The sequence below is a fragment of the Accumulibacter sp. genome (assembly GCF_036625275.1).
GTDB lineage: Bacteria > Pseudomonadota > Gammaproteobacteria > Burkholderiales > Rhodocyclaceae > Accumulibacter.
On sequence record NZ_JAZKUD010000002.1, the window covers coordinates 115,344 to 230,686 of the forward strand.

Here is a 115,343-nt window from a genome sequence, read left to right on the forward strand (position 1 = left end):
GAGTACCCGGTGCAGTATTCAGGCACCCCCCGAGTCCGGGCCGAAGCCAGGACTCCCAAGACCATAAAAGGAGAACAGCGAGGAGAGTGTAATGGCGGGGACTTACAAGCAACTTACGTCTGTTAAAGCAAGAGCGGCACGCCGTGCGAATTCTTCTCGCTGAAGACGACCGAATCATTGCTGATGGCCTGTGCCGGTCACTGCGTCAGGGAGGCTACGCGATCGATTGTGCCTACAATGGCACTGACGCTGATACGGCCTTGTTAACCAATCCCTACGATCTACTGATTCTCGATCTTGGCCTACCGAAAATGCCGGGTTGGGATGTGCTGCGTCGTCTACGGGCGCGCAATGCAACGACTCCGGTATTGATTCTGACTGCGCTTGATGGGATCGATGACCGGGTGAAGGGGCTCGATCTCGGGGCTGACGACTATATGGCCAAACCCTTTGAACTGGCTGAACTTGAGGCTCGTGTGCGGGCGCTGAGCCGTCGGTCGTCGGGTACTTCACGGATGATCCAGTGCGGGTCGCTGACTTTCGATCAGACCGACCGCTGCGCACTGGTCAATGGCGAGATGCTCGATCTTTCGGCACGCGAACTGGGCCTGCTCGAGATTCTCCTGTCGCGGGCAAAACGCCTGGTCAGCAAGGATCAATTGGTGGATCACCTCTGCGGTTGGGGCGAGGAAGTCAGCCACAATGCGATCGAGGTCTATATCCACCGCTTGCGCAAGAAGCTCGAATCAACCGGAGTTAACATCATTACCGTGCGTGGGCTCGGCTACAGTCTTGAGAAACCTGCGGAAGCGAGAAAATCCTGATATCCAGCGCTCGCTGTTTGGCGAGATTCTCGACTGGATGTTGGCCCCGCTCCTTTTCGTGTGGCCGATCAGCATTGCGTTTACGCACTACTTCGCCAATAGTGTTGCCAGTTTCCCGTACGATCAGTCCTTGCGCGAACATGTGCTCGCCATATCGCGCCAGGTCAGCTTCATCGACGGGCAACCGCAACTGGCTTTACCGAGTCTGGCACAACTCTTCCTGCGCTCGGACGAGACCGATAACGTCTATTTTCACATGCTCGATCAAAATGGTCAGTTGATCGCCGGCGATCCGGAACTGCCTGTGCCAAAAATGGCGGGCATGCTCTCGAAGAATGAACATAGTGAAGTGCTTTTCCGCGATGACGAGTACCACGGACAGTCCCTGCGCATAGCCTACATGTCGCTGTTCGAAGCAGGAGCAGGAGCAGGACTGGGCAACGGGCAAGGTGTCCTGATTGAAGTCGGTGAAACCACCGAGAAACGTTCTCAACTGGCGAACAAGATCATCGCCAGTGTCATCCTTCCACAGTTCGTGATCATTCCGCTCGCGGTAATCCTGGTTTGGTTCGGTCTGTCGCAGGGTTTGCGCCCACTGACGCGTTTGCGTGACCGGATTGCAGCCCGTCGTGAAGCCGATCTATCGCCGATTGCCCTGCGCCGTATCCCTGAAGAATTGCGCCCGCTGACCGAAGCATTCAATTCGATGTTGACAAGAATGCAACAAAACGTGACTGCACAGCGCCGTTTCATCGCCGATGCTGCGCATCAGATGCGGACCCCGCTGACCGGCCTGAAGACGCAGGCGCAGTTGGCGATCCGCGAAACCGACCCAGCCGAACTGCGGCACGCCCTCAGGCAGATCCTGAACGGGGCTGACCGTGCCTCGCATCTGGTCGATCAACTACTGGCTCTGGCCCGTGCAGAGGCGAGCGAGCACTCGCAGCAGACGCTGGTGGCGCTCGACCTTGATCACTTGTTACGAGAGGTCGTGGAAAACTGGGTTGTGCTGGCGCTCGAAAAATGTATAGACCTGGGTTATGAGCCTGCCGGGAGCGTGCTTATCCTGGGCAATGCCTTCCTCCTGCGTGAAATGATCAACAACCTGCTCGATAATGCTTTGCGCTATACCCCTCCTAGGGGACGGGTGACCGCGCGGGTGGTTGCGCAAGGTGATTTTGCCCTGCTTGAAATCGAGGATAGCGGGCCAGGGATTTCCGATGCCGAATCCCAGAGGGTTTTCGACCGCTTTTACCGTGTCGATGGCACCGATGGTGAGGGCAGTGGCCTGGGATTGGCCATCGTTCGCGAGATTGCAGAGGTCCATCAGGCTGCAGCCAGCCTGCGCCCGAACAACCGAGACATGGAAATTGGTGAGCCCAGCGGCTGTGTCGCCAGGATCGTCTTCCCGGTGTATGGCCCGCAGCGTTCCCAGTCCTTGGCACAGGAACCTGTTCAGACTGGTTTTGCCTGATTGCCGATCGAGCATCCAACGCTCACCTGCACCAGTGGACCCGTTGCCTCCCGTGCGGGAAGCCGTCAGACCAGCTTTCGCAGTTGGGTGGGGGCAACTTCGACCATGAAATCCCAGAATGCGGCCAATGCGGGGGTCAGGTGTTTGCTCTTGTGGCGAACGATATGCCAGCGACGCATCACGGGTGTTCCTTCGACCCTGAGGATGCTCAGGCGTTCGGCTTTCAGTTCGAGGCCGAGTGTGTGCTGGGAAATGAAACTGATGCCAAGACCCGCCACCACTGCCTGCTTGATCGCTTCGTTGCTACCCATTTCCATGCCGATGCGCGGCTTGACCGAACGTTCGAGAAAGAATTCCTCCATTGCCGATCGTGTGCCCGATCCCGATTCGCGGACGATCAGCATTTCGTCCGCAAGGTCCTCGACAGCTACGTTGGGCAGCCGGCTCAAGGGATGTGCGGTGCTGGCAATGATCACCAGCGGATGCGGTGCAAAGGCCACCGCTACAGCGTCGAGTTCGGCCGGCGGACGGCCCATGATGGCCAGGTCGACCTCGTTGCCGGCGAGCAGACGACTGACGGTATCCCGGTTATCGATCAGCATCCGGATACGCACGTCGGCCTGCGTCTTGCGAAACTCGGCCAGCAGCCCGGGTGCGAAATATTCAGCCGTGCTGGCCACGGCGACGGCAATGCGTCCGCCCTTCAATCCTTTCAGAGCGAGCAGCGCTTCATCCGCCTCCTTCAGCGACTGCAGGATCTGGCGCGTATGGCTGAGGAGAATTTCGCCAGCTTCGGTCAGAAAGACGCGTTTGCCAATCCGTTCGAATAACAGGGTGCCGCTGACTTCCTCGAGCTGTTTGATCTGCAGTGAGATGGCAGCATGCGTCAGGTGCAGCTTTTCCGCTGCACGCGCAAACGACAGATGGCTGGCGGCGACCGAAAAGATCTGGAGTTGGCGGATGGTGGCGTTTCTCATCGATAAGGTTGTGTTAAATTAAATGAACAATACGTTTAACTAGCGTTTTTGTATCAGACCGCTAGAATCCGGGCAATCCCTGGATCGACAAGATTTCAATCGCTTGGAGTATCACCATGCTATGCGGACGCACCAACGTTAACAAATTCCTGATCGAGGAACAGCGCCGGAATCCAGCGCTTTTCGGCGATTTTTCGATGCTCATCAGCGACGTCGTGCGCTCGTGCAAGGCCATTGCACAGGGAGTTTCGCGGGGCTCACTGGCCGGTGTGCTGGGTGATGAAGGTCGTGAGAACGTTCAAGGCGAGGCCCAGAAAAAACTTGACGTGCTGGCCAACCAGGCGTTCATTCACCACTGTGAATGGGGTGGCCATCTGGCTGCGATGGCGTCGGAAGAAATGGAAGACATCCATCGGATTCCATCCGAGCATCCTCGTGGCAAGTATCTGCTGGTCTTCGACCCGCTCGATGGATCGTCGAACATTGACGTCAACCTGTCGGTGGGCAGCATTTTTTCAGTCCTGCGCTGCCCCGAGAATTGTAATGCCGACGCACTGACTGCAGCCGATTTTCTACAGCCCGGCAGCCGCCAGGTCGCCGCTGGCTACGCACTTTACGGTCCATCGACGATGTTGGTGCTCACCGTTGGCAGTGGTGTATATGGGTTCACGCTCGATCGTAACATCGGCGAGTTCCTGCTGACACACCCGCATCTCGTGATTTCACCGGAAACCCGCGAGTTTGCGATCAATGCTTCCAACGAGCGTTTCTGGGAGCCGCCGGTGCAGCGCTACGTCAGCGAGTGTCTGGCAGGCAAGACCGGCATTCGCGGCAAGGACTTCAACATGCGCTGGGTAGCTTCGATGGTCGCCGAGGTCCATCGGATTCTGATGCGCGGCGGCGTTTTCTTGTACCCGCGCGATAGCAAGGACATCTCCAGACCGGGGCGACTGCGCCTGATGTACGAGGCCAGTCCGATGGCAATGATCGTTGGTCAGGCCGGTGGCCTGGCATCAACCGGCAAGGAACGTATTCTCGATGTGCAGCCAACCAGCCTGCACCAGCGGGTGCCGGTCATTCTGGGTTCGCGCGACGAGGTAGAGCGTATCGAACGCTACCACCGCGAACATGAAACCGGTGAAGACCAGCCGTACAAATCGCCCCTCTTTTCGACGCGAACCCTGTTCAGGGATGACTGAGCAGCGCCGCGAACCGGAAAAACACCCTTTACGCAACGGAGCCACATCTCATGTCGATCAAAAATCCAGTCATCGCAATCACCGGTTCTTCGGGCGCCGGCACGACTTCGGTCACGCGCGCGTTCCAACACATCTTTCGGCGCGAGAAGCTCAACGCTGCGATCATCGAGGGGGACAGTTTTCACCGTTACGACCGAGAGGCGATGCGCGCAACGATGGCTGAGAGAAGCCTCACCGGCGACAACCATTTCAGCCATTTCGGACCCGAGGCCAATCTGTTGGCCGAACTTGAAGGACTGTTTCGCGAATACGGCGAGTGTGGCCGCGGCAAGAGTCGCCACTACGTTCACGACGATGCCGAGGCCAAGCTTTATGGCTCGCCACCAGGAACCTTCACCGAATGGAGCGATCTGCCGGCGGGCACCGATCTGCTCTTCTATGAAGGCCTGCACGGTGCTGCCCAGACCGATGCCATCGATATCAGTCGCCATGTGGACCTCTGTGTTGGTGTCGTGCCGATCATCAATCTCGAATGGATTCAGAAACTGCATCGTGACAAGGCGCAGCGTGGTTACTCAACCGAGGCGGTGATGGATACCATCCTGCGGCGGATGCCTGACTACATCCATTACATCTGCCCGCAATTCTCCAGGACACACGTCAATTTCCAGCGCGTGCCAACGGTGGATACTTCGAATCCCTTCATCGCCCAGGATATTCCGTCGCAGGACGAAAGCATGCTGGTGATCCGTTTCGCCAATCCCAAGGGGATCGACTTTGCCTATCTGCTGAGCATGCTGCACGACTCGTTCATGTCGCGGCCGAACATCATCGTCTGTCCCGGTGGCAAGATGGGTCTGGCGATGCAGATCATCTTCACGCCCATGATCATGCAGTTGATGGACAAGAAGCGTCGTTCACGCTGAACGCAGCGGCAAGCCGTGTTGCCCCCTTGTGTTGACCAAACGGTCATGACTTTTCCAGGCACCCCCGATCATGAAAGTCATGAACGTTCCCCTCCCCCCGGCCCCTCCCCCGCGAGGGGGGGGGAGGGGAGATTCGTGAGTCGCTGACGCGACTTTCACAGTAACCTAGCCCCGATGAAAGGAGACTGTCTTGCCCACCGAATCCCGCAAATTCCGCCGCCGCTGCGCCAATGCGCTGCGCTTTCTTGCCATTGACGCCGTTCAGGCAGCCAATTCCGGCCACCCTGGAATGCCGATGGGCATGGCAGACATCGCTGAGGTCCTCTGGCGCCACCATCTCAAACACAACCCGGCCAATCACCGATGGCATGACCGCGACCGCTTCGTGCTGTCGAACGGGCATGGGTCGATGCTGATCTACGCCTTGCTGCACCTCAGCGGTTACGATTTGCCGATCGACGAATTGAAGCGCTTCCGGCAACTTCATTCCAAAACCCCTGGGCACCCCGAATTCGGCATCACCCCCGGCATTGAAACGACTACTGGCCCCCTTGGCCAGGGCCTTGCCAACGCAGTCGGCATGGCCCTGGCGGAAAGGCTGCTGGCCGAGACCTTCAACCGTGACGGGCATCGAATCGTCGACCACTATACCTATGCCTTCATCGGGGATGGCTGTCTGATGGAAGGCATTTCGCACGAGGCCTGTTCGCTGGCTGGGCGACTGTCCTTGTCCAAGCTGATCGTTTTTTACGATGACAACGATATTTCGATCGATGGCCATGTACAGCCCTGGTTTGCCGATGACACGGCAAAACGCTTCGAAGCCTACGGCTGGCGGGTGGTCTCCCACTGCGATGGCCATGATCCCGATTCGATCGAGGCTGCAATCCGTATCGCCAGGACCGCAACCGGGCGGCCGACGCTGATCTGCTGCAAGACGATGATCGGTTTCGGTTCGCCGAACAAGAGTGGCACACACGATGTGCACGGTGCCCCTCTCGGTGCCGCTGAGATCGCCAATACCCGTCGCCAGCTTGAATGGCCTTTCGCCGCTTTCGAAGTGCCCGCCGACGTGCGCGCCGGCTGGAATGCAAGGGCCAGAGGAGAAGCCGCGGAATATGCCTGGGAAGCGAACTTCGCCGCCTATCGTGCCGCCTATCCCGAACTGGCCGCCGAATTCGAACGCCGGATGCGTGGGGAACTACCCGCTGATTGGCCGGATCATGTCGCCTCGCTGCTTGCCCAATGGGCGACCCGGACCCCTGCGGTTGCCACGCGCAAGGCCTCGCAGAACGTCATCGAAGCGATTGCCCCGCTGCTGCCCGAACTGCTGGGGGGGTCGGCCGACCTGACCGGATCAAACCTGACCAACTGGAGCGGCACCCGGCCGGCGAACCGGGAGGCTGGTGGCAACTACATCAACTACGGGGTGCGCGAATTCGGCATGACCGCGATTGCCAATGGCGTCGCTCTGCATGGCGGCTTCATTCCCTATACGGCAACCTTTCTGGTGTTCTCGGATTATGCGCGCAACGCGATCCGTCTGTCGGCACTGATGAAGCTACGGCAGCTGATGGTCTACACGCATGATTCGATCGGCCTTGGCGAAGATGGCCCAACGCACCAGCCGATCGAGCATGCGGCCTCCTTGCGGCTGATTCCGGGCCTCGACGTCTGGCGCCCGGCTGATGCCATCGAGACTGCGGTGGCCTGGACAGCGGCACTTGAGCGAAACGATGGTCCCTCATGCTTCCTGTTGTCGAGGCAGAACCTGCCGGCACTGCCGCGCAGTGCCGAGCAGATGGCCAGTATCCGGCTGGGTGGCTACGTCCTGCGCGAGGCCGAAGGCGGAACGCCAAGTGTCGTGCTGATCGGAACCGGCTCGGAACTCGGCCTCGCCCTGGACGCTCAGGCCATTCTCGCCCGGGAAGGAATCGCTGCACGCGTTGTCGCCATGCCCTGTACCCAACGCTTCGATCTGCAGCCCCTGGCTTACCGCCAAGAGGTGCTGCCGCGATCGCTGCCGATGCTTGCGGTAGAGGCCGGACACCCCGATCTGTGGTGGAAATACGTTGGGCCAAACGGAGCCGTGATCGGTATTGATCGCTTTGGTGAATCGGCGCCCGCTGCCGAGCTTTACGAATACTTCGGAATCAACGTCGCGAGCATTGTCACGCAGGCGCGCCGTCTGGTCGCACAGGAACCTTGAGCGGGGTGGCAATCTGCAGTTTCAGCGAAGCCGCCTGACCTGCGCTCCAAGTTGCCCGAGTTTCTCCTCCATGCGTTCGTAGCCCCTGTCGAGATGGTAGATACGCTCGATCAGGGTTTCGCCCTGCGCAATCAGACCGGCAATGACCAGGCTGGCTGATGCGCGCAGGTCGGTAGCCATCACTGTTGCACCTTCGAGACGCTCGACGCCGGTGACCATCGCATTGCTGGCGTCGATCTTGATGTCTGCCCCCAGGCGAATCAGTTCGACAGCGTGCATGAAGCGATTCTCGAAGATTGTTTCGCGGATCACTGCCGACCCCTCGGCGACACAGTTGATGGCCATGAATTGCGCCTGCATGTCGGTCGGGAACGCAGGATAGGGCGAGGTGCGAATGCTCACTGCCTTGAGCCGTCGCGGTGCCTTGAGCGTGATCGCTGCACGCTCGGCAGTGATGTCGCAACCGGCGTCGAGCAACTTGTCGACCACCGCATCGAGGCACGCGGCCGAGGTTCCGGTCAGACGAATGCTGCCACCGGTTGCAGCGGCGGCACAGAGATAGGTACCGGTTTCAATGCGATCGGCCATGATCGAATGCGATGCGCCGTGCAGGCGTGCGACGCCGCGGATACGAATCTTGTCGGAACCGGCACCGGAAATCTGCGCACCCATTGAAATCAGACAGTTGGCCAGATCGACGACCTCGGGCTCACGTGCGGCATTCTCGATGATCGTTTCGCCTTCGGCGAGGACCGCAGCCATCATCAGGTTTTCGGTTCCGGTGACGGTGACCATGTCGGTCACGATATGCGCTCCCCTGAGGCCTCCAGCACCGACCCTGGCATGAATGTAACCGTGCTCGACATGGATCCTCGCACCCATCGCCTGCAGGCCTTTGATGTGTTGTTCGACCGGCCGGGCACCGATCGCACAGCCTCCCGGTAACGATACCCTGGCTTCGCCATGACGCGCCAGCAAGGGGCCGAGTACCAGGATCGAGGCACGCATGGTTTTGACCATGTCGTAGGGGGCAAGCGGGTTGTTGAGGCCGAGGCTGTTCAATAGCACACCATCGACACCTTCACGAGTGATCGCGACGCCCATTTGCTCGATCAGGCGGAGCATCGTCGAGATGTCCTTGAGCCGCGGCACGTTGCTCAGATATAGCGTCTCGGGGGCGAGCAAACTGGCGCAGAGGATCGGCAGCGCAGCATTCTTGGCACCGGAAATGGCGATCTCGCCGGAGAGCGGCAGCCCCCCCTGGATCAGCAACTTATCCACTCGTTGCACTCCACTCTTCAGGGGTCTGGGTTTTCATCGACAGGGCGTGCAAGTCACCGCTGTCAAAATGTAGCCGCAATACCTCGTTGACGCGCTGCTGCCGCTGTACGCGATTCCTGCCAGAGAACTCGGCACTGACGATCAGCGCCTCGAAGTGATGGCCATCCCCCACTACTTGCAGATGCTCGCAGGGCAGGCCTTCGGCGATGATTTTCTGGAGTTGTTCAGGGTGCATCATGATTCAGGACCTCAGTTTGTAACCACTCCGGAGGAGTGCCAGGGTCGCTGCCGACACCAGCAGGAAGCTCGTGCCAACGACCGCCAGACTGTTTTCCGGCGGTACGTCCGAGATCCCGAAAAACCCGAAGCGAAAGCCATCGATCATATAGAAGACGGGATTGAAACGCGATACCTGCTGCCAGAATCCGGGCAGCGAATGCAGGGAATAGAAAACGCCGGAAAGCATCGTCAGTGGCATGATCAGAAAATTCTGAAAGCCCGCCAATTGGTCGAACTTGTCGGCCCAGATACCAGCGATCATGCCCAACGCCCCCATCGTTCCACCACCGAGAACGAGGAATAGCAGAATCCACTGTGGTGCCACAATGGCCGGTACGGCAAACCAGATCGTTACCAGCAGTACGCCCAGGGCGACCATCAAACCGCGCAGTACCGCCGCGACGACATAGGCAAGAAAGAACTCGACGTAGGAGATCGGCGGCAAGAGAACGAAAATCACACTGCCCGTCACCTTTGACTGGATCAGACTCGAAGAACTGTTGGCAAAGGCGTTCTGCAGCGCCGACATCATTACCAGGCCGGGAATCAGAAAGCTGGTGTAGGCGACGCCATGTACCTGCACTTGAGCTTCGAGTACATGCGAAAAGATCATCAGATAGAGGACTGCCGTCAGCACCGGAGCAGCGATGGTCTGAAAGTTCACCTTCCAGAAGCGCAGCACCTCCTTGTAGAGCAGGGTTTGGAAACCAGATATCATGGTACGGTTTCCTTGTGGTAATCGCTGCTCTGCATCACTCCCAGGAAAACATCTTCCAGGTCGGCTTGCGTCAGGCGCAAATCGTCAATGAGGCAACCGGCCTCGCGCATTGCGGCGAGAAGCGGTTCGATTTCGCCAAGGCTGCCGAGATGAAAGGTCCACATGCTTTCGTTTTGCGTTGCGCGCGCAGAGAGCAGCGGTGGCAGCTTCGCAGCACCTGCCAGACGCAGGGTCAAGGTATGACCCGCGAAGCGTGCCAACAGGTTGCTGGTCGTATCCAGAGCTACCACAAGCCCCTGTTTGAGCATTGCAATCCGCCCACACAGGGCTTCGGCTTCTTCAAGATAATGCGTGGTCAGGATGACCGTGTGCCCATCGCGATTCAGGCGCCGAATGAATTGCCACAAGCCTTGCCGAAGTTCGACGTCGACCCCGGCAGTCGGTTCGTCAAGAACAATGACTGGCGGTTTATGCACCAGTGCCTGGGCGACGAGAACCCGGCGCTTCATGCCGCCGGACAGACGACGCATATTGGTATCAGCCTTGGCGGTCAGATCCAGGTTGGCGAGAATCTCGTCGATCCAGCCTTCGTTGTGGCGAATTCCAAAATAACCGGATTGAATGCGCAGGGTCTCACGTACCGTAAAGAACGGGTCAAAAACGAGTTCCTGTGGCACCACCCCGAGCAAGCGCCGGGCGGCGCGGTAATCGCTGACCACATCATGTCCCATCACGACCAGTTTGCCGGCACTTGGGCGAGAGAGACCGGCCAGGCAGGAAATCAGGGTAGTCTTGCCGGCACCGTTGGGCCCCAGCAAACCAAAGAACTCTCCCTCGCTGATCTGCAGTGACACGCCAGCAAGCGCCAACAAGGAGCCAAAGCGCTTTTCAACGCGCTCAACGGCAACTGCGACAGGCATGGGACTTGGCCTTTGCGACGCGGCTTGTACGTCCGCTCAGGCGAGCGGTAACAGTTCGGCGACGCCGTAGAGGGTTGCCAGACTGATCAGATTGGCCGGCGGATTCGCCATCCGCAGGCTGATGCCGTGCTCGGCAGCAGTGCGCAGCCAGGCAAGAACAACACTCAGAGCCGAGGAATCCACCTCGGAAACGTCCACGAGGTCGAGCACCACCCGCTCGCTCAAGCGGCCTGAGCGCAAGCAATGACGCCCTGCTTCCAGCAATGAGCGCGCGTTGACGATGACCATTGGCGCAGTCACGCGCAGGCTGTCGCCAGCATGCTCGATCATTTCTTGCCGGCTGCGAGTTGCTTGTTGCGATTGCCGAGCAGGGTGATCAGGCCGTCGATACCGGTGTTGTTTACTTCCTGCTTGAAGGTATCGCGATAATTGGTAACCAAGCTGACACCCGCGACAATGACGTCGTAAACCTTCCAGCCATTACCTTGTTTTTCGAGCGCGTAATCGAGCTGGACCGGCTTGCTGCCGGGCTGGACGACTTCGGTCCTGACCACCACATTGGTCTCTCCTTCCGGAATTTTGCTGGGCTTATAGACGACCGTCTGGTTCTTGTAGGAGGTCAGCGCGTTCGAGTAGGTGCGCACCAACAACGTCCTGAATTCTTCCGTGAGGATCTTCTTCTGTTCCAGCGTCGCCTTGTTCCAGTCACGTCCAACAGCCAGCGCGGTCATTCGCTGGAAGTTGAAATACGGGAGCACCTTGGTTTCGACCAGATCGATCGCCTTCCGGGTATTGCCGCTCTGGATGTCCTTGTCCTGACGGACGACGGTCAATACATCCTCGGTAACCTGTCGAACCATGGCGTCCGGAGCCAGTTCCTGCGCAGTGGCGGGTGCCAGCATGACCAACAGGGCAAACAGCATCGACAATATCAGTTTCATGGATATTTCCTGGGAGATCGGGACTTTGCGGGGACTCTGGTGAAGGCGGGTATCAGCCTAGCGTAATGATTGATCCTCAGGAACCTCGCGCGGCAGTTCTCCATCGAAGATCTCGCTGCGGCGATGTTGCAGATAGGCATTCCTGATGTAGTCGTATTTGTCGAAAGCGGCTTCTTCGACCACCTTGTCGGTTGGCAGCAGGCTTGCCCGCAAGTGGATATAGCGTGTTGCCAGCAGGCTGTTACGCAATGGGATGTCATCGAGATGCCACACCGGATCGTAAAACAGAAAGGTGTCGACCATCCAGCCGAAGGTATCACGTGTCGTTCGTGGTCCGATCAGTGGCCAGTAAAAGTAAGGGCCATCGGCCACTCCCCATTTGCCAAGAGTTTGTCCGAAGTCTTCCGAGTGCTTGACCAGACCTATCTCGGCAGCCACGTCGAAAGCGCCGCCCATACCGATGGTGCTGTTGACCAACACCCGGCCGGCATCGGAAACGGCTTGTTCACCCTTGCCCTGCAGCAGATTGTTCACCGCTGTCCAGACATCCCAGAGATTGCCGAAGAAGTTCCCGACAAGCACCTTCACCGGTAGCGGAGCGACGTAGTCATAGCCTTGGGCAACCGGCTTGACCACCACGTCGAGGCCTTCGTTGACGGCGAACATGGCACGGTTGAAACCCTCAAAAGGGTCCTTGGGATTGTTTGCGGTCGTCGCACAGCCGCTTGCAGCAAGCATCACTGCCGCGCAGGCCAGACCGGACACGCGCATTGGAAGGTATGGTTTCACTGATTTCCCCTTCATTCTATTTCTCGACCGGTCCTTCGGACGCCTTGTTGAACATGAACTGACTGATCAGCTTTTCCAGCACCACCGCCGACTGCGTCTTGGCGATCACCTCGCCGGCCTTCAGCATCGCCGCATCTCCGCCCGGATCGAGTCCGATATATTGTTCGCCAAGCAGGCCGGCGGTCAGGATCAAGGCAAAGGTATCCTTCGGAAAATGATAGCGGCCGTCAATGTTGATGGTCACCACCGCTTCATAAGTCTCCGGGTCAAAACGGATATCCGCCACACGCCCGACGACCACACCAGCACTCTTGACGGGGGCCCGTACTTTCAGTCCACCGATGTTGACAAATTTGGCGGTCAAAGGGTAAGTCTCGGAAAAATTGGCGGCTGCCAGATTGCCAACCTTCAGCGCCAGGAACAGCAACGAAGCAAAGCCCATGGCAACAAAAATACCGACCCACAGGTCGAGCAACTTGCGACTCATCAAGCCTCCCGGAACATGAACGAAGTCAACACAAAGTCGAGTGACAGGATCGCCAATGCCGACTTGACGACGGTGCCCTTGATCGAGCTTGAAACGCCTTCGGCAGTGGGTTGCGCATCGTAACCCTCGAAAACAGCAATCAGCGAAACGGCGATGCCGAAAACGAAGCTTTTGACGATGCCGCTCCAGATGTCATAGCGAAAATCAACCGATGCCTGCATCTGCGACCAGAATGCGCCTTCGTCGACGCCGATGAAGACGACTCCGATCAGATAGCCGCCGAACACTCCGGTGGCCGAAAAAAGCGCCGCCAACAAGGGCATCGAGATCACACCGCCCCAGAAACGCGGGGCAACGACACGGGCAATCGGATTGACCGCCATCATGTCCATGGCGGTGAGTTGCTCGGTCGCTTTCATCAGCCCGATTTCGGCCGTGATCGACGAACCGGCTCGTGAAGCAAACAATAAGGCAGCCACCACCGGGCCAAGTTCCCGCACCAGCGACAGCGCGACCAGCACTCCGAGGGCGTCAGCCGAACCGTAGCGCTGCAGGGTTTCGTAGCCCTGCATGCCCAGCACCATGCCGATGAACAGTCCGGAGACCATGATGATCAACAGCGACTGGAAACCGGCATAATAGACTTCCCGAATCGTCAGGTGCAGGCGTCGGAAAGACTGGCTGGACCAGAGCAGCAGCATGACGAAAAAACGTGCCGCAAAACCCAGTCGCTGCAGTGCAGCATTGACATGGTGACCAAGACGGGTCAGCACTGCCACGATCGCACTTGGACCCAGCCTATGACCGCGCATACGCACCTTTCCCGAGCAGTTCCTGGTTGAGCGGAGCCGCCGGATAGTGGAAAGGCACCGGTCCGTCCGCTTCGGCGAAAACAAACTGATGGACAAAGGGATGCTTCGACGCACGAATCTCGTCCGGCGTTCCGAGTGCGACGACTTTTCCTTCGGACATGAAATAAATGAAATCGACGATCAGCAAGGACTCCTGGATGTCATGGGTGACCATGATGGTCGTGGCACCCAATGCATCATTGAGACTGCGGATCAGGTGCCCGATGACGCCCAGTGAAATCGGATCAAGACCAGCGAAAGGTTCATCATACATGATCAACATCGGATCAAGCGCAATCGCCCGCGCCAGCGCGACTCGTCTGGCCATACCGCCGGAAAGTTCCGCAGGCATCAGATGATGCGCGCCGCGCAGGCCAACGGCATTGAGTTTCATCAATACCATGTCACGGATCAATTCTTCGGGCAGGTTGGTGTGTTCCCGCATTTGGTAGGCGACGTTGTCAAACACCGAGATGTCGGTAAACAGTGCGCCAAACTGGAAAAGCATTCCCATCCGCCGACGCAAGGCATAGAGTTCGTCATTGTGCAGGCGCTGCACCGCTTGGCCATCGACCACCACCTCGCCGCGGCTCGGCCGGAGTTGTCCGCCGATCAGCCGCAACAGAGTCGTCTTGCCACAACCCGAACCACCCATGATGGCCACAACCTTGCCGCGCGGGATCTGTAGACTGATACCGTCGAGGATCAGTCGATCCTCGTAGGCAAAGTCGAGATCCCTGATCTCGACAAGATGATCAGCAGTCACAGCGTCGTACTCAGGACAAAGCGCGGATTATACCTGACCCCCTTGCACCGCATCGTGAAATACTTGCCGCCAATATAATTTTGGAATAATGTCCGTCAGGCCCTTTCTGCCATGACCACAAGCCTTGCATGCTCGCCCTCTCAGGAAACTCGCTGCCCGAAAAGCCCTTGTTGCTCATCATCGATGATGATGCGCTGATCTGTGACACTTTGAGCTTTTCGCTGAGTCCGTTTTTTGAAGTGATCACCAGCCATGCCCGCCCGCATTGCCTGCAACTGCTTCGACAATTGCGCAAAACGCCGGAGTTGGCGCTGGTTGACCTCGGCTTGCCGCCCGTGCCGCACCGTCCGGATGAGGGTTTTTCGCTGATTGCAGACCTGCTCAAGGTCGCCCCCAAGATCCGCATCGTGGTCCTCTCCGGACAAAGTGACGAGGGCAATGCGCGTCACGCGCGTACTCTCGGTGCTGTTGATTTTGTTGCCAAACCGTGCAGCCCCGGCGACTTGCAGCAAGTGCTCACGGGTGCGCTGACGTTTAGCAGGGTAGACGACGAGCACAACGAAGGCACCTCGTCGTTGCTCGGCAACAGCCCGGCCATACAAAAACTGCGGTTGCAACTCCTGCAGTATAGTGACCTACAGTTTCCGGTACTGATCGAGGGGGAATCAGGCAGCGGCAAGGAGGTCATTGCCTCGAGCTGTCTGCATTACCATACCAGGCGCCGCGACCGGCCATTCCTGGCGATCAATTGCGCAGCGATCTCGCCCAACCTGGTTGAAGCGACCTTGTTTGGCTACGCCAGAGGCGCTTTTACCGGTGCGGTAACGATGAAGGCCGGTTATTTCGAAGATGCTGCCGACGGCACGCTATTCCTCGACGAGATTGGCGAACTGGCACTCGACCTCCAGGCCAAGCTGCTGCGAGTATTGGAAAACGGCGAGTACCAACGCGTTGGCGAAACCCAGAAGCGCTTCAGCCGGGCACGCATCATCGCCGCCACCAACCGCGACCTGCGCAAGGAGGTCAAGGCAGGCAACTTTCGGGCTGATCTCTACCATCGGCTGTCGGTTTGTTCAATCGTCGCACCGCCCTTGCGCGAGATGGGTGAGGACAGGCTCGTCCTTCTCGACCACTTCAGAAAACTCTACGCAGCACAAACAGAGCAGCAGCCATTCAGCCTCTCGGTGGAAGCGACAGATTTGTGGTGCAGCTACAGTTTTCCCGGCAACGTTCGCGAGTTACGCAACATTGTCATCCGCTTGACCACCCGGCACTCGGGACAGATCGTCGATACCGCCGCGCTGGCCGCAGAACTTGATCTGCCCGACGAGCCACAGGAGGTCGCAGTGAGTTCGCCAGACGGGACGGATGCAGCGACCAGCGATGCGATCATCGCTGCGGCAACGCATCGCTTGCGGCAAAGAATTCCCTTCAACCTCGATCGGCTGCTCGATGCCACCGAACGTGGCTACATTGAGGCGGCGCTGAAGCTGGCGCACGGGAATGTCAGTCAGGCGGCACGTCTGCTCGGCATGCACCGCACGACGCTCTACAATCGCATGGAATCCTCGGCGCGGGAGCAGTGATGTACCTGGACCATTTCGGACTGCAGCAGGCGCCTTTCCGGATTACACCGCACACCGAGTTTTTTTTCGCAGGAGCCAGACGGGGCGCTACGCTCGAGGCGCTGATCTACGCGATCACCCACGACGAAGGTATCGTCAAGGTCAGCGGCGAGGTCGGTAGCGGTAAAACGATGCTCTGCCGGATGCTGCTGGAAAAACTTTCGGGCCGGGTCGAAACAATCTATCTGGCCAACCCCTTGCTGTCACATGCCGAGATCCTTTGCGCCATCGCCGAGGAATTGCGGATTCCGCTACAGCAAGGGCATGGTCATTTGCTGCTGCGGTCCCTGCAGGAGCGTCTGCTGGAAATCTACGCGGACGGTCGCCAGGTCGTCGCCCTGATCGATGAGGCGCATGCCATGCCACTGGCTGCACTCGAAGCAGTTCGCCTGCTTTCCAACCTTGAATCGAGCCGGCACAAGCTGCTACAGATCGTGCTCTTCGGTCAACCTGAATTGGATCAGCGCCTCGCTGATCCCGCCCTGCGCCAGCTCAACGACCGTATTACCCACCACTTCAGGCTCGAACCGTTGCACCGCAATGACGTCGCCGTCTATCTGATGTTCCGTCTGCGTGCTGCCGGCTATCATGGCCCGGATCTGTTTACCCGGCACGCCATCCAATTGATCAGCCGGGCCTCCGAGGGTCTGACCCGGCGCATCAACATCCTCGCCGACAAAGCCCTGCTGGCTGCATTTTCCGAAGGAGTGCACCAGATCGAAGGCAGACAGGTCCGGGCAGCGATTCGCGACGTCCAGTTCAAGCGCATCGCTGGCCCAGGGCGTGTGCGCTGGCTGTGGGTGGGCGCCAGCACCGCCCTCTGTGCGCTCGGCGGACTAACCTACCTGGCCAGCAGCAACCATGCCAGCGGCTTGCCGACAGCGACGGCGAGCAAGGCGACGCTTTTGGCAGCGGCGACGCCGCGGGAGGGCGAAACCTCGGCCCCGTCCACAGTCGTGGTGCCTGAGCTGACGTTCCCAAGGACGGCAACGCCCGGTACCGCCAAACTGGCCGCACTTGCCGAGCGAATTGCCGCAACCGAAAACTGGCTGGCGCAGACCCCGGACAGCCATTATTTCATTCAACTGTTGATGACCGACGCCGGTAGCCAGCGGGAAGTTGCGGATTTCATCGTTAACCACACGAGCACCCTCGATTTGCGGCAGGTTCGGGTTTATCGTTCACGGTTCGGCGGTAAAGAAAGACTCAGCGTCATTTACGGCGACTACCCTTCCCGCGAGCAGGCGAATGCTGCGCTGGCGACGCTTGGAGAAGTCAGTCCGGAAAGCAAGCCCTATGTACGGGCGGTCGCCAAACTACGCTCGCCACCCCGCCGAAGGCCCGGATAATTATCACTTATGTAATAAAAATCATGTGCTTGCATGGAATTTTCGGCATGGTATCATAAACTACCCTTTGACTGGATCAAGCTTGAGCGTGTCCCTGAAAAATCTGCACATGCAACGCATTTTTGGTGTCATTTCTCTGGCCATGCTGCTTTGTGCCTGCACGCCGAGCACGCTGAGCAAGGGGCCATCTACCGGACATCTGCAGGCAGCCAGTGTGCCAAAAGTCCAGGGGGCAATTCCCCAGCCCGTTCAGCAAAGTGTCTTGCTACCGAAACCCAGAATCATCGGCAAAACTGAAACCTACAGCGTCGTCGTCAATAACGTCCGGGTCCATGACCTGCTCTTTGCACTCGCCCGTGACGCCAGGCTGAACGTAGACATTCATCCTGGGCTCACCGGGCTGGTAACCCTCAACGCCATTGACCAGACGCTGCCACAATTGCTCACCCGCATTGCCAAACAGGTCGACATGCGCTTCGAGATGGAAGGCCCGAACCTGGTGGTAATGCCCGACTCTCCCTACCTCAAGAACTACAAGATTGACTACGTCAACCTTGCCCGCGATGTCACGGGAACCGTATCGACCAGCACACAGATTTCGACCAGCTCGCTAACAGCCGGCGGCGGTGGAGCTGCCAGCACCGGCAACACCTCGCGCATCCAGATCGACAACAAGTCGAGAAACCGCTTTTGGGAAACTCTCGAGAAGAACCTGAAAGAACTGCTGCACGAAACCGACAAGATTTTTCCGGAAGGGTCGACCGAGACAGTCACCGAACAAACTGCGGCGCAGACTACGACCGGCACCGGTACGCCAGCCCCGACGAGCACCGCAGCGCGTGTGGTGAGCCAGATGGCGCAGTCCCTGGCCGGCAGTCCGAATCCCGCCACGCTACAAAACACTGGGGCCTCTGTCGTCAAGCGCATGACCTTCCGCGAAGCTGCGTCTGTGATCGCCAATCCGGAAGGCGGGGTGATCACTGTCAGAGCCACTGCCAGGCAACACGAAAAAGTGCAGGAGTTCCTCGATCGGGTCATGAGTGGCGCGAGAAGGCAGGTGCTGATCGAAGCGACGATCATCGAAGTCACGTTGAGCGATGGCTACCAACAAGGCATCGAGTGGAGTCGCCTGACCAGTGGCACCGACTACAGCATCAGCAAGCCGACGCTGACGACCAATGTGCCCAGTGCCGTGACACCGTACGTCATCAAGTACCGACAGATCAACCCGCTGAATCTGCTGACAACCGTGGAGTTGTTACGTGCTTTCGGTACTGTCAAGGTGCTCTCCAGTCCCAAGCTTGCGGTGCTCAACAACCAGACAGCAACGCTCAAGGTTTCCGAGGATTTCGTCTACTTCAACGTCAAGCAGGACGTCGTTCCCGGCAACACCAACACCAACGCCACCGTGACCACGACGACGACGCCACAATCCGTTTCGATCGGGTTTTTCATGAGCCTGACCGCGCAGATCAGTGATAACGGTACCGTCACCCTGAGCGTACGGCCCTCGATTTCGAGTATCGCCGAACTGAAGCAGGATCCCAATCCGGAACTTGCCAGGAACAACATCAAAAACCTGGTGCCACAGATTCGCATGCGCGAGATCGAGTCGATGATGCGTGTCGAAAGTGGCGACATCGCGGTCCTCGGCGGCCTAATGGAAGATCGGCTTGATAACCGCGATGGTCGCCTGCCAGGCTTTGGGGATATCCCCTTTCTTGGCGAAGTATTCAATACCCGCTCGAACTCCTCGGCCAAATCGGAACTCGTCGTGCTCCTGCGCCCGACGGTGATCAGGGACGCTTCCATCGAAGGCGATTTCAGCAGCTTCAGGGAGTCCCTGCCGAACCGGGATTTCTTCAGGAACGACCAGGTCTATCGCCCCTTCTCGTCACCTGAGCAACCTCCGGAGCCGCTGCAGTGAGCCTGCTGATGGATGCACTGCGTCGCGCCGAGGAGGCCAAACGGCAGGCTGCTGCCGGCCCAACCAGCGGCGGTGACCCGCTTGAACTGCGTCTCGACCCGCTGGAGACGCCCGCGCCGAGTCCCCAGAGACGGATGCCGCCGCCGCTCTCCAGATCTCTCGATACAGACGCCCCGGCTCCAGCCACCGAAGCCACGGTAACGCCGCCCGGCAGACCTCTGTCGGGACTACCGCCGACCGACCTCGATCGTGGCGATACCGCGGCACGGATCGCGGCAGGAAATGTGTTTGCCGTCAAGCAAGTCCCGAGGTCGCGCACAGCCCTATGGTTTTTCCTCGGATTCGGCGGTATCGCGATGCTGGCCATCGGCGGCTACTTCTGGTGGCAATTGCAGACCCTCTCAGGTGGCTCGCTGGTCAGACCGATGGTCACCACTCTGCCAGCAAGCCCGCTGCCAGCCCAGTCGCCTGGAGTGCGGCTACAGGTGGCGGCCGAGACGCCCCTGGCCCTGCCGGCAATTGCCGTCGAATCGCCACGCGCAGCGCCAGCGCCAGCGCCAGCGCCGGCCCCGGGCCTCCGCGCAGTGCGTCCGGAGCGGCTGCGCGGAGGCGCCGCGAGTTCGCTGCCAGGCGAAGCAGCGGGTGTTTTCCGTTCCGGCAACAAGCGAGCGATACACAACCAGACGCTGAACCAGGCCTACGAAGCGTGGCAGGCGGACAAGCTTGACGACGCACAGAGCGGCTACGAGGAAGTGCTGCGTAGCGACGCCAGGAATCCCGATGCGCTTCTCGGTCTGGCAGCGATCGCCATTCGCCGCAGCCAGTTCGAGCGTGCGCAGGACTTGTTCCTGCGGGTACTCGAGTCCGACCCCGGCGATGCCACTGCGCAGGCGGCACTGATCAACCTGCGCGGGCAGAACGACACGGGTTCATCCGAAAGCCGTTTGAAGACCCTGCTTGCCAGTCAGCCGGACTCGGCTGCACTGCATTATGCACTGGGCAACCTGTATGCCCGGCAGGGTCGTTGGCGCGACGCACAGCAGGCCTATTTTCAAGCCTATGCGGCGGACCCCGATAACGCCGACTACATCTTCAATGTCGCGGTCAGCCTTGACCATCTTCGACAGAGCAAGCTGGCGGCACAGTACTACCGGATGGCGCTGAGTGCCGCAGCAACACGACATGGCACCTTCGACCGGCAGGCCGCCGAACAACGCATCCTTGAATTGCAACCGTGATCCTGTCCACGCGCCGCGATCCATTCGTCTGAGTTGCCGGTCAAGCCGCTCATGAACCTGCATTCTCCCGCCGATCATTCGCCTTTGCGGCCGCTGGGTCAGATCCTGATCAGCAAGGGCATCCTCAGTGAAGATCAGCTGCGGATCGCTTTGCTGGAGCAATTGAAGTCGAATCACCCGATCGGGAAGCTCCTGGTCGCACTCGGCTTCGTTTCCGAAGCGACCCTGCGCGACGCGCTCTCTGAAAGCCTGGGCAAGCAAAGTATCGATTTGTCGAATGCGATCATCGATCCTTCGGCACTGAGACTGGTCCCGCGCGACCTCGCCAAGCGTCATCATGTGCTGCCACTCGACTACGATGCCGAGAATCTGCGTCTGACGGTCGCCATTGCCGACATCAACGACATCGTTGCCCTGGACAGGATCCGTAGCCTGACCGGCGATGAAATCGTGATCGACACCCTGCTCGCCGGTGAAACCGAAATCGATCGCAGCATCGATCAGTGCTATGGTCATGAACTGTCGATCGACGGCATCCTGCACGAAATCGAAACCGGCGAGATCGACTTTCGTAGCCTGCAGTCCTCCGCTGACGAATACAGCCAGCCGGTCGTCCGCCTGATTGACTCGATCCTGACTGACGCCGTCAAACGAGACTCTTCCGACATCCATTTCGAGCCGGAAGCAAGCTTTCTGCGCATCCGTTACCGAATCGACGGCATGCTGCGGCAGATTCGCTCGCTGCACAAGACCTACTGGCCGGCCATGGCGGTGCGTATCAAGGTGCTGTCGGGAATGAACATTGCTGAAACGCGTGCGCCCCAGGACGGGCGCATCTCGCTCAACATGCGTGGTCGACAGGTGGATTTTCGGGCTTCGGTACAACCGACGATTCACGGCGAGAACATCGTTCTGCGTATTCTCGACCGCCAGAAGGGGATCGTACCGCTCGCAGGGCTGGGTCTTGCCGAGACGCAACTCAACCTGCTCAAACTGATGATCGCCCGTCCAGAAGGAATCGTTTTCGTGACCGGGCCAACCGGCAGCGGCAAGACGACAACGCTCTATTCGGTGCTCAGTCACATCAACTCCGAGGGGGTCAACATCATGACTCTCGAAGATCCTGTCGAATACCCGATGACCCTGGTCCGGCAAACCTCCGCTGCCGACTCGATGAAGCTCGATTTCGCCAACGGAATCCGCTCGATGATGCGCCAGGATCCGGACATCATCCTGGTTGGCGAGGTACGTGACGCCGACACCGCGGAGATGGCGCTGCGTGCAGCGATGACCGGTCACCAGGTGTACTCGACGCTGCACACCAATTCTGCCCTGGGTGCCATTCCGCGCCTGCTGGATATCGGCATCCTGCCGGACATCATGGCCGGCAACATCATTGGTATCGTCGCACAACGGCTGGTACGGCGTCTCTGTGTGCACTGCAAGATTCCCTACCAGCCGGAAGCGCATGAGACTCGCCTGCTGGGCAGCCCGGCCGAGGCACCGCGGCCGGTCATCTACCGGCCAGGCGGGTGTGAGCGCTGTGAGTTCCAGGGTTATCGTGGACGCCTGGCGATCATGGAATTGCTGCGGATTACCGGTGACATGGACGAACTGATCTCTCGTCGCAGTACGCTTCGCGAAATGCGGCAACTCGCCGATCGCCAGGGTTTTGTCACCCTTGCCGACGACGGCCTGCGCCGCGTTCTCGACGGCTCCACCTCCCTCGAAGAAGTCGGTCGCGTCGTCGACCTGACCGACCGGATGTAGCCGCCATGCCCCTCTACACCTACAAGGCGGTCAGTCCAGAGGGGCGCATGGTCTTGGGCAGGATTGACGCCATCAACCTCGTGGACCTGGAGATGCGACTGCGACGCATGGAGCTTGACCTGGTCAACGGCGAGCCGGTCAGCAACCGCAGCCTGCTTGATCGTGGCAGGGTGCCGCGCCGGGAGCTCATCCACTTCTGCTTCCATCTGCAGCAACTGGTGCGCGCCGGTGTGCCCATCCTCGACGGCCTGACCGATCTGCGCGACAGTCTTGAGCACCCACGCTTTCGCGAAGTGGTGGCCAGCCTGATCGAATCGATCGAAGGGGGCCAGACTCTTTCGCAAGGTATGGACAGTCATCCGCGCGTCTTCAACAAAGTCTTTGTCAGCCTGATTCGTGCTGGCGAAGCCACCGGCCGCTTGCCGGAAGTCCTGCAGAGTCTCGACGAATCGCTGAAATGGGAAGATGAGCTCGCCTCGCAAACGAAGAAGATCATCGCCTACCCGGCATTTGTTGCCATGACAGTGCTGGCAGCCACTTTTTTCCTGATGGTCTACCTGGTTCCGCAGCTCAAGATTTTTGTGAAGAGCATGGGGCAAGTCCTGCCCTTGCAGACGCAGATCCTCTTCTTCATTTCCGATCTGATGGTTGCCTATTGGTACCTGCTACTGTTGCTGCTGGCACTGACTGGAGTCGGGCTGCGGATTCTGCTGTACAGCAATCCCTTGGCACGTTTCCGTTTGGATGTCCTGAAGCTGGGGCTACCACTGTTTGGCGACATCCAGCGCAAGATCGTCCTCTCCCGTTTCGCCAATACTTTTGCCCTGCTCTATGCATCCGGGATCCCGATTCTGGATTCGATCCGAACGACGCAGGACATCGTCGGCAACCTGGTCATTCGTCAGGGTCTGGAGCGCGTCGAACAACTGATCGGTGAGGGACAGAACGTGACAGCCGCTTTTCGTAGTATCGGTTTCTTCCCACCACTGGTGATCAGGATGCTGCGCGTTGGCGAAAGTACCGGCGCGCTTGATGAGGCGCTGCTGAATGTCAGTTATTTCTATAACCGGGACGTCAGGGAATCGGTCCAGAAACTACAGCAGGTGATTGAACCACTGCTGACATTGGTGATGGGCAGCCTGCTCGGGTGGATCATGCTGTCGGTTCTCGGACCCGTCTACGATGTGATCAGCAAGCTCAAGGCCTGACGTCATGCACGCCCGCCGCCTCATCTACCTCAGTCCGCATCAGCTGACGGTCTTTAACTGGCGAGCCGGGATGTTGACCAGAGAAGGCGTCTTCGAAGCGACTGAAGCAGGCAAGCTAGAATTCACCCACTATCTCGGGAATCATTCTAAAAGCATTTTTACCCTTCTGGCCAACGTCTCGGAAGAAGGTTTCCATATTGAAACGATCCCTTTCCTGCGAGGTGAAGATCGCCGCTCGATCATCACGCGCAAGCTCGGGCAACAGTTCTTCAATGCTTCCCTGACGACCTCGGTCTCGCTCGGACACGAAAAATCACGGCGCAGGAACGAGCGCATCCTGCTCGCCGCACTCACCAATAACGAAACTTTCACTCCCTGGCTGACGGCCCTGGCCGGCGCCGAGACAGCCCTCGCCGGTATTTATTCGCTCCCCTTGTTAAGTCCATTGCTGCTCAGGAAGCTCGGTGTCGTAGACGAGCGCTGCTTGTTGCTGACAATTCAGGACCAGAGCATCCGGCAGACCTATGTGGAAAAGGGCGAACTGCATTTCAGCCGCTTCAGCCACCTACCAAACGACAGCATGGACGGCATTGCGCAGACATTTTCGAGTGAAGCGCGCAAGCTGCAACAGTATCTTGTTAGCCAGCGCCTCCTGGGTCGTCAGCAACCGATCCGCGCCTATCTTCTGGTGCACACGAATGCCAGAACAGCCGTCGAGAGTCGTTGTGTGAACAGCGAAACCTTGTCGTTCGTGATCCTTGACATCGAGGACTGCGCGCGCCTCTGCCATCTCAAGACACCGCCGGCGGACACCCGTTGCGAGACCCTCGTTCTCCATCTGCTGGCCACAGACCCACCGCGCACCCAGTTTGCCAGCGCCCAGCAGCGCCATCACTACCATCTCTGGCTGATCCGCTTGCTCCTCAGGAATATGGGCGCAGTCGTGCTGCTCGGCTGTCTGCTATGGTCCGGTAAACAGTTCTACGAGGCCTACCGACTCAGCCGGGAAGCCGAAATGATTCACGCGGAAACTGCGCTGGCCCGTCAGCGTTACGATCACATGATCAGGACTTTTCCAGCAATCCCAACGAGCACCGAGACCTTGCGCCGAGTCATCGACCGCTATGTCGAATTGGAAAAAGGCAATACCTCGCCCGCTTATTTGTTGCGTGACATCAGTCACGCCCTGCAGGGCGACAGTTCGGTCGAACTCGACAGTATCGAGTGGAAAGTGGCTGCGCCGGAGTCACGGGAGGCTGCTACGGCAGGAGCACAGAACACACCGCCTGTCGATAGCGAGCTTGCCGTTGTGCGCGGTACTCTGCGACCAGGTCCTGACAGCCATCCAAGGCAGATACTGGCGGTATTCAACAGGCTGGTCGACACCCTGAAGCACCATCCAAAACTGCAGGTCGAGGTGTTGCAACAGCCTTTTGACGTTGCGTCTGGGAAATCGCTCAAAGGGGGTGATGCGGCGGTCGACGACCTGCAGCCGCGCGTGTTCAAGCTGCAGATCCGCAGGGCGATCGACTGATGAAGATCAACTTCGCCGACCTTCGCAAGTTGCGGGTGAGCATTCTGGCCACCGTCTCGATGTTTGCCGCTGCAGGGTCGGTGCTGTATCTCTCGCATCACACCCGAGACAGCGCCCAATTGGCTAGGCAGGTCGCCAGGACACAGTACGACGAGGCGGACGGCAAGCTCAAAAGGGTGCGCGACGAGGAAAACGAGATCAAGCAGAAATCAATCCTTTTCAACCAGCTGCAGGCGCGAGGCATGATTGGCGATGAGCAGCGCCTGGACTGGGTGGAATTGCTCAAGGAGATTCGTGACAAACGTCGCCTGCTTGATCTGCAATATGAGATCGCACCACAACGCTTGCTCGACGGCAACGTGGCCGGTGATTTTTCCTTTGCCAGCAGTACCATGAAATTGCAGGTGAAATTGCTCCATGAAGAGGATCTCCTACGGCTGCTCGGCGATTTGCGCAGTCAGGCGAAGGCGCTGATCCTGATCAAAGCCTGTACCATCGAGCGCCGGCCGACAAACGCCGATGAGCGTGCTGGTGGGCGAGAAAACCTTCTCGCCCACTGTGAAATCGACTGGTTGACGCTGCACAAAGTGAGCCCGAAGTAGGAAAAGGGGGAAACCATCCATGACCCGGTTCTTGCTCATGGCCAGGAAAGCCCGCGTGGTCGGGCTGCTTGGCTGGTTGTTGGCAGACCCGACAGCAGTTGCCGAAGAGGCCGTCGGTCGTTTGTTCTTCACTCCCGAACGGCGTCAGCAACTCGACCAGCGTCGAGAGATGAACACCCTCGACGAACCACAGATTGCGACTGATTCGACGCTCACGGTTAACGGCATCGTCACTCGTAGCAGCGGCAAGCGCACGGTCTGGATCAACGGCAACCCACAGCATGAAGATGAGACCGGCAACGACCTGACCGTGACCACGCAGCGCGGGAACCCTGGAAGGGTGGTGGTTCGATCCGGTGCTTCTCCGGTCACCAGGGCGCGTGTCGGTGAGACGGTGAACCGTGATACCGGCGAAGCAAATGACCTGCTGAACGGCGGTCAGGTACGTGTTCAATCTGGCTCAAGAGCGACGAAGTAGACCTTGAAACTTGAAACCTTGAAACGTTGCGCCGACTGGCGACAAGGTTCCGAACATTGACCGGATGGCGATCGTCGATGAGGGTGAGATCCATGCGTCCAGAACACCACGCCAGGGTCGGTCAGCGGCGCCAGAGTGGCATCGCGCTGCTGGCGCTGCTGACCCTGCTGACTCTTTGGGGGCTGTATCTATTCGTCGGCCAGCTCAACGCGCTTCAACTCGAGATGGCAGGTAAACGCAATGCCGAGGCTGCGCTGACGGAGGCGAAATACGCCCTGATCGGACGCGCCGCCACCGACCAGAACCGTCCTGGCAGCTTACCCTGCCCTGCGATCGACGAGACCGGCGTATCCCCCCTCCTGATAGGCAATCACTGTCCTTCGTACATTGGTCGCCTGCCCTGGAAAACACTGCGGGTGAGCGATCTGCGCGACCAGGCTGGCGAGCGCCTCTGGTATGCCCTCGCGCCCGCATTGCGCGACGACGATTCCGCGCAACCGATCAATTCCCAGACGCTACCGGAACTCAAGCTCGACGGTATGTCAGACATCGCAGCCATCCTATTCTCCCCTGGTGTGCCACTCGCTGACCAGAATGGCCGACCGGGCAACGCTGTCGCAGACTACCTGGACGGCAGCAACAACGACGGCGATTACGCCTTCGTTTCCGGGCCGCTTTCACCGACCTTCAACGACCGGGTATTGTCCATCAGTCGTGGCGACCTCTTTCGCGCTGTCAATCAGCGAGTTCTTGGAGAAGTGCGCGGCCCTGCAGATAACCCGGCCGGGCCGCCGAACTACGCCTTGCGCCGTTACCATGCCGACCATGCCACTTTTCCCTGGGCTGACAAGGATGGCGATGGATTGGGCGATGTCGATACGACTGTTGGCAAACTGCCCAACAATGATCTCGTATTGCCAAACTCCCTCGCATGGCTGGGCACCAATGGCTGGCTGCCCTTGCTCACCTATCAGCGATTGAGTCCCAACTCGGCGAGGATCGGAATAGTCGGCAGCAGCAATACCCTGAACGTTCTGCCCTGCTCAGGTTCGCCTTGCCCATGAACGCTCTCGCCAGCCATGGCCACGGCAAATCGCTCCGGGATGGTTTCTCTCCGGACGGGAGGGTCATCTTTCTGAATTTACGCGATCCAGCCCATCAGGTGCCTGCATGAAGAATCCGTCCTTCCAGGCTCCGACAAGCCAGGGCTTCACCCTGACCGAACTGGCCGTCGTGCTGGTTATCACCTCGATCCTGATCGGCGGGCTACTGGTGCCCCTGTCGTCGCAGATCGACGCACGCAACAGCAATGATACCAGGGCAGCCATGGCCGAGATCCGTGAGGCGTTGCTGGGTTTTGCCGCCGTCAAAGGTTACTTTCCCTGTCCGGCGATACCAACCATCGCCAGTGGGAGTCCGAATGCCGGACTTGAAGGGGCTCGCAATGCGGGTAGCTGCATCCATCCAGCCGGGGTATTGCCATGGGCAACCCTGGCGGTCGCAGAAAAGGACGCCTGGGGACGGCGCTACAGCTACCGGGTGACCCCGGAATTCAGCAACGCCCCTCCCCTCCTCCCATTCAACCTCTCGTCCAGCGGCGACATCAAGGTCTTGTCCACAGCCGGTGGCGTCGCTGTCGCCACCGTCGTACCAACCATCGTGATCTCCCACGGCAAGAATGGCAACGGGGCTTACACGGCCGAAGGAGCGCAATTACCTGAAGGGAGCGATGCCGATGAACTCGAAAACCGGGTCTTGATCACGCCTGCAGGCGTGTGGTCAGACGGCTCCGTTGCCAAGGAGTTTGTCAAACGGGCGGCACCGACGGTCACTTACGACGATGAAGTCGTGTGGATTGCCCCCGGCGTGCTCTTCAACCGCATGATCACTGCCGGCAAACTGCCTTGATGTCGAGCGCAAGAAGCTTCCTCGACCGGTTGCGCAACGCCGGCATCACCGATACCGACAACGAAGAACAACGTCTGCAGAAGTCCCTGTTGTTTTTTGCGACCGGTCTGATCTGTCTGGCCTCGGTTGTGTGGCTCTTTCTGTACTGGCAGCTCGGACCCCGATTTCCGTCCAACCTGTCTTTTGCCCTGCAGTTGCTGCTCGTCGGCAATCTTCTCGTTTACCTGAAAACGCTCAACTTCAATGCCTTTCGCTGGATCCAGCTATCCTTGTTCCTGTTCACGCCCTTTATCGCACAATGGAGCATTGGCAGTTTCATCACCGCCAGCGGCATCAGTCTCTGGGCTTTGCTGGCACCGATCGGCGCAGTGCTGTTCATCGGCCCGAGAGAGTCCGGGGTCTGGTTTTTTGCCTATGTTTTTCTCACCGTGCTCTCCGGTGGCTTCGACTACTATCTCGCGGACTCGCTGAGCATGGCGCAACACCCAGTGCCGCCGCAGACCACTGCATTCTTCTTTGCCCTCAATTTTGCGGCCGTATCGGCCATTGTCTATGTGCTGCTGCGCTACGCAGACTCCCAGAAGCACCAGGCCCAGCAACGTCTGCAGGAGGCCCATCGGCTGCTGCAAAGCGAACAGGAGCGCTCTGAACGACTGCTCCTGAACATTCTTCCCGCACCGATCGCCAAGCGCTTGAAAAACGGCAACCAGACGATTGCGGATGGCTTTTCCGAAGTCTCGGTGATGTTTGCCGACATCGTGAGCTTCACGCGCGTTGCCGAAGGGCTGACCCCCCAACAAGTTTTTGCCATGTTGAACAAAATCTTCTCCTGTTTTGACGAACTTGCCGAAAAGTATGGCCTCGAGAAGATCAAGACCATTGGCGATGCCTACATGGTCGCCTCCGGCCTCGACGGCGCAAGCAAGAATTCGACCGAGGCGCTGGCCGATATGGCACTGGAAATGTGCAGCCTGCTTCATCATGACTTCAGCATTAACGAGATGCACCTCGAACTGCGCATCGGCATCGGCACGGGCCCGGTGGTCGCCGGTGTCGTCGGCAAGAAGAAATTCATTTATGACCTCTGGGGTGACACAGTGAACATCGCCAGCCGAGTGACTACCGAGGGCATTCCCGGCATGGTTCAGGTCGATGAGCGAACCTACCGGCGCCTACAGCGGAGTTTCAATTTTCAGGAACCCCGGACGATCTTTCTGAAAGGCAAAGGGAACATGGTCGTCCATCACCTGATCGGCCGCCGAACCGCCGGCAGCGCTGATCATGCCCGTTAGGCGGCTGGCCCGTCCGGCGGCAGCCTCCGCAACTCGAAGCACACCTGGCCAGGGACATTGCTGGCCAGTCGTAACTCGTAGCCGCAGCTTTCCGCCTGCCGAGCCGCATGATAAAGCCCGACCCCAAGACCGCTCTCGGAGGCTACGGGCGCGCGCAGCAGGTCGCCCAGGATAAGGGGGTCAAGCGCGCTGCCGGTATCGCAGATACGTAGTACCGAGGCATCAGCGGTGATGGAGACGCACACCTGCAAGTCGCTGTCCACTTGTGCCTTGAGGAGTGCGTTCTGCAATAGGTTGTCGGCGACGCTGTCAAAAAGCGCCACCGGCAGCAGGGCATCGGAGTTCAGATCGACTGCGACGAAAGTGACCGGCGTTGTGGCGTAACGCTGTTGCTGGAGCTGCCACCACGCCGCCACCGGCAGGAGGCCACCCGCATCGGTTTGTGGCTTCTGGAGTTTGCTCAGGGTTTGCTGCAGGCGTTGCGTGATTTGCGGCAACTGGCGCTGCAGCAAGCGATCGAGCCGTTCGCCCTGCTCGCCGTTCATCGTCTGCGCCAGGTAACATAAGTTGCTCAGCGATTGCAGCAGATTCTTGACATCATGCGTCAGGCGAGCACCAGTTTCATGAATCGCGCGCAGATAGCTCACCTGCTGCAATTCGCGAGCGCGCAACTTGGCGATGTAGTGCTCATTGGCGAGTTGCGCCAGCAGATGAAAATGCCAGACCAGCGCCGGACTCAGCTTATGACGAGTATGCAGGGTCAGTTGCAGGGGTTGTCCAGGAAAATCCTGACGGAACCGCGACTCCCTGCCGAAGGCGCCGCTGCGTGCTCCGGCAACCCAGCTCCCGCCATCGACCCACGGTAGATCGAGCATCTCCGCGAGCGCCTGTGACAGGAACTGTTCCGGCTCGCTTTCGCTGCCGGCCAGCATCGTCAGGCGATGTAACCATGTTTCAAACGGCAGGCCGATGGTCAGCAGATAGCGAGAGAAAAAGACGTCAAAACCGGTAAATCCGGGACGGGTGTTCCAGGCCCAGCCAATCAGCAGCAGCAGCAAGGCGATCGAGATCAGCGCGTTGAGTACCGCTTCGAGATACCCTGACTGGCGCAGCAGCATGAAAGCCAGACTACCCAGAATTAGGACGGCAATCAGCAGGAAAATGAACAGGCTGTAGAACAGGTCGATCATCCCGCCGCCGGGTCGGTCGCTTTCCTGCGAGAGTGGCAACAGCAGCATCACCAGAAAGCACGCCGGCATTCCCCAGGCAAATTCGCGATCCAGTGACGGGCCGGTCAGAGCGGCATGCGGTACTACCTGGGGTACCAGCCAGAGCAGCAGCGCGGCCAACAGGTAGGCAAAGGCGATCAGATAGAAAATACGGGTCGGTCGATGATCGATGAACATGACCCGTCCGCCAACCAATGCGGCCAGCATGACCACCCAGACGATCAGCAGCCACCAGCCATACCAGGCGACGCCACAGCCAAGTACCAGGGTGAGCACCGCCAGCCCGATCAAATCGACATTGCGTTCTGCGTAAGTGAACGGTTGCCAGAGAATGAACAGTCCGACATTGACCAGCCAGCATAGCAAACCAATCGTTGTATCGGCCCCGGAGACCAGCGCCAGGTGCAACACCCCCAGCAAGGAAACCAACAGCCAGCGCTGGCGCTGGCGCAAAGCGCTAGCAACGCGCTGCAGCAGGGTCATGCAGCGTCCTGGTCGACTACCCGTAGCCCGGTTCGCAGGCCCATGGCCAGTCCAACTCTGGTCAAGGGTGTCGAAATGCCGACAGGTCCGAAGACCTTGACCGGCAAATCAGCGGGATTTTCCCGGTACGAGTCCGGGCACGAAACGTGCTTTGAATCCACCACCATATTCGACAGTCACCGGAGAATGACATGAACCAGCCGAACAAGCTGCAGTCGGGCTTTACCCTCGTAGAGGTTGCCATTGTACTCGTCATCATCGGCCTGCTGCTCGGTGGGGTGCTGAAAGGACAGGAGTTGATCAACAGTGCCAAGGTCAAGAATTTTGTCAATGACTTTCGCACCGTTTCGGCTTTGGTCTATGCTTACCAGGATCGCTTCAAGTCATTCCCGGGCGACCAGAATCAGACGCAACTGGATAATGCTTTTGGTGCCAACCTGGCGAACGCATGTACCCCGGCGGCGGATGGTAAATGCAGACAGAACAACGGCCGCGTCGAAGGCGCCTGGGATGCCGGTGGCGCCGATGGCAAGGGGGCTGCGACCGAGGAAAGCGTCGTCTTGTGGCAGCACGTTCGCTTGGCCAACCTGGCCACAGGCCCTACGGATCTTAACTCCACGGACTACCGGCCACGTAATACCGATGGCGGTTTCATCGGTATCGAGAGCAACGGCGGAGTGGCTGCGCCGTACATCAAGGACATGCGAGGGTCGTTCTTTATTTGCTCAGCCGGCATCCTCGGCCGTCACGTCAAACAGATCGATACCACCATGGATGACGGTAATACCGCTGGCGGATCGCTTCAGGCCGTAGCGAATGGTGCTGCCCGTGGCAGCGCGGCGGTCAAAACCATCGACATTCAGGAAGGGACCTCGTACACGGTCTGCGCCGCCTTTTGAGCAGTAGCCAAGCCTTCTTCCCCCGGAATAAACAACAACCCGCCAGCGGCGGGCTCGCTCACCCCTTCCTGCAACAGGCCAAGATCCATTGCTTGACAGCGTCTCCCTGTCTCCCGCTATTGCCGGCAAGGGTGCCGCGAGCGCAAGGCTGCCGGCGCGGGATGAGTGCTCAGGGGGCTTCTGCTATACTTCTGCCATGATCAGTGCTGCCTCCCCATGAGCCCAATACTGCCTTCTCCGAAAGCGCTCGATCTGGCCCGCCAGGTCCTGCGTATAGAAGCCGATGCCGTACTCGCGCTGGTCGACCGCATCGACGGCGGCTTCATGCAAGCGCTGCGGCTGATTCTCAATTGCCATGGTCGAGTCATTGTCAGCGGCATGGGCAAATCCGGTCATGTCGGACGCAAGATCGCTTCGACTCTGGCCAGTACCGGCACGCCCGCCTTTTTTGTTCATCCGGCGGAGGCCAGCCATGGCGACCTCGGGATGATTACCCGCGACGATGTGCTGATTGCGCTTTCCAATTCCGGCGAGAGCGCCGAGTTGCTGACCATCGTGCCGAGCATCAAGCGCCAGGGTGCCAAGCTGATCAGCATGACGGGCAATGCGCAGTCATCACTGGCGATCGAGGCCGATGTGCACCTGGATGCCGCGGTTGCTCAGGAAGCCTGCCCACTCAATCTTGCGCCAACTGCCAGTACCACCGCTGCCCTCGCACTCGGCGACGCGCTGGCGGTCGCCCTGCTCGATTCGCGTGGTTTTGGCCCAGAAGATTTTGCCCGTTCGCATCCTGGGGGCTCGCTTGGTCGTCGGCTACTGACGCATGTGCGCGATGTGATGCGTGTCGGGCCGGCCATTCCGGCCGTTCTTGCAGAGACCAGCCTGCCGGATGCCATTCGTGAGATGTCGCGCGGAGGGATCGGCATGACCACCGTGCTGACCCCTGATCGACGGGTGATCGGCATCTTTACCGACGGTGACCTGCGGCGCGCTTTCGCCGGTCAGCAGGACCTGCGCACCCTGTCGATAGGCGACATCATGCGGCGAGAGCCGCGCACGATCGCTCCCGACCAGCTCGCGGTGGAGGCCGTCGAGATGATGGAGCAACACCAGATCAACCAGTTGCCAGTAGTCGACGACAGGGGCATTCTCGCCGGCGCACTCAATATGCATGACCTTTTCAGGGCCAAGGTGATCTGATGTCAGGCCTCCTCGACGACCATGCCAGGGTGCGTGCGCGCCAGCTCAAACTGATGGCTTTTGACGTCGACGGGGTGCTCAGCGACGGCTCGTTGTTCTACAGCGACGCCGGTATCGAGATCAAGGCGTTCAACACGCTTGACGGGTTTGGTCTGAAAATGCTGCAGCAGGCCGGCATCACGGTTGCCATCATCACCGGCCGGCGTGCCCGTTGCGTCGAGCTGCGAGCGCAGGACCTGGGCATCCAGTACCTTTATCAGGCAGTTGACAACAAACTCGAAGTCATGCATTCGCTACTCGCCGAACTCGGTCTCGGGACTGATGATGCCGGTTACATGGGCGATGACATACCCGACCTGCCGGTGATGACCGCCTGTGCTTTCTCTGCCACACCGGGCGATGGCCATGCGCTGGTACAGCGCTATGCTACGCTCATCACCGAGCGTCACGGCGGCCGCGGTGCGGTACGCGAGGCCTGCGAGTTTATTCTTGATGCACAAGGCAAGCTGGCAGCGACGCTGGCACCGTATCTGACGGTGATGACCAGCCGATGAAAAAGTGGAGTAGCGCACTGCTGCCACTGAGTATTTTGCTCGTTCTGGTCGTTCTGACTGCCTGGCTGCGCTACGTTACTGAATTCCCGGAAGTGCGCAATGACGGCAAGAGTCGTCACGATCCCGACTACATCATCAGTGGTGTGCTGGGGCGCAAGCTCGATGCTTCGGGAAACCTGCTGTACACTCTGACCACAGACGAGATCCGTCACTATCCTGACGATGATACGATCCACCTGCTCAAACCGACACTGATTTACCTGGATCCCAAGCAACCGCCAGTCATCATCAGATCAGGGCATGGGCAGGCGAACTCGCAAGCCCAGCGGGTCGATCTCTGGGACCAGGTTGAGATACACCGTGCCGCGACTGCCCAAGAAGGGCAATTGGTGGCCACGATGTCCGAGCTGACGGTGTTGACCGAGGAGGAAAAGGCTTTCACCAAGAGCCGGGTGCTGATCACCCAGACCAACTCCTGGGTACAGGGGGTCGGCATGCAGGTAGACAACAAGTTGCGGACTTACCTGCTGGAATCCGCCGTCACCGGACAAATTGAAAGCCATTTTTCCAGAAAGAAAGCCCAGAGATGAAGAAGATCCATGGCTGTGCTTGCGCCACCAGCCTCCTGCTGTTCGCCCTTTCACTGCCGGCGCAAGCTGAGCGTGCGGATCGCGACAAGCCGATTCATCTTGAAGGCGATCGTCTGAGCATCGATGACATCAAGAACGTCAAGATTCTCGAGGGTAATGCGGTCCTGATTCAGGGCACCATGGAACTTCGTACCAGCCGCCTGGTGGTTACCCAAGACGCCGATGGTTTCCAGAAAGCCGTTGCGACTGGTGGTGCCAACGGCCTTGCGCATTTCAGGCAGAAGCGGGAGGGCGTCGACGAATTTACTGAAGGCGAAGCCGAGCGTATCGAACACGACGCACGCAGCGAGACCACGCAGTTCTTTGTTCGCGCCTGGATCCGCAATGGCCTTGACGAGGTCAAGGGAGCGTACATTTCCTATGATGCGCTGAATGAAAAATTCCTGGTTACCACGACGGGTGGCATCAACAAGAGTGCTACTGGTGCAGGGCAGGCACGCGTGCGCGCGATCATCCAGCCAAAGGCCAAAAACGCGGACCCTGCGCCCGCCGATAAAAAGAGTGACTCCCTGACCCTCAAGCCCGCAGCAAAAATCAGCCCCAGAGCCGATTGAATCGGTTTGCGCCTACGCCGCAGGCAAATCATGACATTCATGATTGAGGGGGGTCTGATGATGGGGTCGATCCGATAAACTCACGATCGTTTGGTGCGGCGCAACAAAATGCTTGACATGGTTCATCGAAAGTCTATAATGCAGCGCATGGTGCAGTGCAGCAAAAGATCGCGAAAGCCAGTGGTGCCACGATCGGTGAGTTAACCATTGCACATGTTGTGTTGTACCTATACTTTTATTGAGGAGATTGACCATGTTTAACACCCCAGAACAATTTGCCGCTGCCAACAAAGCCTCCGTTGATGCGATGCTGACCCTTGCCAACACCGCGCTGGCCAGTGCCGAACGGATTGCTGCCCTCAATCTGAATACCGCCCGCTCGATGCTCGAGGACGGCGTTGCCAATGCCAAGGCGATGCTTGGTGCCAAAGACCCGCAGGAGTTTTTCTCGCTGCAGAGTTCGCTGGCACAACCCGGACTCGAAAAGGCCGTGGCCTATTCCCGCAGCGTCTATGAAATCTCGGCACAATCGAAGGAAGAGATCTCGAAACTTCTCGAAGCACAATTCAGCGACTTCCAGAAACAGGTCCTCGGTCTGCTCGAGAAGGCCACCAAGAATGCACCCGCTGGCTCGGACGTTGCAGTTAACGCCGTCAAGTCGGCAATCGCCGCCGCAACCTCCGCTTTTGACAGCATGAATAAGGCTGCCAAGCAGGTTGCCGATATTGCAGAAACGAACGTTGCTGCAGCAACCAATGCCACCGTCAAGGCGGTTGGCACCGCCGCCGCAGCAGCCAAGAAATAGGCCTGTTTTAAGCATCCGGCAGACGCCTTTCCATTGCCATTCACGGAGAACTTCATGAGCACCATCGACCTCGAACAACTCGCCCAGAGCCAGAAAGCCAACGCCCAAGTGATGATGACACTGGTTCGCACCGCTTTCCACGGTCTCGAACAACTGTCAGCCCTCAATCTTGCCGCCAGCCGCGAGTTGTTCAATAGCACTGCCAGCGGTGCGCAACAACTGCTGGGCGTCAAGGACCCAAAAGAACTGGGCAATGTTGCCGGTTCTCTGGCTCGTCCCAACGTCGACAAGCTTCTGGAATATTCCCGCAACCTCTACGATCTGGCAGCCAACATGCAGCGCGAAATTACTTCGGTGATGGAAGATCAGTACAGCACCGTGCGGCACAACGCTTCCGGCCTGATCGACAAGGTCGGTGCGGTCAGTCCGATCTCGAGCGATGTCTTCGGCGCAGCGATGAAGCAGATGATGACGGCTTCGAGCACGGCCTTTGAGAATATCTCGCAGATGGCCAAGCAGATGACCGACATCGTCGATACCAATGTCAAGGCGGCCAGCAACGCGACCGCCCAGGCTGCTGCCGCCCTGACCCCGAAGAAGTAATCCGGCCATCAGCAGCTGATTTCCACAAACCCCGGCTACAGCCGGGGTTTGTTCGTTTACGGGATCAGGCCCGCCATTGCCAACGGATGCCCCGCTTCTCCACCTCTTGCCGTATCGACTCCATGGCTGCATCAACGAGTGCTGGAGATCCCTCGACCCCGAGTTCAAGGTAACGTCGTTGCCCCTCGTCGGACATCGACGGCAGGCTGTACAGCCGCAAGGCAGGAAAGTCGGCGACGATTCGCTCCATCAGATCGAGCAGCGCACTCTCATAGGCATTGACTCCCGTGAGCAAGAATGCCTTGTCCACGCAAGCCTGCGGGGCGAATAAATGCGCGTAGAAGGTATCGAGTACCCATTCGGCCATCGGATGTGCCATTTGCGGAAAGCCCGGCAGGAAGTGGTGATCGCGTACGCGAAATCCGGGAATGCGGTTGAACGGATTCGGAATGATCTCCACACCGCGCGGGAAGGTGCCCAGGAGCAGGCGAACGTCGGTGATCTCGGCGCCAAAGCGGGCGCGGATTTCGTGCTCGGCGTCGGGATGCAGGACCAGGTCGACGGAGAGCGCGGCCGCTGCCGCTTGCCGGGTGTGGTCGTCGGGCGTGTTGCCGATCCCCCCAAAACAAAAGACCACGTCCCCGGTAGCCAGGCTGCGCTGCAGCGTCGCCGTGATCAATGCGCGCTCGTCGCCCAGATATTCGGCCCACGCCAGACGCAAACCACGCACCGACAGCAATTCGGCGATTTTCGCAAAGTGCCGGTCAACGCGTTTTCCCGACAGGATCTCGTCACCGATGATGATTGCTCCGAAACGCATGCTCACTCCTTCAAAAATTCACAGGCTTTCCCACATCTTCTGTAAGCGCTTGCTCGATACCGGCACCGGCGTGCGCAGCTCCTGCGCGAATAACTGCACGCGCAATTCTTCGAGCAACCAGCGGAACTGTTCGAGCTGCGCATCGCTCACCCCCTGCCTGGCCAGCACACTGGCACGGCGCTCGTAATTTGTCCATAGCGGTGCGAACTCGGCCAGCAGGCGTGCATCCCGAATGGCACCTGAAGTACCACTCGCCTTCAGTTTGTCGAGACGCAGGGCGATCGCCTGGAAGTAACGCGGATATTGCCGCAGGCGTTCGAAAGGTGTCCCGGCAATGAAACGCTTATGGATCAGGCGCGCCAATTGTCCTTCGATATCCTGCAAGGTACTGGCGAAGGCCTTGAATGCCGGCAGCTTTTTCTGCAGTGCCTGCCAGTCGCCGAGAATCTGCCCAATCAGACGGCAGATCTCCTGCGTCAGCAACCCGAGTCGTGGCTTGGCTTCGAGGCAGCGCGCGCGGAAAGTGGCCGCATCGTTCGGCCAGGGATCGAGCAGGCAGGCACGTGCGAAGCTCAGATCGATCAACTGTCGCCGCAACTCATCAAGCGTACCGAGCGCCATGAACTGCAGTGCCATCTGGTTGAGCCCCGGCAGATTCTTCTCAAGATACTTTTGCTGTTCGCGAAACTGCAACATGAACAGTCGCAACAGCCCGGCCGCATGTACCTGGTGCGCTTCCTCGGGAGAATCGAAGACGCACAGCGAGACACGATCCCCGTCGTCGACCAATCCAGGGTAGCCGAGCACCCGCTGTCCGCCGCCCATCCCGACTTCCATCCGCTCAGGCAGCTCGCCAAAGGTCCAGTCGCTGATTCCCGAATACTCGCCAGGCGTTGCGTGCAGTTCGGAAAATTCCTGCTTCGCTGCACGGCCCCACTCGGCGCGCAGATCGCTGAGGCTGCGGCTCATTCCGAGCTGGCGCCCGTTTTCGTCGAGCAGGCGAAAATTCAGGGAAAAATGCGCTGGCAAGGCGTCGGGACGAAAGGCATCGGGCGTGATCTCCCAGCCACGCGCGTTCAGTCCTCGCGACTGCAGGATGAAGGCGATCAAGGCCATCACCAGCGGCTTGTCCGAAGGCGATACCTGTGCGACGAACTCGGCCGCGAAGTCGGGCACCGGCACCAGTTTGGCACGCAAGCGCTGTGGCAGCGTCTTCACCAGTTGCACGACCTTTTCCTTGAGCAATCCCGGCACCAGCCACTCGCAGCGCGCGGCCGGAATTTGGTTCAGTTGCGCTAGCGGCAGGCTCAGCGTCACCCCATCGCGCGCACTGCCGGGGTCGAAGTGGTAAGCCAGCTCATAATCGACGCCGTTGAGCCGCAGTTGATGCGGAAAGGCCTCGCTGGTCACGCCGGCGGCCTCGTGCCGCATCAGGTCTTCGCGCTGCAGATACAGGAGACGTGGCGTTGCGCGCTCGGCGTCGCGTCGCCACTTGTCGAAGCTGACACCGCTGTAGACGCCCTCGGGGACGATCCGATCGTAAAAGGCAAAGATCAGCTCGTCGTCGACCAGCACGTCGGGCCGCCGTGACTTGTGTTCGAGTGTTTCGATTTCGAGCATCAATTGCTGGTTGTGCTGATAGAAAGCCCAGCGCCGTTCGAACTCTTCGCTGACTTCGCCGTCGACCAGTGCCTGGCGGATAAAGATCTCGCGCGCGGCCTGTGGATTCAGCGGCCCGAAGTTCACTCGCCGGCGCGCATCGACGACGATGCCATACAGGGTGATCCGCTCGAAAGCAATCGCCTGCATCGCCTTTTTCTCCCAGTGTGGGTCGAACCAACTGCGCTTGAGCAGATGTGCGCCGACATGCTCAAGCCATGCGGGTTCGATGCGCGCGACGCAGCGCGCGAAGAGCCGCGTCGTTTCGCTGATCTCGGCGGCGATGATCCATTTGCCGGCCTTCTTCTGCAGCGTCGAGCCCGGATGGATCAGGAACTTGATGCCGCGTGCGCCGAGGTAGTGCGCAAATTCTTCCGACTTGCATCCCAGGTTGCCGAGCAGGCCGGCGAGCAATGCACGATGGATCGCGTCGTAAGTCGCCGGCAACGGGTTTTCCTGCCATGGGTGCTCGGCGGCGACAGCGTGCAACTGGCCATGCACTTCGCGCCACTCGCGCATGCGCAAAGCCGAAAGGAAGTGGTCGTGACAGGCCTCGACGAGTTTGCGCTGCGACTTGCGGTGCTCAAATTCAGCCTGATACCAGTCCCAGAGCCTGAGCCAGGAAAGAAACTCCGACCTCTCGTCGGCGAATTTCCGGTGCGCGGCGTCGGCCGTCCCCTGTCGTTCCTGCGGCCGCTCGCGTGGGTCCTGTACGGAAAGTGCGGCGGCAATCACCAGCACCTCGCGCAGGCAGCCTTCGTCGCGGGCAGCGACGATCATTCGCGCGAGCCGCGGGTCAAGCGGCATCTTCGCGAGTTCCTGGCCGGTCGCGGTCAGTGCATGCTCGGCATTTACCGCACCGAGTTCGAGCAGCAACTGGTAGCCATCGCTGATCGCCTTGCGCGGCGGCGCCTCGATGAACGGGAAATCCTCGATGTTGCCGAGGCGCAGCGCCTTCATGCGCAGGATCACGCCGGCCAGCGACGAGCGCATGATTTCCGGATCGGCAAATGCCGGCCGCAGCGCGAAGTCCTGCTCTTCGTAGAGACGGATGCACACTCCGGCCGCCACCCGGCCGCAGCGCCCGGCCCGCTGGTTGGCCGAAGCCTGCGCGATTTTTTCGATCTGCAGTTGCTCGACCTTATTGCGATACGAATAGCGCTTGACGCGCGCCAGACCCGAATCGACGACGTAGCGGATTCCCGGCACGGTCAGCGAGGTCTCGGCCACATTGGTCGCCAGCACGATCCGCGAACCGACGTGCGGCTTGAAGATCCGGCTCTGTTCCTCTGCCGAAAGGCGAGCAAACAGTGGCAGGATCTCGGTGTGCGGCGGGTGGTGCTTGCGCAGCGCCTCGGCCGCCTCGCGAATCTCGCGTTCGCCCGGCAGAAACACCAGCACGTCGCCCGGCCCTACGCGATGCAACTCATCACAGGCGTCTGCGATCGCATCGTAGAGATCGCGTTCGTCGTCGGGAGCCGCTTCCTCCTTTTCCACCTGCAGCGGGCGATAGCGCACTTCGACCGGATACAGGCGGCCCGAAACCTCGATCACCGGCGCACCGTCGAAATGCTGCGAAAAACGCTCGGCGTCGATTGTCGCCGAAGTGATCACCAGCTTCAGGTCGCGCCGCCTCGGCAAGAGCTGTTTGAGGTAGCCGAGCAGGAAATCGATGTTCAGGCTGCGCTCATGCGCCTCGTCGATGATCAAGGTATCGTACTGTTCAAGCCAGGGGTCACCCTGGGTCTCGGCAAGCAGGATGCCATCGGTCATCAGCTTGATGAAGGCGTCTGGAGAGGTGCGATCGCTGAAACGGATCTTGTAGCCGACGAGCGTACCGGATTCGCTCTGCAATTCCTGTGCGATACGCGCTGCGGTGGCGCGCGCAGCGATGCGGCGTGGTTGCGTGTGACCGATCAGACCGGTCGTTCCGCGTCCAATGTCGAGACAGATCTTCGGGATCTGCGTGGTTTTGCCTGAACCCGTTTCGCCACAGACGATCACCACTGGATGCCGGACGATCAGCGCCGCAATCTCGTCGCGACGCAGGTTGACCGGCAGATCGTCGGCAAACTCCGGCCGGGGTAGCCGCGCGCGGCGGGCCGCGACAGCCGCTCGAGAACGGTCGAGCAGGCGTTCGCTTTCGGCCTGCAGCGCATCGCGCTTGCTTCCGAAGAGGTGCCGGAGATCGCGCGCCAGCGCGCGCAGCCGGCGCTGATCGTGTACCAGGCAATCGGCAAAGTCCCTGGCCGGCTGGCGGGTGTGCGAGAAGGATGGAGTTTTTGCGGTCATCGGTCAGCAATGCAGGCATACAACCGAGTTGAAAGGCGTTCTCGATTGGTCAATTGACAGGATTCAACTCGACTACAGATACTGTCGAGGGTCTGTCAAGACTATCATTTTCTTGGATTTCCAAGCGCGCAATACCTCTCGCCCCCTCACAAGACCATGGCGCAATTCGCAACTGCACATGCTATCGTAGCAAATCGCCCAATATGTTGATGAGCCCTATCATTCATTATGATGTTACGAATTGGAATCGACCTCGGCGGCACAAAGATCGAACTGATGGCTCTCGATGAGTCGGGTCGCATGCTGCTACGTCGACGCAGAGCAACGCCGCAGGGCGATTACCAGGCGACCGTCGAGGCCGTCGCGAAAATGGTTGAAGCGGTTGAAGGCGAACGTGCGCAAAGAGATAGTCGTGTCGGTGTGGGCATCCCCGGCGCCGAATCCGCACTCGACGGCAGAATCAAAAATGCCAATTCCACCTGCCTGATCGGCAAGGCGCTGCGGCACGACCTGGAAGAGCGCCTGCAACGCGAGGTCCGCCTGGCCAACGATGCCAACTGTTTCGCCCTCTCGGAGGCCGTCGATGGTGCCGGACATGGCGCCGACGTTGTTTTCGGGGTCATCCTCGGGACTGGCGTGGGCGGCGGCATTGTCGTTCACCAGCGCGTACTCACTGGAGCCAATCGCATTGCCGGAGAATGGGGCCATAATCCGCTGCCGCGGCTCGAAGAGGAAAGCCGGATGCCGCCACAATGTTACTGTGGACGCTACGGCTGCATCGAAACCTGGCTCTCGGGCCCGGGAATCTGCGCGGATCACCTGCGTCATGGCGGCCACTCACTGGCAGCGGAAGAAATCGCGGCGCGTGCCAGGGCCGGAGATCCTGCCAGTGAGGCCACGCTCGGACGCTACGAGCGGCGTCTGGCCAAGGCACTCGCGCAGGTGGTCAACATCATCGACCCGGACGTGATCGTGCTCGGCGGTGGTCTGTCGAACATTGATCGCCTCTACCGCACGGTTCCAGTACTGTGGGCCGCGCATGTCTTTTCCGATGTGGTGCACACGCGCCTGTTGCGCAACGTGCATGGCGATTCCTCCGGCGTACGGGGTGCCGCCTGGCTCTGGAACGAGCGTTGAGATGGCGACCATCCAGTGGCTCGCTGGCAGATTGACAAGGGTCGACGCAGGAACTCCAGCATGCTGTGGCTGAAGCTGTTCCTGCCCTTTGCAGGCGCTTACTTCCTTTCGTATCTCTACCGGACGGCGAATGCGGTCATCGGTCCGGTACTGACACAGGAGCTCTCCTTGGGCGCGGGTGGACTGGGCCTGCTGACCAGCGCCTACTTCCTCTCTTTTGCTGCTGCACAACTGCCGCTCGGCATGCTGCTCGACCGTTTTGGCGCACGCCGTGTCGAATCCGGACTGTTGTTGATTGCTGCCACTGGCGCCACGGCTTTTGCCCTCGGTCAGAGCATTGCTGAACTGGCGATCGGCCGCGGCCTGATCGGGCTCGGCGTTTCGGCATGCCTGATGGCCGCTTTCAAGGCGTTTTCCCTGTGGTTTCCACCCTCTCGACAGGCTTCGCTGACCGGCTGGATCATGACTTCGGGCGGCCTCGGGGCTCTGGCGGCCACGGCACCACTGGAAGTCGCCCTGCAGCTTTCCGGCTGGCGCGAGATCTTCTTCGCCTTGGCCAGCCTGACTCTCGCGGTCGCCGTCTGGCTGTTCTGCAGCGTTCCGGAGCAGCACAGCCAGAGCAAACCCGAGTCCCTTGCTGCACAGTTGGCCGGCGTCAAGGCGGTGTTCGGCAGCGCACATTTCTGGCGCTTCGTGCCCATCGGCCTGACGCTGACCGGTGGCTTCATGGCCGTGCAAAGCTTGTGGTCGATTTCTTGGCTGATGCAGGTGAACGGCTACAGCCGCGCAGCCGCCGCCGACCATCTGGCCGGGATGAGCGTCGCCATGCTGACTGCCTATATTTTGATTGGCCTGCTGGCGACCGGTCTGGCCCGACGTGGCATCCAGCCGGTGATGCTGCTCGCTGCCGGACTCGGCCTTTCCTTGCTGATGCTCACCCTGATCGCCACCGAGGCGCTTTCCCAAACGTACCTGCTCTGGATCGCCTACGGCACTTTCTCGAGCTTTGGCACCCTGGCCTATTCACAGGCAGCGGCCGGTTTTCCGGTAGCGCTCTCGGGTCGGGTCAATACGGCCTTGAACCTGATGGTTTTCATCGGCGCCTTCGGGGTGCAATGGGGACTTGGTCTGCTGATCGACCTGCTGCAACAACAAGGGCAGAGCCCGGCCTTGGCTCACCGCAGCGCTTTTCTGATCCTGCTCGGAGTACAATCGACCGCCTATGCTGGGTTCTGCATGGCCAGCCGCCGGCCGCGCTGAACACAAGCGGCAAGGACCTTGAGGAACCCGGCTACTTTGCGAAAACCCCGCTGCGGGGCAGCGGAGCAGTTCAGTCAGCGATACAGGGGCAGATCGGCCAGTCGGCGCTCGATCTCGGCCGTTTGTTGTGCATAGACGTTCGGGTCGCCAAAGCGGCGCTTGAACTCGGCTTCCGACAGGTATTCGGGAAGCCCGGCGAGGGAGGGGACCAGATCCGCGTCAGTCACAGTCCCGCGTAATACCTTGTACAGGCGCGCATAGTCGTCGACCACAAGCTCGCCAAAGCGTGTTCCTGCACGATCAGCCGCCAGATCGGCAAACGAAAAACCGCTCCCTTTCCGGGAGTCATCGATTTCCTTGTAAACCCCGATCGCATTCGCTGCAGGCTCGCCGGCCCAGGCAGCCAGGGCAGCCGAAATTCCGAAATGCTGGGCACTGTCTTCACGGCCGAGCAGGGTCAGTTTCACGCGGCGCGCACGCGGCCACCCTTTTGCTTCCGGCAGCAGCATCGTCAGGTTCTTGTCTGCCAGATAGCTTGCCAGAACCAGCAGCACCGCACGGTTCGCCGGAAGGGTCTGGTCGCTTGCGGGTGCCAGCAGTGGAGACAGGATTTGGCTCAAGGGAACACGAGCGCGTGCAGTATAGTGGTCGAGAAGGCCCGCCAGGGCCGTCTGGGCAGCGTGCATGTGAACGATGTCCTGCGGCGTGAATGCCATCGACCTGGCACGGTCGAGCAGCCGCGGTTCCCAAACGTAGGTCAGCTCGACACTGTCGCGAGCAGGCTCGAAGGCCAGACGCCGGATGGCCTGCCGGGCAATCGTCCACTCCTCCGAAAAACCGGCAATGCTGATCGCCGAGGCGATCAACCATTCGGCCAGTGCAGACGGGATCGGGAAGGAGCCAAGCGAAGCGGCAACGATCCGTGGTTCGCCCTTTGCTTCCTGGAAGGATGCGCTCAGATTGAAGTAGCGGGATCCCGGAATTCCAGGAGCCCGAATGGTCAGCCGGATTTCGGCGTGATCATCGCCCAGGATGAAGGCAGCGCGCCCCCGCAGGTTGCGACTCGCGAAATAATTGATCGCAGTGTCAATCAACGTCGCTGGAATGACGGTCGTTCGCTCATCACCGCGCTGAAGCCGGCGTGGGTCATTGCTGACCAACAGGCGCCTGGCAGCGGCAACCGATATTGGCAAGATCGCTTCGTCGCGGCTGACCAATGGTGCCGGGTCGCTGACTGCGAACAAAAAGGAACTCATAGTGATGAGCAGCGATAGCAGCGCAAGCACCCAACCACGGCGACGCATCAGAGATACGACCCGCTGCCGGGTAGCAACCTTGTCATTGCCGGCATCAGCGGCGGCCCTCGTCCGGATCGACGAGCGCACGGGTATGAATGAAAGTGTTGGGAGGTCCCGAATATTTCTTGGTCAGCACGCAAGGCGCACTCACGGCGAGGCATCTGACAGGGGCGCAAGCGGCGTTGGTGCCGCAGCGGGCGCGGCACGGCCAAGCCGCAACTCGAAGCCGGCCTTGCAAAGCAGGCGAGCTTCCATCTGCAGGTCGGCATGGGTCAGCGGATGCTCGTCCAGCCAGTCTGGCGGAAAGGACAGGTACATTCTCTGCCGCTCCACCCGTAGACCGATCGCGGGCAATGGCTCGTTGCTGCGACCGCGATGCAGCACTACCGCCAGACGCAACAGGGCGCACAGACGACGAGCATGACATGCCCAATCTCTGGGCAGATCGGCAAAGGCGTCGGCGGGAAATGAGCGTCGGTGACGTCTGACCAGCGCCGCCAGCAACTGCTGGTCGTTACGCGAGTAGCCAGGCAGTTCGGCATGTGCCAGTACATAGGCCCCATGCTTGTGGTACTGGTCATGGGTCAGCAACAAGCCAATCTCGTGCAGACGGGCCGCACGTTCGAGTACGCTCCGAGCTTCCTTGCCGGTCAGCTTCCAGGGCACGCGGACCTGCCGCAGCAGATCGAGCGCAGACGCGCTCACCCGCTCCGCCTGGGCCTCGTCGAGATCGAAGCGACGGATGACGTCGGCAATGGTGCGGTCACGGACGTCTTCATGGCGGATGCGGCCGAGAAGATCATAGATCAGACCTTCGCGCAGCGCACCTTCCGAAACATCCATCTGTGCGATGCCAAGCGCTTCACACAGCCCGTGCAAGACCACGAAGCCGCCCACGAAGACGCGTGCACGCGCCGGTTCCAGTTGCCACCGGCGAGCCACCCCGGTGTTGTCGCGGACTTCGAGCAAAGCCGTGCGCAGCCGCCGCAGTCCTTCGAGTGTGATTCCCTCACGGCTCCAGCCTTCGCTGATGATGACATCCTGGATGGCCTTGATCGATCCGGAAGCGCCGGTGACTGTCTGCAAGTCGCGTACCAGGTACTCTTCGCGAACGGGTTCGAGGCTCAGTTGGACGAGCAGTTCAGCCTTGCGCAGGCGCGCTGCGGTAATTCGACCATCGGTAAAGCAGGCACGGGTCAGGCTGACACAACCCATGCGCAAACTCGCCAGGTGTAGAGGGTCGAACTGTTCGCCGATGATCAGTTCCGTGCTGCCGCCACCAATATCGACAACTAGGCGCTGGGTTGCGACGTCGCCGACGCTGTGCGCGACACCCAGATAGATCAGCCGCGCCTCTTCCTGACCGCTGACAATCTCTACCCGGTGGCCGAGAAGTTGTTCTGCACGGGCGACGAATCCAGCGCTGTTGCGTGCCTGTCGCAGGGTGTTGGTCCCAACGATGCGCAGGCGTGCCGACGGAATGTGCCGCAGTCGCTGACCGAAACGCGCCAGGCAATCCAGCGCCCGCTGTTGCGACTCGGCGGATAGCCGGTGGTGTCTGTCGAGACCGGCAGCAAGCTGAACCATCTCGCGCAAACGGTCGAGAATCTGCACATGCCCGTTACTGATGCGGGCGACGATCATGTGAAAGCTGTTCGAGCCCAGGTCGATCGCTGCTACAAAATTGGATGACACCTTGGCATTTCTCCAAATGGTTCAAGCAAAACCGCCATTTCGCTCCGGCACTGCCCAGTCTGGGCCGCAGAACACCTCTCCCGGCATGAGACTGAGGAAGGATAAGGGCTCGGCTCTCGCCACACCGTGACATTCCGCACATTGGAAAGAAGCCGTGCGCATCCGTAGCAGGAGTATCCCTATGCCCGGTACCCGAGTCAATCTTCGGCACCCATAGGCACTGCCGGGAAATGCGCAAGGCCTCGGCGGCTCGCACGGGCACCCGGTCAGAACTCCAGGGGGTCGACCTCCAGGTGCCAGCGTAGCCGGGAGGATGCTTTGATGGCTTCGAGCCGGGTCACCCAACCGGCGAGAAAGCGCTGTAAGGTTCGCCGCGATGGCGACTCGACCAGCAACTGAGCGCGTTCCAGACTGGCGCGACGGGAAAGGCGCATCGGCACCGGATCGTAAAAAATCACCAGCGGATCATTTTCGGACTCCGGGCCAGCGCGTGCAGTCGCAAGAAAGCTCAACGCTTCAGTCATCTGGGGGGCTTCTGCGCGCAGCATGGCCTGGTGGGCATAGGGCGGGAAGCCGGCCTGCTGCCGCTCCTTGAGCTGTGTGGCAGCGAAAGCCGGATAGTCATGTCGGACCAGCGCGGCATAAAGCGGATGGTCTGGAAACTGTGTCTGCAGCAACACCTCTCCTGGTCGGTCGGCACGGCCGGCGCGGCCAGCCACCTGCATCAACTGTGCGAACAGACGCTCCGGGGCACGCCAGTCGGCGGCAAACAGGGCCGCATCCGGGGCTATTGCGCCGACCAGCGTGAGCTTTGGAAAGTCATGGCCCTTGGCCAGCATCTGTGTGCCAACCAGAATGTCGGCCTCGCCCCTCTGGATGGTCGCCACGGATGTTTCCCATTGCCTGCGGCTGCCCGCCGAATCACGATCGACGCGCAGGATGCGTGCCTGCGGGAAGCGCTCGGCAAGGACCGCTTCGATCCGCTGCGTACCACGACCAAAGGTATTGAGGTCTTGGTTGCCACAGGTCGGGCAACGCTTTGGGATACGCGCTTCAAAACCGCAGTGATGGCAGCGCAGGCAGCGGTCGGCGAGATGCAGAACCAGGTTGGCGGCACAGCGATGACAATGAGACGTCCAGCCGCAAGCGGCGCAGGCCATCACCGGAGCATAACCGCGCCGATTGAGGAAGACCAGACTCTGCTCGGCACGCGCCAGACGTTGCTCGATGGCCAGCAGCAATGCTCTGGAAAGCCCATCCTGCAACTTGTCGACGCGCGTATCGATACATCGCAGCAGCGGCAGGCGGGCCCCCTCGAAGGCTCGCTCGCGAAGCGAGAGCAGTCGGTAGCGGCCCGTTCCGTCATTGGCGTTGGCCCAGCTCTCCAGTGAGGGAGTCGCTGAACCGAGGACGATCGGAATGGCGCTGTCGTGGGCGCGAAAGACGGCCAGGTCACGTGCCGAATAGCGAATTCCGTCCTGCTGTTTGAACGACGGGTCATGCTCTTCATCGACGATGATCAGGCCAAGCTCTGGCAAGGGGGTGAATACCGCCAGCCGGGTGCCAAGGACGATACGTGCCTCGCCAGTCAGTGCGGCACGCCAGTTGCGGCTACGCGCAGCCTCACCCAACTCGCTGTGCAGGCTGACCAGTCCGGCATTTGGAAAACGAGCCGTGACCCGGGCTTCGAGTTGTGGCGTCAGGTTGATTTCCGGTACCAGCAGGAGCGACTGTCGCCCTGCCGCCAGACAGCGTTCGATCAGGCGCAGATAGATTTCGGTCTTGCCACTGCCGGTGACGCCGTGTAAGAGATAAGCACGGGCTTTACCGACCGCCATCGACGTCAGCGCAGCTTCCTGTTCGCAGGTCAGCAGCGGCGCTGGCTGCGCCGGCACGTCCACGATGTGCTGCCGAAGCGGCCGAGCTTTCGGTGGTGCCAGCGCACGTAGTCCGGCCGGCAGGGTAGACAGCATCACCTGCCCAAGCGGCGCGTGATAATAGGCCGCGCAAAACCTGGTCAGGCGAAACCAGGCGGCGGGCAAGGGCGGCAGCTCGCGAAGAATGCTTTCGATCGGCTTGAGCTGCGCAAGCGGAATGTCCGTATCGGTAGCCAACTCAACGAGGATACCGATCTTCTGGCGTTGTCCGAAGGGTACACGCACTCGACAGCCGATGTCTGCTACCGACATCCTCTCTCCCTCGGGAACTCGGTAGTCGAAGAAGCGACGCAGCGGCACGTCTAGGGCGACGCGGGCAATCTGCATGCGGAAGATCCGATCCGGGAAACGCGTTTGTGAGCTAAGGCATTCAGTTATCTCAGCTTTCCGGCCTATACACAGTTCTGTGGATAACTCTGTGGATCAGCTTGCCGAAAAGTGGCGCAAAGGCCCTGTTCACAAGGGTTTCAGCCGATCGCCGGAAAAATAGGCAAATTTAAATTTGTTTTAAATCAATATACTAAAAAAATGACTGGAATTTCCGGGGGCTTTTGGCAGACTGCAAAAGTGGTGAGCATTTCTGTGAACAAGTCAAGCGGTAGAGCACGATTTATTCGGTTTTTATACGCAGGAGACGGCTATGGGTATGTACTGCATCGACCAGTGCAGTCACGTTTTCGGGGGGTGTAAACTGGGCAATCCCATGCCCAAGATTGAAGACATGGCCGGTGTTGTACGAACCGTAGCTGTCCAGTACGCGCCTGGCTTCGGCGGCTACCCGCGCAGGTGAGGCGAAGAGCACACCCGGATCGAGATTGCCCTGCAGGGCGACCTGGTGACCTACCCGCCGACGCGCTTCACCGATATCGATCATCCAGTCGAGGCCGATCGCATTACAGCCGATGTCGGCAATCGATTCCAGCCACAGGCCACCCCCCTTGGTGAACACGATCGATGGAACGTATTCACCTGCCTGTTTGCGGATCAGACTACCGACGATGCGTCGCAGGTAGGGTAACGAGAATTCCTGGTAAGCGGCTGCCGAAAGCGAGCCACCCCAGGAATCGAAAATCATCACCGCCTGTGCTCCGGACTCGATCTGGGCATTGAGGTAAGCGCTGACGGCATCGGCAGTGACCGACAGAATGCGATGCAGCAGGTCCGGACGATCGTAGAGCATGCCCTTGATGTGCCGGTAATCGCTGCTCGCGCCGCCTTCGACCATGTAGCAGGCGAGAGTGTAAGGGCTGCCGGAGAAACCGATCAGCGGCACGGTGTTGTTCAGGGCCCGTCTGATTTCAGCGACGGCGTCCATCACGTAACGCAGATGATCCCAGGGGTCCGGCGCGGTCAGGTCGCGGATTGCCCATTCCTCGCGCAGCGGACGTTCGAAGCGTGGTCCTTCACCGTCGGTGAAATAAAGCCCGAGTCCCATTGCATCGGGCACCGTCAGGATGTCCGAGAAAAGGATTGCGGCATCGAGATTGTAGCGCGTGAGCGGCTGCAGAGTGACCTCGCAGGCCATGGCCGGACTCTTGCACAACTGCAGGAAACTGCCGGCACGCCGGCGCGTTTCGCAGTATTCGGGCAGATAGCGGCCCGCCTGCCGCATCAGCCAGACCGGGGTGTACTCGGTCGGTTCCTTGAGCAGTGCACGCAGGAAAGTGTCGTTGCAGGGTCGGGTCACGTTGGGCTCCGTCGCAGCGGAAGATATGCTGCGAAACTGCGATTATCCACTTTTTCGCTTCTACTTGCGCCAGAAAGCCGGGGTCATGACCACCAGCAGGGTGAAGATTTCGAGGCGACCGAGGAGCATGGCGAAGGTACACACCCAGGTCTGGAAGTCGGTCAGACCGCCGAAGTTGGTTGCCGGACCGACTTCGCCGAGACCCGGCCCGGTATTGTTGATGCTCGCGACGACCGCCGAGAAAGCAGTAATGATCTCGAGCCCGGAGAAGGAAAGCGCCAGCGTCATCGAAACGATGCACACCATGTACATGAAGCCGAAAGCCAACACCGCGAAGAGAATGTTGGGAGGCACCACCTCGCTGCCGATCTTGATTGGATGCACGGCATTGGGATGCATGGCGCGTGTCAGTTCGCGGTAGACCTGCTTGTAGAGCACGATGGCGCGGATCATCTTGATGCCGCCTCCTGTCGAACCCGCACTGGTCGCAAAACTCGACAGAAACAACATCCACAACGGAGCAAAGAAAGGCCACAGGGCATAGTCGGTGTTGGCATATCCCGTGGTCGTCGCGATCGAGACGACGTTGAAGGCCGAAAACCTGAGCGCCTCGACAAAGCCCGGATAGACCCCATGCGCATCGAGATAGACGGCGATCGCGACGACACTGCCGAGGGTGACCAGGAGAAAGGCCCCGGCTTCCGGGTCGGTCACATAAGGGCGCAGCGAACGACCGGAAAGAACGACGTAGTGGGTCGCGAAATTGCAGCCCGCGATCAGCATGAAAGCGATGCTGACCGCTTCGATCGCCGGCGAATCAAAGAATCCGAAGCTCGCGTCGTGGCTGGAGAAACCGCCGAGCCCCATGGTGGTGAACATGTGCATGATCGCATCGAGCCAGGTCATCCCGGCCCAACGGTAGCCCAGAATGCAGCCGATCGAGATCAAGGTGTAGACCACCCACAGGCCCTTTGCCGTTTCAGCCATGCGCGGGGTCATTTTCGAGTCCTTCATCGGTCCCGGAGTTTCCGCCTTGAACATCTGGCGGCCGCCAATTCCGAGCAAAGGCAGGATCGCCACCGCCAGAACGATCAGGCCCATGCCTCCGAGCCAGACCAGTTGGCAACGCCAAAAATTGATCGACACCGGCATGGTGTCCAGTCCTTCGAAGACTGTTGCACCGGTCGTGGTCAGACCGGAGACCGCTTCAAAATAGGCATCCGTGAAACTCGCACCAAGTTGTATGACTAGGGGCAGTGCGGCGTAGACCGGCAAGACCGTCCATACCAGCGCGACCATCAGGAAACCGTCGCGAATCGTCAGGTCACGCTTCTCCTTGCGAGTTGCATACCACAACCCCAGACCGGTCCCGACAGTCAGCAGGACCGCCTCGTCGAAGGCATTCTCGGCACCGTCCTGCATCGCCCAGGACAAGGCCAGGGGAACCAGCATGGTCAGACCAAAAATGCAGATCACCAGCGAGAGAACCCGAATCACCGGGTAATAGCGTTGCATGGCGGTTCCTCTCAGAAGAAATGGAAACCGACTGCGAACAGTTTTTCCACCTGCTTGACCACCTTCTTGTCAAGGCAGAAGACGATCACGTGGTCTCCGGACTCGATCATCACGTCCTTGTGGGCGATCAGTACCCGGCCCCTCTGCTTCTGTCTGGCCAGACCGAAAAAGCCGATCTTCCGGCTCTTGTCGAGATCGCGCACAATCGCCGCGATGAATGCGCCAGCAATCTCGGGCAACTCACCGATGCGCCGGCCAACCACTTTCGAATTCTTCTGCTCACCGTGTGCGACGATTTCGAGCGCTTCGGCAGCGCCACGGCGCAGACTGTGCACCTGTGCCACATCGCCGTGACGGACGTAGGTCAGCAGCGTACCGATCGATACCTGTGCCGGCGAAATCGCGATGTCGATCGGCCCGCCCTGGACCAGTTCGGCATAGGCACGCCGGTTGATCAGTGCCACCACGCGCTTGCTGCCCATCCGCTTGGCCAGCGACCCGGCCATGATGTTATCTTCGTCGTCGTTGGTCAGCGCCAGGAAGAGATCCATTTCATCGATCGCTTCCTGCTGCAACAACTCCTCGTCGGTGGCGTCACCGCTGAGTACCAGCGCCGACTTGAGGGTCGTGGCGACAAACTCGGCGCGGCGCCGATCCAGCTCGATGACCTTGACCTGACACTTGCTCTCGAGCGCCTGAGCGACGCGCAGCCCGATATTGCCGCCGCCGGCGATCATCACCCGCCGGACAGGCTCCAGGGAGCGTCGGAGTTCGCGCATCATGGTCCGAATGTGTTCCTCGGCAGCCAGCAGGAAGACTTCATCTCCATCTTCGATGATCGTTTCGCCGGTGGGGGTCATGGCCCCGTCGCGACGAAAGATCGCCGCGATGCGTCCGTCGATTCCCGCTGGCAGATGATTGGACATTTCCTTGATCGGGCTCCCAACCAGCAGGCCACCGGCGTAGGCACGAACGGCGACGAGCGCCAGACGACCGTCGCCAAAACTGAGCACCTGCAATGCTTCAGGAAAATCGACCAGACGCGTAATGTACTCGGTGATGACCTGTTCAGGACACAAGGCATAATCGACAGCGAAATTCTCCGGGGACAGCAGCTTTTCACTGTCCAGAAAGTCGCGAGCGCGCAGCCGGGCGATCCGCGCCGGAACGTTGAAAATGCTGTGTGCCACCTTGCAGGCGACGAGATTGGTCTGATCGCTCTGAGTGACGGCAATCAGCAGATCGGCGTCAAGCAAACCAGCATTGGCCAATATCGATGGATGCGCCGCATTGCCAACCACCGTCTGCAGGTCAAGGCGATCCTGCAACTGCGCCAGACGTTCATGGTCGCTATCAACCACCGTGATATCGTTATTTTCAGAGGCGAGACTTTCGGCGACGCTGGCACCTACCTGGCCAGCACCGAGAATGACGATGTGCATTTTCCTGATCCCCCTGGTTGGACTTTACTCGCGCTCGTCACCACGCCGGCCAACGTTGAGCCCGAGTTGCTTCAATTTGCGGTAAAGGTGGGTACGTTCCAGGCCGGTCCTTTCCGCCAAACGCGTCATACTACCGCGTTCGCCGGTCAGGTGATATTCGAAATACATCCTTTCGAAGGCCTCGCGGGCTTCGCGCAGCGGTTGATCGAAAAACATCGCCGGTAGGGATGAAGAGGCACCGCTCTGTCCAACCTCGATCTGCAGGATACGGGCGACGTCATCGGCACTGATTTCTTCATCGAGGGCTGAGAGTGCGAGATTCTTGACGGTCGTCAGCAGTTCTGCCCACTCACCGTGCCAATGGTGCAAACGGAGTGAGTTCTGGGCGCTGCTGGAGAAATGCCGTAGCGGAACCTCGCCACGCTCGGCGAGATGGGCCAGCAATAGGCTGGCAATCTCGGGAACATCGTCGGCGTGGCCGGAGATCTGCGGTAGTGCTACCCAGACTTCGCCCAGGCGGTTGACCAGCCCCGGGTCCCAGCCGGCGTCGACCAGGCTTGCCAGCGGCCGGGTCGACGCAGCGACCAACTGCAGATTGTGTCTTTCGAGCCTTTCGAGTGCAAAGACCAGATTCATCTGTTGCAGTTTTCCGAGCTGTGCAAGATCGGAGATGAAAACGATACCGCCGCCAGCGTTCTGCAGCATTTCCTGCGTCAACGGCGCGCTCGATGTCGACAGATCCAGCCAGGGTGCCCGGTGTGTCTGCAAGGTGCGCGCGCAAATTTCGGCGATGCTGCCGGAGGCGCTCTTGAGGAGCAGTACCGAGGTTTTCGCTGCAGCCTGCTCGAGGCGCCTCTTGAGGTCCTTGAGCAACGGGGAGCGAGCGAAGGCATCGAGCGTCAACGGCTTCTTGAGCATCACCGTTTCGTGCTTGAGCGCTTTCTTGACAGTGAGCAGCAGTTTTTGCAGAGCAATCGGTTTCTCGAGGAAATCGGTGGCACCGATGCGTGTCGCTTCGACAGCCGAGTCGATCGTGCCATGACCCGACATCATTACCACCGGCATCGTCAGGAGGCCGCCCGCGGACCACTCCTTGAGCAGCGAAATTCCATCGGTATCGGGCATCCAGATGTCCAGCAGAACCAGGTCGGGCCGCTTGTCGGCGCGCAACTTGCGCGCTGCAGCAGCGTTCTCGGCCAGCCACACCGAGTGACCTTCATCGGCCAGAATTTCGGAAAGCAACTCACGAATTCCCATTTCGTCATCGACGATCAGTATTTGCGCCATGATCAGGCCTCGGAAGGAAGTTGGCTTGCGCGTCGCCGAGGTGCCGGCAGCGCTGCCAGCGGCAACAGGATGCTGACCTCGGCGCCGATTGGCTGACGATTGTTGATCCTGATGCGGCCGTGGTGTTCATCAACAATCTTCTTGACGATCGCCAGGCCCAGGCCAGTACCGCGTGCCTTGGTGGTGACATAGGGCTCGAAGACTCGCGCCATGATTTCGGGTGGAAACCCCGGTCCCAGATCGCTCACCAACAGTTCGACCATATGGTCGGTACGGCGTGTGCCGATCACGATACAGGGCGAATCCACTGCCTCCTGTGCTTCTTCGGCGTTGCGCAGCAGATTGTGGATGATCTGCCGCAACTGGGTGCTGTCTCCCCAGACCGGCGGTAACCTGGCAGCGAGATTTCGTTCGATCGAGGCCCGTGAGGTCTCATAGAGACCGAGCACCTCGACGACCAGTACGTTGAGGTCGACGGCCGCCAGTTCGGGTGCAGGCATGCGCGCATAGTCACTGAAGTCGGTGACCATCCGCTTCATCGCCTGCACCTGCATGATGATGGTTTGGGTCGAGCGAGCGAGCATCTCGGCATCGGCGCCGCCGAGCCGGTCGGCGAGCTTCATTTGCAGACGCTCGGCGGATAACTGAATCGGCGTCAGGGGGTTCTTGATCTCGTGCGCCAGCCGCCTGGCCACCTCACCCCACGCAGCACTGCGCTGGGCGGCGATGAGTCGCGTCACATCATCGAAAACGACGACATAGCCACCGTGCGATTCATCCGGGAGCTGCGTCCCCCGCAGGAGCAGGATCTGTGGCGGTCCATTGGGATGCTCAAGTTCGATCTGCTCTTGCCATTCCGTGCGTTGGCCCTCGGCAAAGGCATCGATGATGGCCTGGCCCAGCATCTGCTGGCGTGGCCAGACGGCTGCAGCCTCTCCGCGCAGACCGGCAAAGTCGTCAACGAGGATGGTCAGTGCGCCCTCATTCACCGTCCGCAGCACGAAGCGCCGGTCGAAGACGAGGACGCCGGCAGACAGATTGGCCAGAATCGATTCCAGGTAGGCACGTGCAGCTTCAAGCTCGGCGCGGTGGCGTTCGTTATCGCGTCGCGCCTCATCCAGCTGGCTGGTCATCTGCTTGAATGAGCGCGTCAGGATGCCCAGTTCATCACGGCTGTAGATCGCCTGCCGGGGAGTGTAGTCGCCAGCCGCCACAGCCTGGGTACCCTCGGCGAGGATGGACAGGGGTGCCGACAGACGACGGGCCAGCACGAAGGCCAATGCGATGGCGGTGAACAACGCCAGCAGCACGGTCAGGGTGAGGGTCATTGCATAGATCCGGGTCAGCCCTTCGCGCCCCAAGGAGAGTTCCTGATAATCGGCATATACGGCCTGCACACTGTTGGCGTTCAATGCGAGAGCACTCGGGACTGGCTCGGTGAGTTGCAGAATGCGCGTCTCGGCGCCGAGGCCCGACGGCGGAACGGGCACCAGGACGTGCAGACTGAAGTCCTTCTCACCATTGCTTTCAATGACCGCGTACCTGCGCTCGCTGCGCGCACGGCGCAATTGTTCGGACGACGGCTGTGCGGGCAGCCGGTTGGTGAGATCACCTGTGGCCGTTGCCAGCAACTCGCCACTGGTCGAAAACAAGGCTGCAGATTGCACGCCATTCTGCTCACGCAAGCGACTGAGTTCGAGCCGCCGTTGCGCTTCCGAACGTTCGCCGAGTTCCATCGCCATTGCCTGTCCTTTGATCGCAAGGTCTTCGAGCAAGGAATCGAGCGCACTGCGACCGAGGTTCAATCCCGCCTCGAGGGCTTTCTCGACGCGAACGTCAAACCAGGTTTCGATGCTTTTGGTGACAAACTGTACCGATACCGCGTAAATCAGCACCCCCGGCAGGACGGCCATGAGACCGAACATCAGCATCAGGCGAAGCTTGAGGCGCGAACCGAATACCTGCGCCCGATGTTCTCGCCAGAGCGCCTGTAATTGCCAGGCAATCAGCGCCAGCAACGACAGGGCGACAATCGCGTTCAATCCGAGCAGCCACGGGTAATGACTGGCGAAGAGCGCCGTATTGGCGCTTGCCGATGCCAGAAGAAACAGCAGGATGCCGCCAAACGATGCGGCGGCGACGATCAGTACTTTCATTTGGCGTCTACGCCAGGGGCCGCCAAGGTTGGAGTCCCTGTTGCGGTGAACGGGGCTGTTTCGACAGGGGTGAAGTTCCATCGCGCCCAGTCGGAAGAGAGGTTCCAGTCCCGGTTGGCCAAGGCGTTGACCTGAAAGGTCTTGGGCATCTGCGACAGGTCGAGGCGCATGCGCACGGCGGCGAGATAGGTCTGATCGACCTTGATCGATCCTTTGTCGAGGACCTGCCAGTTACGCAATCGCGACAGAATGCGCTGCGCATCGTCGAGCGAAGCGAAGCTCTGATGCAAGGCACCGCTCGACAAACGATACTGGCGCGTCAGCGCATGGTAGGAAAGCTGATAGGTTTGGCTGCGACTAATCACTTGTTCGTCCAGCCAGTACCAGCGCGAACGGCTCAGCTCGAAATCGACGACAAAGTACAGGGTAATGCCCCTGGCGATGGCTTCGTCGAGTCGGGCGTTGAGATTGATATTGAAATCTGCGGCCAGCGTGTAGCCGTCGTCGCCTGCGGAAAGGTTTGGGTTGCGGACGCTGATGTCGGCAGCCCACCCGCTAGCCAAAACAGACAGCAGCAGCAGTCCCAGGAGCAGGGAGCTAAACCGCTTTCCGTAGCAAGGCATAATAAAATCCGTCATGTTCTTCCTGCGGCAGGAGTCTTTCTTCGGCTAGGCGCCTGGCGGCTGGTTGGCGAAAGAGGAACGCATCGATCTGCGCACCGTTCTCTTCGGGGAAAACCGAACAGGTCGCGTAAAGCAGCTTGCCGCCTGGTTTCAGCAGTGGCCAAAGCTTGTCAAGAATTTCGGTCTGGATGCGAGCGAAGCGTCGGATATCGCTCTCCCGGCGCAGATATTTGATGTCCGGGTGCCGACGCGCAACGCCCGACGCCGAGCAAGGTACATCGGCAAGAATGGCGTCGAATGGCTGGCCATCCCACCACTGATCGGTCGCTCGACAATCGGCCACCTGTACCGTCGCCTGCAGGCCAAGGCGCTGCAGGTTATCCTCGACAAGGCGTGTGCGATGGCCGTCGATGTCGAGTGCCAGTAACTGGATGTCCGCCATTTCAAGCAGATGCCCGGTTTTTCCGCCGGGGGCCGCACACGCGTCGAGCAGACGTTGGCCGGCGAGCGGTTCAAGGAGGTGTACAGCACGTTGGGCGCCGGCGTCCTGGATCGATACCCGTCCGTCGACGAAGCCTGGCAAGGCATCGACCGGAACTGGTCTGGCAAGAATCAGTCCGTCGCATCCCGCCGGCCGGGCCGACAAGCCTGCACTTTGCAGATGTGTTGCATAATCAGTCAGCGTGGTACGTCGCCGATTGACACGCAGGGTCATCGGTGGCGGGAGATTACCGACCGTCACGATGTTCTGCCAATGTTCCGGATAGCAACGCCGCAAACGTGCCAGCCACCAGACAGGATGCTGTTGTGCGGCTTCGTCATCATCGAGCATGGCCGCATGCAGGACCTCTCGCTGGCGCAGATAATTTCGCAGCACGCCATTCACCAGCCCCTTGAAGCCGCCGCCTGCCAGTTCGCCAGCCGCCGCCACGGCCTGATCAACTACCATGTAGCCGGATTCGGGTCGCGTTTGCAAACGGTAAAGCGCTCCCAGCAGTAGCGCCTGCACTTCTGGATGCGGCAGCGATCTTTGCAGCAGGCGCCGCAGAATGAACTCACCACAACCGTACCGGCGCAAGCTCCCGTAAACCACGTCCTGGGCCGCAGCACGGGCGGCAGGCGCCGTTTTACCGAGGATGGACAGCGCTTGCGTCAGGCTCTGTCCGGCGTGCACGCGTGCCATCACCCGTGCCGCCAGCGACAGGCTCAAGGCGAGCGAATCCGGTGCCAGCGTGGATGGCGTCGGCCCATCCGGGCACGACGGCGATGAACCTTGGTCCGGAAGCGTCGGTTTGCGCACGCGCAGCGCGCGCGGCGAAGGAGAAGAAGGAGAGGAAGGCAAGGCCGGGATGGGTGGCGATTAAGGATCTGACGAGTTTAGCACGATGCCTGATGATGGCGAGATCGTCGCTGACAAACGATAATGCGGCCATGGTTTCGCCTTCACTCAAATCCTACGCATGGCTGTCGATCGCCGCGGCACTCGTTACGCTGACTCTGAAAGGAATGGCCTGGCTACTGACAGGTTCCGTCGGACTGCTCTCGGACGCCCTCGAATCGGTGGTCAATCTGGCTGGTGCGATGATGGCGCTGGCAATGCTGACGGTCGCCGAGCGGCCTGCAGATGAAGGACACGCCTTTGGCCACGGCAAGGCCGAGTACTTCTCGAGTGGATTCGAAGGACTGCTGATCCTGCTGGCCGCTGCGACCATCGCCATTGCCGCGGTTGAACGCCTTCTTCATCCGCAGGAACTTGAGCAAATCGGGGTTGGGCTGCTGGTATCGGTGCTGGCCTCACTGATCAATCTTGTCGTCGGTCGTATCCTGCTGCTTGCCGGCCAGCGTCGGCGATCGATCACCCTCGAAGCCGACGCACACCACTTGCTAACCGATGTCTGGACATCGGCAGGCGTGATTCTTGGCGTTGCCGGAGTGGCCGCCACGGGATGGCTGTGGCTCGACCCGCTGCTGGCCCTGCTGGTCGCCAGCAATATCGTGTGGACTGCCTGGCGCCTGCTGCAACGTACGACTGCCGGGCTGATGGATGGCAGCCTGCCGCCGGAGCAGTACGCACTGGTACTCACCATCCTGGATCGTTACCGTGCGCTGGGCATCGACTATCATGCCTTGCGTACCCGCGAGTCAGGTGCGCGCCGCTTCATTTCCCTGCATGTCCTCGTACCGGGAGAGTGGACCATCGACCGTGGTCATCAACTTGCCGAGAATATCGAACGCGAAATTCGTCAAGTGCTACCGCATACGTCGGTATTCACCCATCTCGAACCGCTGGACGATCCAGTCTCACAGGACGATATCAACCTTGACCGCTAGACGAACGATGGTTGCAAAATTCTTTGGGCGGCTGTTGCCGATGAGCCTGCTGTGGGTTCTGGCTTTTCCGGCTGCGGCCTGGAATGCCGCCGGGCATCGGATCAGCGCCATGATCGCCTGGGAACACATGGATGCACCCACCCGAAATGCGGTTGCGGCCATCCTGGAACAGCATCCGGACTTTGAGCACTGGCAGCTGCGGGCCAACGGCGCTGATCCTGACCTGACGGCCTTTCTCGAAGCCTCGACCTGGCCCGACGACATTCGCCGCGACAAGCGCTTCTACACTGCGGGCAGCGAGGAACCCACATCGACCCAGCCCGGTTTCCCCGATATGGAAAGGCGGCTGAGCTGGCATTTCGTTGATCGTCCCGTGGGCTGGTACGATCGTCTGCTGCCGTCGCCGGGCGTCATTGATCGGCAACTGGTAGCGCTCGCCAGAATCGTCGGCGACCGCAAGGAAAAGCCCAGCGCGCGCGCCTACGCGCTACCCTGGCTGATCCACCTCGTTGGCGACGCACATCAACCGCTGCACGCTGCGAGCCGCTATGGCCCGGACGGACGAAGCGATCAGGGCGGAAACAGGGTAACGATCAACAACCCCTTCCAGCCACACGCTTCATCGACCAGTCTGCACCGGTATTGGGATGATCTGCCGGGGCCACCCTGGCTGAACGGCAGCAGATTGCACAGCACGGCCATTGCCCTGACCAGTCGCTATGCAACTCCGGCGGCTACGGGAACACCCGAGCAATGGATCGATGAAAGCTGGCAGATTGCCAGTGAGCACGCCTATCCACCGGAAATCGATGCTGCGCCAACGATCACTGCCGACTTTCACAACCAAGCACTGACCATCGCAAACCGTCGTGTCACCGAAGCAGGCTATCGTCTTGCGGCGCTGTTGCAGCAGTTGTTGCGATAGTGCGTGTGGCAAGGCAGCGGCGGCTGGCAACCCATGTTTCACGTGAAACAAGACCGATTTGTGGACCTTAGCGGACCATGGCGCGTAGCCGGGCCACCCTTTCTTCAGTCGGCGGATGGGTGCTGAACAGACCAGCAACCGCACCGCCCGACAGGGGGTTCATGATCATCATTTGAGCTGTTTCAGGATGCGCTTCGGCCGGCGCCAACGGAATGCCGCGAGCGTAGGCGTCGATTCTTGTCAAGGCATCGGCAAGCGCCCTCGGGTCACCACAGATTTCAGCACCTCCACGATCGGCCTCAAACTCGCGCGCACGGGAGATGGCCATCTGAATCAGCGACGCGGCCAGCGGCGCGAGCAGGGCGACAAGTAGGCCGGCCATAGGATTGCTTGGACGCCCTTCCGAATCACGACCACCAAAAAATACCGCAATATTGGCCAATGCGGAGATGGCACCAGCCATGGTCGCTGAAATCGTCGAGATCAGGATGTCGCGATGCCGAACGTGTGCCAACTCATGTGCCATGACTCCACGGATCTCGCGTGCCGACAACAACTGGAGAATTCCCGTTGTCGCAGCGACCGCAGCGTTTTCCGGGTTGCGACCGGTAGCAAAAGCATTCGGTTGCGCTTCGTCGATCAGGTAGACTTTCGGCATCGGCAGCGCGGCACGCCGGGCAAGTTCCCTGACCATACTGTAGAACTGTGGTGCCGAGGTTTCATCCACCTCGCGAGCATTGTACATTCTGAGCACCATCTGGTCTGAAAACCAGTAGGCGAAGAAATTCATCGCACCGCCAAAGAGCAACGCCAACAGCATTCCCGACTTGCCGCCCATGAGTGCCCCCACGGTGCCAAACAATGCAACGATCGCGGCCATCAGGATAGTCGTTTTCAGCCAGTTGCCGAGCATCGTAAAATCCTCCATCCATACAGCTTGGTTCTCATCTGAACAGCCAGATGGGGTGTCGACGCCACATTTCAAGGCATGCTCAACGCACACCGGGAACCCTGTACGACCGGCGTACCAGCCAGGAACTGTGCCGCGGCAAGCCGTTTGCCGCCTGCTTTCTGCAACTCGACAAGACGCAGAGCCCCCTCACCACAGGCGACGACAATGCCATTTCGCTGTACGGCGAGAATCTCTCCGGGCAGGCCAACGCCAGCCACCAGTTCGGCGCGCCAGACCTTGAGCAAATTGCCGTCAAGACAACACGACGCACCCGGAACCGGGTTGAAGGCGCGCACCTGCCGTTCCAGTTGAACCGCTGGAAGACGCCAGTCGAGCGCTGATTCCGCCTTGTTGATCTTGGCCGCGTAGGTAATCCCTGCCGGTGGTTGTGGCTGGGCTTGCAGTGGCAAGCACGCCAACGCCTCGACGATCAGCAAGGCGCCCTGCTCGGCCAAACGATCCTGTAGCGAAGAAGTCGTATCGTCTTCGTTGATCGGCTGCCGTGCTGACATCAGTACCGGGCCGCTATCGAGCCCTGCGTCCATCTGCATGATGCAAACGCCGGTTTCCTGGTCACCGGCGAGAAGCGCACGCTGCACTGGTGCGGCACCTCGCCAGCGTGGCAGCAACGAGGCATGAATGTTGATACAGCCAAAGCGGGGTATGTCGAGTACTGCTTGCGGGAATATCAGCCCATAGGCCGCCACGATGATCGCTTCGGCAGCAGCCCTGTGTATCTGCTCCAGCACCAGGGAGTCCCGTAAGCTCAGGGGCTGTAAGACCTCGATTCCAACCGACTCCGCCAGTTGCTTGACCGGCGACGCATGGAGTGCGAGTCCGCGCCCGGCAGCGCGATCCGGTTGGGTCAGTACCAGTACGACCTGATGTCCCGCGGCAATGATGGCCCGCAGGGAAATTGCAGCAAATTCTGGCGTGCCGGCAAAGATCAGTTTCATGCGGTGATGCGTGCCTGCTTGGCGAGCTTGTTCCTGATGCGCAACTGTTTCAATTGCGACAGGTGGTCGACAAAGACGCGCCCTTGCAGATGATCGATTTCGTGCTGCAGACACACAGACAACAAACCGACTGCTTCGATAATCTGTTCGTGTCCTTCCAGATCGAGGTAGCGAACGACGACACGTTCCGCTCTTTCGACCTTGTCGTAAATTCCGGGCACCGACAGGCACCCTTCCTCACAGACCTGTAGGCCATCCTGCAGAATGATTTCCGGGTTGACCAGGGTCAGCAACTGATCTCTGGTTTCGGAAGCATCAATGACGATCACGCGTTGGTGTACGTCTACCTGTGTGGCAGCAAGACCAATCCCGGGCGCTTCGTACATGGTTTCGGCCATGTCACGGGCCAGGCGACGAATGCTGTCATCCACCTGTTGAACGCGCACGGCAAGCTTCTTCAGGCGCGGATCGGGAAAGCGAAGTATCGGTAGTAGAGACATAAAAAGCTTGATCGAAGAAGTAACTACGTGCAAAATCCAGCACGCTGTCTTGACAATGCCGACGTCGTTGGCACGGCGCCTGCGATGACTTTGGCGCAGACTGGGTAAATGACCGTATGGGACAGAAATCTCGACCGGGAATTCCCCAACCGCTCCTACGAGGATAACACGATGATCCGCATTATGTCCGCGTTCATTCTGGCCATGATCAGTGCGCTCTGTGGCGCCGTCGGGCAGGAAATCCAGTTGGCCGAGGGTGCCCCGAACCGCCATATCGTAGTGCCGGGCGATACCTTATGGGACCTTGCCGGAAAATTCCTGAAAGAACCCTGGAGATGGCCGGAAATCTGGCGAATGAACGAGGAAGAGGTCAACAATCCGCACCGTATCTACCCCGGTGATGTGATTGTTCTCGAACGCGATGTGCAGGGCTCACCCCGGTTGCGTTTGCAGAGCATCCGGCTAGTACCGCAGATATACTCAACGGATGTCAAAGATGAAATCCCGGCAATTCCACCAAACCTCATCAGGCCATTTCTCTCAGACCCGCTGATCGTGGAAGTCTCCAGCCTTGATCGAGCAGCGCGCATCGTTGCAACGCAGCAGGACAGGGTCTACCTTGGCAATGGTGACCTCGCCTATGTCGCCGGCGCTGATCCGTCCAGGCTGGACTGGCAGATCTATCGCAACGGCAGGCCGTTACACGATCCGGATAATCACCAGATCCTCGGTTACGAAGCTTTCTATCTTGGCACCGCAAGGCAGCTCGAACCCGGCAATCCCGCGACCTTTGAGGTCGTCACGATGAAACAGGAAATCGGTCGTGGCGACCGCCTGCTGCCGGCAATACGTCCCCCGCTGGTTGCCTACGTGCCACACAAACCCGGATTTCAGGTCAATGGCCGGGTGATTTCAGTCTATGGCGGCGTCGACACCGCAGGCCGCGGGTCAATTGTCACGCTTAATCGTGGGGCCAGGGACGGGATCGAGATTGGGCATGTTCTGGCGCTCGAACGCAACCGCACGATAGTCGAGCGTGATGAGAACGATACCAAGGTGAGGGTACCGATTCCTCCGGAACGAATCGGCTTGCTGTTCGTCTTTCGGATATTTGAGCGTCTATCGTACGGTCTGGTGGTTAAGTCTGAGAGTACTGTAGACGTCAACGACTTTGCTCGTTCACCTTAGGGATGAATGCGGCCGAGTCGTTGGCGAACTGGCTACGACTGACGCTGATTCCGGGTATTGGCGGTGAGACCCAGCGCAAGCTGTTAAGCGTTTTCGGACTTCCGGAAGCCATCTTCCTTGCGAGTCGCAGCGCGTTGCGCAATATTGTGGGTGACAAGGCCGCAAGCCGGGTACTCGATACCGACAATCAGTTCATGATTGAGGAAGCGCTGCGCTGGTCGGAGAAGCCTGGTCAGCACCTGCTGTGTCTGGCCGACCCCGAATATCCCCAATCACTGCTGCAAATACCCGACCCACCAACGCTGCTCTATGTTCGCGGCCGTCTCGATCTGCTCAATACGCCTGCCCTGGCAATGGTCGGTAGCCGCAACCCTACCCCACAAGGGATTACCCATGCCGAGCGCTTCGCTGCTGCCCTTGCCGATGCCCAGCTGACGATTACCAGCGGCCTTGCCCTGGGGATAGATGCAGCCGCTCATCGCGGTGCACTGAAGGCTTCGGGCAACACCGTGGCCTTCATTGGCACCGGTATTGATCGCATCTACCCGTCCGCGAACCGGGATCTGGCGCACGCAATCGAGGCCTATGGTACGATCATCTCGGAGTTTCGCTTGGGCACTCCCCCCGTTGCCGCCAACTTCCCGCGCCGAAACCGCCTGATATCGGGCTTCTCGCGCGGCGTTCTGGTGGTCGAAGCGACGACCGAAAGCGGCTCCTTGATCACCGCACGCCTGGCCGCCGAGCAGGGTCGCGAGGTCTTTGCCATCCCCGGATCGATTCACTCCCCGCAGGCACGCGGCTGCCATCAATTGATCAAACAGGGTGCAAAACTGGTCGAAACCGTCCAGGATGTGCTCGACGAGCTACATTGGATAAGCACTTCTCCCCGGCCAAGGGTTTCCCCGGCAAGTGGTGACCCAGCCAACGAACTATTGTTGAGCATGGGTTTTGATCCCTGCGCTCTGGACGAACTCGTAGACCGCAGTGGCTTGACGGCTGACGTGGTTTCGGTGATGCTGCTGCACTTGGAAATGAATGGCCAGGTTGGCAGTTTGCCTGGCGGGCGCTATCAACGCATTTCCCACAACTGAGAACCTCGCCGACAGAATCATGATGACCCGCGCAGCCAATCCCCCGACGACTCCTTTCGCCACCCTTCCCGGCTGATGAAGACCCCATGAGCAAGAAACTGATCATCACCGAGAAGCCTTCTGTTGCCGCCGACCTTGCGCGTGCGATTGGCGGATTCGTTCGGCACGAAGACTACTTCGAGAATGACGATTACGTCCTCTCGTCGGCCATTGGTCACCTGCTGGAACTGGCTTGTCCCGAAGAATATGAGGTCAAACGCGGCAAATGGTCATTCGCCCATCTGCCAGTGATCCCACCACACTTTACCCTGCAGCCGATTGCCAAGACCGAGTCGCGCCTCAAGCTGTTGGTCCGTCTGATCAAGCGCAAGGACGTGGTCAGTCTGGTAAACGCCTGTGACGCCGGTCGTGAAGGGGAATTGATCTTCAACTACATCACCCAGCATGCTGCCAATGGCAAACCGGTAGAGCGCTTGTGGCTACAGTCAATGACTCCGCAAGCCATCAAGGAAGGCTTCATGTGCCTGCGCAAAGGCGCAGATATGCGCGGACTGGGGGATGCTGCGGTGTGTCGCTCGGAATCCGACTGGCTGGTCGGCATCAATGGTACGCGCGCGATGACCGCCTTCAACTCCAAGACTGGCGGCTTTCACCTGACTACCGTTGGTCGCGTTCAAACACCATCACTCGCACTGATCGTCGAACGCGAGGATCGTATCCGCAAGTTCAAGCCCCGTCCCTACTGGGAACTTGAGGGAGTCTTCGTCTGTCGCGCCGGAGAGTATCGTGGCAAATGGTTCGACGAGAAATTCAAGGGCAAGGATGATGACGAACATGCACGCGCCGATCGCCTCTGGGATGAAACCAAAGGCATCCTGCTGCAGCAGAAATGCGCAGGCAAAATGGCGGAAGTCAGCGAGGAATCCAAGGCTTCGACACAGCTATCACCGTTGCTCTTTGATCTGACCAGCCTCCAACGCGAGGCCAACGGGCGCTACGGGTTTTCTGCAAAGGCCACGCTTGGCTTAGCGCAGGCGCTATATGAAAAGCACAAGGTCCTCACCTATCCGCGTACCGATTCGCGCGCGCTACCCGAGGACTATGTTTCGACAGTCAGCAGCACGCTCTCGATGCTGACCGGAGAGGTGGTCGGGAAAGGTCACGACGAAGCGATGCTGGCTCGCTATGCGCCTTTCGCACAGCAGATCCTGAACAGCCGCTGGGTTATTCCGAACAAGCGCATTTTCAACAACGCCAAGGTTTCTGATCATTTCGCGATCATTCCGACGCTGCAGGCACCCAAACATCTGTCCGAGCCCGAGTCGAAGCTTTACGACATGGTCGTCAAGCGCTTTCTGGCCGTATTCTATCCGGCGGCGGAATTTCTGATCACCACCCGCATTTCACGTGTCCAGTCCGAGCCCTTCAAGACCGAAGGCAAGGTTCTGGTGAACCCGGGTTGGCTGACGGTCTATGGTCGTGACGCGCAGTCTGATGGCGAGGGTAATCTGGTTGCCGTTACACCAGAGGAGAAGGTCAGGGCTGAAGAGATGGTGCTTGGCGCCCATCAAACCAAAGCGCCGCCCCGCTACTCTGAGGCCAGCTTGTTGACGGCCATGGAAAGCGCCGGCAAGGCCATGGATGACGAAGAGTTGCGGGCGGCGATGGCCGGACGCGGTCTTGGTACCCCAGCGACGCGCGCCCAGATCATAGAAAACCTGCTCTCCGAACAGTACCTTCTTCGTGAAGGCCGCGAACTGCAGCCAACCGCCAAGGCATTTTCGCTGATGACACTCCTCAATGGTCTGGGCATCCGCGAGTTGACCGCACCCGAACTGACCGGTGAATGGGAATGGAAACTTGCGCGCATGGAAAGAGGTGAGATGTCGCGCAAAGAATTCATGAAAGAGATCGCGGCAATGACTCAACATATTGTCGACCGCGCAAAAAGTTACGACAGCGACAGCATTCCTGGAGATTTTGGAGAACTCTCGACACATTGCCCGAAATGCGGTGGATTGATCAGGGAAACCTACAAGAAATTTCAGTGCCAGACCTGCGATTTCGCACTATGGAAAATCGTCGCCGGCCGACAATTCGAAGCAACCGAGATCGAAGAGTTACTCACCAAGCGTAAAGTCGGCCCCTTGAGCGGCTTCCGGAACAAAATGGGTCGTCCTTTCAACGCCATTGTCCAACTGAACGCTGCAAATGCTCCGGAGTTCGATTTTGGGCAAGGCACTGCCAGTGATGAAGGTTCTGTCGAGACAGTCGATTTCTCAGACAGCGAGTCGCTGGGGGCTTGCCCGAAATGCGCGGCGCGTGTCTTCGCTCATGGCATGGCCTATGTCTGCGAGAAATCTGTTGGGCCCGCGAAGAGCTGTGACTTTCGCTCGGGAACGATCATTCTTCAGCAACCGGTTGAACCCGAACAGATGCGGAAACTTCTCGACACCGGGCGTACGGATTTGCTCAAGGATTTCATCTCCGCACGTACTCGTCGAAAATTCTCGGCTTACCTGGTACGCGGTGCCGATGGCAAGGTCGGCTTTGAGTTCGAGAAACGTGCGCCTAAACCTGCATCGAAAACGACCAAGGGAACACCCGTTCCGACAAGCTCGACCACACCCCCCAACACCGCTGCAGTACCCGCGCAGCGCAGGAAGACAACGGGTCAGGCCACATGAAACAGGCCGGCACCTGTTTCACGTGAAACATATCAGCGCAGGGCACTTGTCAGGTGGCCTGTGTTGTCATGCTCGAATGACCCCTGGTGGAGGTGCGTCCAGGATGGCTGCCCGCAACACGTCGATTGCCTGCGGTCTGGGGAAAGTCGCCCGCCAGGCGATGACTACCTGTCGCATAGGGGCAGGCTCAGTGAAATGGCGAAACAACAGCAACGGATCTTGCTGCGGCCACGATGCCGCAGCCGATGCCGGTACGATCGAGATGCCCGCGCCACTTGCAACCATGTAACGAACCGTTTCGAGGGAACTTCCTTCAAGCGCACCCGTGGTTCCGCCAGGTGCCGAAAGCTGTGGGCAGGCCTGTACCACCTGGTCCCGAAAACAGTTGCCAATGCCCAGGAGCAACAGATTTTCCGCAGCCACCTGCTCCGGATCGATCAGGGATTCCATGGCTAAAGGATGGCCGGTCGGCATCGCAACACAAAATGGCTCCTCATACACCACTCTGGAGACGATCCCCGGCTCATCAAATGGCAAGGCTACGACAATCACATCGAGATCACCCCGGCGCAACTGCGCAGCCAGGTTGACGGTAAAGTTCTCGTGTAGATAGAGTGGCATCCGCGGTGCGCGGGAATGCAAGGACGGAATCAGACGCGGCAGAAGGTAGGGCGCAATAGTATAGATGACGCCAAGGCGCAATGGCCCAGACAAGGGGTCCTTCCCCTGCGCAACGATCTCCCGGATCCTTCCCGCTTCTTCAAGCACCCGCTCAGCCTGCAGCGCGATCTGTTCGCCGATCATTGTCAGCCGAACATCAGCGGAGGATCGCTCGAACAGAATGACGCCATGCCGCTGCTCGACCTTTTTCAATGCTACTGAGAGCGTGGGTTGGCTGACATGGCACTTCTCGGCTGCATGCCCGAAGTGTCTCTCACGTGCAAGCGCAACGATATAACGCAGTTCGGTCAATGTCATCGCAATGAACCCGGATGCAAATCATGGGCTGGATCAGCTCCCGCGGCAGGTACCGGCCATCGCCTCATGCTCGTTGTGCCAGAAGCTCCAGCTCTGGCGACTCCAGCCATATCCACTGGCCTATGGGTAATTCCGGGGGCAAACAAAAACCACCCACTGCAATGCGATGCAAGGCCTCGACACGATTGCCGGCAGCGGCGATCATCCGCTTCACCAGATGGTATCTTCCCTCGGTAACAGTCAAACGCAATCGCCTTTCGTCCAGCCGGATGCACGCCACTGCTTCGACCGGTTTGGCATTGTCATGTAATTCCACCCCATTGAGTAGCGCCATCACCTGTGCATCATCGACCGTATGCCTCGTCGTAACCTCATAGACTTTAGGAACCTTCTTACGTGGCGAGGTGAAGGTATGGATGAATTGACCATCGTCGGACAGCAGCAGCAGGCCCGTGCTGTCCTGGTCAAGGCGACCAACGGTCTGGACCCCACGTGTCGCCAGCGGCTGCGGAAGCAGCGAATAGACGCTGGGGTAATGTTGTGGACGACGGGAGCATTCATAACCCGCTGGCTTGCTCATCGCAAGGTAGGCAAACTCGCGATAATTCCACAGTACACCATCAACGGCAAAGCTCAGCCCAGCCGGTTCGAAGTGCTCAAAGGGATCCGCGCAGACCTTCCCGGCGACGTTGACGCGACCCTGGACGACCAGCATACGGCACTCTACCCGGCTGCCAAAGCCCTGTGATCTGAGCAAGCGTTCAAGTTCCATTCAACACCAATAATCCGCCGATGGCTATTGTTGTCCGATCCGCCAACTGCAACAATAGATATTGTTGCCATCCATCCATCCATTCCACGGAGATTCCCCTCATGCTGGTGAAGTTTACATCAAGCACTTCCGGCCAGATCATGATGTTTGCCCAGGTCGCTCGTCAACTGCTCGAGCTGGTCGGTAAAGACTGCAGCGCCCGCGGCGTCATCACCACTGAACAATTACCCGAAGCGATCGAGCGCCTACGTGTCGCCACCGCTGAACACAAGAGCCATTCCAGCACTCATGGCGAGGCTGACAACAATGATGGCAGCGACGAGCAAGACGCATCAGCGGTCGGACTTGGCCAACGCGCCTATCCGATGATCGAACTGCTCGAGTGGACCCGCAAAGAGGATGGCTTCATCCTTTGGGAGGCTGCCAAGGACTTCTGAAGTGGTCGGGCAAGGAGAGTCGCCGAACCGATGGTCATCGGCCCCACGGCCAGCTCCTGCTGTTCGTTCCTGGAATGTTTCGTCAACATCGTGCTGACGGTTCAGATCTTTTGGTATACCTCGGCACCGGCCTTGACGAATTCGATGGCTTTGCCTGCCATTCCCTTGGCCAGCGCCTCGGTTTCGCTCACCCCCTGCTCGATGGCAAACTCCCGCACTTCCTGAGTAATCTTCATGGAGCAAAAATGTGGGCCACACATCGAGCAAAAATGCGCAACTTTTGCCGAATCCTTGGGCAAGGTTTCGTCATGAAACTCTCGCGCCTTGTCCGGGTCTAGCCCCAGGTTGAATTGATCTTCCCAACGGAATTCGAAGCGCGCCTTCGACAAGGCGTTGTCACGGATCTGCGCACCCGGATGACCCTTGGCAAGATCAGCCGCATGGGCGGCCAGCTTGTAGGTGATGATTCCGGTCTTGACATCGTTCTTGTCGGGAAGACCCAGGTGTTCCTTGGGCGTCACGTAGCAGAGCATGGCTGTGCCGAACCAGCCGATCATCGCTGCACCGATTCCGCTGGTAATATGATCATAACCGGGTGCAATGTCGGTAGTCAGCGGTCCCAGGGTATAAAATGGGGCCTCCCTGCAGAAGGAAAGCTGCAAATCCATGTTCTCCTTGATCATGTGCATCGGCACATGGCCGGGTCCCTCGATCATCACCTGCACATCGTGCTTCCAGGCGATATCTGTAAGTTCCCCGAGAGTCTTCAACTCACCAAGTTGGGCCTCGTCGTTGGCATCGTAGATCGACCCCGGACGCAACCCATCACCGAGGCTGAAGGACACATCATAGGCCTTCATGATCTCGCAGATTTCCTCGAAGTGGGTGTAGAGAAAGCTTTCCCGGTGATGGGCCAGACACCACTTGGCCATGATCGACCCCCCTCGCGAAACGATTCCGGTCAGGCGTCCAGCGGTCAGTGGCACATAACGCAAGAGCACGCCGGCATGGATCGTGAAGTAGTCGACCCCCTGCTCCGCCTGTTCGATGAGCGTGTCGCGGAAAATCTCCCAGTTCAGGTCTTCGGCTTTGCCATTGACTTTTTCGAGAGCCTGATAGATCGGCACCGTTCCGATCGGTACCGGACTATTGCGAATGATCCACTCACGCGTTTCATGGATATTCTTCCCGGTCGACAGATCCATCACGGTGTCCCCACCCCAGCGGATGGCCCAGGTCATTTTTTCGACTTCTTCCTGGATGCTCGAACCAAGTGCCGAGTTGCCGATGTTGGCATTGATCTTGGTAAGGAAGTTGCGGCCAATGATCATCGGCTCGCTTTCCGGATGATTGATATTGCACGGGATGATTGCCCTGCCCCGCGCAACTTCGGAGCGCACGAACTCCGGACTGATTTCGTCAGGGATGCTGGCACCATAGCTGTTGCCGGGATGCTGACGACAGAGAATTTCAGCAAGACGCTGCCCTTGTGGACCTGAAGTCTTGATCTGCTCGATATAGGTGCGCCGGTTGTTGTTTTCCCGGATTGCGACATACTCCATCTCCGGGGTGATGATACCGCGCCGTGCATAGTGCATCTGACTCACGTTGGCCCCTGGCCTGGCGCGCAGGGGCCAACGCCGCAGGCCTGGAAAGCGCAATTCATCAAGTGCTCCATCGGCCGCGCGGAGGCGACCGAAGGCCGAACTCAAACTGGAAAGCGGCTCGCTATCAGCTCTCTCGGCAATCCACTGTGCACGCAATGCCGGTAGCCCCTGGCGAACGTCGATATTTGCCTGTGGATCGGAATAGGGTCCGGAACAATCATAGACATAAATTGGCGGGTTTTGCTCGCCCCCGAAAGCCGTGTCGGTATCCGACTGCGTAATCTCGCGCATCGGTACGCGAATGTCCGGCCGGCTGCCGACCACGTAAATCTTTCGGGAATTGGGCAGCGGCTTGATCGCGGCCTCGTCCACATGAGCGTCGGCAGCAATGAATTTTTCGTTAGCGTTCATGGTATTTCCTTGCTTGATTGACTTGGCACCCCGATGTGTCCGCGCAACTTACTGGAAATGCCAGGCTTTAGCAAGAATATCGACAGCCCACGGAAGCGTCGGAACGACGCGCGGGAAGGAGCTACATGGGGGCAAAATCAACAGGGAGAAGGGGCTAATGGTCGCGCTGCCTGACGACCATGACCACAGCACGGTCTGCGGCTTTCTGGCAGTAGCAGTGCGCCTGCCTGACTTGGCGTCCCCACGGGGATTCGAACCCCGGTACCTACCGTGAAAGGGTAGTGTCCTGGGCCTCTAGACGATGGGGACCCGGAAAATCTCTTTCGAAATGCTGGTGGAGGTACGCGGGATCGAACCGCGGACCTCTTGCATGCCATGCAAGCGCTCTCCCAGCTGAGCTATACCCCCTCGAAAGAGGATTGGATTATAGGGCCCCAAGCGGCTATTGTAAAGTGGAAGTGACGGCTCGGTGGACGTGCTTTTACCGCCGCATCGACCGCGACTTCCTTGATCTGGTCAGGCGTATTCCGGCTGGAAGGCCTGCTCCGGATTCGCGGTCGGTGCGTCACCGCTCCAGTACGGGGAGAGTTTCCGCAACTTCGCGATCACCGGCGGTACGGCGGCGATGACGCGGTCCACTTCCTCTTCGGTGTTGTAGCGCGAAAGCGAGAAGCGAATCGTCCCGTGTGCCGCGGTGTAAGGGATGGCCATCGCGCGCATGACATGCGACGGCTCCAGCGAGCCCGAGGTGCAGGCCGAGCCGGAAGACGCGGCAATGCCGAGCTGGTTGAGGAGCAGCAGAATGCCCTCGCCTTCCACGTACTCGAAAGCGATGCTCGCCGTATTGGGCAGACGGTAGAGCGTGTCGCCATTGACGAAGGCGTTCCTGACGCTGCCGAGAATCCCTCGTTCGAGGCGGTCACGCAGGCGCTTGACGGTCGTGTTCTCGGCCACCAGATGCTGTTGGGCAAGCTCGCAGGCGACACCGAGGCCGACGATCGACGCCGAGTTCTCGGTGCCCGCACGGCGCCCACGCTCCTGATGGCCGCCGCGCAGCAGTGGGCGGAAACGGGTATTGCGACGCACATACAACACACCGATGCCTTTCGGTGCATGCAGCTTGTGACCGGACAACGAGAGCATGTCGATCTGCGTGCTCTTGAGATCGATGGCGACCTTGCCGACGGCCTGCACGGCGTCGGTGTGGAAAAGGATGCCTTTCGCGTGCGCCATCTCGGCCATTTCCTCGACCGGAAAAAGGGTTCCCGTTTCATTGTTCGCCCACATCGCCGAAACGATCGCCACGCGCTCGTTGAGCAGCGACCGGTACTCGTCGAGGTCGAGCCGCCCCTTGCGGTCGACGCGCAGGCGATGCACGACGTAGTCCTCCTTCTCGAGGTGGGCGCACAGGTTGAGGATCGCCGGATGCTCGACCACCGTGGTGATCACCGTCCGCCGTTCCGGGTGGGCTTTCAGCGCCGAGAGGATGGCCGTCGCATCGGACTCGGTGCCACAGGAATTGAACACGATTTCGCTGTCGTGAGCCGCGCCGAGGAGCGACTGGACCTGCATGCGCGCCTGCTTGATCGCCTTGCCGACCTGCGAACCGAAGCTGTGGATCGAGGACGCGTTGCCGAACTGTTCGGTAAAGTAGGGCAGCATCGCCGCCACGACGGCGGGATCGCAGGCCGTCGTGGCATTGTTGTCCATGTAGATCGGTTGCATGGCTTCTCCTGTCGGTTGACGGACGGTTACGCGCGAACCAGTGCGGCGACCGGCAGCACCTGTACCAGTTCGCCCAGGGCTTCGATGAGTTTCTGCTGCACGCCGCCAAGGGTGGCGGATTCCATGGAGCATCCGCGGCAGGCGCCGGTGAGTTCGACGTAGACTTTCTTGCCGTCGACCTCGACCAGGGTGACGTCACCGTGGTCACGCTGCAGCGAAGGACGGATCGCCTCCAAGGTCTCCTCGATCCTGCGGATGCGCTGGTAGTTGGTCAGCTTCGGCTTGCTCACCCCGTCGCCGCTTGCCGGGCGCGCCTTGGTCGGCCTCGCTTCGTTGGCGTAGAGCCGACCATTGACGGCAATCAGGATGTCCTCGATCTTCTCGTGACACGCCGAACAGCCGCCACCGGCCTTGGTATAGTTGGCGACCTCCTCGATGGTGCGCAGGCTGTTGGCGCGCACCGTATCCTCGATCATCACGGCGTCGATGGCGAAGCACTTGCAGACCAACTCGCCCTCCTCGTGATCCTCCTTCCAGGTCTCGCCGCGATAGTTGGCGACCGCCGCCTGCAGTGCTTCGCGCCCCATGACCGAACAGTGCATCTTTTCCGGCGGCAGTCCGTCGAGATAGTCGGCGATGTCCTGGTTGCTGACCTGTAGCGCTTCGTCCAGTGTCTTGCCCTTGATGATTTCGGTCAGCGCCGACGACGAGGCGATCGCCGAGCCGCAGCCGAAGGTCTGGAAGCGCGCATCGTCGATGACCTCGGTTTCCGGGTTGACCCTGAGCATCAGGCGCAGCGCGTCGCCACACTTGATCGAACCGAAGTCGCCGACACCGTTGGCGTTCTCAAGCGGCCCGGAATTCCTCGGATTGAAGAAGTGTTCGCGCACCTTTTCGGAATAGTCCCACATGGCGATCTCCTCAGCCCGCGAACGACTGGCCGCAGGCGCAAGCGCCCGCGACATTCGGATTGTTGAACTTGAAACCGGTCTGCGTGAGGCTGTCGACAAAATCGACCGTCAGGCCGTCGAGCATTGAACTGCTCAACGGATCGACCAGCAAGCGGGCAGCAGCGCCGACGTCAAATTCCAGATCGTCCGTGCCCTTGTCCTGTTCGAGACGCAGTCCGTATTGCAGGCCGGCGCAGCCGCCGCCCGAGACAAAGATGCGCAGACCGGCGACGGGAGTCTCGGTGGCCTTGACGAAGCGGCTGATTGCCTTTATGGCGGCGGGGGTCAGATGGATCATGAGGTGCTCTCCTTGATGTGGGACGGGTTCCCCGAGTTTATCAAAGCAAGCTTCGTACCAGGCCTGCCGATGAGGCGCAACACCATGATTTTCATATATTTTCGCTATTCCCGTGCAGTTGAATGGATGTCGCAAACGCGACACTCGGAATGGCAACACGGTCGCAAGACAACGGCAGACGCGCAGAACTCACTCCATTCACCCCGCAGCCACCTCGTAGGTGTAGCAGTCCTTCGGGCAAACACGACCGCAGGCGCCGCAGCCGATGCAGTCGGCGCCGTTGGCGATGGTCATCACCATCATTTCGTCATCGTCATCGGCATCCTCGTCGGCGTCGGCCAGCAACTGCTCGCTCCGTTCGACCAGATCGAGAACATTGCGTGGACACACCTTGTAGCAGCGACCGCAGCCAATGCACTTTTTCGGATCGAGAAAACTGACGAACTGCGGGATCCATTCGTCCCCGCCGCGGGTGCGTCCAGTGATGGTACCCATGCGCTTATCCTTTCTGTACCGCCTGCAGGCGGGCGTTGGCTTCCGCCCACGCTTTGCACGCCGTGAGGGTTGCCTGTGAAATTTCCGGAAGCTCCTGCCACGCGGCAGGCAGGCGGTCCTCGACCAGATCGTGGAGCCTCGCGGCCTGCTCGCTGGCCAGACGCTTCAACTTCTTCACCTGCCGATCGAGATCCCTGATTTCGTCTTCGCTCATCTTTCTACCCTCACATGCCCGCCACTTCCGGGAATCGGCCGATGACGCCGAGCGCTACGGCGAGGTGTTTGTCGGCTTCGCTCTTCATCTTCGACAGCGACTCGAAGCCGAAGCGATGCACATCGCGCAGCGTCCGATCCATCACCACCAGCTTGCCGACGGTGATCAGCGCGCGCCCGAAGCCTTCGTGGGTGATCTGTACGAAGGGCACCGCCATCTGCCCGCATTCCTTCTCGATCAATACCGCAATCGCGTTGTGGAAAGCCTTGACGCGGGCCAGTGTCAACTCGTCGGGATCGCCGATGGTCGGCAGCGCGCGCTTCTGCTCCTTGCTCAGCACGTAGCCGGCGAGGATCGTCGGCACCGGCTTGCCGTCCCACTGGCCATAGCTGTCGAGCGCTCGCGTCTGACGCAGCATTTCCCTGATGAATTCGGTGGCATAGATTGGCGCGTCGTCGGGCGTGATCGCGGATACCGGGGCAAGACCTGCAGTCATGGGCTTTCTCCAGGAAATGACTGGGATGAACGAGTAACAGAGACGGTCGGCTGCAGATGGCCGGCGAGCAGCCGGCGATGTAGCAGACGGACCAGGAACAGTCCGGTGGTCAGACCAATGGCGGCACCGAGGGCGGCGGCGGCGTCGCCAGCGAAGGAAAACAGCGCCGTGCCGAGCAGCAGCGTCACGACCGGCAGCAGGTAGCCAATTGCCATGGCGAGGGAAAAGTTCGCCTGATCCAGTTCGAGCAGCACGGGGTCGCCGACCGCCATGTCCGCCAACGCCGCGACGCGGAGCGACTGTTCGCTGCCGCGGCCGCAGACGGCGCGTGCCCGGCAAGCATGGCAGCCCGATTCGGTGGCGATGCGTACCTCGGCCACGTCGCCATGCACGCCGACCACCCGGCCGCGAGCTTGCAGAGGACCCGCCGTCATTCGTCCCAGCCTTCGTCAAGCATGCGATCGAAGCGGGCGCTGTCGCCCTCCTGCCGGCGAATCGCCTGGTCAACCCAGGCGGTGCCGCCAGCGCAGATCGCGCGGCTGATCTGCTGCAAGAGCACGTCGATCGCTGCCTCATCGTCGAGCCGGATCGGCTGCACGCCGACGGCCAGCAACTGCTTCACCGCCGAGGCGCCGGCCGCCAGGCAATAGACGGCGGCGCAACTCGCCAGCGCCGAAACCCGCGCCGGCAGTCGGCCTTCGTTGGCTTCCATGGCGGCCGGCGGAAACTCGACGATTTCGACCAGTTGCGCGCGCTCGCCGTCCAGGGCGTAGACCGCAAAACCTTCGGCGGCGCCGAAATGCTGATTCACCGTGCTGCGGTCGTTGCTGGCGAAAGCCACCCTGAGCATGCCCGGCGCCTCGTTAGTGGTGGGCCAGGCCAGCGCCAGACGGCGCCCGCGTCGGCGCACCGACGTCGTTGCCGACCCGGTAGATCGATCGGTGGACAGGGATGTCATGATGGCTCCCGAGGAAGAGATTGGCGATATCGAACAAAGCCTGACGCGCGCCGCGATAGCCGACCCAGGTCCGCGCGTAGCCGCCGACCCAGTCGTACTGGGGAAAACCGGCACGCAGCAGCGGTACTTTCAGGCGTTGCGCGCTGGGCGCGGCGTGCGAGTTGGCGACGATCAGCTGGGCGCGCTGCGCCAGTGCCGCACGTTCCAGATCCTCGAGATCGCCGATGCGCACACTGGTGGCCGGCAGATCGGCGAGCACCTCGGCACGCGTCGACGCCACTGCGGCGACGACTTCGCCGCCGACACCGGTGAGGAACTGCCCCAGCGCCACCAACAGGTCGGGATCAGCGGCAATGCCGATGCGCAGGAAACCGGTCATGAAATGGGTGTCGACCATCGCGTCCTGCAGTTGCGCCCGCTGGCGTTCGATGGCGGGGGGTACCGGCTGCCCCGAGATTTCGGCCAGCGTGAGGATGAAGGCATCACAGGCATCGAGGCCGAGCAGATGACCGAAACGAAAATCCGGCACGCCACTGCGCGCCCGCAGCAGATCGGCCGCCTTGTACAGCGAACGGCCAATGACGATCGTGGCGGTCGCCTCGCCGAGCGTGGCGATGGCGGTTTTCGGTGTCCCGCCCAGGGTCAGCGGCGTGCTCTCCTGGTCGATCAGATGCCCGTCGAGCGAGTCGCCGAGGTCGGGCAGCACCACCGGCTGCAGACCGAAGGCCTCGATCCATTCCTTGATCGCTTCAATGTCTCCCGGCGTCAGCATCGACGACGCGAGGACATTGACCTGCCGGGGGCAGCCCGCAACCGGCACCGGCCCGAGGTCGGCGGGGAGCAGCGTGTCGATGATCGCTTCGACGGCGAGAGCAAAGCCGGACTCGAGGCAACCGCTGTAGTCCGGTGTGCTTACCGGTACCACAGCGGTGCTCGCAAACTCCGGATGTCGGCTGCGGAACTCGCGCACCAGGCGCGGCATGTCGCAGCCCTGGGTCTCGGAGAGCCCGGTAGTCGGCAGGCCGATAATCTCCGGCCGACTCTTCTCGCAGAGCACGCGCAAGCCCTCGATGACGTTCTCGTCGGCACTCATGATGCTCGACACCTGATCCATGGCCGTCGTCTGTAGCGGGATCGGCTCGCGGAAATGGCGTACCAGGAACACCTTGCCGAAAGCCGTACAGCCCTGCGACCCGTGCAGCATCGGAATCGCCCGCCGCAGGCCGAGGAAAGCCAGGGCGGCGCCGATCGGCTGACTGGCCTTGAGCGGATTCACCGCCAGCGGCTTGGCGCGCTTGAGGATTTCAGGCAAGGGTTTCTCCCGCAGGTGCTGGCGCCTTGCCCGCGGCCGGCACGACCTGCCATGGCGCCGGCGCCCGCACCTTCTTCCACACCGGCGATTCCAGCGTCAGCGCGAGTTGGCGAACCAACTCCAGCATGCCGCCATAGCCGGCGTAGCCGAATTCCCTTTCCTGGTTGATGTCGAGAAAGGGGATGCGGGCCTTCAAAGCCGTGTACAAGTTGCGCCCGCCAGCGATCAGAATGTCCGCCTGGTAGTCCTGGTAGGCCTGTAGCAGCGCTTTCGGGCTGCCGTCGGTGATCATCTTCGTCGCCTCGCCCATGATCTCGCGGATGCGCGCCTTGTCCTCCTCGGTCGACTTGTTGGTACCGGTGGCCACCACCGTCATACCCAGATCCTGCAACGCCGAGACCACCGACCAGCTCTTGACGCCACCGGTGTAGAGCAGCACCCGCTTGCCGGCCAGCCGCGCTCGCCAGGGTTCGAGGGCCGCGCGAACGGCGCCCTCCTCGCGGGCGATCATCGCTTCGGTGCGCGCCGCGAGGTCGGCGTCGCCAAGCAAGCGGGCGAAGTCACGGAAGGCCTGCGAGGTGTCGGTGATGCCGTAGAAGCTGCCTTCGAAAAAGGGCACGCCAAAGTCGCTTTCAAGTTTGCGCGCGACATTGAGCAGCGCCTTGGCGCAGACCACCATCGACGCTTGCGCGCGATGCATGATCTGCACCTCGTGGAAGCGTGCGTCGCCCGAGAGCGTGCACAGAATGCGCAGGCCCAGCTCGTCGAAGAGCGGCGCGAGGTACCAGAACTCGCCGGCAATGTTGTATTCGCCGATGAGGTTCACGTCGTGGACCCGGATGCCCGGCCGTTGCGCGGATGCGGCGACCGGTGCCGGTTCGCGGGTGCCGATCACGTACTTGAACATGGCTTCGCCGGCGATGCGGTTGCCGAGGTTCTTGGTGCCGTAGAAGCCGGCGCAGTCGACCGGCACCACCGGCACCCCCCAGCGCGCGCTGGCCGCTCTGGCCACCGCCTCGAGATCGTCGCCGATCAGCGCCGGAACACAGGTCGAGTAGAGGAAGACGGCCTTCGGCGCGTAGTCGTCGATCGCCTGCTTGATGGCGAGAAACAGCCGTTTCTCGCCACGCCCCATGATCACGTCCTGCTCGGTGAGGTCGGTGGTCATGCCGATGCGATAGAGCGTCGGTCCCGACGAACGCGCGCCGCGGTTGTCCCAGGAGGCACCGGCACAGGCGATCGGCCCGTGCACGATGTGAGCGACGTCAGCAATCGGCAGCAGCGCGATCTGCGCACCGTCGAACGAGCAGCCGCCCGCCGTCGCACCCGGTTTGGTGCGCGCGCAACCGGATTTCTCGTTCCTGTTGTGAGCACAGGCAGGCTCGTTCAGCAGTTGGGCAATTTCGGCTGTCTTCATGGCGTCAGTCCTCGGTTCCCTGGCATGCCGCAATTGCCGTGCCAACGCTAAGCGCCTGATTCCGCATCCTTGTGCCTGGGCCGGGTTTTGTCGGGTTCACGACATTGTCGCGTCGAACGAAGCACAGGAGCACCACCCGCCGATCAAGGCAGCCTGGCGTGGATTCTGCTTGAAGTCCCTCGTCTGCCACCTGGGAGCCCTGTATGCTCAACCCGACCGACAAGCTGCCGAGCATGCGACTCGGCGAAGACCTGTGTGCCCTCGCCTTGCGTGGCGTCATTGGCCAGGCGCTGAAGGCGGGCCGCCAGCCGTTGATCCGGGGCCTCCCGGAACAACGTCTGCAAGCGGTCCTTGCGACCCTTGCGATCCCTTTCCCCGGCGCAGGGTTCGCGGCAGACACTGGGGCGTGGACTCCCGACGATGACGGCGACGAGTTTGCCGATCTCCTCGATCTATTGCTCGAAAACCTGGCGCTGCCTGACGAGTCGGGCATCTGCCTGTGTCATGCCATCGCGACGGCGGCAATGGGCGCAGACCATCTCTGGCAGGACATGGGGCTGCCTAGCCGCACGGTACTATCGGACTTGCTGCGCGAGCACTTCCCCGTCCTGGCGGCGAAGAACGTCGGCGACATGAAATGGAAGAAGTTCTTCTACCGCCAGCTCTGCGAGCGCGCCGGCGTGCCGATCTGCAAGGCGCCACACTGCGCCGAGTGCTGCGACCGGGCGCTCTGCTTCGGGCCAGAGGAGGGCTGAGGGTAAAGCTGGCCTTCTTCTTGCTACCGCGATATAGCAGGATGTAATCACGCTTGGCGAGTGTCGCAAAGCAGTCAAAGACCAGCCCCCGAGGAGACTCTCATGGCCAGCCCGCTACCGACAGCTTCCTTTGCCGCCGGCCTGGCACGCGGACGGCGATGGGACGACCGAATTGCCCGAGCGCATCGATCGCAGCCACGCCATCAGCGCTTCTGCCAGCGCCATGGACATCAGCCACCAAGCAGCAGGGCAGACGGCGGAGTCAATGGACCTCCTATCGGAACAGCCCTTGGTGAAGCGGCAGGCCGGTGGCCGTGATGGCGGCAGTAGCAAGCTCACCGCCAGTGGCCATGCTCACCAATGACCGCGTCGCCGAACCTGGCCTACCGGAGGAGGTGCGCGCTGGTGCCCTGATCAAGGCTTCGCACATCATCCTGACCGTTCCGGCCTGAATGCAAGGACCGCCCCATGCTCCGTCAAATTTTTTTCGCCGTGGCCCTGTTGACTGCGACATCGGCTCATGCGGACGAGATCAGCGTCGCCGTCGCGGCCAACTTCGCCTCGCCGATGCAGAAGATCGCTGCCGAGTTTGAAAAGGACAGCGGTCACACCGTCGTTGCGTCGTTCGCTTCGACCGGCAAGTTCTACGCCCAGATCAAGGCCGGCGCACCTTTTGAAGTGCTGTTCGCCGCTGACGACGACACCCCGGCACGTCTGGAGAAGGAAGGTGACGGCGTGGCCGGCAGCCGGTTCACCTACGCGATCGGCAGACTCGTGCTCTGGAGTCGGACAAAGGGCTTCGTTGATGACCAGGGCGAAGTGTTGCGCAAGTCCGACTTCCAGCACCTCGCACTGCCCAACCCCAAGCTCGCACCCTACGGCGCAGCCGGCGTCCAGACGCTGCAGGCGCTTGGCCTGCTCGACAGACTACAGTCGAAATTCGTCACTGCCGAGAACGTTGGCCAAACCTACCAGTTCGTCGCCTCCGGCAACGCCGAACTCGGTTTCGTCGCGCTCTCACAGGTGTACAAGGAGGGTCGTATCGCCGAAGGGTCGGGCTGGATCGTGCCGCCGAAACTCCACGACCCGATCCGCCAGGATGCGCTGCTGCTCACCAGGGGCCAAGGCCGGTCGGGTCCCGCCGCGCTGCTGAAGTATCTGCGTGGCGACAAGGCAAGGTCGATCATCAGGTCCTTCGGTTACGAATGGTGAGGATCACCGGTGTCATGGCCGGAACCAGGCTCCCGCTGACCGCCGCACCGCTTTCCCCAGCGCGCTGCGGCGTCGCGGTGGTTCGGCCGCCATGCTGAACCCGGCCGACCTCGCTGCAGTCTGGCTCACGCTCAAGCTGGCCGGGACGACCACCGCCGTGCTGCTCTTGCTCGGCACGCCGATGGCCTGGTGGCTGGCACACACCCGGCACTGGGCGAAAGGAGTGATCGGCGCCTTGGTAACTCTGCCGCTGGTGCTGCCGCCAACGGTTCTCGGCTTCTACCTGCTGGTGCTGATGGGACCGGACGGAATGCTCGGCCGCTTGCTGGCGGCGGGCGGACTGCCAGCGCTGCCCTTCACCTTCAGTGGCCTTGTCGTCGCCTCGGTGATTTACTCGATGCCTTTCGTCGTGCAACCCCTGCAACAGGCCTTCGAAGCCATCGGCGAGCAGCCGCTGGAAGCGGCAGCGACGCTGCGTGCCGATCCCTGGGATACCTTCTTCACGGTGGTGGTGCCGCTCGCCCGACCAGGTTTCTTGACCGCGGGAATCCTCGGCTTCGCGCATACGGTGGGCGAGTTCGGAGTGGTCCTGATGATCGGCGGCAACATTCCGGGCAAGACCCAGGTGTTGTCGATGGCCATCTACAACCATGTCGAAACCCTCGAGTACGAGGCCGCGCATCGGCTCGCCGCCGGCATGCTGGCTTTCTCCTTCGCCGTCCTGCTGCTGCTCAACGCGCTCAAACCGGAGCGGGGCCGGTGAGCATCCGGGCCCGCTTCCGCCTGCCCTACCCGGCTTTCACGCTGGATGTCGATCTCGATCTGCCGGGACAAGGCATCACCGCCCTCTTCGGACGCTCCGGATCGGGCAAGACGACGCTGCTGCGCTGCATCGCCGGACTCGAAAAAACCGCCGACGGCTTCCTTGCAGTCAATGGCGAAACCTGGCAGGACGGTGCACGCCGACTACCCGTGCATCGCCGCCCGCTCGGCTACGTCTTCCAGGAGGCGCGACTTTTCCCGCATCTCGATGTTGCCGCCAATCTCGATTTCGGGCGCCGCCGCATCGCCGCGCATCAGCGCCGCGTTTCACTCGCCCAGGCTGTCGAGCTGCTTGGCATCGGCCATCTGCTCGCAAGGCGGAGCGATCACCTGTCGGGTGGCGAGCGTCAGCGCGTGGCGATTGCACGCGCGCTCGCCACCAGCCCACGCCTGCTGCTGATGGACGAACCCCTGGCGGCGCTCGACCACGCGCGCAAGCAGGAGATTCTGCCGTACCTGGAGCAACTGCGCGACGAAATGGAGATCCCCATCCTCTACGTCAGTCACGCCCCCGACGAGGTGGCGCGACTCGCCGACCATATCGTGGTCATCGACGACGGCCGAGCCGTCACGCAGGGCCCATTGGCCGAGGTCCTGGCGCGCGTCGACCCGCCGCTGCGCCTCGGCGACGACGCCGGTGTGGTTTTCTCCGGCACAGTGGTCGAACGAACGGCCGAGTGGCATCTCGCCCGGATTGCCTTCGCTGGCGGCGAAGTCTGGGTGCGCGACGGCGGGACTGCCGTCGGGCGCCGCGTGCGCCTGCGCATCCTGGCCCGCGACGTGAGCATTGCGCGCAGCCGTCATGACGACGTGAGCATGATGAATCTGCTGCCAGCAACGGTGCTCAGCCATGTGGCCGAAGACCATCCGGCGCTCGCGCTGGTGCAGTTGCGCGTCGGCGACACGCCCATGCTGGCACGCCTGACCCGGCATTCGGCATGCCGCCTCGAACTCGCACCGGGCCAGCAGGTCTGGGCTCAGATCAAGGCAGTGGCGCTGGTCGGCTGAGCCCGCAACAGTGGTCACGCGGATGCCGCACTGCTCCGGGTTGGCGCAATGCCAGGCCAGACGTTGCCTGGCGGAAGCACACAATCACGTCGCAAACCCGACAATTCCCCGATTCGCCGCTGCAAGGCACTGATTTTCAATGACTTCATTTCTGGCACCGGAATTGCAGGTTGCTCAGTGCCATGAACCACAACCCTCCCGCCGAGATCATCATCAACGACACCACCCTGCGCGACGGCGAGCAGTCGGCGGGTGTCGCCTTCAGTCCCGACGAAAAGACCGACATCGCGCGTCGCCTTGACGCGCTGGGCGTGCCCGAACTGGAAATCGGCATTCCTGCGATGGGCGAGGCTGAACGCGAGAGCATCCGGGCGGTTGCCGGGTTGGGACTGCAGGCGCGCCTGATGGTGTGGACGCGGATGAACCACACCGACATTACGCTGGCGGCGAATCTCGGTGTGCCGTTGATCGACATTTCCGTACCTGCCTCGGACCAACACCTGCAGGCGAAGCTGCGGCGCGATCGGGAGTGGCTGCTGGCGGAAATCGGCGTGCACGTACAACTGGCGCGTGACCTGGGCTTCGGCGTCGGTGTCGGCGCCGAAGACGCCTCGCGCGGTGACCCGGACCTGTTGGCGGCGATTGCCGAAACCGCGCAGGCAGCCGGCGCCCAGCGCATCCGCTTTGCCGATACGCTCGGCATCCTCGACCCCTTCGCGACGTTCGAGCGCATTCGCCACCTGCGTTCGTGCTGCGATCTCGAAATCGAGATGCACGCCCACGACGACCTCGGGATGGCCACCGCCAATACGCTGGCAGCCGCCCGCGCCGGCGCGACGCACCTCAACACGACCGTCAACGGGCTGGGCGAACGTTGCGGCAACGCACCCCTGGAAGAAGTCGTCCTTGGCCTGCATCTGTGCCAGGGGATGGCAACGGGGATCGATCTCGCCGGCTTCCCCGCCATCTCGCAGCGCGTGGCCGTCGCGTCCGGGCGCCCCCTGTGCTGGCAGAAGAGCGTTGTCGGCGAAGGCGCTTTCACTCATGAAGCGGGGATTCACGTCGACGGCCTGCTCAAGGATCCGGACAACTATCAGGGCTTCGATCCGGGACTGGTCGGGCGCCGGCATCGCGTGGTTCTCGGCAAGCATTCCGGAGCGCGCGCCGTGCAACAGGTGATGGCGGGTCTCGGTCATGAGCTGTCGGACACCTCTGCACGCACTTTTCTGCAACGGCTGCGCAGCTTCGTCGCGGAGAAGAAGCATTCACCGTCGGCGGCCGATCTGTTGAAGCTGCTCGGATCCTGAACCGATGAACCCGGAAGATGGCGATGGCTGACCGACTTGAACTGCTGGAACTCAGCGATGACGTTCTCTATTTCGACGAGCCTTGTCCGCCACGGGTCGCGGCCCAGATCGACGCCGCGGCGCATGACTACGGCCAGCCGGTCGCCGAGCAACGGCTGCTCTACGCCTATTTCCTGGCACCCGAGCAGCTCTCGGTCCTGGTCGCACTCTACCGTTACTACTTCTATCAGCATCGCCTCGAAGACGCCCTGGTCGTCGCCGAACGCGCCCTGGATGTCAGTGCGCGCCGCCTGCAACTGGCCGGCGGCTGGCGCAACCTGGGGCCGCGCACTCTCGGCGAGGCGGCCATGCGTTCGATGGGCATGCTGCGCTTTCATCTGCTGGCGCTCAAGGGGTCGGCGGTGATCCTGCTGCGCCTCGGGCGAATTGGCGAGGCTTGCACCCGCCTGCGGACGATTGCTGATGTCGACCGGCGCGATGCCCTCGGCGCCCTGCCGTTGCTCGAGGTCATCGATCGCCAGTACGCATCTTCCCCCGAACCCCTGAATTGAGAGAGGAGAAAACCATGGCTTGCGCCAACGACACCTTTGAGGACGAGTTCGCCGAGTTGAGTTCGGCGGAAGAGTTCCTTGACTACTTCGGCATCGACTATGCGGTGCCGGTGGTGCAGGTCAATCGCCTGCACATCCTGCAACGCTTTCACGATTATCTGGCCAAGCAGGAAGCCGGCAAGGCGCCGGACTACCTCGCCTATCGCCACTGGTTGGCGTGCGCCTACGCCGACTTCGTCGGCTCCACCGCGCAGGCCGAAAAGGTCTTTGCCGTATTCCGGAAGGCCGAAGGGTCGTCCTTCGTCCCCCTCTCCTCGCTGACGGACTGAGCCCGTGTTGCCGCGCTGGGACTACGGCGATGCGGTGCGCGTGACGCGCAACGTGCGCAACGACGGCACCTTCCCCGGTGTGCCGACCGGCGACCTGCTGGTGCGACGCGGGCGCATCGGCCATGTACGCGGGGTCGGCACCTTTCTCCAGGATCAGATCATCTACTCCGTGCATTTCCTCGACGAGGGACGCCTGGTTGGCTGCCGTGAAGACGAACTGATCGACGCCAACGAAGCGTGGATCGAAAATCGTTTCGAGGTTCGCCAGCGGGTGCGCGCGCGGCGCCCGCTGGCCGTTGGCGGGGAGGTGCGCGTGCCGGCCGGCAGTCGCGGCCAAATCCTGAATCTCGACAAGTCCGGGACCCAGGGTGTCGTCTATCAGACGCACTTCGACTGCCTCGCTGGCGTCCCCCTGTGGGTACCCGAGGCGGCGCTCGACGAATGGCGCCGGCCAGACGATGGCTGAGGCGGGTGGCATCTACCGGTCGATCAAGCTCGCCGCGCAGTTGTTCGGCAAGCCGCTGGAGTCTCTCACTCCGGAAGAACGGCGCCGGCTGACCCAGGTCGCCGCCCGGCAGCAGGAAATCGAGGCGCTGATCCTGGAAACCCCGGAAGCGGCGAGCGTGATGCTCCCGGCAGCCTCGATCGACGCCAGTCTGAGGGAAATCCGCCGTCGCTACGCCGATGATGACGAGTATCACGCCGAGCTTGCACGCGTCGGCCTCGATGTGCCGTCATTGCGCCAGGCGGTGGCGCGCGACCTGGTGGTCGAGGCCGTTCTGGAGAAGGTCGCGGCAAGGTTGGCGCCGGTCAGCGATACCGATGTCGAGATCTTCTGGTACATCAACCGCCACCGCTTTCGTCATGGCGAAACGCGTCTGCTGCGACACCTCCTGGTGACCATCAACGAGGGGCTGGCAGGTAACGAGCGGCTGGCCGCGCGCGCGCGGATCGACGCCATCCATGCCCGGTTGCTCAAGGAACCTCAGCGCTTCGCTGAGCAGGCACTGAAGCATTCCGAATGCCCGACCGCGGTCCATGGCGGCCTGCTCGGCCGCGTGCCGCGCGGCCAGCTTTATCCGCAACTCGATGCGGTGGCCTTTGCCCTCGCCGAGGGAAGTCTCTCGGAGGTGATCGAGAGCGAACTGGGCTACCACCTGATCCGCTGCGAAGCCATCCAGCACGAACGACTACTGAGTTTCGCGGAAGCCCGCAAGACAATCCGCGAACATCTCGAAGGCCAACAACAGGCGCTCTGCCAGAAGGCGTGGATCAAGGCCCTGCGCCGGCAGGGGGCCGAACGGTTGCCTGATTAGTGAGCCCCCTATATCACAGGCTTGAGAAGGCGCTGCTCATCCTCGCCGAACGGCCGATCATCGCCGTAGAGGCCGTAGGGCAACGCCGTGAAACTGCCCCTATGGAAGCCGGGAATCACGCCAACCTGATCGATTAGGCGGATCGTCTGGCCCGGTGGCCCAGTGACTTCGATACAGCGAAGGAATTCGAGGACGCCGAACAAGAACGCTGCGGTGCGCGGTTCACGGCCGCGCGGTCAAGCATGCCGCAACGGCAGCCAGCCAACGTCGAGCCCCATCATCGGCGATCTCCTGTACCGCCACAGCGCCAATCGTGGGCTGAGTCTGTCCGCACCTGTGGGAACGGGCCGCAACAAGCCGCTACAATCACGGCCACCACCAACCAGAGGCGCCCCGTCCGGTCATTACCTTGCCGGTCGGCCGGCTGCGGTGCTCGCGTTGCCGACGACTATTCCCTGATAAGATGAACAACAACCTGCCCGTATTCGCCTTGCTGATCGACGCCGACAACGTCACGCGGGAAGCGCTCGCACCGATCATCGAAGACCTGACGCGCGACGCCCGGATCGCCGTGCGCCGCGTTTATGGCGACTTCACCACCCAACACCTCGCCGCCTGGCGAGATGCGATCGCCAATCACGGATTTCACCCGATTCAGCAGTACCGCAATTCGGTCGGAAAGAATTCGAGCGACAGCGCGCTGATCATCGACGCAATGGACCTTCTCCATTCCGGCCGCTTCGACGGCTTCTGCGTGGTCAGCAGCGACGGTGATTTCACTCGGCTTGCCACGCGCATTCGCGAAAACGGTTTGAGCATCTACGGCTACGGTCGCAATGACACCGCTAAGGCTTTCGTCAATGCCTGTGAACGCTTCACGTACATCGAGCGTCTGCTAGATTCATCCGGCCGCGCAGCGCTCCCACTCGACGGCGAAGCAGCGCCGAACGCAGTCAAAGCCGTACCAACGGCGGCGGCTGTTCAGGTAGCCAAGTCCGCCATCCCCATTGAAATGCCCGGCACACCTGCCGCATTCGCAGCCTCCTCGCTCGACCTCGAACGTCTCAAGAGCCAGTTGTTGCGCGCCTACACCAACGTCGCCGACGAAGATGGCTGGGCGCTCATTTCGCGAGTTGCCCAATACCTGCGGGCCAATCAAAGTGATTTCGATCCGCGCCACTACGGTGCCGGCACCTTCTCTAGGCTGCTCCAAGCCGTGGCCATCTTCGAAGTCGTTCAGCGCAAGCAAGGTAACGGCCATGCTCATTTTTGCCGGCCCAGGAAAACCCTGGCGTAGCCGATCAAACTGGATCAGGTCAACTGCACCGTGCCCGCCGAATACGTTGAAGCGCTCAAAGATGCCGTAACACAGAGTCAGGGACCCGACGGCTGGTCGTCTCCTGCAGCCATTGGGTATCACCTGCATACCATGGGACGAAAACTCGAGGACAGCGGCTGCGCAACACTGCATGAGGCGTTGGCTGCTGCTGGGATTTTCGAGATGCGTGAAACGAACGGCACGCGCAAGGAGTTTCGCCTGACTACGGCGAATCGTAGGTGAGCACTGACGCAGCCGCCAGAGACGCCTTTTCAGGCCACCCTGGCAATCTGCCAGTCGACCATTCGGCGCTCCATAAGCGGTCTCGGATAAGTTCTCCGACAATCACAGGGCTGAATTCCTCCTCTGATCGCTGCTGGAATGTCGGAAGACTTTTCTAGGACCGCTTAGATCGTCAGCCACCTCCGCGATGGCCTGCAAGGTTTGGGTGACCAGCTCGTCAATCAGTGCCGGCGCATCCGGCAACCGACAATTGAGAGCGGTTTGCTCAAAGTGCTCTCGACGGATTTCAGCCCATTTGTAATGCCGGTTTTTGCCATCGATTGCCATGGCCGTTTTGACCTTTGGCGCAAAAAGGCGACCGGCCCCATGGCCCATCACCGAATGCGCGGAAAGCACGTCGTAGCGCGGTGCCACTCGGTAAAAGCCTCCGGGTTCGATGAAAACACTGAAATTCTTGGCGTGGCCATCGATGGCTGCCAGCATCCAGAACAACACCTGAGTGCGGAAGCGTATCGGCCAGATGTTGTGCCACTTGCGCGCGGGAAAGATGCGCACACGGGAGGGCCTCGGTGGCCGGCGGGCTTTCGCCATCGGGCAGTATCTGCAAGGCGCCGACGCAATCCCGGCTGATTTCGGCGAGCAGGCGGAAAGCATCGGTTCCTGTTGAAAAGCGTCTGGCCAGGCGCTGTCGAATGTGGTCGTTGTCCGGCAGCAGATTCTCGAAGTAATTGCGGACCCGTTCGCCCTGGTAAGGCGCGCTGGCTGGCCGCAGCGGCAGGGACAGCGAAAGCGGACGCCCGAGCGGCGAGGCGAGCCAGGTTTCGTCGTAATGCAGTTGATGCTTGCCCTGCGCGGTGACCCGCCAGGAACCGACCCGCTGGCCGTTCATCCACAGCCCGAGCACGCCGGATTTTCGGGTGCGCCGCATCACCACGCCTCGTCTCCGCCGCCGCGCAATGCGGCAATCCAGTCGAGGCTCATGGCGGTATCGACTGCGGAGAGATAGCGCAAGAGACTATCGACGCTGCAGCGCCAGGGCTCGGTTTCCAGCAGGGAAATGGTCTTCTGGCCCAGACCGCTCAGTTTCGCCACCTGAACCTGCGTCAGGTCTTTCTGCTTGCGCAAGCCTTTCAGGGTGGGACCAAGCTGTCGCGGGTTGGTAATGACGAAGGGCACGGCACGCTCCGAAAAAACGTCGTACAAGGGATATTAACCAAATACGCCCTTGGGGGTGTATTTTTTGCTTATGCCCTGCAGGGGATGAACATCATCAACAGAACTGGCCAGAGATCAGGCGGGGAAGGAGGAGGCCGCAGGCTTGGCGGAGCCTTTCTATCTGATTTTTAAGGGTTTCGATTTTCTCCAATATCGGCTTTGCACGTTGATCGAATTGCTCAAGAACCTCGGGGGGCACAAGCATTTCCGCCTTCTCGAAATCGCGTCCGGTAACTGCCGGATAGGCTACGAAGGCATCGGTGGTCAAGCGATGAAGTGATGAGCAGATGGCCGCACTGCCCGACGCGGTCATCGACGGCACCGTGGTGGACGAGGCTCTGGATCAGCGCCATGTCGAGCTTCCCGTTGGGCTTCCTGCGGCCGCCGCCGATGCGGCCGATGACTACGGCAGGCAATGCGAGTCCCGGGAGACTACGGCATCGGCGTTCATTGGGCTGGGTAAAGGAGGAAGGGAGGAAGGGAGGAAGCCAGGCGCACTCCGACGAGTATGGGAGGCGCACCAATCTCGCGTCAATTTTGGCTCGCGGGCACCCGGCCACTCGGCTGAATCCCTTGCATTTCCAAAAACGGAGTATAAACTGTCCTGTAAAGGAGTTAAATGATGAGCCTTGCCTATGCCTACCCCGCCAGCCGCTTCGAACCGGCGGCTCTTGTCGATCTCAATGCGCGCGCCGAGCGCGAGCGTCTGTCGAAGTCGGCGCTACAGGGCTTCTTCAATCTGGTCACTGCCTGGCGGCTGCGCGACGAAGACGCACGCGAACTGCTCGGCGGCTTGTCGAGCAGCGCCTTCTACGAGTGGAAGAAAAACCCCGACCGGCTGCTCGAAGTCGATCGGATCACGCGCATCTCGTACCTGATCGGCATCTACAAGGCCTTGCACATTCTCTACGGCGACAAGCTGGCCGACGAGTGGATCAGCCTGCCGAACAGCAACCGGGTTTTCGCCGGTCGCTCGCCGCTCGCTTTCATGCTCGGCGGTGGCCTGCTGGCCATGCAGACCGTGCGCAAACTGCTCGAAGCGCGGCGCGGCGGCATATGAACCACGCCTTGCCGCGCCTGTCGCACCTGCGGCGAACCGATACGGTACGGCTGATTCCTTCGCGCTTTGCCGAGCGCGAGGATTCGGTGCTGACCGCCATCGCCGAGAACCTCGACCACCTGCGCGACCTCTTCGAACTCGACAATGCCACCAACGAGAGGCTGATCGGCGAGCGCGGCGGACTGCCGGGAATCGGCGTCGACGAACTGGTTTTCGGCGTGCCGAACTTCCGCATCGTCAATGCCGCCTTCACCTACCCTCGCCCGGAAGGCAGCCGCTTCAACGACGGCGAGCGCGGCGCCTGGTATTGCGCTTTCGAACGGGAAACGGCACTGGCCGAAATCATTTTCCACAAGACGGTCGAGTACCAGGAAATCGGCCGCTTCGACGACAGCGTCAACTACCAGGAGCTGCTCGCGGATTTCAGCAGCGAGTTCCACGATCTGCGCGACGCACCCAACTTTGCCGCCTGTCTCGACCCCGCCAGTTATGTCGCTTCGCAAGGTCTCGCGGCACGCCTGCTCGACGCCGGCTCGTTGGGAATCATCTACCCCAGCGTGCGCCGCGCCGGCGGCACCAACCTCGCCTGCTTCCGGCCGGCGCTGGTCGGCAATCCGCGCCGCGCCGCGTCGTTTCGCCTGACCTGGGCGGGCAGCAGACAGCCGCAAGTGGAGAGACTGGATCGTCAGGAAATAGGAGGCTTGTGAAGCAATCAACCCCACCTGTCAACCCGACTACAGCCATGACAACCGCCGCCAGGCACACGACGGCCGCGCTGCTCGACAGACGCCCGGAAGCACGGACCTTCAGCGTCCAGGACCTGCTGGAGGTGGTGGCAAGCGGCCGGCTTCGCATTCCCAGTTTCCAGCGCGGCCTCAAATGGAACCGCATGGATGCCAGGCTCCTGCTGGAAAGCCTTTTTCGGGGTTATCCGGTGGGAACGCTGCTGCTCTGGGAAGCCGCGGCACCGGCGGGCGAAGTGCGTTTCGGATCGCTTACCCTGCCTGCTCCGCAGATGCCGAATGCCTTGTGGGTGGTCGATGGTCAGCAGCGAATTGTCTCCCTTGCCCGGACATTGCTCGCTGCCGACCCGGACTCGGACGACTTCGCCCTGTACGTCGACCTCGATGCGGCGGACTTTGTGGCTCCTCCTGCCATCGGCAAACGCCGCGCCGATCCGTCGCGCTGGCTGCCAATGAGCGTCGTGCTTGACGCGGAAAAGCTGATGCAATGGTTGCTCGACCACGCCGCCGCGCCCGGCAGTCGGCAAAGGCGCGACACGGCAATCCAGTTGGGCCGGCGCCTGCGCGAATACGAGATCCCCGCCTACATTGTCCGCAGCGACGACCAGGCCATCCTGCGTGACATTTTCAATCGGATCAATTCAGCCGGCAGGTCGCTTGACGATTCCGACGTTTTCGACGCGCTCAACGGCTCGCGCTTTGAGAGCCGGCCAGCGACCATCCCACAGATTTCTTCCGAATTGGAAAAACTGGATTTCGGGCGAATCGAAGAAAGAATTCTGCACCGGCTGCTGCGCGTTCTGCTCGGGCTACCGGTCGTGGAAAGCGCCCGCAGCGACCCGCCACGCCTGACTGACACGGAAGCCGAAGAGGCGTACCGGCGGACGGCGGCCACCGCCAGCCAGATTATCCAGTTCCTCAAGAGCGATGCAGGCATTCCTCATTACGACCTGCTGCCTTACAAGCAGGCGTTCGTGACCCTGGGCCGGTTCTTCCAGCTCCATCCTCAACCGTCGCCGCGATCGCGCGAACTGCTGGCACGCTGGATCTGGCGCGGCGCGCTGAATGGCGCTCACCAGGGAGACACGGTTTCGACGCGCAAGGTCCTGGCGCGCATTCTCCCGGAAAGTGAGGAACGATCCGTCCATGGGATGCTGGAGATGGTCAGCGGAAAACCGTCGGCCATACCCGACGTCGCCGATCGCTGCAATTTCCGCTTCGCGGCGAGCAAGCTGCTGGCCCTTGCCCTGTTCAGCCTCGAACCACGCGACCTGATCACCGGTAACAGGCTGGCCGCCGGGCAACTCATGAGCCAGGTCCAATCGGGCCATGACTCATCACCACTGTTGCAGATCTTTCCAGTGCGTGCCGGCAAAGTTGAGGAAGCGCTGCAATCGGCAGCCAACCGGCTCATCCAGCCGCCACACCAGAGGGGCGTACGCCGCCTGCTGGCCGGGATCGATGATTCCCGCCTCCTGCTGTCGCATGGCATCAGCGCAGCCGCGCGACAGGCGCTCGATGACGGCGATAGCGCCGCTTTCCTGAAGTTGCGCGCCGAGTGGCTGCGGCCGCGCGTAGAGCTCTTCTTCGCTCGCCATGCCCGCTGGGACGAGCCCGATCGGCCGAGGATTGCGTCGCTGATCGTCAACGACGAGGAGGGCTGAATGGCGCACCACCTTGGCGTATGGATCAACGGCATCCACGTCGGGCAACTGAACCTGACGCGCAACGACGGCTGCGAGTTCAGGCTCGTCGAATCGTACAAGCGAGCCTATCCCAGACCGATACTTGGGCAACAGTTTCTCGACGATCCTGACCAGGTGCATGCCTCCCGATCACGCACACCGCCATGGTTTTCCAATCTGCTACCGGAAGGTCCCTTGCGCGAATTGATTGCTCGCCAGGCCGGTGTTTCGGTCTATCGCGAGTTCTTCCTCCTCCATCATCTGGGAGAGGATCTGCCCGGTGCCGTTCGCATCATGGCCGACGAGGCGTTGCCGAAAACCGCCGGCGCAACCCTTCAGGCGACCGAAGAGCACGCTGGCGAAAGCGACTGGCATTTTTCGCTGGCCGGAGTACAGCTCAAGTTTTCCGCCCGACGCGAAGGGCGCGGACTGACCATCCCGGTCAGCGGCACCGGCGGCGACTGGATCGTCAAGTTGCCGGACGCCCGCTTTCCAGGGGTGCCTGAAAACGAGCAGGCCACCATGCGCTGGGCAAAGGCCAGCGGCATCGATATCCCGGAAATTCAGTTGATTCCGGTTGCGGAGATTTCTGGCCTGCCGTCGGAAGCCAGTTCATTTGGAGGTCAGACGGCTCTGGCTGTCCGCCGCTTCGACCGCCCGGCGCCGGGCAAACGGGTTCACATCGAGGACTTCGCGCAGATTCTGGGTCTCTACCCCGAGCAGAAATACGCCAGCTACAACTACGAAACGCTGGCCAACCTGGTCTCCAAACTCGCCGGCGAATCCGAACTCGACGAATTCATCCGGCGACTGGTTTTCGTCATTGCCTCCGGTAACGGTGATGCGCACCTCAAGAACTGGAGCCTGATCTACCCTGACGGCGTAAATGCCCGGCTTGCGCCCGCTTACGATCTCGTTTCGACCATTCAGTACAAGGCTGACGACCAATTGGCGCTCAACCTCGCGCGCTCGAAACGCTGGCAGGACGCCACTCGCGAATCATTCCTGCGCCTCGCGCGCAAGATTGGCGACGACGAAACGCTAATGGCCAGCCGGATCGAACACGCCGGAGAAGCCATCATGACGGCATGGCACGCCTCACGTGGCGACTTCGGTTACACCGCGCAGGCGCTCGACCGCATCTCCTCTCACCTGGCACGCGTGCCGCTATTCTCCGCAGGCACCTGACACCTGCCTGGATGACCAGACACTTCCGGCTTCAGACAACAGATTCAGGCGGGCGCCGGCGCCGCCTCGACGACATCGTTCGCTCCCTCGCGCGCGCGCAACTCGAACGCCCGCTTGCCCCAACCGGACAAGACGCAGGGCGCCGCCCCTGCCTTCCCCGCCTGGGCCCGCATCGCTCCAGCCTGCATCCCGGAACACCCGCTCGATGTGGCGTGTGACGTTCCTCGACAGCTTGAGCTTGTCCGGCCACCACCTCGACAACGCGCTCTTGCCGGCGCGGCTTCCAGTCGCCGCAATACGCCGCTGGGTCAGCGGCGCTCAGCCGGCGTGGAGATCGTCCATGTCGCACCCGAGTGCGGCAGCCAGCCTGGCCAAGAGGTCGGCAGAGGGCGTGGCCTTGCCGTTCTCGATCATCGACAGCATTTGTCGTGTGCAGCCCGCCTGTCCGGCCAGGGCCTGCAGCGTCAATCCGCGATGCCCACGCCAGACCTTGAGCGGCGATTCTCCCGACAGAAGTCGCTCGACGAAGTCGACGGGCAGCGATTCTTCTTGGCGAGCCTCTTTGGCGTCGGCGATGTCTTGCAAGGTTTCCAGGCGTTCGAGCAATGCCGTCCACTCGTCCATCGGCACGACGGCAAACGCGGGGGCTCCGTTCAGTTCGATGATTTGTGCGCTCATGTGTAGGCATCTCCTCTCGGTGCAACTTTCACCACCAGCAAGACCAGTTCGTCTCGCTGCACGTCGCAGATCGCCCGCCAGTCGCCGACGCGCAGCCGCCAGAACGGCGGGCCCTGCAGCGGCTTCTAGTCGCCACGATACGCTGCCGAGTCGGCGGCGATGGTCTTCAACTCGCCGAGCATCCGGCGGGCAATGCCTTGCGGCATCCTGGCGAGCCCCTTGGCGGCGGACTTGGCGAAGCGAAGTGCGAACAGGCGAGACAGGTTGAGTATGTCTCATTTCGCTGTCCAATATTGCTTGACATCACCGATCGACCGGGCCTCTGGCGCCAGGTGGTGCATCGTGACACCGACGATGCAGAACAGCAGCGCGGTGGCCGCAAAGGATCAGACGGTGCGGCGGAAAGCGGTTTCCAGCCAGTGACGCGGTTCGGCGCCCTTGAGGCGGCGGTAGAGCGAGGCGGCAAGCACGCCGTCCACCAGCAGTTCGGCAAACAGCAGCGGGGCCGAATGGACTATCCACCCGCCGGCGAAGAGGAGCGTAGCCGCCAGCGCCAACGCGATGAGCGGGAGCGCGAGTTCGTCGGCGCCGCCCAGTGCCTCGGCCACGTCGCCGAGGCCTGACGAATCGCCGCTACCGGACGCGCCGGACGATGAGCCGCCTTCACCGCTGTTGCCGCCGCTGCGCCCTCGGCCGAGGTCGATGCCGGGGTCATCGATGTCGCAGTCGTAGTCGTCGCGCTTGGTGCGCAGCCACAGCCAGAGCAGCAAGAGGAAGGCGAGATAGCCGGCGCCCACAGCGAGCGGGTAGCGCAGCGCCATGGAATGTACGCCCAAGTGCAGCATGACAAACGAGGCGAGGACGCCGCCAAGGCCAGTGAGCGCGGCGATCAGCATCATTTGCAGGCGCGGCTGGCCAAGGGCTTCGAGGCGGGAGCGCTGGCGCTCGACTTCCTTGCGGCGCAAGGTTTCCGGATTGTCGCTTCTCAGTCGGGTCATGCCTGGCTCATTTGGTGGGCATCGGGCCGGCGGGATGGCTTCAGCCTTTACCAACCGCAGACCTTCTAGACCCTGTTTGGCGATCAGCTCGCTGGCGAATCTCTGCTCCTTGAGGGCCGAGGAAATGTCGTCCAAAATCCTTACCACGCCGCCCGAGTCCTCGCGAATCTGCGTGATCGACCGGCCGGCTTCGTCAGCCCCTGCGGCCGCGCTGCAGACCTTGCCGACACCCTGTTGCATGTCTTCTACCGCGGCCCGGGTCTACGACTGAGTTGCAGCGATGACGGTCGCGATACCGGTTGACGCCATCGCCGTCCATTCCGCGAGCTTGCTAGCCGATAGCTGCCGTCGCCAAGTGTGGCGAAGATTCACATTCCGATCAACAAGCAAGGAGTCTGTCAGGGAAGCCATCAACAAACGCGAAGCCTGGAACAAGGGGAAACTTGTCGGCAAGAAGCCACCCGTCAAGCCGAAAGACATCTGGGCGATCCACATCCACATCCAGAACGAGCATGCCTTTCCCGATCTTGCCATGTTCAATCTGGCAATAGGCGAGGACAGTGCGTCATTTGACCGAGTCTGCCGGGCTGGATTTGTCGGCCTATGGGACGCCGTCGATGCGGAGAACCAAAGCAACCCTGATCCAAAGGAGCACGAAGAACCTGCTCGACCTTCAGCGGCTACTTGGCCCTTCGAAGCTGGAGAGTACGGTTCGCTACCTCGGCATTGATGTGGAAGATGCGCTGGAGATCTCCGAGCAGACCGAAATCGAGCCGGCATCCTGCGGCCGCACAGTTGAAAACATGTGGCCGCTTTCTGGCATTATGTCGAAGGAGTGCAGTCGGCCACGAAACGACTTTTATGCCAACCGTGTCGACGGCCGGCTTCTCGGCCACAGCCGCCGTTGAACCAGCGCTTGATTTCGGGCTGCAATGGTTCGGTTACCTGCCGCTCATCCGTGAGTGGCGTCGAACGTCAGCTTCCAGTTCCAGCGAATTCGAACTTCCGACCCGTTGCTGATATCCAGGAATAGGCAAAGCAGTTGTTCGTGGTCCTCAGGTGTGACTTTGTACTGCTGCCGCAAAGACGCCGCCGAAGCAGGTGTCGACACAGATCGCGGCTCAGAAGGTGCACTAGGCTATTGTGCCACAACTCGGGTGACCTATTGTCCGTGGACCGGGCCATTCGGCGTCATGTCGACAACGTCGAACTGCTACGCCTAGTATGTCGAAAATGCCGACATAGAATTTCCATCAGGCACAACATGAGCCACTATTGTTACCAGCAGCAACCGCCAGCGATGAAGCTGATTGGAGACACCATCCGCAGCGAGAGGCTGCGCTTCAGGGGTTAGGCGTGGACGAACAGGGAACCGACGAAGGGTCACTTGCCCGAGCTTCGTACCGCGGCGGCGCGCTCGGTGCTGCGCATCGAGGCTACGTGTATCAGGACCTCGTCACCGCGTACCTACTGGTGCAAGCGCTGGTTGAGCGGTTCGAGGCGGTGGTGGTTGACCGCAAGGCCGTCGATGACGATCGCTTCGACGACATCGAAGTCACTGCATCCGGAGTCCGTATCCGGCGGCAGTTGAAGTCGAGTGCGGATCCCTCGGCTGCGCTGAGCCGGTCGGACTTCAACTCGGCCGGATCATCGCTGCGGTTCGACCGGCTTGTGAACACCATGACCGCCGAGGGAACTCGGGCCGCCGACGAGTATCGGTTGTCCGCGACCTGGCAGCCACCGGCGGCGACTGACGCCCTTGCCGCACTGCTGGTTGCAAGCAGCGACTTGGGCACATTCTCCGGGTTTGCCACCAAGACCTTCCGACTGGATGCAAAAGTCCTGTGGCCCGAAAGTGGACAGCCGATATTGACTCCACTACAGCGCGCGCCCGCGGGCACCAGGGCGCTGAGCCGAGAGGACGTGGTGAGCTTCTGCGAACGCTTCGTCATCGAGGTGTCTCTGCCGCCGGCGTCGCTCGACCTTACCGCTCCTGGACCTCTCGAACGCGTGCTACTGGGACTGCTGTCGGACCAAGTTGGAATCGGTCGGTACCCGAACCACGATCGAGATGTCGTCGACGCCGCAGCGCTGGCCATTCACATGGCTTCCACCGCGCGGACTACGGGGAACACACTTCGCCCTCCGGATGTTGCGCAGCGCCTTCAACTGCGCACAGATTTCGGTCGCATCGCTCAGGCCTTTCCCATCGACAAGACAGTACTGCAGGAGCGCCTACCGCAACGCCGACGCCTGTGCGAGGCCATCAAGCAGGGCGGGGTTCACCTCGCCCTCGCCGGGCCAGGCTCGGGGAAGTCATGGGCCTTGACGCAGGTGGCCGAGGATCTTCGGAAGGAGGGTCTCGTCGTCGCACGTCACTACTGCTTCCTCGAACCGGGCGACGAACTCGTAGAGCAACGCGTCACCACGAATGTCTTTTTCGGCAACCTGCTCGGTGAACTCGACGACGCCTTCAAGTCGTATGGCCTGACACCGCCGCAGCGGTTCGCGGCGGGACTGCATGCGCTTGATGACTACCTGAAGGCGGCGGCAGACACCGGCCATCGTGTTGTCATCATTGTCGATGGTCTCGACCACATCGCGCGCGTGCGCGGCGCATCTCCGGCCCTGAGTGACAACGAAACTGACATCGTTGAGCGTTTGGCGACGCTCGATCTGCCCGACAACGTTGCGCTCGTCGTCGGTTCTCAGCCGGGGGGGCACCTGCAGCCGCTGCGCGAAGAGTTCGCCGACCGCCTTATCGAGCATGGTATCGAGCCTTGGGCGACGACTGAAATCCTCAACCTTGCGCGTAGCCACGGAGTTTTCACCGCGCTGGACGCCGCTCATGTGCTCGACGAAAACCGGCGAGAAGCCATCCAAGACCGCCTCTTTCAGCGATCGGAAGGAAATCCTCTATATGGGCGGTACCTGAGTCGAGGACTTGTCGCAGGGCTAGGCTCGGGCGTCATCTCGGATCCTCTGGACTGGCTGACGGCCACGCCGACCATTCAGGGCGACATCGCCCTGTACTACCGTCACCTGTACGAGTCGATCAGCAACGATGCGAAGGCCATCGGCGACATCGTCGGCGTCCTCGAGTTCTCCGTCAGTGAGGCGGAACTGCGAGAGATAGCTGGGCCCGCACTTTGCGACTGGGTTCCCGAGGCGCTTCGGGCGATGTTGCCGGTGCTCTCCGTGGCGACGGGGCAAGGCGGCCTGCGGATCTTTCACGAGAGCTTCCGCCGCTTCATGCTTGAAGAGTTGGCTCGCCGGGGCCGGCGACTCTCCAACGTCTTGTCGCCCGTTCTCGCCTGGTTGGAGGCGCGAGACTTTTTTGCGGACGCGAAGAGCTACCGCTTCACATTGCCTGTGATGAGGCGAGCCGAATGCGAAGCGGAGATCCTGGAACGAGTCTCAACGACGTTCGTTCAGCGGAGCCTGCAATTCGGCCACCCGCACGATGCCATAGAGCGCAACCTCGAACTGGCCGCAGACGTTGCTGCTGGGGCTCTAAACTGGCCTGCACTCGTCCGATGTGCGGAGCTACTGCGCGCGCTCGATACGTGCTTCTCTCCCTATGCCAATGACTGGGAGGAGTACTGGGAGACCTACGAGGCGCTCTTTGGCGCTGAGGCCTTGGCTGGCCAGCTGCTGTTCGACGGACGACCGACTCTCTCTTGCGAAGAGGGCCTGCTGGTCTGCGCACAGGTGGATATTGCCGGCGCAACCGCGCCCTGGCGTGAGTACTTGGACTTGGCCTTGCATCCCACTACCAATGACACTCAGTCCAGCCGCGGTGAGTTCGACCCGTTCGGCGGCATGCTGGAAGAGGAAGTGGAGGCGCTCGCTATCATCCGCGGCCGGCTGCGGCTGGGACAAACACGTCGCATTGTCAGCAGGATCCATGAGAACCTGCTGGGTTCCGGCGCCGACATCTCCTCGCTGTTCGTGCGTAAGCTCGCGAAGTTGCTGGCGGTGGAGATCTCGCCCCAGCTCGTAGAACAGCTGATCAAGCGCGTGGACTTCAGGCCACCCAAACGCTTTATCCTGGAACGAAGGTTTGCATGCGCCCTCCTGCTTGGGTTGTCCGATGTGGCAGTTGAGGCTGGTGACGTCTCCTTGGCCACCGCCCGCGCAACCGCAGCCTTGGCTCATGCGGCATCGCCAGAGGAGGCCATGTGGTGCGTCGAGAAAGGCGCGCCAGCTGATCAGGCATTGCGCCACGCGCAATCGCTCGCGTCACTCAACCTCGCCATCCTCGGCACTCATGGCGTCGTCAACGCCCCTGCCGTCAGCCAGTGGGTCGCATCCGCTCGCCTCCTTGCGAGGGACGCAATCGCTGCGAGCACCCTTGCGGACGAGCGAAAGCGCCTCGAAGGGGTCGGCTGGTACAAGTGCTGGCTACGCTTCGCGCTCGCGGGTGCGCTAGCGGAGTCTGCTGCGGCCCAAGGCGCCACCTATGACATCACGGCCGTGTTTGACGAGCTCGTGGTCGACACCCATCCCTTCGCAGGCTCTCCAAGAGCATGCGATCTCTACGCAATACAGTACTTGATCACGAAGAGTCTTCGAAGGGCATTGCGGCTGCTGCACACGCGAGACGAGTGGCAGCGCGCCATCGCCGCGGTCTCGGAGGCACGCTCGGGCACGGCAACTCAGCTCGACCGGGAGGACAGCGGTCCGATATCGGCTAGCTCGTACTTCTCGGTTTTGCTGGAGCATGCGTCGACGCCGGTCGCCTCCCCCTTGGTTGTCGAGACATTGGAGCAGGAACTCGCCAATGAGGAGAAGGGTGGCACCTACTACAGCAACCACGCTGCCTACCGGTTGCGACTAGCGAGGCTTCACGCGCAGACATCCAATCGCCCGAGGGCTATCGAGCACTGGCGCGAAGCGAGCGTCTTCCTCCTGGGGTATGGCTTTCGTAAGGACATCGCGCTCTTCGACGTGATCGACAGCGTGCCCGCACTGCTGTCTCGGTCCGAGCAAGTGGCGCTTGGTGCACTCGACCGCCTGCAGCCGCTCCTCAGCGCGGTCCTGCGGCACACCGATGGGCGTGAAACCAAGCGCACGCCGAACGCTTGGTTCCGGGCCTTGCTGAAGGTCAACCCCGTGCGGGCGATCGAGTTGCTATGCCGCGAGTACGGTCGCGAACTAGGTCAGACATCGTGGATAGCGGAGAGCGCGCACGAAGACGCACTGGAAGAACTGCAGAACAGCGCCGATCCCATGCTTCTGGATGCGCTATGGGAGACCCTACTTCTCGAGATCGAGTACGAAAACGCAGGGGGAAAAGTTGCCAACAACCGCCTCCACCCCCTTGAGCGCCTAGCGGCGACCAACCCCGAATACGTCAAGGAACGCTTCGTTCGCCTCTGCTCCCAAGTCTTTGATGACGCGCGCCACTATCGAGACGATGCCGTCGCGAGGCTTCGCGTCTTCGCACAGAGGCATGGGTTGCCCATGCCATGGACCGCCCCTGTGCGTGACAAGCGAGAAGAGCGGATCGGGCTTGGACAGGCACGGGACGAGGCTGTTTCGCCAGTGCGACCCGTTCAGCCGCCGACGTTTCCGCCGTCCCCTCGCTTTGTTGACGTTCTGACGACCTTGCGTCGGCTGTCACAGCAACAACTGGCCGAGAAGTCTCTGACAGAGCTCGTGGCCCTTCCGCTGAGCTACCTGATCAGCGAAATGGTCGACCGAGGCGAAGAGCTTGAAGCGCAGCGCCTGATTCACTTCCTTGCCCGCGAGATTCCGCCCTGGTCTCTCGCCTGCGAGCACCCCATCGCCCTGCTTGGCCAATGCCTCGACAACGCAGGTCACGCACGACTTGCCGCCATGGCCCTTACGTTCACCTTTACCGCGTCGAGGGGCGGTGGTGGTTGGCTGAATTTCGGTGGCAGGACGCAAGCGCCAGCCCTTCGGAGGGCCATGCAACTTGATCGTGGCCTGACGCTGCAAACACTCGCCGAAGAGACGGCACGAAGGGTGCGAACAGGTGGGTTCAGCGGCGTTACCAGGCACCTGATCGAGCAGATCTCGGACTGGGGGGACTACGACATCGCTGCTCAGGCTTGGGAGGAAGCATTTGCCGTCCTAGCCAGTCGACTGCCCCTACCTGGTCCGAAGAGCTACTTCGAATCCCTGGATCCAACTGATGCAATCACCTGGTCGGTTCACGAAGCGTTGGCGACGTTGCTGCTGGCGCGCATTGGTAACGCTTCACTTCCGCGGAAGATTGCGGCGCTGTCAGGGTTTGAGCGCCTGCTGAGGGCCAAGCCAGACCTGTTCTCCACCCCTCTCGAATGGCTGCTCGCTAGGGATGCGACTGTCTCCACTGTGCAGGCGGTCCTGCAGGTCCTGCTGGAGACTCCAGCAAACATTTCCAGCGTCCTCTCGACGCTGGACGACCTCTTGCAGGCGTATGCGCGCGGCAACGCGTGGACTTTGTCTTGGCTTGCCGAGAAACTTCTCGAACGTGGTGGGCGGCCGTCCGGGGTGAGGCGGACACGTCCCCGGCGGACGGCGAGTCCACCCTCGGCCGCAAGCCTGTCGCTCACTGAGTTCGCGGATGTCGGCGGTGTTCTCGACGACCTTGAGGATCTGTGGCCCGACCTACGTGCAATCGTCGCGCATCGCATGGACGCGGTGGCCAAAGACAATGACCACTTCAGGCACTACCTCACTGAGCGAAACGAGATCATGTTCGGCAGGGCGCGCGAGTGCATTCCCGGGGCCATAGTTACTTGGCCCACAGAGATCTTCCTTGCCGCCCTCGATGAGGCGCTCATGGGACTACACGAGCATCTTTGGAGCCAAGGACTCTGGAACCTCGACATCGAGGACGAGGTCGCCGGCCGCATCCTTCCGTACACCGGTATTCATTTAGCCCTCGATGCGAGCCGCGTGCCGCGACCAGATTGGGATCTCGCTCGCGAAGCAAAGGATCAGCTTGGCGACATCGTGCGGGTTCCGGATGCAGATAGAAGCTACGGCGGTTGGATACGGCTGGGCCTCTACGAGCAGAGCTTTTTCCGCTCGGACGATCGCAACTATGGACGCCCGGACAGATCTGTCCTCAGATCGGTGGCGATTGTCGGCACGGAACTTGATGGGACCGTTCCAAAGCGAGCAGTTCCAGCGCCGCCGGGCGATATCGGCTCTTGGTGGTTCGAGATCTCTGCTCGCGAGGCGAGCGTGGCCGCGCAACGCCCCCAGCTGATACGCCGCGGCGATGTCACCGACTGGCTAGGAACGAACCTTGCGTTGCAACCTCCGCTCGCGCTGCGACACCGGGCGCGGTTGCAGCCCTCGGAGTACGGTGCACCCGTACGGTGGCTTGATGCCGATCGCAGGGCCGCTGTGGTGCTTAGAACCTGGCGTGTGCGTGATCAGAGTTCTGGTCCTGAAGGGCACAGCACTCTCGGATGCGACCTGCTGATGCGCCCGGACCTCTTGGACGTGCTGGAGCAGGCATACAGTACCTGGGCACTCAAAGAGCTTCAGCAGGTACGTGTACGTAGCCACTGAACTTGACACTCGTGCTCCACGCATTGTTGGCTTGGTCAAAGAGAGGACGCGTATTGGTCGACACAGCGACCGGTTTGAAGGGCAGGCACAGGTGGCCACGCTTGGACAGAAGTTCGAGTTCGCTGGAACTGGGAGCTGACGTTCGACGGCACTAACGGGTGAGCCGCAGGTAACCGAACCATTGCAGCCCGACATCGAGCGCTGGTTCAACGGCGGCGGTGGCCGAGGAGCCGACCGTCGACGCGGCTGGCCCGAAGGTCGGCGGTGGGTCTTTGCCCGTTACTCAGCAAGATCGGAACCGGCCATCGGGAGGTTCCGAGCCTCGACACTTGCCAATGGCGCCGTTGGCAGCCAAGCGAACGCTTGCGGTAGTCGCCGTGGCTGGCTTCCCCAGACCAACGGCACTGACTCCGGCGGAATTTCGTTGACCCCGGCGGGATCTCGTCACTTGTGCCGGCACGAACGACGGTTCTCCTGATCACGGACGTGGACCGTACCCACGGCAAGCCTTCACGCAACCAGGAGAGCCAGCCTACTCATCATCATCGCCCTCGCCATCGCGGCGCGGGACGGTTTGCGGGTCGCAGGTGATGGCGCGGTAGATCTCGACCCGGTCGCCGGGGCGAAGGCCCGTGTCGAGCTTCACCAAGCGGCCAAAGACGCCCACCTTCTGCGTTTGCAGGTCGATGGTCGGGAAGGACTTGAGGATGCCGGAGCGGTCGATCGCCTGGCGCACGGTCGAGTCGTCGGGCACCTCGATGGTCATCCAGATCTGCTGCCCGGCTTCGGAATATGCGACCCCTACCTGCATGGCAAAACCCCTTTCGCGTCAGGCACCGGATTCAGGCGAGTGCCGACGCCGGCGCGACGGCAGCGTTCGCTTTCCGCGCGCGCAACTCGAGCGCGCGCTTGCCGGCCAGCAGCAGGCCGAGGACGAGAAAGCCGCCCGGCGGCAGGATCATCAGCAGGAAGCCGCCGTAGCCGGGAATCACCGTCAGCTCGATGGCGCGGAACGCCGGCCCGAGCAGCAGGCTGGCCTGCGCGAACAGCGTACCGCTGCCGAGCAGCTCGCGGATCAGCCCGATCAGCGTCAGGGCGCCGGTCAATCCGAGGCCCATGGCCAGGCCGTCGACGGCCGAGGCGACAACGCTGTTCTTCGAGGCGAAGGCTTCGGCCCGACCCAGGATGGCGCAGTTCACGACGATCAGGGCGATGAACAGGCCGAGCACCTTGTACAGATCGTGCAGCCAGGCATTGAGTGCGAAATCGACGAGCGTCACCAAGGTGGCGATCAGGACGACGAAGATCGGGATGCGCACCTGCGGACTGACCAGCGAGCGGATCGAGGCGACCAGAACATTCGACGTGACCAGCACCGCCGTGGTCGCCAGGCCCATGCCGAGGCCGTTGGTGCCGCTGGTGGTGACGGCCATCGTCGGACAGAGGGCGAGCATCTGGGCAAAGACGACGTTCTGCAGCCAGAGGCCGTCCTTCAGCGTCTGAACGAGTCGTTTCATGGGGTCTTGCCTCCGTGCAGGATTTCCGTGTGGTGCGCGGCGAAGAAATCGAGTGCCTCCTTGACCGCCTTGACGACGGCGCGCGGCGTGATGGTGGCGCCGGCCATCTGATCGAAGACGCCGCCATCCTTCTTCACCGCCCACTTCTCGGCCGGCAGCGTCGCCAGCGACAGGCCGTTGAACGACAGAATCCACGGTGACTTCGCGAGATCGATCTTGTCGCCCAGGCCGGGGGTTTCGGCGTGCTTGAGGACGCGCGCGCCGAGCAGCACGCCGGCACGGTCGATGCCGACCAGCACCAGCACGTCGCCGGAGTAGCCGCGCGCCGAGGTCTGGAAGATCGCCGCGGCGACCTCGCCCTGGCGGCGGGCGAGGTAGACCCGCCGGCTGCTCCCGTCGCCGTTGCCGATCTCCAGCGTATCGGCGAGCAGATCGTTGTCGGCGAAACGCTCCGGCAACACCTGCGAGAGAGAAGCCTGGAGATCGCGTGCCTCGGCGGCGGCGATGCGCTCGCGCGTGCCGCTGACCGCGAAGGCCAGCGCGGCGCTGGCGACCAGCGCGATCACCCCGAGGGACACCCCCTGATAGGCCAGGCGGTCGCGCAGCCCGGCGATGGCGAGCTTCACGACTCGATCTCCAGCGGTGTGCCACGCCGGTCGCGACCATAGATGCGCGGCTTGAGGTAGCGGTCGATCACCGGCGTCAGCGCGTTCATCAGCAGCACGGCAAAGGCGACGCCTTCGGGATAGCCGCCCCAGGTACGGATGACGTAGGTCAGGAAGCCGACGCCGGCGCCGAACACGAGCTGGCCGGGAGCGGTGTTTGGCGAGGTCACATAGTCGGTGGCGATGAAGAAGGCTCCCAGCATGGCGGCGCCGGACAGCAGGTGGGTGCCGGCCGACAGGTAGCGCGCCGGGTCGATGCCGTGCATCAGCGACGCGAACAGGGCAAGCGTCGCCAGCATGGCAAAGGGAATGTGCCAGGTAATGAGGCGCAAGCCGAGCAACAGCAGGCCGCCGGCGGCAATCAGCAGCGACGCGGTTTCGCCCAGGCTGCCGGCGCGTTCGCCGAGCAGGCTGAGCGTCGGCGCCTGCGTCGCGACCAGCGACTGCAACAGATCGACGCCACGCGACAGCTCGCTGCGGGCGTAGCCGAAAAGGGTCGCGCTGCTCATCGCGTCGAGTGTTGCCGGCAGCGTGCCGAAGGTGATGCGCAGGCCATCGATAAATCCCGGCGCGTTCGCCGAGAGCAGCGGCGCGGGTGCCGTCCACAGGGTCATCGGCACCGGGAAGGAAATCAGGAGCATCACCCGCGCCACCATCGCCGGATTGAAAAGATTCTGCCCGAGGCCGCCAAAAACCTGCTTGCCGATGACGGTGGCGAACAGCCCGCCGACCACGCCGACCCACCACGGTGCCCAGGGCGGCAGCGAGAGCGCCAGCAACCAGCCGGTGAGCAGCGCCGAGCCATCGCGAAGCGTCGACGCGACCGGTTCCTGCCGCAGGCGCAGGCAGAACGCCTCGCCGAGGATCGCCGAAGCGGTGGTGATCCACCACAGATGAATCGCCGGCCAGCCGTACAGCCAGAAGCCGAAAAGCGTCGCCGGCAGCAGCGCGGCAGAAACCCACCGCATGACCCGCGTGACGTTGTTCGCGCCGGTGGCATGCGGCGCCGCGACGGGAGCGGCGTGGCGCGGCGGGATCATGTTGCCGCCTCGCTGGCAGGCTTGACGACGCGCTCCGGCAGCGGCCGCACGCCGGCTCCGGCGGCGGCCCTGGCAGCATCGCGCCCGGCCTTGCGTTGGGCGGCCGCCGCCGCCTTGTCGCGCGCCTCGCGCTCCAGTCGTGCGAGGCGCTCTTCGGCCAGGCGCCGGGTCGCATCGTTGCGCAGCTTGCCGCGCTCGCGCGCCGACAGTTCGCCCTTGGCGTAGCTGAAATACTGCACCAGCGGGATGTGCGACGGGCAGACGTAGGCACAGCAGCCGCAGCCGATGCAGTCCGACAGCCCGAAGCCGGTAGCGCCATCGAGATCGTCGACGCCGATGCGGCTGGCCATCTCCAGCGGCAACAGGCCCATCGGGCACGCGCGCGTGCAACTGCCGCAACGGATGCACGGGCCGGCTGCCGGCGTCCGCGCTTCGTCGGCGTCGAAGGCGAGAATGCCCGATGCCCCCTTGACGATGGGCACCCGGGCATGCGGCAGGACGATGCCCATCATCGGTCCGCCGAGCACCAGACGCGCCGGCCGGCCACTGACGCCGGCAAAGCGCAGCAGGTCGACCACCGGCGTGCCGATCGCTGCCAGCACATTGCCGGGCCGCGTCAGGGCGCCGCCGTTCAGCGTGACGATGCGCTCGACCAGGGCTTCGCCATGGCGCAGGGCACGGTGCACGGCGGCGCAGGTGGAAACGTTGTGCACCAGCACGCCCACTTCAGCGGCACGCGCGTCGGCCGGCACTTCCTTGCCGGTCAGGGTCTGGATCAACTGCTTGTCCGACCCCATCGGATAGTGCGCCGGCACCGGCCGCACCTGCACGTTGCCGAAAGCCGCAGCAGCTGCCCGCATGGCGGCGATCGCCTGCGGCTTGTTGTCCTCGATGCCGACCAGAGCCTCGCGGGCGCCGATGGCGTACATGACGATGCGCAGGCCGTCGACCACTTCCTCGGCCCGATCACGCATGATCCGGTCGTCGGAAGACAGGTAAGGCTCGCATTCTCCACCGTTGACGATCAGCGTGGTGACTTTCAGGCGACGGCCGAGATTGAACTTCACCGCCGCCGGAAAGGTTGCGCCGCCAAGGCCGACGACACCGGCCGCCGCCGTTCGCTGGGCAATCTCCTCGGGCGCTAGCACGAAGGGGTCGGCCACCGGCTGGCGCTCGCACCAGGCGTCGGCGCCGTCGGCGGCAATGGTGATCGCCAGTTGCGCGAGACCCGAAGGATGCGGCGCCGTGATCTCGCCGATGGCGCTGACCTCACCCGAGGTGGGTGCATGTACCGGTGCCGAGACCTTGCCTTGTGCCTCGGCGATCAACTCGCCCTTGCGGACGCGCTGCCCGACCAGGACGACCGGCCGCGCCGGACCGCCGACATGCTGCTGCATCGGCACGTAGAGCCGTTCCGGCAGCGGCAGGACGCGCAGCGGCACGTCGGCCGCCGGCAGCTTGTGGTCGTCCGGATGCACGCCCCAGTGCGGGTGGCGACGAAAGATCTTCTCGAAAATGCCCACGTTATGCCTCGTTCCCGGTTCGTTCGTGTCGTGGCTGGCTAGGCAGCGAGCGCCGCCGGTGCCACGGCCGGTTTCGGCCACACCCAGTGCTGCACGGTGATCGGCAAGGGCTGAAGCAGCAGTGCCTCGGTCGGGCAGCGGTCGACGCAGTTGCCGCAGCCGGTGCAGGCTTCGCGGATCACGTTGTGTATCTGCTTGGCCGCGCCGACGATCGCGTCGGTCGGGCAGACCTTGCTGCAACGGCAACAGCCGATGCAGATCTCCTCGGCGACGCTGGCCACCTGGGGTCCCTGATCGCTGATGGCGTCCAGATCGATGCTGATCCCCAGCTTGGCCGCCAGCGCCTGTGCCAGCGCCTTGCCGCCCGGCGGGCAGAGCGTTACCGGCGCGCTGCCCTCGGCGATGGCCGCCGCCGCGCGTGGGCAGCCGGCGAAGCCGCACTGGCCGCAGTTCGAACCCGGCATCAGGGCCTCGATTTCGGCGGCGAGCGAGTCGCCCTCGACATGGAAATGCTTTGCTGCGACGCCGAGGACAAGCCCCAGCAGGGTTCCGAGCAGCGTCAGGGAAAAAATGGCGAGCCACACGAGACGAGTCTCCTATTGAAAGTTGAGTCCGGCAAAGCCCATGAACGCCAGCGACAGCAGGCTGGCGAGGATGAAACTGACCGGCGCGCCGGCAAAGGCGGCTGGCACCCGCGCCAGCGCCAGGCGTTCGCGCAGGCCGGCAAAGATCAGCAGCACCAGGGTGAAGCCAAGGGCGGAGCCAAAGCCATAGACCAGGCTCTTGAGAAAACTCATCTTCTCCTGGACGGTGAGCAGCGCCAGGCCGAGCACCGCGCAGTTGGTGGTGATCAGCGGCAGATAGATGCCGAGCGCCTGATACAGCGCTGGCGCCGATTTCTTGACGACCATTTCGACGAATTGCACGGTCGCCGCGATGACCAGGATGAAGGTAAGAATCCGCAGATAGCCGAGATCGAAGGGCGCCAGCAGCCAGTGCTCGAGCAGCCAGGTGGCGGCGCACGCGAGGGTGATGACGAAGGTCGTGGCGAGCCCCATCCCCAACGCGCTGTCCAGGTTGCGGGAGACCCCCATGAACGGACAAAGCCCGAGAAATTTCACCAGCACCACGTTGTTCACCAGCGCGGTCGAAAGCAGCAGCAGGAAATAGGCGGTCATTGTCGGCAAGCTCCTTGACCATCGTTCTGCACGAAGCGTGCCATCGCCTGCTGCACGGCACACCAAAGCCGTGCCAGTGTTGCCAAGTCCGCACCAGCATGGCGTTTTTTTCTTGCCGGTGCGACTGGCCGAGCTGCCCGCGACAACCGTCGTTTCTGTCGCAAAACCGACAAAACGCCACAAGAACCAACGGAAACGGCCGCGGAATCAAGGGCGGCACGAAATCTGCTCCACTGCAGGGAAACATGTTCACAGGGAGGCGCGCAATGACCAGCAAACAACTCAGGGCGGCGGCCGCAGGCGAACAGCGCGCAGGGGATGCGCTGCCGCCGAGCATTCACCCACAGGTCTTCCAGCACACGGTCAATCAGGCCGACATGGCGATCTCGATCACCGATGGGCAGGGAAACATCCTCTACGTCAACCCTGCCTTCAGCCGCGTGACCGGTTACGCGAGCGACGAGGTGGTCGGCCAGAACCAGTCGATCGTTTCCAACCACAGCATGCCGCGCGAGTTCTATCAGCGTCTCTGGCAAACGATTTCGCATGGCGAGCCCTGGAGCGGCCGCCTGATCAATCGGCGCAAGGACGGCAGCAAGTACCTCGCCGAACTGAGCATTTCGCCGGTCGCCAACGCCGGCGGCGAGATTCTCAACTATCTCGGCATGCATCGCGACATCACCGAACTCCATCGCCTGGAATCGCAGGTGCGCAATCAGAAAGCGCTGATCGAGTCGGTGGTCGATGCCGCGCCGATGGTCATCGCCCTGCTCGACGTCGACGACCGGGTCGTGCTCGACAACCATGAGTACAAGAAGCTGCAGGCCGATCTGGGAATGGCCGAGCCGGCGCCGATGCTCATGTCGGCGGTGCGCGCCAGCCTCGAGGTCGACTCCGGACGGAGTCGGCGCACCTCGGGCTATCTGTTTCTCGATCGCGAAGTACGGCTCGACCCTCCCGGCGGCCGCTCAGCACGCTGGTTTTCATGCTCGGGAAGCCGCGTGCGCGAGGACGACCCCTCCACCGACGCCTTCCTCGCCGGCCAGGGGCACGATTACCTGCTGTTGGTGGCCAAGGAGATCACCAGCCTGCGCACACAGCAGGAAAAGGTCCGCGTCGCTGCGCTGCAGGTGCTGATGGCCGACGAGGACCGCGTCTCCGGCTTGCGCGAGAGCCTTGCGGCAGCCACCTTCCGCCTTGAGGGACCGCTCAACATGATGGCCTCGGTGGTCGGCATGCTGGCGCGGCGCCAGGGTGAGACGGACCCGATGTCGGTCGCCCTCGCCGAGGCCATCAGCGCCGGCCAGCAGGCGCTCGCGGATCTGCGCTCGATGATCCCGGGCGAAACCCGCGAAGCGATCGGTCCGGTCAACCTCAACGAATTGCTGCGCGATGTCCTCGACCTGTCCACCGGCCGCCTGCTCGCCGCCGGCATCACGGTCATCTGGCAACCGCAAGCGATGCTGCCGGCGCTGCAGGGGGCACCGAACAAACTGCGCCTGCTGTTCAAGGCACTGATCGACAATGCCATCGAGGCGATGAACACGCGTGGCTGCCGTGAGCGCGAATTGACGGTGGCCAGCAAGGCGCGTCTCGGCGGCATCGAAGTGGATGTTGCCGACAGCGGACCAGGAATCGCCAGCGCCCAGCTCCTGAAAGTGTTCGAGCCGTTCCATACCACCAAGCGCGGCGGCGGCCATCTCGGCACCGGCCTGTCGGCAGCACAGCAGATCGCTGCCGAGCATGGCGGCTTCCTCGAAATCGAGCCGGCGACGACGCGCGGCTGCCGTGTGCGCGTGCTGCTGCCACTGCACCGACGACCATGAACGAGACTTTCTCGACGTCCTTGCTGCCCTCCCAGTTCGAAGTCCTCGCGCGCGTCGGGCAGTTGCTGGCGCGCGCGCTCGATGCTTCGCAAGGCCTGCGCGAAGTGCTGCGCACACTGGAGATCAAGGGTCATCTGAGCCGCGGCATGATCGCCGTTGTCGATCCGGAGAGCGGCGACCTCGGTGTGTACGCCGTGCATGGCCTTGATCACGACGATTTCGCGACGATCCGTTACCGGATCGGCGAGGGTCTGCTCGGCCGCATCCTCGAAAGCGGGCGACCCTGCGCGGTGACGCGACTCGGCGAGGACCCGCGCTTCCTCAACCGGCTCGGCCTGTACGAGCGGGATCTGCCCTTCATCGCCGTCCCGATCCATCTCGGCGGAACGCTGCAGGGCGTGCTGGCGGTGCAGCCCGATGCGCCGGACGACGGTCTGCTCGATGAACGGGTCCGCTTTGTCGAGCTGCTGGCCAATCTGATCGGGCATAGCCTCCGGCTGTCGCTCGAAGCCGCGCAGGAGCTCCGTTCACTCGACCAGGAGCGCGATCCGCAGCGCCGGGTCGTTCGCCACCGCCCCGGCTTCGGCAACCTCGTTGGCCATTCGCCGGCCATGCTGCGTGTCTTCGAGCAGATCCGCATGGTCGCCAAGTGGTCGACGACGGTGCTGATCCGCGGCGAAACCGGTACCGGCAAGGAGTTGATCGCCAACGCCATCCACTACAACTCGCCACGTGCGCGCGGACCCTACGTGCGCCTCAACTGCGCCTCGCTGCCCGAGAACCTGCTGGAGTCGGAACTCTTCGGGCACGAGAAGGGCGCCTTCACCGGCGCCGTGAACTCGCGCAAGGGCCGTTTCGAAATGGCCGACGGCGGCACGCTCTTTCTTGACGAAATCGGCGACATCTCGCCGGCCTTTCAGGCCAAGCTGCTGCGCGTTCTGCAGGAGGGCGAGCTGGAGCGGGTCGGCGGCGGCCGCACGCTGAAGCTTGACGTAAGGCTGGTCGCCGCCACCCATCGCGACCTCGAAGCGGCGGTCGACAGCGGCGACTTCCGCGAGGATCTCTACTACCGCCTCAACGTCATGCCCATCGTCCTGCCACCGCTACGCGAACGGCTCGAAGACCTGCCGAAGATCGCCAACCATCTGCTCGATCGCCTCGGCGGCCTGCAGCGCCGGCCGCTGCGTCTCACCGCCGGCGCGCAGCGACGCCTGGCGCAGCACCACTGGCCGGGCAACGTGCGCGAGCTGGAAAACTGCCTCGAACGCGCCGCCGTGATGTCGGAAAGCGGCGAGATCGACACCGAGCTGATCCGTATCGACAAGACACGCGAGCGCAGCAGCAGACGCCCGACTGGTACGGCGCCTGCGCCCCCGCCCGGTCACCCGGGCGACACCGTCGCGCTGCCGGGCGCCCGGGCGGTGGCCGGGGCCAGCGGCGACAGCGAGCCCCTCGCCGAACCCAGTGAGCGCGAGCGGGTGATCGCTGCCCTCGAACGCGCCGGCTGGGTGCAGGCACGCGCCGCCCGCCTGCTCGGCATGACGCCGCGGCAGATCGCCTACCGCGTGCAGATCCTCAATATCGAGATGAAGCAAATCTGATCTCACACCAAGAGCATGGCAGCATCGAGGCAACGCAGGTCGCCGCAACCAGTCGTCAATCCGCCATTGTCGTGTTTGCAACATTGCCGGCGAATCTGGACGGTTCATGATTTTCAATGACTTAGGCGACCCGACGGGCCTGGCACGCCAGTTGCTCTACTGCTGGTGTCTCGAAAACCGAGAAATCACCAGGGAAGCTCGCCATGGATCTGCCTGTCATCGAACCCTCGCCGCCTGCGGCTACCGGCTGCAGCGCCGGTAGTTGCGGCGCCACGGCGCGCCAGATGGACGACCTGTCGGACGCCATCCGCGCCAGGGTGCAGGATCACCCCTGCTACTCGGAAGACGCCCACCACTACTTCGCGCGCATGCACGTCGCGGTGGCGCCGGCCTGCAACATCCAGTGTCACTACTGCAACCGCAAGTACGACTGTGCCAACGAGTCGCGGCCGGGTGTCGTTTCCGAGCTTTTGACACCGGATCAGGCGGTCCGGAAGACCCTGGCAGTGGCGGCGACGATCCCGCAGATGAGCGTTCTCGGCATCGCCGGTCCCGGCGATCCGCTCGCCAATCCTGAGCGCACCTTCGAGACCTTTCGGCAGTTGGCGTTGAAGGCACCGGACATCAAGCTCTGCGTATCGACCAACGGCCTCGTCTTGCCCGACTACGTCGAGGAGCTGGCCCGCTACAACATCGACCACGTCACCATCACCATCAACTGTGTAGACCCCGCGGTCGGCGCCAGGATCTATCCGTGGATATTCTGGAAGAACCGGCGCGTCTTCGGCCACGAGGCGGCGGCGATCCTCATCGCGCAGCAGCAGAAGGGCCTGGAGATGCTCACCGCGCGCGGCATCCTGGTGAAGGTGAACTCGGTGCTGATTCCCGGTGTCAACGATGCCCATCTGCCCGAGGTGTCGAGGATCGTCAGGGCCAGGGGCGCCTTCCTGCACAACGTCATGCCCTTGATCGCCGAGGCCGGGCACGGCACCTTCTACGGCGTGATGGGCCAGCGCAGCCCGCGGCCGGCCGAACTCAAGGCCCTGCAGGACACCTGCGCCGGCGACATGAACATGATGCGCCACTGTCGCCAGTGCCGCGCCGATGCGGTCGGTCTGCTCGGCGAGGATCGCGGCGCCGAGTTCACGCTCGACAAGATCGAGAGCATGGAAATCGATTACGAGACGGCGATGGTCGTGCGTGCCGAGTTGCGCGCGCAGATCGCCGCCGAGCTGGCGGAGAAGCGCGCCAGAGCCCGCGCGGCTACGGCTGCGGCAACGCCGCAGGTGATCAGAATCCAGCCGCACGTCGTGAAGTCGGCGCCGCCAGTCGGCCGGCCTGTTCTGATGGCAGTGGCGGCGAAGAATGGCTTGGTCGCCGTGCACTTCGGTCACGCCAGGGAGTTCCTGGTATACGAAGCCTCGGCAAGCGGCGCCCGTCTGATCGGTCACCGCCGGGCGGACTCGTATTGCGCGGGTGACGAGACCTGTGGCGATGCCGAGGCCGTGCTGGCAGCGACGATCCGCGCACTCACCGACTGCGAAGTCGTCCTCTGCTCGCGCATCGGCTATGAACCCTGGGGGCAACTTGAAGCGGCAGGGATTCAGCCGAACGGCGAGTACGCCATGCGACCGATCGAGGAAGCGGTCATGGCAGTGTGGAACGAAATGCTGGCCGCCGGCAAGCTGGCGGTCGGGCAGATCGTGGCAAAGCGCGCGTAAGGAGGCGGGCATGGCCCTCGAAATCATCGAAAGCTGCGTCAATTGCTGGGCTTGTGAACCGCTCTGCCCGCAGCGGGCCATCGAGGCGGCGACCCCGCATTTTCTGATCGACGCCGACCAATGTACGGAATGCAGCGGCGATTTCGCCGAGCCGCAATGCGCCAGCATCTGCCCGATCGAAGGCGCGATCATCAACGAACTCGGTGAAGCACTGAACCCTCCGGGTTCGCTGACTGGCATTCCGCCGGCGCGCT

General features: G+C 61.3%; 106 protein-coding genes, 2 tRNA genes and 2 pseudogenes (1 of these 110 only partly in view). 54 read left to right on the top strand and 56 right to left on the bottom strand.

Features of this window, described 5'->3' with window-relative positions:
• The first annotated feature begins 143 nt into the window (after positions 1–143).
• Complete coding sequence (locus V5B39_RS01805) at positions 144–824, top strand: response regulator transcription factor (protein ID WP_332340980.1); 681 nt, start codon at positions 144–146, stop codon at positions 822–824.
• Positions 793–2,298, top strand: coding sequence for a sensor histidine kinase (locus V5B39_RS01810; RefSeq protein WP_332340982.1), 1,506 nt, complete (start codon positions 793–795; stop codon positions 2,296–2,298). Before V5B39_RS01805 ends, V5B39_RS01810 begins: the two co-directional genes overlap by 32 nt.
• A gap of 65 nt (positions 2,299–2,363) precedes the next feature.
• Here V5B39_RS01810 and V5B39_RS01815 read toward each other — a convergent pair whose 3' ends face one another.
• On the bottom strand, positions 2,364–3,275 hold the full coding sequence (locus V5B39_RS01815; RefSeq protein ID WP_332340984.1) for a LysR family transcriptional regulator: 912 nt from the start codon (positions 3,273–3,275) through the stop codon (positions 2,364–2,366).
• Between the two features lie 116 nt (positions 3,276–3,391).
• Between V5B39_RS01815 and V5B39_RS01820 the strand changes: the two genes are divergently transcribed.
• The 3 genes from V5B39_RS01820 to tkt all read left to right on the top strand — a co-directional run bounded on the left by V5B39_RS01820 (position 3,392) and on the right by tkt (position 7,609).
• Positions 3,392–4,474 (top strand): class 1 fructose-bisphosphatase, encoded by a 1,083-nt coding sequence (locus V5B39_RS01820; RefSeq protein WP_332340986.1) that lies wholly within the window; start codon positions 3,392–3,394, stop codon positions 4,472–4,474.
• Positions 4,475–4,524: 50 nt separating this feature from the next.
• Positions 4,525–5,400 carry a phosphoribulokinase gene (locus V5B39_RS01825; RefSeq protein WP_332340988.1) on the top strand — a complete coding sequence of 292 codons (876 nt, stop codon included), beginning with the start codon at positions 4,525–4,527 and terminating at the stop codon, positions 5,398–5,400.
• A 190-nt stretch (positions 5,401–5,590) separates the two neighbouring features.
• The gene (gene tkt, locus V5B39_RS01830; RefSeq protein WP_332340990.1) at positions 5,591–7,609 is read left to right on the top strand and encodes a transketolase; all 2,019 of its coding nucleotides are present in this window, start codon (positions 5,591–5,593) and stop codon (positions 7,607–7,609) included.
• Between the two features lie 21 nt (positions 7,610–7,630).
• Here the strand turns inward: tkt and murA are convergent, their stop codons facing one another.
• The 10 genes from murA to V5B39_RS01880 are packed head-to-tail and all read right to left on the bottom strand — an operon-like array spanning position 7,631 to position 14,641.
• A complete protein-coding gene (gene murA, locus V5B39_RS01835) occupies positions 7,631–8,890 on the bottom strand; it encodes a UDP-N-acetylglucosamine 1-carboxyvinyltransferase (protein WP_332340992.1) in 1,260 nt (419 codons plus the stop codon).
• A complete protein-coding gene (locus tag V5B39_RS01840) occupies positions 8,883–9,128 on the bottom strand; it encodes a BolA family protein (RefSeq protein ID WP_332340993.1) in 246 nt (81 codons plus the stop codon). Before V5B39_RS01840 ends, murA begins: the two co-directional genes overlap by 8 nt.
• A gap of 3 nt (positions 9,129–9,131) precedes the next feature.
• Positions 9,132–9,887: an ABC transporter permease gene (locus V5B39_RS01845; RefSeq protein ID WP_332340994.1), complete on the bottom strand. Its 756-nt coding sequence runs from the start codon at positions 9,885–9,887 to the stop codon at positions 9,132–9,134.
• The gene (locus V5B39_RS01850; RefSeq protein ID WP_332340995.1) at positions 9,884–10,807 is read right to left on the bottom strand and encodes an ABC transporter ATP-binding protein; all 924 of its coding nucleotides are present in this window, start codon (positions 10,805–10,807) and stop codon (positions 9,884–9,886) included. Before V5B39_RS01850 ends, V5B39_RS01845 begins: the two co-directional genes overlap by 4 nt.
• A 36-nt stretch (positions 10,808–10,843) precedes the next feature.
• Entirely contained in the window at positions 10,844–11,137 is a 294-nt protein-coding gene (locus V5B39_RS01855; protein WP_332340996.1) for an STAS domain-containing protein, read from the bottom strand.
• Positions 11,134–11,748, bottom strand: coding sequence for an MlaC/ttg2D family ABC transporter substrate-binding protein (locus V5B39_RS01860; RefSeq protein WP_332340997.1), 615 nt, complete (start codon positions 11,746–11,748; stop codon positions 11,134–11,136). Before V5B39_RS01860 ends, V5B39_RS01855 begins: the two co-directional genes overlap by 4 nt.
• 57 nt (positions 11,749–11,805) lie before the next feature.
• Positions 11,806–12,537 carry an MlaA family lipoprotein gene (locus V5B39_RS01865; RefSeq protein ID WP_332340998.1) on the bottom strand — a complete coding sequence of 244 codons (732 nt, stop codon included), beginning with the start codon at positions 12,535–12,537 and terminating at the stop codon, positions 11,806–11,808.
• Positions 12,538–12,553: 16 nt separating this feature from the next.
• Positions 12,554–13,024, bottom strand: a complete 471-nt coding sequence (mlaD, locus tag V5B39_RS01870; protein WP_034930291.1) for an outer membrane lipid asymmetry maintenance protein MlaD — start codon at positions 13,022–13,024, stop codon at positions 12,554–12,556.
• The gene (gene mlaE / locus V5B39_RS01875) at positions 13,024–13,836 is read right to left on the bottom strand and encodes a lipid asymmetry maintenance ABC transporter permease subunit MlaE (protein WP_332341002.1); all 813 of its coding nucleotides are present in this window, start codon (positions 13,834–13,836) and stop codon (positions 13,024–13,026) included. Before mlaE ends, mlaD begins: the two co-directional genes overlap by 1 nt.
• The gene (locus tag V5B39_RS01880; protein ID WP_332341004.1) at positions 13,823–14,641 is read right to left on the bottom strand and encodes an ABC transporter ATP-binding protein; all 819 of its coding nucleotides are present in this window, start codon (positions 14,639–14,641) and stop codon (positions 13,823–13,825) included. The genes mlaE and V5B39_RS01880 overlap by 14 nt, the downstream gene beginning before the upstream one ends.
• Positions 14,642–14,769: 128 nt before the next feature.
• Here V5B39_RS01880 and V5B39_RS01885 point away from each other — a divergent pair, with 128 nt between their 5' ends.
• From V5B39_RS01885 to V5B39_RS01940, 12 genes are all read left to right on the top strand, one after another.
• The gene (locus tag V5B39_RS01885) at positions 14,770–16,227 is read left to right on the top strand and encodes a sigma-54-dependent transcriptional regulator (protein WP_332341005.1); all 1,458 of its coding nucleotides are present in this window, start codon (positions 14,770–14,772) and stop codon (positions 16,225–16,227) included.
• Positions 16,227–17,615, top strand: a complete 1,389-nt coding sequence (locus V5B39_RS01890; RefSeq protein ID WP_332341006.1) for an ExeA family protein — start codon at positions 16,227–16,229, stop codon at positions 17,613–17,615. Before V5B39_RS01885 ends, V5B39_RS01890 begins: the two co-directional genes overlap by 1 nt.
• 109 nt (positions 17,616–17,724) lie before the next feature.
• Entirely contained in the window at positions 17,725–19,542 is a 1,818-nt protein-coding gene (locus V5B39_RS01895; RefSeq protein WP_332341008.1) for a type II secretion system protein GspD, read from the top strand.
• Positions 19,539–20,780, top strand: a complete 1,242-nt coding sequence (locus V5B39_RS01900; RefSeq protein ID WP_332341009.1) for a tetratricopeptide repeat protein — start codon at positions 19,539–19,541, stop codon at positions 20,778–20,780. The genes V5B39_RS01895 and V5B39_RS01900 overlap by 4 nt, the downstream gene beginning before the upstream one ends.
• A gap of 51 nt (positions 20,781–20,831) precedes the next feature.
• A complete protein-coding gene (locus V5B39_RS01905; protein ID WP_332341010.1) occupies positions 20,832–22,550 on the top strand; it encodes a GspE/PulE family protein in 1,719 nt (572 codons plus the stop codon).
• A gap of 5 nt (positions 22,551–22,555) precedes the next feature.
• A complete protein-coding gene (locus V5B39_RS01910; RefSeq protein WP_332341011.1) occupies positions 22,556–23,758 on the top strand; it encodes a type II secretion system F family protein in 1,203 nt (400 codons plus the stop codon).
• A 70-nt stretch (positions 23,759–23,828) separates the two neighbouring features.
• Complete coding sequence (locus tag V5B39_RS01915) at positions 23,829–25,292, top strand: hypothetical protein (RefSeq protein WP_332341012.1); 1,464 nt, start codon at positions 23,829–23,831, stop codon at positions 25,290–25,292.
• A gap of 35 nt (positions 25,293–25,327) precedes the next feature.
• Positions 25,328–25,894 (top strand): hypothetical protein, encoded by a 567-nt coding sequence (locus V5B39_RS01920; protein ID WP_332341013.1) that lies wholly within the window; start codon positions 25,328–25,330, stop codon positions 25,892–25,894.
• Between the two features lie 19 nt (positions 25,895–25,913).
• Positions 25,914–26,372, top strand: coding sequence for a hypothetical protein (locus V5B39_RS01925; RefSeq protein WP_332341015.1), 459 nt, complete (start codon positions 25,914–25,916; stop codon positions 26,370–26,372).
• A 92-nt stretch (positions 26,373–26,464) separates the two neighbouring features.
• The gene (locus tag V5B39_RS01930; RefSeq protein ID WP_332341017.1) at positions 26,465–27,436 is read left to right on the top strand and encodes a hypothetical protein; all 972 of its coding nucleotides are present in this window, start codon (positions 26,465–26,467) and stop codon (positions 27,434–27,436) included.
• 106 nt (positions 27,437–27,542) lie between these two features.
• On the top strand, positions 27,543–28,280 hold the full coding sequence (locus V5B39_RS01935; RefSeq protein WP_332341019.1) for a type II secretion system protein: 738 nt from the start codon (positions 27,543–27,545) through the stop codon (positions 28,278–28,280).
• Positions 28,280–29,572 (top strand): adenylate/guanylate cyclase domain-containing protein, encoded by a 1,293-nt coding sequence (locus tag V5B39_RS01940; protein ID WP_332341020.1) that lies wholly within the window; start codon positions 28,280–28,282, stop codon positions 29,570–29,572. Before V5B39_RS01935 ends, V5B39_RS01940 begins: the two co-directional genes overlap by 1 nt.
• On the opposite strand, the gene V5B39_RS01945 is transcribed toward V5B39_RS01940, so the two are convergent.
• Positions 29,569–31,284 (bottom strand): sensor histidine kinase, encoded by a 1,716-nt coding sequence (locus tag V5B39_RS01945; protein ID WP_332341021.1) that lies wholly within the window; start codon positions 31,282–31,284, stop codon positions 29,569–29,571. The genes V5B39_RS01940 and V5B39_RS01945 overlap by 4 nt on opposite strands.
• 191 nt (positions 31,285–31,475) lie before the next feature.
• Here V5B39_RS01945 and V5B39_RS01950 point away from each other — a divergent pair, with 191 nt between their 5' ends.
• The 7 genes from V5B39_RS01950 to V5B39_RS01980 all read left to right on the top strand — a co-directional run bounded on the left by V5B39_RS01950 (position 31,476) and on the right by V5B39_RS01980 (position 36,549).
• Positions 31,476–32,183 carry a prepilin-type N-terminal cleavage/methylation domain-containing protein gene (locus tag V5B39_RS01950; RefSeq protein WP_332341022.1) on the top strand — a complete coding sequence of 236 codons (708 nt, stop codon included), beginning with the start codon at positions 31,476–31,478 and terminating at the stop codon, positions 32,181–32,183.
• 216 nt (positions 32,184–32,399) lie between these two features.
• The gene (locus tag V5B39_RS01955; protein WP_332341024.1) at positions 32,400–33,383 is read left to right on the top strand and encodes a KpsF/GutQ family sugar-phosphate isomerase; all 984 of its coding nucleotides are present in this window, start codon (positions 32,400–32,402) and stop codon (positions 33,381–33,383) included.
• Positions 33,383–33,937 (top strand): KdsC family phosphatase, encoded by a 555-nt coding sequence (locus V5B39_RS01960; protein ID WP_332341026.1) that lies wholly within the window; start codon positions 33,383–33,385, stop codon positions 33,935–33,937. Before V5B39_RS01955 ends, V5B39_RS01960 begins: the two co-directional genes overlap by 1 nt.
• The gene (gene lptC, locus V5B39_RS01965) at positions 33,934–34,527 is read left to right on the top strand and encodes an LPS export ABC transporter periplasmic protein LptC (RefSeq protein ID WP_332341029.1); all 594 of its coding nucleotides are present in this window, start codon (positions 33,934–33,936) and stop codon (positions 34,525–34,527) included. Before V5B39_RS01960 ends, lptC begins: the two co-directional genes overlap by 4 nt.
• Complete coding sequence (lptA, locus tag V5B39_RS01970) at positions 34,524–35,141, top strand: lipopolysaccharide transport periplasmic protein LptA (RefSeq protein WP_332341030.1); 618 nt, start codon at positions 34,524–34,526, stop codon at positions 35,139–35,141. The genes lptC and lptA overlap by 4 nt, the downstream gene beginning before the upstream one ends.
• Positions 35,142–35,394: 253 nt before the next feature.
• Positions 35,395–35,946, top strand: coding sequence for a phasin family protein (locus V5B39_RS01975; protein WP_211203356.1), 552 nt, complete (start codon positions 35,395–35,397; stop codon positions 35,944–35,946).
• Between the two features lie 54 nt (positions 35,947–36,000).
• Positions 36,001–36,549 carry a phasin family protein gene (locus tag V5B39_RS01980; RefSeq protein WP_332341031.1) on the top strand — a complete coding sequence of 183 codons (549 nt, stop codon included), beginning with the start codon at positions 36,001–36,003 and terminating at the stop codon, positions 36,547–36,549.
• Positions 36,550–36,613: 64 nt separating this feature from the next.
• Here V5B39_RS01980 and V5B39_RS01985 read toward each other — a convergent pair whose 3' ends face one another.
• A complete protein-coding gene (locus V5B39_RS01985) occupies positions 36,614–37,369 on the bottom strand; it encodes a competence/damage-inducible protein A (RefSeq protein ID WP_332341033.1) in 756 nt (251 codons plus the stop codon).
• Positions 37,370–37,387: 18 nt separating this feature from the next.
• On the bottom strand, positions 37,388–41,320 hold the full coding sequence (gene hrpA / locus V5B39_RS01990; protein WP_332341035.1) for an ATP-dependent RNA helicase HrpA: 3,933 nt from the start codon (positions 41,318–41,320) through the stop codon (positions 37,388–37,390).
• Positions 41,321–41,548: 228 nt separating this feature from the next.
• Here hrpA and V5B39_RS01995 point away from each other — a divergent pair, with 228 nt between their 5' ends.
• Both V5B39_RS01995 and V5B39_RS02000 read left to right on the top strand, forming a co-directional pair.
• Positions 41,549–42,457: an ROK family protein gene (locus tag V5B39_RS01995; RefSeq protein ID WP_332341037.1), complete on the top strand. Its 909-nt coding sequence runs from the start codon at positions 41,549–41,551 to the stop codon at positions 42,455–42,457.
• 60 nt (positions 42,458–42,517) lie between these two features.
• A complete protein-coding gene (locus V5B39_RS02000; RefSeq protein ID WP_332341039.1) occupies positions 42,518–43,717 on the top strand; it encodes an MFS transporter in 1,200 nt (399 codons plus the stop codon).
• Positions 43,718–43,791: 74 nt separating this feature from the next.
• Here V5B39_RS02000 and V5B39_RS02005 read toward each other — a convergent pair whose 3' ends face one another.
• From V5B39_RS02005 to rsmB, 10 genes are all read right to left on the bottom strand, one after another.
• On the bottom strand, positions 43,792–44,961 hold the full coding sequence (locus tag V5B39_RS02005; RefSeq protein ID WP_332341041.1) for a hypothetical protein: 1,170 nt from the start codon (positions 44,959–44,961) through the stop codon (positions 43,792–43,794).
• Between the two features lie 201 nt (positions 44,962–45,162).
• On the bottom strand, positions 45,163–46,710 hold the full coding sequence (locus V5B39_RS02010; RefSeq protein ID WP_332341042.1) for a Ppx/GppA phosphatase family protein: 1,548 nt from the start codon (positions 46,708–46,710) through the stop codon (positions 45,163–45,165).
• A 266-nt stretch (positions 46,711–46,976) separates the two neighbouring features.
• Positions 46,977–48,974: a primosomal protein N' gene (locus V5B39_RS02015; protein WP_332341043.1), complete on the bottom strand. Its 1,998-nt coding sequence runs from the start codon at positions 48,972–48,974 to the stop codon at positions 46,977–46,979.
• Between the two features lie 283 nt (positions 48,975–49,257).
• Entirely contained in the window at positions 49,258–50,334 is a 1,077-nt protein-coding gene (gene hemE / locus V5B39_RS02020) for a uroporphyrinogen decarboxylase (RefSeq protein ID WP_332341044.1), read from the bottom strand.
• Between the two features lie 60 nt (positions 50,335–50,394).
• Positions 50,395–51,849 (bottom strand): TrkH family potassium uptake protein, encoded by a 1,455-nt coding sequence (locus V5B39_RS02025; protein ID WP_332341045.1) that lies wholly within the window; start codon positions 51,847–51,849, stop codon positions 50,395–50,397.
• Positions 51,850–51,860: 11 nt separating this feature from the next.
• Positions 51,861–53,300, bottom strand: coding sequence for a Trk system potassium transporter TrkA (gene trkA / locus V5B39_RS02030; protein WP_332341175.1), 1,440 nt, complete (start codon positions 53,298–53,300; stop codon positions 51,861–51,863).
• Positions 53,301–53,315: 15 nt separating this feature from the next.
• Positions 53,316–54,578 (bottom strand): sigma-54-dependent transcriptional regulator, encoded by a 1,263-nt coding sequence (locus V5B39_RS02035; RefSeq protein WP_332341046.1) that lies wholly within the window; start codon positions 54,576–54,578, stop codon positions 53,316–53,318.
• 2 nt (positions 54,579–54,580) lie between these two features.
• Positions 54,581–56,734, bottom strand: a complete 2,154-nt coding sequence (locus V5B39_RS02040) for a sensor histidine kinase (RefSeq protein WP_332341047.1) — start codon at positions 56,732–56,734, stop codon at positions 54,581–54,583.
• On the bottom strand, positions 56,731–57,357 hold the full coding sequence (locus tag V5B39_RS02045; RefSeq protein WP_332341048.1) for a DUF4390 domain-containing protein: 627 nt from the start codon (positions 57,355–57,357) through the stop codon (positions 56,731–56,733). The genes V5B39_RS02040 and V5B39_RS02045 overlap by 4 nt, the downstream gene beginning before the upstream one ends.
• Positions 57,332–58,567, bottom strand: coding sequence for a 16S rRNA (cytosine(967)-C(5))-methyltransferase RsmB (gene rsmB / locus V5B39_RS02050; protein WP_332341049.1), 1,236 nt, complete (start codon positions 58,565–58,567; stop codon positions 57,332–57,334). The genes V5B39_RS02045 and rsmB overlap by 26 nt, the downstream gene beginning before the upstream one ends.
• A gap of 221 nt (positions 58,568–58,788) precedes the next feature.
• Here rsmB and V5B39_RS02055 point away from each other — a divergent pair, with 221 nt between their 5' ends.
• Positions 58,789–59,688 carry a cation diffusion facilitator family transporter gene (locus tag V5B39_RS02055; protein WP_332341051.1) on the top strand — a complete coding sequence of 300 codons (900 nt, stop codon included), beginning with the start codon at positions 58,789–58,791 and terminating at the stop codon, positions 59,686–59,688.
• Positions 59,678–60,613 (top strand): S1/P1 nuclease, encoded by a 936-nt coding sequence (locus tag V5B39_RS02060; RefSeq protein WP_332341052.1) that lies wholly within the window; start codon positions 59,678–59,680, stop codon positions 60,611–60,613. Before V5B39_RS02055 ends, V5B39_RS02060 begins: the two co-directional genes overlap by 11 nt.
• A gap of 67 nt (positions 60,614–60,680) precedes the next feature.
• Here the strand turns inward: V5B39_RS02060 and htpX are convergent, their stop codons facing one another.
• From htpX to def, 3 genes are all read right to left on the bottom strand, one after another.
• Positions 60,681–61,526, bottom strand: coding sequence for a zinc metalloprotease HtpX (gene htpX / locus V5B39_RS02065; RefSeq protein ID WP_332341054.1), 846 nt, complete (start codon positions 61,524–61,526; stop codon positions 60,681–60,683).
• Positions 61,527–61,594: 68 nt separating this feature from the next.
• A complete protein-coding gene (fmt, locus tag V5B39_RS02070) occupies positions 61,595–62,521 on the bottom strand; it encodes a methionyl-tRNA formyltransferase (protein WP_332341055.1) in 927 nt (308 codons plus the stop codon).
• Positions 62,518–63,021 carry a peptide deformylase gene (def, locus tag V5B39_RS02075; protein ID WP_332341056.1) on the bottom strand — a complete coding sequence of 168 codons (504 nt, stop codon included), beginning with the start codon at positions 63,019–63,021 and terminating at the stop codon, positions 62,518–62,520. Before def ends, fmt begins: the two co-directional genes overlap by 4 nt.
• A gap of 108 nt (positions 63,022–63,129) precedes the next feature.
• Here def and V5B39_RS02080 point away from each other — a divergent pair, with 108 nt between their 5' ends.
• The 3 genes from V5B39_RS02080 (at position 63,130) to V5B39_RS02090 (ending at position 67,987) form a co-directional block, all read left to right on the top strand.
• Positions 63,130–64,209, top strand: coding sequence for a LysM peptidoglycan-binding domain-containing protein (locus V5B39_RS02080; protein ID WP_332341058.1), 1,080 nt, complete (start codon positions 63,130–63,132; stop codon positions 64,207–64,209).
• Between the two features lie 2 nt (positions 64,210–64,211).
• The gene (dprA, locus tag V5B39_RS02085; protein WP_332341060.1) at positions 64,212–65,300 is read left to right on the top strand and encodes a DNA-processing protein DprA; all 1,089 of its coding nucleotides are present in this window, start codon (positions 64,212–64,214) and stop codon (positions 65,298–65,300) included.
• An 86-nt stretch (positions 65,301–65,386) separates the two neighbouring features.
• The gene (locus V5B39_RS02090; protein ID WP_332341062.1) at positions 65,387–67,987 is read left to right on the top strand and encodes a DNA topoisomerase III; all 2,601 of its coding nucleotides are present in this window, start codon (positions 65,387–65,389) and stop codon (positions 67,985–67,987) included.
• Between the two features lie 66 nt (positions 67,988–68,053).
• On the opposite strand, the gene V5B39_RS02095 is transcribed toward V5B39_RS02090, so the two are convergent.
• Positions 68,054–68,965 carry a hydrogen peroxide-inducible genes activator gene (locus tag V5B39_RS02095; RefSeq protein ID WP_332341063.1) on the bottom strand — a complete coding sequence of 304 codons (912 nt, stop codon included), beginning with the start codon at positions 68,963–68,965 and terminating at the stop codon, positions 68,054–68,056.
• Positions 68,966–69,029: 64 nt separating this feature from the next.
• Positions 69,030–69,737, bottom strand: a complete 708-nt coding sequence (locus tag V5B39_RS02100) for a 16S rRNA pseudouridine(516) synthase (RefSeq protein ID WP_332341064.1) — start codon at positions 69,735–69,737, stop codon at positions 69,030–69,032.
• A gap of 101 nt (positions 69,738–69,838) precedes the next feature.
• Here V5B39_RS02100 and V5B39_RS02105 point away from each other — a divergent pair, with 101 nt between their 5' ends.
• Entirely contained in the window at positions 69,839–70,174 is a 336-nt protein-coding gene (locus V5B39_RS02105; RefSeq protein WP_332341065.1) for a DUF1840 domain-containing protein, read from the top strand.
• 101 nt (positions 70,175–70,275) lie between these two features.
• Here V5B39_RS02105 and thiC read toward each other — a convergent pair whose 3' ends face one another.
• The 13 genes from thiC to nifE form a co-directional block, all read right to left on the bottom strand.
• The gene (thiC, locus tag V5B39_RS02110) at positions 70,276–72,192 is read right to left on the bottom strand and encodes a phosphomethylpyrimidine synthase ThiC (protein ID WP_332341066.1); all 1,917 of its coding nucleotides are present in this window, start codon (positions 72,190–72,192) and stop codon (positions 70,276–70,278) included.
• 233 nt (positions 72,193–72,425) lie between these two features.
• Positions 72,426–72,501 (bottom strand) — tRNA-Glu (locus V5B39_RS02115).
• A 23-nt stretch (positions 72,502–72,524) separates the two neighbouring features.
• Positions 72,525–72,600 (bottom strand) — tRNA-Ala (locus tag V5B39_RS02120).
• Between the two features lie 108 nt (positions 72,601–72,708).
• On the bottom strand, positions 72,709–73,917 hold the full coding sequence (gene nifS / locus V5B39_RS02125; RefSeq protein ID WP_332341068.1) for a cysteine desulfurase NifS: 1,209 nt from the start codon (positions 73,915–73,917) through the stop codon (positions 72,709–72,711).
• 26 nt (positions 73,918–73,943) lie between these two features.
• Positions 73,944–74,828 carry a Fe-S cluster assembly protein NifU gene (nifU, locus tag V5B39_RS02130; RefSeq protein ID WP_332341070.1) on the bottom strand — a complete coding sequence of 295 codons (885 nt, stop codon included), beginning with the start codon at positions 74,826–74,828 and terminating at the stop codon, positions 73,944–73,946.
• A gap of 10 nt (positions 74,829–74,838) precedes the next feature.
• Positions 74,839–75,165, bottom strand: a complete 327-nt coding sequence (locus V5B39_RS02135; RefSeq protein ID WP_332341072.1) for a HesB/IscA family protein — start codon at positions 75,163–75,165, stop codon at positions 74,839–74,841.
• A 198-nt stretch (positions 75,166–75,363) separates the two neighbouring features.
• Complete coding sequence (fdxB, locus tag V5B39_RS02140; RefSeq protein WP_332341074.1) at positions 75,364–75,660, bottom strand: ferredoxin III, nif-specific; 297 nt, start codon at positions 75,658–75,660, stop codon at positions 75,364–75,366.
• A 4-nt stretch (positions 75,661–75,664) separates the two neighbouring features.
• Positions 75,665–75,874, bottom strand: a complete 210-nt coding sequence (locus V5B39_RS02145; protein WP_332341076.1) for a CCE_0567 family metalloprotein — start codon at positions 75,872–75,874, stop codon at positions 75,665–75,667.
• A gap of 10 nt (positions 75,875–75,884) precedes the next feature.
• Positions 75,885–76,370 (bottom strand): NifX-associated nitrogen fixation protein, encoded by a 486-nt coding sequence (locus V5B39_RS02150; RefSeq protein WP_332341078.1) that lies wholly within the window; start codon positions 76,368–76,370, stop codon positions 75,885–75,887.
• Positions 76,367–76,804: a SoxR reducing system RseC family protein gene (locus V5B39_RS02155; protein ID WP_332341080.1), complete on the bottom strand. Its 438-nt coding sequence runs from the start codon at positions 76,802–76,804 to the stop codon at positions 76,367–76,369. The genes V5B39_RS02150 and V5B39_RS02155 overlap by 4 nt, the downstream gene beginning before the upstream one ends.
• Positions 76,801–77,328 carry a NifB/NifX family molybdenum-iron cluster-binding protein gene (locus V5B39_RS02160; RefSeq protein WP_332341082.1) on the bottom strand — a complete coding sequence of 176 codons (528 nt, stop codon included), beginning with the start codon at positions 77,326–77,328 and terminating at the stop codon, positions 76,801–76,803. The genes V5B39_RS02155 and V5B39_RS02160 overlap by 4 nt, the downstream gene beginning before the upstream one ends.
• Positions 77,234–78,640: a nitrogenase iron-molybdenum cofactor biosynthesis protein NifN gene (nifN, locus tag V5B39_RS02165; RefSeq protein WP_332341084.1), complete on the bottom strand. Its 1,407-nt coding sequence runs from the start codon at positions 78,638–78,640 to the stop codon at positions 77,234–77,236. The genes V5B39_RS02160 and nifN overlap by 95 nt, the downstream gene beginning before the upstream one ends.
• Positions 78,633–80,057, bottom strand: a complete 1,425-nt coding sequence (gene nifE, locus V5B39_RS02170) for a nitrogenase iron-molybdenum cofactor biosynthesis protein NifE (RefSeq protein WP_332341086.1) — start codon at positions 80,055–80,057, stop codon at positions 78,633–78,635. The genes nifN and nifE overlap by 8 nt, the downstream gene beginning before the upstream one ends.
• Positions 80,058–80,260: 203 nt before the next feature.
• On the opposite strand from nifE, the gene V5B39_RS02175 reads away from it, so the two are divergent.
• The 12 genes from V5B39_RS02175 (at position 80,261) to V5B39_RS02230 (ending at position 88,918) form a co-directional block, all read left to right on the top strand.
• Positions 80,261–80,812, top strand: a complete 552-nt coding sequence (locus tag V5B39_RS02175; protein WP_332341088.1) for a nitrogen fixation protein NifQ — start codon at positions 80,261–80,263, stop codon at positions 80,810–80,812.
• 317 nt (positions 80,813–81,129) lie between these two features.
• A complete protein-coding gene (locus V5B39_RS02180; protein ID WP_332341090.1) occupies positions 81,130–81,264 on the top strand; it encodes a hypothetical protein in 135 nt (44 codons plus the stop codon).
• Between the two features lie 16 nt (positions 81,265–81,280).
• Positions 81,281–82,024: a molybdate ABC transporter substrate-binding protein gene (gene modA, locus V5B39_RS02185; protein WP_332341092.1), complete on the top strand. Its 744-nt coding sequence runs from the start codon at positions 81,281–81,283 to the stop codon at positions 82,022–82,024.
• Between the two features lie 91 nt (positions 82,025–82,115).
• Positions 82,116–82,787 (top strand): molybdate ABC transporter permease subunit, encoded by a 672-nt coding sequence (modB, locus tag V5B39_RS02190; protein WP_332341094.1) that lies wholly within the window; start codon positions 82,116–82,118, stop codon positions 82,785–82,787.
• Positions 82,784–83,854: a molybdenum ABC transporter ATP-binding protein gene (gene modC / locus V5B39_RS02195; protein WP_332341096.1), complete on the top strand. Its 1,071-nt coding sequence runs from the start codon at positions 82,784–82,786 to the stop codon at positions 83,852–83,854. The genes modB and modC overlap by 4 nt, the downstream gene beginning before the upstream one ends.
• Before the next feature lie 182 nt (positions 83,855–84,036).
• Complete coding sequence (gene nifV, locus V5B39_RS02200; RefSeq protein ID WP_332341098.1) at positions 84,037–85,161, top strand: homocitrate synthase; 1,125 nt, start codon at positions 84,037–84,039, stop codon at positions 85,159–85,161.
• 23 nt (positions 85,162–85,184) lie between these two features.
• Entirely contained in the window at positions 85,185–85,712 is a 528-nt protein-coding gene (locus V5B39_RS02205; RefSeq protein WP_332341100.1) for a hypothetical protein, read from the top strand.
• A 14-nt stretch (positions 85,713–85,726) separates the two neighbouring features.
• Positions 85,727–86,041, top strand: a complete 315-nt coding sequence (gene nifW, locus V5B39_RS02210; protein WP_332341102.1) for a nitrogenase-stabilizing/protective protein NifW — start codon at positions 85,727–85,729, stop codon at positions 86,039–86,041.
• A gap of 4 nt (positions 86,042–86,045) precedes the next feature.
• A complete protein-coding gene (locus tag V5B39_RS02215) occupies positions 86,046–86,507 on the top strand; it encodes a nitrogen fixation protein NifZ (RefSeq protein ID WP_332341104.1) in 462 nt (153 codons plus the stop codon).
• Positions 86,500–87,357: a nitrogen fixation protein NifM gene (gene nifM / locus V5B39_RS02220; protein ID WP_332341106.1), complete on the top strand. Its 858-nt coding sequence runs from the start codon at positions 86,500–86,502 to the stop codon at positions 87,355–87,357. Before V5B39_RS02215 ends, nifM begins: the two co-directional genes overlap by 8 nt.
• A 463-nt stretch (positions 87,358–87,820) precedes the next feature.
• Positions 87,821–88,654 carry an NYN domain-containing protein gene (locus V5B39_RS02225; RefSeq protein ID WP_332341108.1) on the top strand — a complete coding sequence of 278 codons (834 nt, stop codon included), beginning with the start codon at positions 87,821–87,823 and terminating at the stop codon, positions 88,652–88,654.
• Positions 88,655–88,684: 30 nt separating this feature from the next.
• On the top strand, positions 88,685–88,918 hold the full coding sequence (locus V5B39_RS02230; RefSeq protein WP_332341109.1) for a hypothetical protein: 234 nt from the start codon (positions 88,685–88,687) through the stop codon (positions 88,916–88,918).
• A 102-nt stretch (positions 88,919–89,020) separates the two neighbouring features.
• Here V5B39_RS02230 and V5B39_RS02235 read toward each other — a convergent pair whose 3' ends face one another.
• The 4 genes and pseudogenes from V5B39_RS02235 to V5B39_RS02245 form a co-directional block, all read right to left on the bottom strand.
• Positions 89,021–89,401, bottom strand: coding sequence for a HipA domain-containing protein (locus tag V5B39_RS02235; protein ID WP_434735640.1), 381 nt, complete (start codon positions 89,399–89,401; stop codon positions 89,021–89,023).
• A 172-nt stretch (positions 89,402–89,573) separates the two neighbouring features.
• Positions 89,574–89,846 (bottom strand): annotated as a pseudogene (locus V5B39_RS22120) (HipA N-terminal domain-containing protein); the annotation flags it as partial.
• Positions 89,846–90,094, bottom strand: a complete 249-nt coding sequence (locus tag V5B39_RS02240; protein WP_332341111.1) for a helix-turn-helix domain-containing protein — start codon at positions 90,092–90,094, stop codon at positions 89,846–89,848. The gene V5B39_RS02240 and the pseudogene V5B39_RS22120, both read right to left, overlap by 1 nt.
• A 94-nt stretch (positions 90,095–90,188) precedes the next feature.
• The gene (locus V5B39_RS02245; RefSeq protein WP_332341114.1) at positions 90,189–90,446 is read right to left on the bottom strand and encodes a hypothetical protein; all 258 of its coding nucleotides are present in this window, start codon (positions 90,444–90,446) and stop codon (positions 90,189–90,191) included.
• A gap of 309 nt (positions 90,447–90,755) precedes the next feature.
• On the opposite strand from V5B39_RS02245, the gene V5B39_RS02250 reads away from it, so the two are divergent.
• From V5B39_RS02250 to V5B39_RS02265, 4 genes are read left to right on the top strand one after another with little or no spacing between them, the layout of a single operon-like run.
• Positions 90,756–91,193 carry an antitoxin Xre-like helix-turn-helix domain-containing protein gene (locus V5B39_RS02250; RefSeq protein ID WP_332341116.1) on the top strand — a complete coding sequence of 146 codons (438 nt, stop codon included), beginning with the start codon at positions 90,756–90,758 and terminating at the stop codon, positions 91,191–91,193.
• Positions 91,190–91,900, top strand: coding sequence for an RES family NAD+ phosphorylase (locus V5B39_RS02255; RefSeq protein ID WP_332341118.1), 711 nt, complete (start codon positions 91,190–91,192; stop codon positions 91,898–91,900). Before V5B39_RS02250 ends, V5B39_RS02255 begins: the two co-directional genes overlap by 4 nt.
• 35 nt (positions 91,901–91,935) lie before the next feature.
• Positions 91,936–93,600, top strand: a complete 1,665-nt coding sequence (locus V5B39_RS02260; protein WP_332341120.1) for a DUF262 domain-containing protein — start codon at positions 91,936–91,938, stop codon at positions 93,598–93,600.
• Positions 93,601–94,809, top strand: a complete 1,209-nt coding sequence (locus tag V5B39_RS02265) for a type II toxin-antitoxin system HipA family toxin (RefSeq protein ID WP_332341122.1) — start codon at positions 93,601–93,603, stop codon at positions 94,807–94,809.
• Between the two features lie 318 nt (positions 94,810–95,127).
• Here the strand turns inward: V5B39_RS02265 and V5B39_RS02270 are convergent, their stop codons facing one another.
• The 3 genes from V5B39_RS02270 to V5B39_RS02280 all read right to left on the bottom strand — a co-directional run bounded on the left by V5B39_RS02270 (position 95,128) and on the right by V5B39_RS02280 (position 96,485).
• Positions 95,128–95,487 carry a helix-turn-helix domain-containing protein gene (locus tag V5B39_RS02270; RefSeq protein WP_332341124.1) on the bottom strand — a complete coding sequence of 120 codons (360 nt, stop codon included), beginning with the start codon at positions 95,485–95,487 and terminating at the stop codon, positions 95,128–95,130.
• A complete protein-coding gene (locus V5B39_RS02275; protein WP_332341177.1) occupies positions 95,484–95,606 on the bottom strand; it encodes a type II toxin-antitoxin system RelE family toxin in 123 nt (40 codons plus the stop codon). Before V5B39_RS02275 ends, V5B39_RS02270 begins: the two co-directional genes overlap by 4 nt.
• Before the next feature lie 267 nt (positions 95,607–95,873).
• Positions 95,874–96,485 (bottom strand): hypothetical protein, encoded by a 612-nt coding sequence (locus V5B39_RS02280; protein WP_332341127.1) that lies wholly within the window; start codon positions 96,483–96,485, stop codon positions 95,874–95,876.
• A gap of 280 nt (positions 96,486–96,765) precedes the next feature.
• Between V5B39_RS02280 and V5B39_RS02285 the strand changes: the two are divergent.
• Together V5B39_RS02285 and V5B39_RS02290 are read left to right on the top strand one after the other, a co-directional pair.
• Positions 96,766–97,255: pseudogene (locus V5B39_RS02285) on the top strand (hypothetical protein); the annotation flags it as partial.
• Positions 97,256–97,841: 586 nt separating this feature from the next.
• Positions 97,842–104,018, top strand: coding sequence for a hypothetical protein (locus V5B39_RS02290; protein ID WP_332341128.1), 6,177 nt, complete (start codon positions 97,842–97,844; stop codon positions 104,016–104,018).
• A gap of 532 nt (positions 104,019–104,550) precedes the next feature.
• Here the strand turns inward: V5B39_RS02290 and V5B39_RS02295 are convergent.
• The 7 genes from V5B39_RS02295 to rsxA are packed head-to-tail and all read right to left on the bottom strand — an operon-like array spanning position 104,551 to position 109,941.
• A complete protein-coding gene (locus tag V5B39_RS02295; protein ID WP_332341129.1) occupies positions 104,551–104,829 on the bottom strand; it encodes an RnfH family protein in 279 nt (92 codons plus the stop codon).
• A gap of 31 nt (positions 104,830–104,860) precedes the next feature.
• Complete coding sequence (locus V5B39_RS02300; RefSeq protein WP_332341131.1) at positions 104,861–105,535, bottom strand: electron transport complex subunit E; 675 nt, start codon at positions 105,533–105,535, stop codon at positions 104,861–104,863.
• Positions 105,532–106,161 carry an electron transport complex subunit RsxG gene (gene rsxG, locus V5B39_RS02305; protein WP_332341132.1) on the bottom strand — a complete coding sequence of 210 codons (630 nt, stop codon included), beginning with the start codon at positions 106,159–106,161 and terminating at the stop codon, positions 105,532–105,534. Before rsxG ends, V5B39_RS02300 begins: the two co-directional genes overlap by 4 nt.
• Positions 106,158–107,240: an RnfABCDGE type electron transport complex subunit D gene (locus V5B39_RS02310; RefSeq protein ID WP_332341134.1), complete on the bottom strand. Its 1,083-nt coding sequence runs from the start codon at positions 107,238–107,240 to the stop codon at positions 106,158–106,160. The genes rsxG and V5B39_RS02310 overlap by 4 nt, the downstream gene beginning before the upstream one ends.
• The gene (gene rsxC / locus V5B39_RS02315; protein WP_332341135.1) at positions 107,237–108,763 is read right to left on the bottom strand and encodes an electron transport complex subunit RsxC; all 1,527 of its coding nucleotides are present in this window, start codon (positions 108,761–108,763) and stop codon (positions 107,237–107,239) included. Before rsxC ends, V5B39_RS02310 begins: the two co-directional genes overlap by 4 nt.
• A gap of 38 nt (positions 108,764–108,801) precedes the next feature.
• Positions 108,802–109,347 carry an RnfABCDGE type electron transport complex subunit B gene (locus V5B39_RS02320; RefSeq protein WP_332341137.1) on the bottom strand — a complete coding sequence of 182 codons (546 nt, stop codon included), beginning with the start codon at positions 109,345–109,347 and terminating at the stop codon, positions 108,802–108,804.
• Positions 109,348–109,359: 12 nt separating this feature from the next.
• The gene (gene rsxA / locus V5B39_RS02325) at positions 109,360–109,941 is read right to left on the bottom strand and encodes an electron transport complex subunit RsxA (protein ID WP_332341139.1); all 582 of its coding nucleotides are present in this window, start codon (positions 109,939–109,941) and stop codon (positions 109,360–109,362) included.
• 266 nt (positions 109,942–110,207) lie between these two features.
• Here rsxA and nifL point away from each other — a divergent pair, with 266 nt between their 5' ends.
• The 4 genes from nifL to V5B39_RS02345 all read left to right on the top strand — a co-directional run.
• Positions 110,208–111,767, top strand: coding sequence for a nitrogen fixation negative regulator NifL (nifL, locus tag V5B39_RS02330; protein WP_332341141.1), 1,560 nt, complete (start codon positions 110,208–110,210; stop codon positions 111,765–111,767).
• Positions 111,764–113,368, top strand: coding sequence for a nif-specific transcriptional activator NifA (gene nifA / locus V5B39_RS02335; protein ID WP_332341143.1), 1,605 nt, complete (start codon positions 111,764–111,766; stop codon positions 113,366–113,368). The genes nifL and nifA overlap by 4 nt, the downstream gene beginning before the upstream one ends.
• Positions 113,369–113,571: 203 nt before the next feature.
• Entirely contained in the window at positions 113,572–115,089 is a 1,518-nt protein-coding gene (gene nifB, locus V5B39_RS02340; protein ID WP_332341145.1) for a nitrogenase cofactor biosynthesis protein NifB, read from the top strand.
• 10 nt (positions 115,090–115,099) lie between these two features.
• Positions 115,100–115,343: the 5' portion of a ferredoxin gene (locus V5B39_RS02345; RefSeq protein ID WP_332341146.1), read on the top strand. It continues 35 nt past the right edge of the window; 244 of the gene's 279 nt are visible here — the first part of the coding sequence; its start codon is at positions 115,100–115,102; its stop codon lies beyond the right edge, outside the window.

Bases quoted from the DNA above. Each gene is read 5' to 3' on its own strand.
- V5B39_RS01815 (WP_332340984.1), bottom strand. From the start codon at position 3,275: ATGAGAAACGCCACCATCCGCCAACTCCAGATCTTTTCGGTCGCCGCC.
- V5B39_RS01820 (WP_332340986.1), top strand. From the start codon at position 3,392: ATGCTATGCGGACGCACCAACGTTAACAAATTCCTGATCGAGGAACAG.
- V5B39_RS01825 (WP_332340988.1), top strand. From the start codon at position 4,525: ATGTCGATCAAAAATCCAGTCATCGCAATCACCGGTTCTTCGGGCGCC.
- V5B39_RS01840 (WP_332340993.1), bottom strand. From the start codon at position 9,128: ATGATGCACCCTGAACAACTCCAGAAAATCATCGCCGAAGGCCTGCCC.
- V5B39_RS01845 (WP_332340994.1), bottom strand. From the start codon at position 9,887: ATGATATCTGGTTTCCAAACCCTGCTCTACAAGGAGGTGCTGCGCTTC.
- V5B39_RS01850 (WP_332340995.1), bottom strand. From the start codon at position 10,807: ATGCCTGTCGCAGTTGCCGTTGAGCGCGTTGAAAAGCGCTTTGGCTCC.
- V5B39_RS01855 (WP_332340996.1), bottom strand. From the start codon at position 11,137: ATGATCGAGCATGCTGGCGACAGCCTGCGCGTGACTGCGCCAATGGTC.
- V5B39_RS01860 (WP_332340997.1), bottom strand. From the start codon at position 11,748: ATGAAACTGATATTGTCGATGCTGTTTGCCCTGTTGGTCATGCTGGCA.
- mlaD (WP_034930291.1), bottom strand. From the start codon at position 13,024: ATGAGTCGCAAGTTGCTCGACCTGTGGGTCGGTATTTTTGTTGCCATG.
- mlaE (WP_332341002.1), bottom strand. From the start codon at position 13,836: ATGCGCGGTCATAGGCTGGGTCCAAGTGCGATCGTGGCAGTGCTGACC.
- V5B39_RS01885 (WP_332341005.1), top strand. From the start codon at position 14,770: ATGCTCGCCCTCTCAGGAAACTCGCTGCCCGAAAAGCCCTTGTTGCTC.
- V5B39_RS01890 (WP_332341006.1), top strand. From the start codon at position 16,227: ATGTACCTGGACCATTTCGGACTGCAGCAGGCGCCTTTCCGGATTACA.
- V5B39_RS01895 (WP_332341008.1), top strand. From the start codon at position 17,725: ATGCAACGCATTTTTGGTGTCATTTCTCTGGCCATGCTGCTTTGTGCC.
- V5B39_RS01905 (WP_332341010.1), top strand. From the start codon at position 20,832: ATGAACCTGCATTCTCCCGCCGATCATTCGCCTTTGCGGCCGCTGGGT.
- V5B39_RS01910 (WP_332341011.1), top strand. From the start codon at position 22,556: ATGCCCCTCTACACCTACAAGGCGGTCAGTCCAGAGGGGCGCATGGTC.
- V5B39_RS01915 (WP_332341012.1), top strand. From the start codon at position 23,829: ATGTTGACCAGAGAAGGCGTCTTCGAAGCGACTGAAGCAGGCAAGCTA.
- V5B39_RS01925 (WP_332341015.1), top strand. From the start codon at position 25,914: ATGACCCGGTTCTTGCTCATGGCCAGGAAAGCCCGCGTGGTCGGGCTG.
- V5B39_RS01930 (WP_332341017.1), top strand. From the start codon at position 26,465: ATGCGTCCAGAACACCACGCCAGGGTCGGTCAGCGGCGCCAGAGTGGC.
- V5B39_RS01935 (WP_332341019.1), top strand. From the start codon at position 27,543: ATGAAGAATCCGTCCTTCCAGGCTCCGACAAGCCAGGGCTTCACCCTG.
- V5B39_RS01940 (WP_332341020.1), top strand. From the start codon at position 28,280: ATGTCGAGCGCAAGAAGCTTCCTCGACCGGTTGCGCAACGCCGGCATC.
- V5B39_RS01945 (WP_332341021.1), bottom strand. From the start codon at position 31,284: ATGACCCTGCTGCAGCGCGTTGCTAGCGCTTTGCGCCAGCGCCAGCGC.
- V5B39_RS01950 (WP_332341022.1), top strand. From the start codon at position 31,476: ATGAACCAGCCGAACAAGCTGCAGTCGGGCTTTACCCTCGTAGAGGTT.
- V5B39_RS01955 (WP_332341024.1), top strand. From the start codon at position 32,400: ATGAGCCCAATACTGCCTTCTCCGAAAGCGCTCGATCTGGCCCGCCAG.
- V5B39_RS01960 (WP_332341026.1), top strand. From the start codon at position 33,383: ATGTCAGGCCTCCTCGACGACCATGCCAGGGTGCGTGCGCGCCAGCTC.
- lptC (WP_332341029.1), top strand. From the start codon at position 33,934: ATGAAAAAGTGGAGTAGCGCACTGCTGCCACTGAGTATTTTGCTCGTT.
- lptA (WP_332341030.1), top strand. From the start codon at position 34,524: ATGAAGAAGATCCATGGCTGTGCTTGCGCCACCAGCCTCCTGCTGTTC.
- V5B39_RS01975 (WP_211203356.1), top strand. From the start codon at position 35,395: ATGTTTAACACCCCAGAACAATTTGCCGCTGCCAACAAAGCCTCCGTT.
- V5B39_RS01980 (WP_332341031.1), top strand. From the start codon at position 36,001: ATGAGCACCATCGACCTCGAACAACTCGCCCAGAGCCAGAAAGCCAAC.
- V5B39_RS01985 (WP_332341033.1), bottom strand. From the start codon at position 37,369: ATGCGTTTCGGAGCAATCATCATCGGTGACGAGATCCTGTCGGGAAAA.
- hrpA (WP_332341035.1), bottom strand. From the start codon at position 41,320: ATGACCGCAAAAACTCCATCCTTCTCGCACACCCGCCAGCCGGCCAGG.
- V5B39_RS01995 (WP_332341037.1), top strand. From the start codon at position 41,549: ATGATGTTACGAATTGGAATCGACCTCGGCGGCACAAAGATCGAACTG.
- V5B39_RS02000 (WP_332341039.1), top strand. From the start codon at position 42,518: ATGCTGTGGCTGAAGCTGTTCCTGCCCTTTGCAGGCGCTTACTTCCTT.
- V5B39_RS02015 (WP_332341043.1), bottom strand. From the start codon at position 48,974: ATGCAGATTGCCCGCGTCGCCCTAGACGTGCCGCTGCGTCGCTTCTTC.
- V5B39_RS02025 (WP_332341045.1), bottom strand. From the start codon at position 51,849: ATGCAACGCTATTACCCGGTGATTCGGGTTCTCTCGCTGGTGATCTGC.
- V5B39_RS02035 (WP_332341046.1), bottom strand. From the start codon at position 54,578: ATGGCGCAAATACTGATCGTCGATGACGAAATGGGAATTCGTGAGTTG.
- V5B39_RS02040 (WP_332341047.1), bottom strand. From the start codon at position 56,734: ATGAAAGTACTGATCGTCGCCGCCGCATCGTTTGGCGGCATCCTGCTG.
- V5B39_RS02045 (WP_332341048.1), bottom strand. From the start codon at position 57,357: ATGCCTTGCTACGGAAAGCGGTTTAGCTCCCTGCTCCTGGGACTGCTG.
- V5B39_RS02055 (WP_332341051.1), top strand. From the start codon at position 58,789: ATGGTTTCGCCTTCACTCAAATCCTACGCATGGCTGTCGATCGCCGCG.
- htpX (WP_332341054.1), bottom strand. From the start codon at position 61,526: ATGCTCGGCAACTGGCTGAAAACGACTATCCTGATGGCCGCGATCGTT.
- fmt (WP_332341055.1), bottom strand. From the start codon at position 62,521: ATGAAACTGATCTTTGCCGGCACGCCAGAATTTGCTGCAATTTCCCTG.
- def (WP_332341056.1), bottom strand. From the start codon at position 63,021: ATGTCTCTACTACCGATACTTCGCTTTCCCGATCCGCGCCTGAAGAAG.
- V5B39_RS02080 (WP_332341058.1), top strand. From the start codon at position 63,130: ATGACCGTATGGGACAGAAATCTCGACCGGGAATTCCCCAACCGCTCC.
- dprA (WP_332341060.1), top strand. From the start codon at position 64,212: ATGAATGCGGCCGAGTCGTTGGCGAACTGGCTACGACTGACGCTGATT.
- V5B39_RS02090 (WP_332341062.1), top strand. From the start codon at position 65,387: ATGAGCAAGAAACTGATCATCACCGAGAAGCCTTCTGTTGCCGCCGAC.
- V5B39_RS02095 (WP_332341063.1), bottom strand. From the start codon at position 68,965: ATGACATTGACCGAACTGCGTTATATCGTTGCGCTTGCACGTGAGAGA.
- V5B39_RS02100 (WP_332341064.1), bottom strand. From the start codon at position 69,737: ATGGAACTTGAACGCTTGCTCAGATCACAGGGCTTTGGCAGCCGGGTA.
- V5B39_RS02105 (WP_332341065.1), top strand. From the start codon at position 69,839: ATGCTGGTGAAGTTTACATCAAGCACTTCCGGCCAGATCATGATGTTT.
- thiC (WP_332341066.1), bottom strand. From the start codon at position 72,192: ATGAACGCTAACGAAAAATTCATTGCTGCCGACGCTCATGTGGACGAG.
- nifS (WP_332341068.1), bottom strand. From the start codon at position 73,917: ATGCAACCGATCTACATGGACAACAATGCCACGACGGCCTGCGATCCC.
- nifU (WP_332341070.1), bottom strand. From the start codon at position 74,828: ATGTGGGACTATTCCGAAAAGGTGCGCGAACACTTCTTCAATCCGAGG.
- V5B39_RS02135 (WP_332341072.1), bottom strand. From the start codon at position 75,165: ATGATCCATCTGACCCCCGCCGCCATAAAGGCAATCAGCCGCTTCGTC.
- fdxB (WP_332341074.1), bottom strand. From the start codon at position 75,660: ATGGGTACCATCACTGGACGCACCCGCGGCGGGGACGAATGGATCCCG.
- V5B39_RS02145 (WP_332341076.1), bottom strand. From the start codon at position 75,874: ATGAGCGAAGACGAAATCAGGGATCTCGATCGGCAGGTGAAGAAGTTG.
- V5B39_RS02150 (WP_332341078.1), bottom strand. From the start codon at position 76,370: ATGACTGCAGGTCTTGCCCCGGTATCCGCGATCACGCCCGACGACGCG.
- V5B39_RS02155 (WP_332341080.1), bottom strand. From the start codon at position 76,804: ATGACGGCGGGTCCTCTGCAAGCTCGCGGCCGGGTGGTCGGCGTGCAT.
- V5B39_RS02160 (WP_332341082.1), bottom strand. From the start codon at position 77,328: ATGACATCCCTGTCCACCGATCGATCTACCGGGTCGGCAACGACGTCG.
- nifE (WP_332341086.1), bottom strand. From the start codon at position 80,057: ATGAAGACAGCCGAAATTGCCCAACTGCTGAACGAGCCTGCCTGTGCT.
- V5B39_RS02175 (WP_332341088.1), top strand. From the start codon at position 80,261: ATGCTCAACCCGACCGACAAGCTGCCGAGCATGCGACTCGGCGAAGAC.
- V5B39_RS02180 (WP_332341090.1), top strand. From the start codon at position 81,130: ATGGCGGCAGTAGCAAGCTCACCGCCAGTGGCCATGCTCACCAATGAC.
- modA (WP_332341092.1), top strand. From the start codon at position 81,281: ATGCTCCGTCAAATTTTTTTCGCCGTGGCCCTGTTGACTGCGACATCG.
- modB (WP_332341094.1), top strand. From the start codon at position 82,116: ATGCTGAACCCGGCCGACCTCGCTGCAGTCTGGCTCACGCTCAAGCTG.
- nifV (WP_332341098.1), top strand. From the start codon at position 84,037: ATGAACCACAACCCTCCCGCCGAGATCATCATCAACGACACCACCCTG.
- V5B39_RS02205 (WP_332341100.1), top strand. From the start codon at position 85,185: ATGGCTGACCGACTTGAACTGCTGGAACTCAGCGATGACGTTCTCTAT.
- nifW (WP_332341102.1), top strand. From the start codon at position 85,727: ATGGCTTGCGCCAACGACACCTTTGAGGACGAGTTCGCCGAGTTGAGT.
- nifM (WP_332341106.1), top strand. From the start codon at position 86,500: ATGGCTGAGGCGGGTGGCATCTACCGGTCGATCAAGCTCGCCGCGCAG.
- V5B39_RS02225 (WP_332341108.1), top strand. From the start codon at position 87,821: ATGAACAACAACCTGCCCGTATTCGCCTTGCTGATCGACGCCGACAAC.
- V5B39_RS02235 (WP_434735640.1), bottom strand. From the start codon at position 89,401: ATGCTGGCAGCCATCGATGGCCACGCCAAGAATTTCAGTGTTTTCATC.
- V5B39_RS02245 (WP_332341114.1), bottom strand. From the start codon at position 90,446: ATGACCGCGTCGGGCAGTGCGGCCATCTGCTCATCACTTCATCGCTTG.
- V5B39_RS02250 (WP_332341116.1), top strand. From the start codon at position 90,756: ATGAGCCTTGCCTATGCCTACCCCGCCAGCCGCTTCGAACCGGCGGCT.
- V5B39_RS02255 (WP_332341118.1), top strand. From the start codon at position 91,190: ATGAACCACGCCTTGCCGCGCCTGTCGCACCTGCGGCGAACCGATACG.
- V5B39_RS02260 (WP_332341120.1), top strand. From the start codon at position 91,936: ATGACAACCGCCGCCAGGCACACGACGGCCGCGCTGCTCGACAGACGC.
- V5B39_RS02265 (WP_332341122.1), top strand. From the start codon at position 93,601: ATGGCGCACCACCTTGGCGTATGGATCAACGGCATCCACGTCGGGCAA.
- V5B39_RS02270 (WP_332341124.1), bottom strand. From the start codon at position 95,487: ATGAGCGCACAAATCATCGAACTGAACGGAGCCCCCGCGTTTGCCGTC.
- V5B39_RS02280 (WP_332341127.1), bottom strand. From the start codon at position 96,485: ATGACCCGACTGAGAAGCGACAATCCGGAAACCTTGCGCCGCAAGGAA.
- V5B39_RS02295 (WP_332341129.1), bottom strand. From the start codon at position 104,829: ATGCAGGTAGGGGTCGCATATTCCGAAGCCGGGCAGCAGATCTGGATG.
- V5B39_RS02300 (WP_332341131.1), bottom strand. From the start codon at position 105,535: ATGAAACGACTCGTTCAGACGCTGAAGGACGGCCTCTGGCTGCAGAAC.
- V5B39_RS02310 (WP_332341134.1), bottom strand. From the start codon at position 107,240: ATGATCCCGCCGCGCCACGCCGCTCCCGTCGCGGCGCCGCATGCCACC.
- rsxA (WP_332341139.1), bottom strand. From the start codon at position 109,941: ATGACCGCCTATTTCCTGCTGCTGCTTTCGACCGCGCTGGTGAACAAC.
- nifL (WP_332341141.1), top strand. From the start codon at position 110,208: ATGACCAGCAAACAACTCAGGGCGGCGGCCGCAGGCGAACAGCGCGCA.
- nifA (WP_332341143.1), top strand. From the start codon at position 111,764: ATGAACGAGACTTTCTCGACGTCCTTGCTGCCCTCCCAGTTCGAAGTC.
- nifB (WP_332341145.1), top strand. From the start codon at position 113,572: ATGGATCTGCCTGTCATCGAACCCTCGCCGCCTGCGGCTACCGGCTGC.